Here is an 88,527-nt window from a genome sequence, read left to right on the forward strand (position 1 = left end):
AGTTTGGTATCTATACTCTTATCTTACTGAGGGGCTCTATTTTTTTCAAAGTCGAAATTAACGCACTACAGGAATGCTGCGCAGCGTTCAAGTAAAGCACCCGTTAGCCACAAATGAAAATTTATCGCGCTCTTTCATGGAAGTATTATAAGGTCAGTCTCTTATTCCCAAATTATCACCGCCTTTCTTGCATAAAAAAAAGCCTTTCAAAATAAGGCTTAAACTTTTTAATTATCCCTCAGATTTTTATAAAAAACTTCAATATTTTCCTTGTGACTAGCAAGCCCATCTCTATAAATTTCCATGATATCTCGATATAACTTATCCTTTTCAAGATACGCTTGTACTTTTGAATCCTTAATTTCGCCATTCGCTCTTTTCCACTCTGCTTTAAAATAAACTCTCAAAAAATCCTTAAAACTAATTATAGATTTTTCTTGTTCAAGTAAATCGTCACGTCATTATATTTACCCATTCCATCTGCTATATCTAAGATATGGTTAACCATATAATCTATAAACTCATTATTACCACTCTTATCAGGTCCAAAATATAAGATTAGCAGTGTACCCTTTTCTTTCAATTCACTGATTAGCCTCGATAACTCCTGGTCCTTTTCAATTCTCTCAATTCTATTTTATGGTCTGGATCCCTAAAATAATCATAATCAAACCCTTTAATATAATTTATTAATTTATAAAAAGAGGAAATAAATGCAACACTTTGTTTCCTTACTTCTTGTATCCATTCAATTCTTGATTTTGAAACAATATTACTTTTAAAATTAGATTTATTTGTTTTATAAACATTATATAGACTTACTAATGCAGCAATTAAAGCAACAAATGCAGCGATACTAGCCCAAACAAAGTTTCCATTATCATCAAAAAAGATATTATATAAATTCAATACTTTCACCCCTTTAACCCAATTATAGCAAATCCGAGTTTATATTAATATTTACAATATGTATCTCCACCAAGGATTTTGTTCATTATCTAGCCAAAAATCATTCGGCATTTCATCTTTAAGAGCTGCTGTTCTTAATTTTTTATCTTCCTCTATAGTTACAATTGCACCAATGGAATAAAATTGTACAAAGCTCTGTTTATTAATTGAACAACCCTAAGTGAACAATTCAAATACCTGATACTACTGCATTCTATTTTGTTCAGTTAAAGTATACCCTAATTGAACAATTAAACCAAAAAAAATGGAACAACAGAAAACATGTCTACACATTCCTTTCTGTCGCAGTTATGGTCAATTCTCGAACTAAGTAATTATTTATTTAGGTCTAATAATTACGTAATCTCTTTTATCTAATTCAACTTCATCAACATCATTCACATAATATATGTGACGTTTTTTACTCTGTTTTTAATCCCTTTTTCTTGTGTCCAAATCAGCATGAGTATTCATCGAACACAAATACATGAAAACACCAGAAATTGCCTAAACTAGCCAAGAATAATACTTGATTGTTTTCATATGGGGAGGTGATGGTTCCTTGCGGAATTTCATAAAACAAAAAAACAATTCAATACATGATTTGTTTAAAGATGTTTCTAAATCTGATGATTTTTACCAATTTTCCACTAAAAGCGTCAATGAGTCACCCATATATTTTTCCTATTATAAGAGCCTTATTGATGAAAAAAAAATTCATCATCATCTCCTTCCATATATTCAATCTGCAGAGGAGGTATTTACAGAACTTACGGATGTAATGAATGCCATACCTATAGAAGATCGAGAAATCACTTCCGATGCTAAAGTATTCATAAACAAACTTACAAAAGGCTACATATTCATTCATTTAACGAAAACTCCTGAGAAAGGTATTTTGGTTAATCTTTCGAATGGAACGAAAGGTTATAGAGCTTTTAATGATGCTGAAAATGAATATAGTGTCCTCGGACCAAAGGTGGGCTTTGTCGAAGATCTTGATACAAACCTCAGCCTATTGAGAAGGCAAATTACATCCGAAGATCTTGTTTTTAAAGAAATTACTAAAGGATCTCTTTCAAACACTCGGGTTATGATTGGATATATTGATGGAATTGCAAATCCACAGCACATTCAAACCATGAAACAACGTCTTGAGGATTTAGATATGGATGTTATATTCGATAGTTCAATTCTAGATCAGATTATTTCTGATAACGCAAATACACCTTTTCCGCTATTCATGTCTACAGAACGTTTGGATCGTACAATCTATATGCTTTTACTTGGACAAGTAATCGTTATTAGTGACGGTTCACCTTATGTTATCGCAGGACCTACTAGTATATTTAACTTTTTTATATCACCAGAGGATTATTACTCACCGTGGTCAGTAGGGTCTTTCTTTCGATTAATACGATTTATAGGTATCCTCTTTTCAATTTTGGCAACACCAATTTATGTCGCAGTATTAACACACCATTATGCAATCATTCCGGAAGATCTGTTAACTCCGTTAATCATGTCAAGGGCAAATGTCCCGTTTCCTCCTTTACTGGAAGCTTTATTTTTAGAAATTACAATAGAATTCTTGAGAGAGGCAGGAGCCAGACTTCCGACAAAAGTAGGCCAAACTCTGGGAATTGTTGGAGGTATTGTAATTGGGGAAGCTGCTGTTCAAGCTGCACTTACAAGTAACATTTTATTAATCATCGTAGCTCTTTCAGCACTTGCTTCTTTTACTACTCCTAGTTTCAAGATGTCTAATACCATTCGGATATTAAGATTCCCACTTATTCTCTTAGCTGCAATTTGGGGAGGTTTTGGGGTAACCCTGGGTCTTACTTTTATCCTGTGCCATCTAATAAGGTTAAAATCTCTTGGCACACCCTATTTGGCACCTCTATACCCATTCAGGTACAGAGATTTAAACGATAGTTTTATTCGGTCTTCTTTAAGCGTCCAGGATAAACGGTATACCTTCTTTAGACCTCTAAAGTTGCATAGGTACAATGTCAAAAAGCATAAAGACATCGAGGATGACTATAATAACGAATAACTTATTTCTTTTTCAAGAGGTTGTGGGCCATGATGAAATTTTTAAAAATCCTATGTGTCCTGTTGTTAATAGTAGGATGCTCTAGGAATAAAATAGTCGAGGATTTAAAAATAATTGAATCATTAGGCTATGATCTTGAAGATGATAAAATAAAAGGGAGCGCCTCTTTCCATGTTCATTATGATGTACCAGCAGGGGCACCAGTAAAGCTTCTTACAGCAGAATCTGAAACTGCAAATGGAATATTTACGATGTTTACGCAACAAGTACCAAACCCTATTGAAATTGGAAAAACAAGAACAATAGTAATGGGTGAACCTTATGCAAAAGAAGGTATTAAAGATTTAATGGATACTCTTGTCAGAGACCCAATGATGGGAAACAATGCAACAGTGGTAATATCAAAGCAGGAGGCTGCTGAAGTCCTTAATCTTACTATGAGAAAACCACCATTTTATCTCTCTGATGTAATTGAACAAAATATAACATACGGGAATACGCCACAAACGAACATTCATACAGTATTAAATCAATACTATGGTGCTGGGCAAGATGTTTACTTGCCGGTCTTAACCATTTATGAATCTGAGAAGATAATGGTTGATGGTTTAGGAATTTTTAAGGGTGACAAATTGATGATGCTCCTTCAGGATAGGGAAGCGTTCCTCTTTAAGATCATTAAAGACAAAAATATTAGTGGTACTTATGAATTCATCAGCGAACAGAAAGAGAAAATCTTTCTAAAAATTATGTATGGAAAACGAAAAGTCTCCATTAAAAATACTCATCAAAAGCCACAGGTGAAAATTAAACTTGATTTGTTTGCTCATATTAAAGATTACCCAAGGTCTCTTGATCTTTCTAAAAAGAAAGATGTAGATAAATTATCTAAAAAGATCGAAAAAGAATTAAGCACAAAAATTGAAAAATTATTGGAAGAGTTTAAAGAGGAACAGGTAGATCCTGTGGGATTTGGAGATTTAGTTAGTAGTGAAAAACGGGATTGGACGCAAGATAGCTTTAATGATCAATACCCAAATTTAGAATTTGAAATTGAAACGAAGATAAACTTTCTCCAGACGGGAGTGAATGGATAGTGGAGCAAAATAATAAAGAAAACTATTTAGTTTCTACTTTTTTTGTTTTCTTTTTGATTCACTCCTCTCAAACAGGAATTGGTCTTCTGAGCTTTCAGAATACGATTATTGAAAATGCTGGACATGATTCATGGATCTCAGTTATTATCACTGGTCTAAGCCTTCATATTATATTATGGATGATACTAAAAATGGTTAGTAACCCTACCAAAGACTTGTTAAAAATCCATCAAATTTCGTTTGGTGAAAAAATCGGTAATTTTTTATCGGTTATTGTAATTGGATACTTTTTACTTTTGGCTCTTACCGTTTTTCGTACTTATATAGAAGTTATACAGGTATGGGTATTCCCAATGATCAAAACTTGGGAGCTTAGCCTAGGGTTAGCATGTCTAATCATTTATATCATTACCGGAGGATTCCGAACATTGACGGGATTAAGCTTCCTAGGAGTGGTTCTACCTTCTATTCTTCTGTTAACGTTATATTTTCCTTTACAATATGCTAATTTTAGAAACCTAATGCCGGTTTTTAACCATTCAATTCTGGAAATAGCTCAATCCTCTAAAGCATCTTCCCTTATATTTATTGGGTTTGAGTCCTTGTTGATTTACTTCCCATTTATTAAGCACCCTTCTAAATCTGCAAAATGGGCACATGGAGCATTAGCATTTACAACTTTCATATATCTATTAGTTACATTAATAACATTCGTTTATTTTAGCCAAGGTCAACTTAAGCATACATTATGGCCGACATTGGTAATGACTAAGATTGTTGAAATGCCTTTTATCATGCGGTTTGAATTTATTTTTATCTTTACCTGGCTTTTGGTTATACTTCCAACCGTCTGTATTCCTATCTGGTGTTGTACGAGGATCCTAAAGAAAATAACGAAAATTAAACCAAGGAAATCATTATATACGATTATGCTATTCATATTACTTTGTAGCATCTTTATTGATGACCGTCTGAAAGTAGATGCACTAGGGAAATTCACCTCAGAGGTAGGTTTCTATTTTATATATAGCTACATTCCACTTTTATTTATCATTTATTCCCTACGTAAAAGCAAATTTAAAAGCTCTGAGTATTAAGTTCAATGAAAACCTAGAAAATAGCTACTTTGAAGAATCTGGTGTTTAAGTAATTCAAAAGTTTTTTCTATGTTTACTTTTCGACTGTCTGGTAAAAAAACTGAACACTGCCGGAACTATGGGTTGTACAGTGGGTTCAAACTTGGCTATTTCATGAATATTATATTAAAAGCTGTCTCTAAAAGATTGTTGCTATTGAATAAATGGCATACCCATTGATAGTGATATGCTCCCCTAAAGGTAGACAGATCAAATATAAAATCTGTTTACCTGGGGAGTTTTTTATATGGCCAAACAATACTATTCTGTAGAATTCAAACTTAAGGTTAGTTTCATATCTTCGCTTGTTATTCGAGATCACAATAGTGTCCTAACCAGCCTCAAACATGTTTCAACAAGTAGGGGGTGAACAGTTTATCGGAAGGGATCAAATGTCCCATGCCCCCGTACGTTCTACCCCGGCTCCAGATAACATATAACCTATAAAAAATAGACCAACCAGATATAACTTCTGATTGACCTTATAATACGAAGCCCCCGATTGCCGAATAATTAAATTGCCCTCTCATAAACATAGAATTCATATTTATATGGGTTCTTCTCGTCTGTTATTCCTCTTTTTACAGACACTTCATTCCATTCACTTAAGTTAACTTCTGGAAAAAACGTATCACCTTCAAATTCTTAGTGGATTTTTGTTATATACATCTTTTCTACCATAGGTAAGAATAACTTATATATTTCTTCTCCACCAAAAATAAAAATATCTTCTTCACCTTTACATAATTCAAAAACCTCTTTTACTGAATTAGTCATTTCACAACCTTCATATGAAAGGTATTTATCTCTTGTCAAAACAATATTTCTTCTTTTACATAGAGCCTTCCCAATTGATTCGAAGTTTCTTCTTCCTAATATAATTGGATGTCCCAAAGTTGTGTTCTTTACATATTCCCAATCTTTCGGCAACCTCCAGGGTATATCATTGTCTTTACCTATTACTCGATTTTTGTCTATTGCTACCATTAAAGAAACTTTCAAACAGCTCTCACACTTTCCTATCATTTAACAAATCTTTAAATCGCTTCCTCCAGAAAACTGCCCTTTAACTTAATACCAATTATTTCAAATTACACTAATTTGTACAATCCCTTATTCCATTAAATGGCCCTTTCTATGAAGAAAGACGCTTTCCTTATTTCAGATAAGCTCCCTTTAACGGAATAACAGATTAGTTGCTAAGTAAGCTTCATCGAATGGAAAATAAAGACCATTCCAAGTATTATCGAATTGTAAAAAACGAATAAATTTTGTTAGACTTTTTGGATGCTGTTTTCTTTGTTTGATTATAAAATCTATCTTGATTGTTTCAGACAGTTCTTTATATTGAATTGATTGTATTTCTTTTCGACTTTTTGAAGGAAGTTCGTTTTAGATATTCACTTCAATATTTTTGAATCATTATATTACCAACATCAGTTTGGTCGGATATATAAAATGTTGTTCCTTTTCGAAAGGTTCAATCCTATACACGGAAACTCTATGTGTGTTTAGGAAGAATTACTGATTCATGAATAATCAAGAATTTTATTGACATACTAAAAAAAGAAATTGAGTCTTTAGGGGGTATAAAATGAACGTAAATGAATTAGGATTCCTTTGGTACTTACAATCAAGTTCAAACATGATCAATTTATTATTAAAATATCTTAGTGAAACTTCTGAGGATACTGATTTAAGGAATATTTTAAATGAAATATATGAGTACTCTACATATCAAGAACAAGAGGCTACTCAATTATTGTCTGAGGAAGGTTATAAAGATACACCGTTCTTCATGGAAGATGATATATATAGTTCAACAACAAAGCTATTTTCAGACCAATTAATTATAGAAATCTTAAAGCATATAACGAGTAATGGATTGCGAGCGCTTGCTGTTCAATATGTTGAATTAACAGATTATAAAGTAAAAAATTTTTATAAAAAACTACTCAATGATGTAATTCAATTAGATTTTTCTTTATTAAAATTGCTTAATGATAAAGATTTATTACAAAATAATTCCTTCTCTTATAAAAAAGCAGATGAAAGGGATGGGAAACTATTCAAAGTTGCATCAACTCAGCAACGGCCACTTAATGCGGTAGAATTGGCAAATATGTTCAGTTCCCTTCAATGTAACAATGTTGGAGTTGCTCTTTGTATCGGTTTTTCTGAAGTCGTAGAGGATATGGACACAAAGAAATTTATACTAGAAGGGAAAAAGTTAGCATTTTATCAATCAGCCTCTTTATCCGATATCTATAGAGAAAATGGAATTCCAACTACTACTGGACTAGAGGCTCACGTTAATAAAGTAAAGGAATCACCTTTTTCAGATAAATTAATGGCAAACTTAATAATGTTCCTAATTCCAGTAAGTATAAGCAATCTACAAAATGCAGTGGTATCCAGTTATAAAAAGGATCATATAGATTCTTTAAAGGAATTAATCAAAATGGTTGAAGACTACTCAGAGAAAGGGCTGAAGTTATTAATAAGGAAAAATTGGTTTAATGAACCACCTGTGTCTAATTGGTCACATAAATAGAAACGGTGGCAGGTGCTAATCAAGAAATGGTAACTTTTCGGCACATACTTTAGGGATGGTAACAATCAGAAAAATGGTATTAAATATATGTATAAGAAATACAACAAATGATTAAAGGCAGCTACTTTTAGTGAACAAGAGAATTCTAAGATGGTAAGAAACATCTTGATATCTCAGAAAAAAATTATTTTTTCCGCGAAAGGATATTACTTGTTAAAACTTCTTTTCTGCGGCCTAAACAGAAATTCTCTTTACTGTGGATTTTCAATAAGATATGAACAGAGTACTGAGTTTGAGATTGTTTTTCTTGAACATAATTTTTTATGCTTAATTCCTTACTTTAGTATGATGATCGTAAGAAATTTACCATAGCAAAAAAACAAAAGAGATTAAATTTACCTTTTCTACACCAGAGGCATTCCGCCTATTCTATACAGGGATTTGTTATCAATAATCTTTTTTAATACACTTTCCATCCGGCCAGTTACACGAATTCCATAAGCGACACCCACCGCGTCATGCTCCCCAAGTGAGCAGACGTCCAGCCAAGATTTCACAGATGGATTTTTCGGAAAAAGTAGAAAATTATCAGCGACAGATATCATTTGTATTTCTTTCAACCTTAAAAAAAGCATTATGGCTAAAACCCTTTCTATCGCATTCAGTCAAGTCGCTCAAATAAAAGAAGAAAGAAAGTTCTTAACTGATTCCCAGAACTCGACTGATGGTCAAATAAAAATTTTTTCAAAAATAATGCAAACAGATAACTTACCAGTTCCGAAATCTTGGGAAACAGAAGTTACAACTTGAACGGACTCTCCTTTTTCCGATAAGTTAATGATGTATCATATCGGTTTTTTGTTTCAAGCTGCACAAAACTATCATGGGGCAGGACTAGCATCAGCCATGCGTACAGACCTTGTTACCGCTTATGAGGGTACTATTCTCAAAAATCTTATGGTAACAAAGAAATGGTTTAATATTATGGCACAAAATAAATGGTTAGAACAACCCCCACTTGCTCCTAACAGAAAAGAAATTGCAAATGAAGTCTAGTAAGCACAATTGCTGGGGGTTATTGAGTGAATAAGAGCATATTTGAAAAATTAATATGGAGCATTGCACTTCCTGGATTTGGACAGTATTTAAACGGAAAGTATTTTAAAGGCACAGTTTTATTAATACTTGAATTTCTGATTAATATACAATCCAATTTCAATCAGATTATACTTATGAGTTTTCACGGAGAAATTGCCAATGCAATAAAATATGCGAACTATCAGTGGTTTATGTTTTATCCTTGTTTGTACTTTTTTTCTATGTGGGATGCAGTTAAAGACGCAGGAGGAGACAAAGCCCCTTATTCTTTCCTTTCGTATGTGTTCACTGCGTTTTTTGTAACTGTTGGATTAATTTTCTCCTCAGACTTAACGATATTTGGAGTGTTATTGGGTCCTGTATGGCTCTCAATGTTGTTTGTTTTTCCTGGATTAATATTCGGATTTATTGTTGGAAAAATCTTAAATTCTTAAAAACCATCACTTTTAATATTTTAGAGGATGGTTTTTTATGTTGAATGTGCATGAAAGTTTATTTAACTAAACTGCTTATGTTAGTGGAACAAGAAAAGCCTTACTCCTTATTGAAGTAAAGCACCCGTTACTTTAAGTACATCTTTTCACAATCTTTTAGGTATTTAAAAAGAAGAACCCAGAAAGTAGGGTTCTTCTAATACATCTCTATTTTAAGTCTTTTATTTTTACCAATTCTTCTTCTATTCCACTCATTATATCAAACGCCCCATCCGACTTATTAGAACAAACAACTACATTAATGGATAAGTCAGGATAATGAGCAGAATGAAAGCTAACCCCTGGATCATAACCCATTATATGGTATTTAAGAATATTGTTTTCTGTGGTTTTCTTAATCCAAATACCATAACCATAATAGCCACTCTCATTGACTTGTGTATGAGTGGATAAAAGCTTATTTGTGTACGTTTCATTTAATAGTTTATAATTCATAAGTGCTGTCCACAGCTTAGCCATATCATTAGCGGAAGGGCTTGAAATAAAAAATGAAAGAAGAATTAGTAAGTTTTATGAATGTTGCATGGTGTTTCTATGGTGTAAATATTCCTCCATCCCCATTTAAAAAAACGGATAATGTAGGGAAATTTATGACGTTTGGAGAAGGGGAAATCCCGGATGAAATGCAAGAATTAATTCTAAAAGCAATCGAACAAGGGGTTACCCCGTTAGTAAAACATAATAGAAAACCAAATCCCAAAGATTATTCCTGGGTAACCGTATGGTATTCTACGGACAAAGAAGAGGACTTGAAGCGTTTAGCCGCATTTTTAGTTGACCACGGTTTAGTAAAGCAAACTGTGCGTGGCAAGTATCATAATATTTCATTCAAATATGATAGCCAAACCAACCGTGGCGAATAAGGTGATCAATTTAAAGCATCTATTTCCTTGAAAGATTTAATGGACTTAGAAACCGGGGAATTCCATTAAAGTTAAAGGGTTAGAAAATAATAAATAAATTCTTTCATAATATCGGGTGCGATTGTTCAATAAGAACAGTCGCTTCTTGTACTAATGGGCAGGTTGGTTGAAGAAGGAAATCCATAAATCTCAACAAGTGGATTATGCTATACGCGATAGGTATTTGAGAATTTGATAGTAGGCTTATTCACTTAAACTAATCAAAGATCTTCCAACAGAAAATATAAAGTTACCTAAGAAAAAAACAACGGTTTCTGACCTTGAAAAAGGTGATGTAATTAATAATAAATTTCTTGAAAAAGAGGAATTAGAAGAGTTCCTTATTACTGCTAGGGAAGAAGGGCTTGAATCTGATTTATTGGCTTTTACAATGTTAGCTTACACTGGTTTACGTATTGGGGAAATGATAGCTTTAAAGTGGGCTGACATCGATTTTGAAAACCAAACATTAAGAGTATATAAAACTTACTATAACCCAACCAACAACAAGCTTAAGTATCAGTTACTAACACCAAAGACAGAAGGATCTATACGCACGATATCTATAGATCCTATATTAATTCAACTATTACTTTTACATAACAGTGAACAAAACCTACTGAAGAATGAGAACAATCCATTTTACAAAGACAGTCGATTCATTTTTGCTAATAATGAAGGATATCCTAAAACGATTAAACACGTAGCTATTAGAATGAATAGATTGTTGAAGAAAACAAACATTCAAAAACATGTTACACCACACTCGTTTAGACACACGCACACATCATTATTGATCGAAGCTAATGTTCACATCAAAGAGATCCAAGAACGCCTAGGACACAGCGATATAAGTACAACTATGGACATATATGCCCATATGACAAAGAACATTAAAAAAGAGGCCTCCAATAAGTTTAGCAACTTAATGAAAGACCTCTCAAAACAAATTCATTCAAATTATAAGTAATTCTCCCAATTTCGAGGGAATCCCATCACCTTTAAAATTTCGGTGAATTTTACAGAATTAAATTTACTTTCATACTTATTAAAATGTCTATTTATTTGAATAATCAATGCTTTATGCTCTTTTTTAGGAATAACTAGCTTTAGAAAAGAAACTAATGTAAAAACATTCCCTTTATTCAACTTATTATTTGGTATATTCAACGCTGTAGATATATCAGAACTTGGTGATGGTTTATATATTCTATAACTATATAGCCGTTCTTCGTGAGCGCATACATTTCTATAGTAATTTGTGGTTTTTAAGATACTCTCCATCATATCAGATGTTAAATGTATTCTTTGACTATAATCTCTTTTATAATTATCAGCAAAATCTTTGGCTATAATATTTTTAAGCGTATCTCTTAAACATTTATAGAAAAAATTTACATTTCCCAAAGTTAAATAATTTACTAATACCCAAAGAGGAACGCCTTCGTGTTTATCAATATAGTGCCGTACAGGAGTATTTTTTTTACCTTTATCTGAGATAGTATATGATATTTTAGATATAACACCCAAAACATCTTTCAGCTTATGTGGGTCTCTTGTATAGTTTTTTATTATTAAATATGCATGAGGTTCTCTATACTTTTGGGAAAATCGGTAAGAAATGCTAGACTTCATACTACTTTCAAAGATTAAAAGAAAGCTCATTAGTGTATTTCTTAATTCTCGGTCAAAACAATAAAGATTATAAATCTCTTCAAATGTAGCACCATCTTACTCTTCTGGCACAATATTATTACCATTACTTTCAGTTTTTAAGAAAAGATCTTTATAACCATTTATAAGATTATAATAATTTTCTCTTTCAAGAATCCTCATTGATTTAGAACCATTACCAGTGTTTAGTCCTCTATCACGTAAAATTTTTAATTGTTGACGATGAGTACTAAATGGTTTCATAAACTGACTTTTCAAATAAAACACCCCATAAAAAATAGCCCAGTCCTCGTAAGGAACATGGGCCTGATCTGTTAAGATCATTATATCTTATGCTCAAATCTTTGTCAATATGCAAACATTCGATCATAATTATATTAAAAAGAAGAGTCCCCCACAAAGTTCTAAAACTTAATAGGGATAACTCCAATTAGTTTTCACTCCCTTTAAAACATGAGCAAAACCATGAGCATAAATGATATTAATCATCCAAAACCCTTATATACCAAGGGTTAAATGGACAGATTACATCATGCCGCCCATACCGCCCATTCCACCCATGCCGCCCATATCAGGCATTCCGCCGCCGGAACCGCCTTCTTCTGGGAAGTCAGCAATGACTGCTTCTGTAGTCAAGAACATTGCAGATACGGAAGCTGCGTTTTGAAGTGCTGAACGCGTTACTTTCGTAGGATCGATGATACCAGCTTCAACCATGTTTACATATTCGCCAGTAGCTGCATTGAAACCAATGCCTACTTTTTCTGCTTTTAGACGTTCTACGATGATAGAACCTTCTAATCCAGCGTTTTGAGCGATTTGACGAAGTGGCTCTTCTAGTGCACGAATAACGATGTTTACACCAGTTTGCTCGTCTCCTTCAGCTTGAACTGCTCTCACAGCGTCTAGTACGTTGATTAACGCTGTACCACCACCGGCAACAATTCCTTCTTCTACTGCTGCACGAGTAGAGTTTAACGCGTCTTCAATACGAAGTTTTTTCTCTTTCATTTCTGTTTCTGTAGCCGCTCCAACTTTCACAACTGCTACACCGCCAGCTAATTTAGCAAGGCGCTCTTGAAGTTTTTCTTTATCGAACTCAGAAGTAGTTTCTTCTAATTGTGCTTTTAATTGATTTACGCGGCTAGAAATTTCAGCAGCGTCACCAGCTCCATCAACGATCGTTGTGTTGTCTTTTGTTACAACAACTTTAGACGCACGACCTAGTTGAGTGATACTCGCAGACTTAAGGTCTAAACCTAAGTCTTCTGTAATCACTTCACCACCAGTTAATGTAGCAACATCTTCTAACATTGCTTTACGACGGTCACCGAATCCAGGTGCTTTAACAGCAACTGCATTGAATGTACCACGAAGTTTGTTTACTACTAGAGTAGCTAGCGCTTCGCCTTCTACGTCTTCAGCAATAATTAAGATTGGACGGCTTTGTTGAACAACTTGCTCAAGAACAGGAAGTACTTCTTGAATGTTGCCAATCTTCTTATCCGTAATTAAGATATACGGGTCATCAAGAACAGCTTCCATTTTATCGGAATCAGTCACCATATAAGGAGATGAATATCCACGATCGAATTGCATACCTTCTACAACTTCTAATTCTGTATCAGATCCTTTTGATTCTTCCACAGTGATAACGCCGTCGTTTCCAACGCGCTCCATTGCTTCTGCAATCAATTGACCTACTTCTTCATCCGCAGATGAAATAGCAGCAACCTGAGAAATAGATTCTTTGCTTTCAATAGGCTTAGAATTCTTTCTTAATTCTGCTACTGCTGCTTTCGTTGCTTTCTCGATCCCTTTACGAATAACCATAGGATTCGCACCAGATGTTACGTTTTTAAGACCTTCGTTGATCATCGCTTGAGCAAGAACTGTTGCAGTTGTTGTTCCGTCCCCAGCGATATCATTTGTCTTACTAGCTACTTCAGCAACAAGCTGTGCACCCATGTTTTCAAAGTTATCTTCTAATTCAATCTCTTTTGCGATTGTAACACCGTCATTAGTGATTAATGGAGAACCGAATTTCTTTTCAAGAACAACGTTACGTCCCTTTGGTCCAAGTGTTACTTTCACTGTGTCAGCTAAACGGTCCACACCGCGTTTCATGGAACGGCGTGCGTCTTCGCTAAATTTAATATCTTTTGCCATGCTATCATCTACCTCCTATTAAAATATGTAGTTCTCTATGTGAGGAAACTCAAAACTAGTATGTGGAAAACGATTCCTGTTGCTTTTCCTTTTCATCCTCTTTTGAACTACCTCTTTATTTGAAAAATGTCGTGCATTCATCATTACGCATCATTTGAAAATTTTAGTACCTCATCTTTAGCCAATAATCGCTAATACATCGCTCTCACGAAGGATTAGATATTCCGAGCCTTCGTACTTCACTTCTGTACCTGAATACTTAGAGAAAATAATCGAGTCGCCTGTTTTTACTTCTAGATCAATGCGCTCGCCATTATCTGTTACACGTCCAGTACCTACTGCAATAACTTTGCCTTCTTGTGGCTTTTCTTTTGCAGAATCGGGAAGTACAATTCCAGATGCTGTTTTTTCTTCTTGCTCACTCAATTCAATAACAATACGATCACCTAATGGTTTTAACAAGGAAAATACCCTCCTTTTAATGTCTGACACACTTATCAAAGTGTGTTCCTTCTTTTTTATTAGCACTCGACCTTGTTGAGTGCTAACACAATTATTATGATAATCAACTAGCAAAAATAATGCAACCTTTTCGTCCTAATTTCCCAAGATTTTCTTTCGACTATTTTCTCAGGTGCCATTTTTTCTATGCCCTTAACCGAAATATCTAAAACTCAAAGCTTTTTACCCTATTCATCATGCACCACTTTTATCACACATATACTCTAAGAAAAGCGCACGGCGTCTTTTCTTAGATACAGCGCGATCTATCGCCACCCCCGAGTAGCACCTACTTAATTCGTGTAGGTGCTACTCGAAAGGATGTGGGTTTCCCTTTATGTGCGTGGCGTAAAGATCGCTGTCTTCTGATAAGCACAGCGTCTTTTATTAATTAAAGCGTAACCTTACGCCATCATTAAAGCATCAAGTTGTGAGTTAGCACTAAAACGAAATTAGTAATGTTCTAATTAAAAAAGGCCTCTCCTTTCTATTTTCCTAAGAGGTTGTGATACAATATTTATGTGATTCAGAGTCATGAATAGCGTATCGTTCAAAAAGCTTGCTAATTTGGACACCTGCTAAAATGATTTACTTATATAAAGGAGAATGCCCGTTGACGAAAAAATACTGGCTCATATTACTAGCGTTTGTTTTAACACAGCTTTCGCCGATTGTAATCATTCCACTTATGATGGTATCCGGTTACTCTGGAACAGAAGAAGAGCTGTCCGGACTCTCACTATTTATTGGTTTTACAATTGGTTTCCTGCTCATTTCTTTTATTGCCTTTAAATCAAAACCTGATCGTGCCTTTATGGAGAATCGTGCTGATGCCGGCACAACTATAGGTTGGTCGCTCTTAGGTATTATTTTAGCTTTTGCTTCACAGTACATTGCTTCCATCATTAATACCCTTCTGTTGGGTATTGAACCTGGATCTGAAAACACAGAAATGATTGTGGACATGGCTACCAGCGTTCCATTGATGATGCTTGCAGTCGCTGTATTTGCTCCAGTCATGGAAGAGATTGTTTTTCGGATGGTTATCTTCGGAAGTTTATTTAAACGATTTGGGTTTTGGATTGCATCCATCTCCAGTGGTTTAATTTTTGCTGTTGTGCACTGGGATTTTGAAAACCTTCTTGTTTATCTTTCAATGGGAATTGTCTTTGCCTTCCTATATGTAAAAACAAAACGTATTATTGTTCCGATTATTGCACACGTTGGAATTAATTCATTTGTCATGATCGTTCAGGTCATTTACGGTGAAGAGCTGCAAGATTTGCTAGAACAGCTGGAAGAAACGGAACAGACTGTTCAAGCGATAATAGGAGGTCTTTTCTTATGACTAAATCTCCCCGATTTTTCGGTTATATTTATTTATTTCTAGGAACATTATTTCTTTTCTTTGCAATACAGTCCGCTGGAGAAACAGCTGGCTGGGATGTTTGGACGATTGTTCTTATGGCATTTGCTGCGATTGATTACATGATAGCTTTTCGCTATTTTGCAACTGCCGCTCGAAAACGTCAGAAAAAATAAAACTACAAAAGAAAAACGTGCAGCGTCTTTTATTAAATACAGCGTGATCTTTCGCCACCATCATTTAAGCATCAAGGGTGGGCTTCCCGTGATGCGTGTGGCGTAAAGATAGCTGGCAACTTATACTTTCTTACCTTATTAAAAGGGGAGAGAAAGGATCAACTATGATCCTTTCCCTCTCCTTTCTTATATTTATAACGGATAATGCTTCAAAAAGTAAATGAGCGATTGAAGCTCGACGGACAGATCAATATGATGAACCCGGATATGCTCCGGAACCGATAAACGTGCAGGGGTAAAATTAAGAATCCCTTTTATCCCCGAGTCCACAAGATGGTCAGCGATGTTTTGCGCTACATTCGATGGTACGGTAAGAATCGCCACGTCCACATTTCCACCTACTCGGTCCTTGAAGGTGTCCAAATGATAAATTGGAACCCCACTAATTGTTGTGCCCACGATACTCTCATCGACATCAAAAGCCATTTCAATTCGCGTATTATTCGTTTTACTGAAATTATAATTGAGTAACGCAGTACCAAGGTTACCTACCCCGACAAGCGTAACTTTCGTTAATTCATCCTGGTCCAGCGTTTCCCGGAAAAAGGACAATAAGTAATTTACATTATATCCATACCCTTTTTTCCCGAGTGCCCCAAAATAAGAAAAATCTCTTCGTATCGTAGCGGAATCAACTTTAACCGCTTCGCTTAACTCGGAAGAGGAAACACGGTGTTTTCCGGAAGCTTGCAAGCCTTCTAAGAAACGATAATATAATGGTAACCGCCTTGCTGTTGCCTGCGGGATTTTGGCCTGATCAATGTCCATAGTTATTTTCCTCCAGTTCTATGTAGCACTTCTAAATCTTCTGTTCTCTCATTATACATGAATACTATGTTTGGATTTATTAATCTCTTTTGAAGTCACCGTTTTTTCCACCTGTTTTTTGCAATAAATACGTTTCTCCTATCATCATACCCTTATCCACAGCCTTACACATATCATAGATAGTCAGTGCCGTTGCAGACGCTGATGTTAACGCTTCCATTTCAACACCTGTGCTGCCTTTCGTTTTCACACTTACTTCTATCACCAGGATGTACAAGTCATCCTTAACATTCCAATCAAAACGGATATCCACACCCGATAAAGATAGAGGGTGACACATAGGGATCCATTGCGATGTATTTTTTGCGGCCATAATTCCCGCTACTTGCGCGACAGCTAATACATCCCCTTTTTTCATCGATCCTTGTTGAATACCTTCGTATATTTCTTTATTTACTTGAATACTTGATTTGGCCACTGCCGTTCGTACCGTTTCGTTTTTATCTGAAATATCTACCATTTTCGCGCGGCCTTGTTCATTAAAATGTGTAAATGAATCCATCGTTCTTCCCCCTCTTTCTATTGCTTCTATTGTACACTATTCATTCACAATCTGCACATTGAAACGCTGGAGGGTTGCGGTAATTGATGCTTATCATATACACTTATCATGTGAAAAGGTACGGCATTTAAGGTGAGGATGAACTATCATGATTTTATTACAATGTGTGCAACTTTCGAAAGCATATGGAACTGATGAAATACTATCAAATGTAAAACTGGAAATTAAAAGTCGCGAGAGAGTCGCTTTAGTTGGTAGAAACGGTGCCGGTAAATCCACCCTCCTGAAAATTATCACAGGCGAACTTTCCTATGATTCGGGGGATCTGATCATCCCAAAGGAAGTGGAAGTAGGCTATCTAGCGCAAGACAGTGGCTTAAATTCGTCTCGTTCGATATGGGATGAGATGCTTCTTGTTTTTGAACCACTCAAGAAGATGGAACAGAAACTTCGTAAGCTAGAAGAAAAAATGAGCGATCCCGACAGGTCTGATTTCGAGAAAATTCTTGAGGAGTACGATCAATTACAACAAGACTTTAAAGACAGTGGAGGCTTTCAATACGAGGCAGATATTCGCAGCATTTTGTCAGGACTTCATTTCAGCAATTTTGATTATGAAACTCCGATTCATTCGTTAAGCGGTGGACAAAAAACAAGATTAGCATTAGGAAAACTATTGCTTTCCGCTCCTGACTTATTAGTATTGGACGAGCCAACCAACCATTTAGACATTCAAACGCTCACATGGTTAGAGCAGTATCTGTCAAGCTATGACGGTTCGATCTTAATCGTGTCGCACGACCGTTATTTCTTGGATCGTGTTGTCGACAATGTGTATGAACTGTCTTTTCAAAAGACTGTGAAATATCCCGGTAACTATTCAAAGTATTTGGAAGAAAAAGCACTTCGCCATGAACAGGAAATGAAAATATTTGAAAAACAGCAAGGCGAAGTTAAGAAACTCGAAGAATTCGTACAGAAAAACTTAGCACGTGCCTCCACAAGTAACCGTGCGAAAAGTCGCCGTAAGCAGTTAGAGAGAATGGATCTGGTTAACCGCCCTAAATCTGAAGACCAATCGGCTAATTTCCGTTTTAACATTGATAAACAAAGCGGTAACGACGTGCTTATGATTGACGATCTATCTGTTGGCTTTGATGATACTACTTTATTCGAAAACATTGATTTAAAGCTGAATCGTTCGGAAAGTGTTGCCTTGATCGGTCCAAATGGTATCGGTAAATCAACCTTAATCAAAGCCATTGCGGGTAATCTGAAGCCTAAAAATGGAACGATTCGATATGGAAGCAGTGTCACCATTGGATACTACGACCAGGAACAAGCAAACTTAACCTCGAATAAAACAGTACTGCAAGAGCTATGGGACGATTATCCACAGACAAATGAAAAAGATATTCGTACCGTACTCGGAAACTTTCTTTTTAGTGGCGAAGATGTGTTGAAAACGGTGTTTGATCTAAGTGGCGGAGAAAAAGCTCGTCTTGCATTAGCTAAATTAATGATGCAAAAAGCAAACCTACTTATCTTGGATGAGCCGACAAACCATTTGGATTTAGATAGTAAAGAAGTGCTGGAAAACGCCTTAATCGATTATCCCGGTACTCTGTTATTCGTGTCCCATGACCGTTATTTTGTGAACCGGATGGCAACAAGAGTCGTAGAGTTATCAGCGAATTCCATGAAAAGCTTTCTTGGCGATTATGATTATTACGTGGCTAAAAAAGAAGAAGTAGCTGAATTCAAGCGATTAGCCGATGAAAAAATTGCGGCTAGTACTAGTTCTGTGGATAAGTCGTTTGATAAACATTCCAAGACGGATTATCAACAGGATAAAGAAAACAAAAAGAAAGAGCGGCAACTTCAACGCAGAATCGAAGAAATTGAGAAGAAGGTCGAACAGGAAGAAGCTTCCGTTCTCAGGCTAGAAGAGGAACTTGGCGACCCCTTGATTAACCAGGATCATGAGAAAACGATGGAGTTAAACAAACAACTTGAGCACTCTAAAGAGGCAATCGAAAGCCTTCTCGAGGAATGGGAGCTCCTTCAAACAGAAGAATAGCAGAGAAACGATCGATATCCCCTATTTTCTAAAGGGAGTCGGATCGCAAAACAAAGCTATCATTATCTATTAACAGACGAAGTAGGCAGTTTTCATACTGTCATGCTTCGTTTTTCTTTTTATATGTGTATAACATTTTTCTTAAAATAACTTATACACATATTATTAAAACGCTTTTATAAGTCGTAAGTATATTCTGACATATCCACAGTATCCACAGGTATATCCACAAGCAAAAGACTGTTGTTAAAGTGTTCCTGTAATGTACTCACATTACCCACTACTTACCCACAATTTAATTATTAACATATAGTTTTGTTGGTATAGAACAAAACTATGAAGTTACCCACATTATCCACAACTTGTGGATATCCTGTTATTAACAAGATCATATATTCGCATTTCCCAATTAATGGGGGGTCAGACCCCTCTAGAGCGAATTCGAGTAGCTCTATTAAGCATCTTATATAAAGAGGGCACTGATAAAGTTCAAATCAACTTTTTCAGTGCCCGTCTATCATTATTAATTTAATTCCAAACCTGAATGACCGTTTAACCTGTCATCAGCAAAGCGTCCTTGCTTCCATTTCACCGTTCCTGCCGCAGCGATCATAGCTGCGTTGTCTGTGCATAACTTTAAAGGAGGAATTGTTAGTCTTAAACCTTCTGCTTCGCATGCTTTAGTCAAAGCTGCTCGAAGACCTTTGTTGGCTGCTACTCCACCAGCAAGTAAAACACGTTTTACTTGCTTTTCTTTTGCAGCTCCCATCGTTTTTCCGACCAGCACTTCTATCACACTCGCTTGAAAGCTAGCCGCTATTTGTTCATTCGTCCACGATTCGCCTCGTTGCTTTGCATTATGCAACGTGTTAATAACAGAGGATTTTAATCCACTGAAGCTAAAATCATACGAGCCTGGCTCTAACCATGAGCGTGGGAAGGTAATCACTGGTTCTCCCTCTGCCGCCAGTCTGTCGATATGAGGTCCACCTGGATAAGGTAACCCAATCGTTCGAGCCACCTTATCATACGCTTCCCCTACAGCATCATCCCGCGTCTCACCGATGACTTCATAGGAACCGTGCTCCTCCATGTATACTAATTCGGTATGGCCGCCGGACACAACCAGTGTCAGCAACGGAAAAGTCAGTTCTTCTACAATATGATTCGCATAAATATGACCAGCAATGTGGTGCACACCAATTAACGGTTTATCCACAGCAAACGCCAAAGCTTTCGCGGCATTTACACCTACTAACAAAGCCCCGACTAATCCTGGTCCTTCTGTAACGGCAATCGCATCCACTTCCGCAAACGTGACATCCGCTTCTGTCATCGCCGCTTCAATAATCACGGTTACTTGCTCCACGTGATGCCTTGAAGCAATCTCGGGAACTACTCCTCCAAACCGTTTATGACTCTCGATCTGAGAAGAAACGACGTTACTGAGAATCTCACGCCCATTTTTCACGACGGCTACGGCTGTCTCGTCGCAGCTGGTCTCAATTCCTACTATTAATGTATCCTTCTCACTCATTCGTTTAGCACCGCCCACATGACTAACGCATTCTCTTGGTTATCTGTATAATAGTTCTTGCGAATTCCACCATCTTGGAATCCAAACTTTCGATATAATTTTTGCGCAGGGTCATTGGAGACGCGAACTTCTAAACTGATTTTTTCTGCTCCAAGTGTCTTCGCCATTTCCATACTGCCCCGTAGTATATATTCCCCGACACCTTGCCTTCGTAAGGAAGGTGATACGGCAATATTCGTAATATGTGCTTCGTCTACTATGACCCATAACCCACAGTATCCAACGACTTTTTCCTCCGTCTCTGCCACGATATAATAGGCAAACTGATTTTTCGTTAATTCGTTAAAATAAGCATCATACGTCCACGGAGTAGAGAAGCATTCCTCTTCTAATTCCATGACCTGCTTTAAATCGCCAAGCTCCATAAGCCTGACTTGAACGACTTCTTCCATAATTGATTCTCCTTAATGTCAACGTTTCTTCTCGTCCTTTATTTTCTCAAGCCATTTCGCTTCCGCCTCTGCTAATCTTAAATAATTAGGGGAAAACTCATGTGCTGTTGTCACAACGTCTTTCCTCATTCCAATTCTAGCCAGTTCCAGTGGACTCGGCAAGGCATCAATCTCCGTACCAATTATCGCTAAGTCCCCTAACTCCTGTTGAATGAGTTCCTTATGCTTCTCCATATCCGGACTGACGCACAAAACCGGTTCGCCTTGCTCCTTAAGAGCCTTCAGCCAGCCGTCATGAAGCGTAATCCGATCTTCAGACTCTCTAATAATCCCGTTACTCATGCTTCTGTACAAGCCTGTAAACACTTGTCCACGCCTCGCATCATAAAAAGGCGATATGACCCCATTAAAATACCGGCCATTTTGCGCAAGCATTTCCATGCTCGAAACACCAATCACTGGTCTATTGAGTGCCCACGCCATTGTTTTAGCAGTAGTTACTCCTATTCTAACACCTGTATAAGATCCGGGACCTTCCGATACGACAATTCGATCCAACTCTGCTGGTTTCATGTCTACTTCCTCAAATAAAGCCCTGATCGCCGGCATTAGTCTAATGGAATGGTTCTTCTTCAAATGAGTCCTCATCTCACCAGCAGGGATACCATCTCTCAAAATGGCTACTCCCATGACATACGTGGATGTATCTATGGCTAATATATTCATAGTTGAAATAACTCCTCACACAATTTCTCATATCGTTGACCATGAGCATGAAACCGAAAAACTCTGGAGTCTAGTTCTTTCCCATACTCAATATGAATGTCCAGTCTTTCTCCAGGCAGTTGATCGCCTATCACCTTTGGCCATTCAACAACCGTCACTCCATCACCCTCAAAATACTCATCCAACCCAAGATCCTCCATATCATCCTCGATTCGATACGCATCCATATGATAAAGGGCTAACCTTCCTTTGTATTCTTTCATGATCGTAAACGTTGGGCTATTTACTGTTTTGGTAACGCCAATCGCTCTAGCTAATCCCTTCGTAAACGTCGTTTTCCCCGTGCCAAGATCTCCTTCCAGCGTCAGCACATCGTTAGCTTTCAATAGTGTTCCAAGACTCCTGGCAAAGCCGTCCGTTTCCTCCGGGTTATAAGTGGTCCTTGTCCATTTCTGATTCATTTCACGCAACTCCTGCTTCTAAAAATGATGGTAACCTGCTTTTTTAATTGGCGATCGATTACCTCTTCGTTCTAAAAATACACGACCTTCTCCTGTTTCCACATTTCCAATCGCGTATATTTGCAAATCATGCTCTTTGAAAACTAAGCTAATTTTTTCAAAGTCTGCTTCCGACATTGTTCCTACTAAATGGAAATCTTCTCCACTGTATAAAACCCATTCTTCTTGTTTTTCCAAAGAATGTTCTAAAAACTCTTCCCTGATCACTAACTTATCCCAATCTATGATAATATCTACATCACTCGCTCCGGCAATCTCTTTCGCTTCATGGGCAATACCGTCACTAATATCATTTAAACTAATGCGATACCCTGAGTCCACAAGAAGACTTCCTGCCTCAAGTTGTGGCTCCGGTTTTTGATGAGCTTTCATAAAAGGTCGTAAGGAGATATCTTCCATTACTTTTAATCCCGTTTCTAGAAGCATCTCCAAACCATAGGCAGACAAACCTAATTGCCCTGTAGTAAATACGATATCTGCAGGTTTCGCGTTCGACCGAAGCAGTCTTTTACCGGTAATCACGCTGCCAATTACGGTAACAGTAATAACCAGTGGCCCCTTCGTAGAAACCGTATCACCACCTATGAGATCGATTTGCCACCTCTCAGCAAGTTCATTCATCCCGGCATAGATTTCCGTCGTCTCTTCCAGCGACCATCCCTGTTTCGGAATAGCAATGGATACGAGAAAATACCGTGGTGAAGCTCCCATGGCGGCCATATCACTAAGATTTACAGCAAGCACCTTATACCCAATGGATTTAATTGGCATCGTATCTTTTCTAAAATGAACACCTTCGACCATCGTATCTACAGCAACAACCGATTCCTCATTAGGCCCATGGCTGTAAATCGCCGCATCATCTCCTATTCCAACCTTTACAGAAGAACGGTACGTCTTTGTTGGTGTCACACTTTTAATCCAATCAAATTCATTATTCATAAAATGTGTCCTCTCCACTAGTCAATGTTAGTCGCATCGTGCTTAAGAAAAACGGCTTAGCCGTCTTTTATTATATACAGCGTTATCTTTCGCCACCCCGAGTAGCACCTATGAATTGCGTGTAGATGCTACTCGAAAGGAAGGGTGGGTTTCCCTTGACACGCGTGGCGTAAAGATAGCTGTTAACTTATACCTACTTACCTTTCAAAAAAAGGAGGATCCCTCCCCCTTTTTCAACTATTTATGATAATGCCTTCTTAAAGACAGCAATGATATCTTCCGCATCTTCAATCCCAACCGAAATACGAATCATCGAATCTGTCACACCTAATTTCTCGCGCATCTCTTTCGGCATGGATCGGTGAGAAGTTCCCGCAGGATACGTAATCGATGTTTCCAATCCAGCTAATGTCGGAACTATTTTGATCCATTCAAGTCGCTTCGAAAACTCATGGACACTCAGCTCGTCCGTGAAATCAACTGTCACGATCGCTCCATTGCCGTGTTGAGAAACAGCCGTAGGATAATGCACGCTCTTGATCATGTCATTTTCTTTCAAAGCCTTCGCTAATTCCTGTGCATTATCACATTGTTTCTGCATGCGAAGGCTTAACGTCTTTAATCCTCGGCAGGCAAGCCATCCATCCATAGGTCCAAGATTACTACCTAAATTAGAAACTTTTCCTTGTGCTTTTGTCATTAAATCAAAATTTCCAGTAACAACTCCAGCCGTTACATCGCTATGTCCACCTATATACTTTGTAGCGCTATGTACAACAATATCTACGGACGCTTCATGAGGTCGAATTAAGTAAGGCGTAGCAAACGTATTATCAACCATTGTTTTCAAATTTTGGCTCGCTGCAATTTTCACCATTCCCGTCAGATCTTCCACTCGCAATAACGGATTCGTCACAGATTCAGAATAAAGTAAAACAGTGTTCTCAGTGATCGCTTCCTCAATCTCTTCCCTGCTTTCAAAATTAACAAAGCTGACCGAAATTCCTAAATCAGGCAGTTCTCGAGCTAATAATTGATACGTTCCTCCATAAAGATCCTGTGTAGCGACAACATGATCACCTGCTTTAGCAACAGATAAAATCCCAGCAAGTATAGCAGATAAGCCAGATGAAGTAGCAACCCCTGCTTCTGCTCCTTCAAGATCCGCAACCCCTTTACCTAAATCATCTGTATTCGGATTACCCATTCTTGAGTATAAATAATTCTTCTTTCCTTCAAAAAATCCTTCCATATCGTCGAAATTTTCAAATGAAAATGCCGAGGTTTGAAAAATAGGCTTTGTTTTACTTACCTCCGTTGAGTCCATTTTATGTTGAAAGTGTACATTCTTAGTTTGAAAACGCAAAAGACTTCAACCCCTTATCTCAATAATTACTTTCTTACTATCATACATGATTCACGATTTTTTTGACAATATCTTATCCAAAAATACAATTCCCCTGTTTTTACCACATAAAAAGCTAAGCAATAGGATGCCTAGCTCATTTCCATCAAATTAAGCTGGTTTCACCGAATTTTCTTCTTCGTGTGGGTTCTTCCCAACAGCCTTCATTTCTTTCAAAGAATCAACCATCATATTCGTTGAATCAAATTGGCTAATGACCACAGGAATAAGCTCATTAAATTGCTCACTGGACTTGTTTGCTACATTCGAGATTTCCGTCATACTGGCAGCAACTTGCTCTGAACCAGCAGCCATCTCCTGACTAATAGCAGTAATCTCTTCAATTTGTCCATGCACTAACTGAGACGAACTCATAATCCCCTCAAAGGAGCTATCTGACTCTTTTACAAGTTGCTTTCCTTTGTTCAATTCTTCGTGGGACGTATCCATTGCTTCCTGAGCGTTACCGGCTTTATTCTGAATCGTGGAAACCAAGATCGTAATCTGCTCAGCAAACTCATTAGACTGCTTCGACAATTTCCCTACTTCTTGCGCAACCACCGCAAATCCCTTACCTTCAGCACCAGCTCTTGCTGCCTCAATACTCGCATTTAAAGATAACAAGTTTGTTTGATCCGCAATCCCTCTAATATCATTAATAATCTTACCAATTTCCTTGGACTTCTCATTAAACTCTTCCACAGTAGTACCCAAACCGCCAAACGTCTGAATAATTCGTTCCATCTGTTCCCCTAGCTCACCCATCTGAACTTTTCCTTCATTTGCTGCTTTAGCTGCCTCCGTGGATGCCGATGCAGCTAAGCTAGTTTTCTCAGCTATACTATTAATCCCCGCAGCCATTTCATTCATGCCTTTAGAACTATCCTCAGCAGAAACAGATTGTGTTTGAATTCCCTCTGCTAATTGAAATACAATCGAATTAAAGGTCATATACTCATCTTCTTGGTTTACTAATTGCTCTTCTAATTTCCTAGTTAATTCTTCATATTTATCGAGCGAAGAATCCTCTTCGGCATTTGACTCTTCCTGGTGCTCGTATTTCTGTATATCAGTAACTACAGCGTTTTGGGCATCTGGATTAGATTTTCTTTTCAACTCAATCACGTCTTTTAATAAAAACGGAATAAAGATAACGCCTAATAATACAAGTGCTTCAAACGAATTAAACATACTACTTGTGACTAAATAGAACAAAACTGTACCAAGCAAACTCACCAAAAATGTAATCCCTACTTTTTTCATATGTATACCTCTCCTACTCATGTATCAATTCTTTATAACTAGTTTTATTGTATCATTAGACAGTTAATAATTCCTTTAAATACAAATAATTTTTATGTTATATCTTTATTTTCGAATTTATTTGTAATAAGTTATATGAAGTTGATAAAAATAGTGTGGTTTTAGTACTAAAAAGGGTGTTTCAAGTATGGTACGTCCATTTAGAGTCAGTTGTTTTCACGGAGTGTTATTAATCAGTTAGAGGCAATTGCACTTGGCGTAATCGGGCGATTTTATGAGAGTAGGCATTTAAGTATGTCATTATATAAAGTGCTAATTTCATGTCACTTATTCTCGTTTTTCTTCCTACCTCAAAAAGAGCTTTTCAATCTCGCTTATTCTCGTTCATACTCCCGGTTTCTACCTACCTCTAATATTATAGCCGCACAACCCATTAAAACCACAAAAAAGACACTCTCCAAAGAGAATGTCTTTCCATAATTGTCCAGCGGCGTCCTACTTTCACAGGGGGAAACCCCCAACTATCATCGGCGCTGGAGAGCTTAACTTCCGTGTTCGGCATGGGAACGGGTGTGACCTCTCCGCGATCGTCACTGGACATATTGAGTGGCCGTTGACCTCTCAAAACTGGATAACGTGGTGGACTGAAAAGAATCGTTGCTTAGAGTAAACATTTGGTTAAGTCCTCGATCGATTAGTATCTCTCAGCTCCGCATGTCGCCATGCTTCCACACGAGACCTATCTACCTCATCTTCTCTGAGGGATCTTACTCACTTACGTGATGGGAAATCTCATCTCGAGGGGGGCTTCATGCTTAGATGCTTTCAGCACTTATCCCTTCCACACGTAGCTACCCAGCGATGCTCCTGGCGGAACAACTGGTACACCAGCGGTGTGTCCATCCCGGTCCTCTCGTACTAAGGACAGCTCCTCTCAAATTTCCTGCGCCCGCGACGGATAGGGACCGAACTGTCTCACGACGTTCTGAACCCAGCTCGCGTGCCGCTTTAATGGGCGAACAGCCCAACCCTTGGGACCTACTTCAGCCCCAGGATGCGACGAGCCGACATCGAGGTGCCAAACCTCCCCGTCGATGTGGACTCTTGGGGGAGATTAGCCTGTTATCCCCAGGGTAGCTTTTATCCGTTGAGCGACGGCCCTTCCATACGGTGCCGCCGGATCACTAAGCCCGACTTTCGTCCCTGCTCGACCTGTATGTCTCGCAGTCAAGCTCCCTTATGCCTTTGCACTCTACGAATGATTTCCAACCATTCTGAGGGAACCTTTGGGCGCCTCCGTTACTCTTTAGGAGGCGACCGCCCCAGTCAAACTGCCCACCTGACACTGTTCCTGAACCGGATCACGGTCCGAGGTTAGAATGTCAAAACAGCCAGGGTAGTATCCCACCAATGCCTCCACCGAAGCTAGCGCTCCGGTTTCCAAGGCTCCTACCTATCCTGTACAAGCTGTTCCAACATCCAATATCAAGCTACAGTAAAGCTCCATGGGGTCTTTCCGTCCTGTCGCGGGTAACCAGCATCTTCACTGGTAATATAATTTCACCGGGTCTCTCGTTGAGACAGTGCCCAAATCGTTGCACCTTTCGTGCGGGTCGGAACTTACCCGACAAGGAATTTCGCTACCTTAGGACCGTTATAGTTACGGCCGCCGTTTACTGGGGCTTCAATTCAGAGCTTCTCCCTTACGGGATAACCCCTCCTCTTAACCTTCCAGCACCGGGCAGGTGTCAGCCCCTATACATCGCCTTGCGGCTTGGCAGAGACCTGTGTTTTTGATAAACAGTCGTTTGGGCCTATTCACTGCGGCTCTCTCGGGCTTGCACCCTAATAGAGCACTCCTTCTCCCGAAGTTACGGAGTCATTTTGCCGAGTTCCTTAACGAGAGTTCTCCCGCGCGTCTTAGAATTCTCATCCCGCCTACCTGTGTCGGTTTGCGGTACGGGCACCAGCTTCCTCGCTAGAGGCTTTTCTTGGCAGTGTAGGATTGGGAACTTCGGTACTAAATTTCCCTCGCGATCACAACTCAGCCTTCACGACAAGCGGATTTACCTACTTGTCAGCCTAATTGCTTCGACGCACACAACCAACGGTGCGCTTACCCTACCTTACTGCGTCCCCCCATTACTCAAACGGAAACGTGGTGGTACAGGAATTTCAACCTGTTTTCCATCGCCTACGCCTTTCGGCCTCGGCTTAGGTCCCGACTTACCCTGAGCGGACGAGCCTTCCTCAGGAAACCTTAGGCTTTCGACGGAGGGGATTCTCACCCCTCTTTTCGCTACTCATACCGGCATTCTCACTTCCAAGCGCTCCACATGTCCTTCCGGTCATGCTTCGACGCCCTTGGAACGCTCCCCTACCACAGGACACCCGAAGGTGTCTGTCCATAGCTTCGGTGATACGTTTAGCCCCGGTACATTTTCGGCGCAGAGTCACTCGACCAGTGAGCTATTACGCACTCTTTCAATGATGGCTGCTTCTAAGCCAACATCCTGGTTGTCTAAGCAACTCCACATCCTTTTCCACTTAACGTATACTTTGGGACCTTAGCTGATGGTCTGGGCTGTTTCCCTCTTGACTACGGATCTTAGCACTCGCAGTCTGACTCCCGAGGATAAGTTTTTGGCATTCGGAGTTTGACTGAATTCGGTAATCCTGTGGGGACCCCTCGTCCAATCAGTGCTCTACCTCCAAAACTCTTCCCTCGAGGCTAGCCCTAAAGCTATTTCGGGGAGAACCAGCTATTTCCGAGTTCGATTGGCATTTCACCCCTACCCACACCTCATCCCCGCACTTTTCAACGTGCGTGGGTTCGGGCCTCCATCCAGTGTTACCTGGACTTCACCCTGGACATGGGTAGATCACCCGGTTTCGGGTCTACAACCACATACTCATTCGCCCTATTCAGACTCGCTTTCGCTGCGGCTCCGCCTTTTCAGCTTAACCTTGCATGGGATCGTAACTCGCCGGTTCATTCTACAAAAGGCACGCTGTCACCCATTAACGGGCTCCAACTACTTGTAGGCACACGGTTTCAAGATCTATTTCACTCCCCTTCCGGGGTGCTTTTCACCTTTCCCTCACGGTACTGGTTCACTATCGGTCACTAGGTAGTATTTAGCCTTGGGAGATGGTCCTCCCAGTTTCCAACGGGGTTTCACGTGTCCCGCCGTACTCAGGATACACTCCGGAGGAGTCTGCATTTCGACTACAGGGCTTTTACCTTGTCTCGCGGACCTTTCCAGGTCGCTTCATCTACACAGACTCTTTGTAACTCCATATGGAATGTCCTACAACCCCAAGAGGCAAGCCTCTTGGTTTGGGCTGTTTCCGTTTCGCTCGCCGCTACTCAGGAAATCGCATTTGCTTTCTCTTCCTCTGGGTACTAAGATGTTTCAGTTCCCCAGGTCTGCCTTCTCACACCCTATGGATTCAAGTGTGGATCTTATCCCATTACGGATAAGGGGTTCCCCCATTCGGAAATCTCCGGATCAAAGCTTACTTACAGCTCCCCGAAGCATATCGGTGTTCGTCCCGTCCTTCTTCGGCTCCTAGTGCCAAGGCATTCACCGTGCGCCCTTTCTAACTTAACCATTTTTTGTGTTTGACTACACATGACCTTCGAATATCTTTGTCAGCTGCACTCTTCATCATCCTTACATACCTAAGTACGTTCCGATGACTCATCGCTTACTTCCGCGAACTTCTCGGTCCTGCTTGCCAATACCTCCGAAGAGGTTCACAATTGGTGGCGTCTTTCTTAGCCTACATCTAAGACACTCGGTTCACTTTCTTTGAACGTATTCAAAGGGTATAACCGGTGATTCTTTTCAGTCATTTCGTTATCCAGTTTTCAAAGGACAAAGGCTTCTTTCAAAGAAAAGAAGCTTTGAGAGACTAACCTCTCAAAACTAAACAAAAAGTCCAAGACAAAGTTCGATTCAATAAGTTGAGCTTAAATGCTCCTTAGAAAGGAGGTGATCCATCCCCACCTTCCGGTAGGGATACCTTGTTACGACTTCACCCCAATCATCTGTCCCACCTTCGGCGGCTGGCTCCAAAAAGGTTACCTCACCGACTTCGGGTGTTACAAACTCTCGTGGTGTGACGGGCGGTGTGTACAAGGCCCGGGAACGTATTCACCGCGGCATGCTGATCCGCGATTACTAGCAATTCCGGCTTCATGCAGGCGAGTTGCAGCCTGCAATCCGAACTGAGAATGGCTTTATGGGATTCGCTTGACCTCGCGGTCTTGCAGCCCTTTGTACCATCCATTGTAGCACGTGTGTAGCCCAGGTCATAAGGGGCATGATGATTTGACGTCATCCCCACCTTCCTCCGGTTTATCACCGGCAGTCACCTTAGAGTGCCCAACTGAATGCTGGCAACTAAGATCAAGGGTTGCGCTCGTTGCGGGACTTAACCCAACATCTCACGACACGAGCTGACGACAACCATGCACCACCTGTCACTCTGTCCCCCGAAGGGGAAATCCCAATCTCTTGGGTGGTCAGAGGATGTCAAGACCTGGTAAGGTTCTTCGCGTTGCTTCGAATTAAACCACATGCTCCACTGCTTGTGCGGGCCCCCGTCAATTCCTTTGAGTTTCAACCTTGCGGTCGTACTCCCCAGGCGGAGTGCTTAATGTGTTAACTTCGGCACTAAGGGCATCGAAACCCCTAACACCTAGCACTCATCGTTTACGGCGTGGACTACCAGGGTATCTAATCCTGTTTGCTCCCCACGCTTTCGCACCTCAGCGTCAGTTGTAGGCCAGAAAGTCGCCTTCGCCACTGGTGTTCCTCCACATATCTACGCATTTCACCGCTACACGTGGAATTCCACTTTCCTCTCCTACACTCAAGTCCCCCAGTTTCCAATGACCCTCCACGGTTGAGCCGTGGGCTTTCACATCAGACTTAAGAGACCGCCTGCGCGCGCTTTACGCCCAATAATTCCGGACAACGCTTGCCCCCTACGTATTACCGCGGCTGCTGGCACGTAGTTAGCCGGGGCTTTCTCGTGAGGTACCGTCAAGGTGCCGCCCTATTCGAACGGCACTTGTTCTTCCCTCATAACAGAACTTTACGATCCGAAAACCTTCATCGTTCACGCGGCGTTGCACCGTCAGGCTTTCGCCCATTGCGGATGATTCCCTACTGCTGCCTCCCGTAGGAGTCTGGACCGTGTCTCAGTTCCAGTGTGGCCGATCACCCTCTCAGGTCGGCTACGCATCGTTGCCTTGGTAAGCCATTACCTTACCAACTAGCTAATGCGCCGCGGGCCCATCTCGTAGTGTGAGGATAAATCCCCACTTTTACAACAGAATCATGCGATTCCGTTGGTCATCCGGTATTAGCTCCGGTTTCCCGGAGTTATCCCAGTCTACAAGGCAGGTTGCCCACGTGTTACTCACCCGTCCGCCGCTCATTCCACAAGCGTCACCCCGAAGGGATCAACTTGTTTCCTGCGCTCGACTTGCATGTATTAGGCACGCCGCCAGCGTTCGTCCTGAGCCAGGATCAAACTCTCCGATAAAGTATGATGACTTATCATCAAGCTTGATGTCCTAGACATCAAAACCAAACTTTCGTCTGGCGTTTGTCGAATGTTACCATTCAACGATTTGTTTCATTTGACGGGATATTTTAAAATATCCCACTTTGCTTGGCTTTTTGTTTAGTTTTCAAAGGTCATCCCCCGATTCATTTTTCTCAATCGGTTTGTGTTGCTGTCGTTTTTAGCGACTCAATTAATATACCATGAATGTGTCTGCAAAGTCAATAACCTTTTTCAAAAACTTAATATATTGTTTTCAAATAAAGTGTATAACGTTTTGGCGACATTTACTAATATAACACGATTCAAAACAACATTACAACACCTTTATACAAAAAACATGATGGAAAATATACCCACCCACTAATCGTTAAAGAATGTCCTATATAAATAGCATCAAGGTAACTAGAAATAAACGTCCTCAAAAAACCTTACAGAAAGAATTGTGACCCGGCCAATTATCGTATAAACGTTACTTAGTTACAAATCAAGCACCAATAGTTCCTTCATAATGGAAGGCGATGAGTTCCATATTAAACTTATAATATATAGAAGAGTTTATTTAATAGGAACAGAATTCCTCGATAACAACAAGTTCTCACACTGCGGACAACTGTCTGAAGTACCCCTCTAGTTCACAGAATACACCAAAAAACTCTTCCGGAGTCTTTTACTTCCCCACCTTAATAATTTCCACTACTCCCTATCCTTCAATAACATGAAACTAATATAGAAGGAATGCTCTAAGAATTACGTAGTCAACCATCGGAGAAATCTCTTAGCTATGCGGTCATATATTTAACATCACTCATTTTCTACCTTATCAATATTATAGAAGACAAATACATAATCCCACTTCAAGAAAACTTGTTAGGAAACATTAATCCTTACTATACCTAAGGCTTTATCTATTCCTGAGCAAGTTCTTGCTATTACAAAAGAAGAATTTCCGTTCGCTAACAAAGAAATAGAAAAAGGGTTTAATAATAAATCCTACGCATTACAGGTAGAAATGTCAACTCACTGCGGCCGTATGATCATGCCTGATGATAAAATAATCCCATTTGCCGATCCAGAAGAGGCGAACCGTATATTTTTTAATTGTGAATAGGAATGAATTAAGTGAATTGACGAAGGGTTTAAAGGCTTTTATTCTGAGTGAGTATTTCTCTCATCTGGATAGGTAGGTGCTACCACCGTAGCACCTACCATCAAGATTACAGACCCATAACCCTTTAAAACCACAAAAAAAGACACTCTCCTAAGAGAATGTCTTTTTCTATTTGCCCAGCGGCGTCCTACTTTCACAGGGGGAAACCCCCAACTATCATCGGCGCTGGAGAGCTTAACTTCCGTGTTCGGCATGGGAACGGGTGTGACCTCTCCGCGATCGTCACTGGACATATTGAGTGGCCGTTGACCTCTCAAAACTGGATAACGTGGTGGACTGAAAAGAATCGTTGCTTAGAGTAAACATTTGGTTAAGTCCTCGATCGATTAGTATCTCTCAGCTCCGCATGTCGCCATGCTTCCACACGAGACCTATCTACCTCATCTTCTCTGAGGGATCTTACTCACTTACGTGATGGGAAATCTCATCTCGAGGGGGGCTTCATGCTTAGATGCTTTCAGCACTTATCCCTTCCACACGTAGCTACCCAGCGATGCTCCTGGCGGAACAACTGGTACACCAGCGGTGTGTCCATCCCGGTCCTCTCGTACTAAGGACAGCTCCTCTCAAATTTCCTGCGCCCGCGACGGATAGGGACCGAACTGTCTCACGACGTTCTGAACCCAGCTCGCGTGCCGCTTTAATGGGCGAACAGCCCAACCCTTGGGACCTACTTCAGCCCCAGGATGCGACGAGCCGACATCGAGGTGCCAAACCTCCCCGTCGATGTGGACTCTTGGGGGAGATTAGCCTGTTATCCCCAGGGTAGCTTTTATCCGTTGAGCGACGGCCCTTCCATACGGTGCCGCCGGATCACTAAGCCCGACTTTCGTCCCTGCTCGACCTGTATGTCTCGCAGTCAAGCTCCCTTATGCCTTTGCACTCTACGAATGATTTCCAACCATTCTGAGGGAACCTTTGGGCGCCTCCGTTACTCTTTAGGAGGCGACCGCCCCAGTCAAACTGCCCACCTGACACTGTTCCTGAACCGGATCACGGTCCGAGGTTAGAATGTCAAAACAGCCAGGGTAGTATCCCACCAATGCCTCCACCGAAGCTAGCGCTCCGGTTTCCAAGGCTCCTACCTATCCTGTACAAGCTGTTCCAACATCCAATATCAAGCTACAGTAAAGCTCCATGGGGTCTTTCCGTCCTGTCGCGGGTAACCAGCATCTTCACTGGTAATATAATTTCACCGGGTCTCTCGTTGAGACAGTGCCCAAATCGTTGCACCTTTCGTGCGGGTCGGAACTTACCCGACAAGGAATTTCGCTACCTTAGGACCGTTATAGTTACGGCCGCCGTTTACTGGGGCTTCAATTCAGAGCTTCTCCCTTACGGGATAACCCCTCCTCTTAACCTTCCAGCACCGGGCAGGTGTCAGCCCCTATACATCGCCTTGCGGCTTGGCAGAGACCTGTGTTTTTGATAAACAGTCGTTTGGGCCTATTCACTGCGGCTCTCTCGGGCTTGCACCCTAATAGAGCACTCCTTCTCCCGAAGTTACGGAGTCATTTTGCCGAGTTCCTTAACGAGAGTTCTCCCGCGCGTCTTAGAATTCTCATCCCGCCTACCTGTGTCGGTTTGCGGTACGGGCACCAGCTTCCTCGCTAGAGGCTTTTCTTGGCAGTGTAGGATTGGGAACTTCGGTACTAAATTTCCCTCGCGATCACAACTCAGCCTTCACGACAAGCGGATTTACCTACTTGTCAGCCTAATTGCTTCGACGCACACAACCAACGGTGCGCTTACCCTACCTTACTGCGTCCCCCCATTACTCAAACGGAAACGTGGTGGTACAGGAATTTCAACCTGTTTTCCATCGCCTACGCCTTTCGGCCTCGGCTTAGGTCCCGACTTACCCTGAGCGGACGAGCCTTCCTCAGGAAACCTTAGGCTTTCGACGGAGGGGATTCTCACCCCTCTTTTCGCTACTCATACCGGCATTCTCACTTCCAAGCGCTCCACATGTCCTTCCGGTCATGCTTCGACGCCCTTGGAACGCTCCCCTACCACAGGACACCCGAAGGTGTCTGTCCATAGCTTCGGTGATACGTTTAGCCCCGGTACATTTTCGGCGCAGAGTCACTCGACCAGTGAGCTATTACGCACTCTTTCAATGATGGCTGCTTCTAAGCCAACATCCTGGTTGTCTAAGCAACTCCACATCCTTTTCCACTTAACGTATACTTTGGGACCTTAGCTGATGGTCTGGGCTGTTTCCCTCTTGACTACGGATCTTAGCACTCGCAGTCTGACTCCCGAGGATAAGTTTTTGGCATTCGGAGTTTGACTGAATTCGGTAATCCTGTGGGGACCCCTCGTCCAATCAGTGCTCTACCTCCAAAACTCTTCCCTCGAGGCTAGCCCTAAAGCTATTTCGGGGAGAACCAGCTATTTCCGAGTTCGATTGGCATTTCACCCCTACCCACACCTCATCCCCGCACTTTTCAACGTGCGTGGGTTCGGGCCTCCATCCAGTGTTACCTGGACTTCACCCTGGACATGGGTAGATCACCCGGTTTCGGGTCTACAACCACATACTCATTCGCCCTATTCAGACTCGCTTTCGCTGCGGCTCCGCCTTTTCAGCTTAACCTTGCATGGGATCGTAACTCGCCGGTTCATTCTACAAAAGGCACGCTGTCACCCATTAACGGGCTCCAACTACTTGTAGGCACACGGTTTCAAGATCTATTTCACTCCCCTTCCGGGGTGCTTTTCACCTTTCCCTCACGGTACTGGTTCACTATCGGTCACTAGGTAGTATTTAGCCTTGGGAGATGGTCCTCCCAGTTTCCAACGGGGTTTCACGTGTCCCGCCGTACTCAGGATACACTCCGGAGGAGTCTGCATTTCGACTACAGGGCTTTTACCTTGTCTCGCGGACCTTTCCAGGTCGCTTCATCTACACAGACTCTTTGTAACTCCATATGGAATGTCCTACAACCCCAAGAGGCAAGCCTCTTGGTTTGGGCTGTTTCCGTTTCGCTCGCCGCTACTCAGGAAATCGCATTTGCTTTCTCTTCCTCTGGGTACTAAGATGTTTCAGTTCCCCAGGTCTGCCTTCTCACACCCTATGGATTCAAGTGTGGATCATATCCCATTACGGATAAGGGGTTCCCCCATTCGGAAATCTCCGGATCAAAGCTTACTTACAGCTCCCCGAAGCATATCGGTGTTCGTCCCGTCCTTCTTCGGCTCCTAGTGCCAAGGCATTCACCGTGCGCCCTTTCTAACTTAACCATTTTTTGCGTTTGACGGCACATGACCTTTGAATGTCTTTGTCAGCTGCACTCTTCATCATCCTCACGTACCTAAGTACGTTCCGGTGACTCATCGCTTGCTTCCGCGAACTTCCAGGTCCTGCTTGCCAATACCTCCGAAGAGGTTCACAATTGGTGGCGTCTTTCTTAGCCTACATCTAAGACACTCGGTTCACTTTCTTTGAACGTATTCAAAGGGTATAACCGGTGATTCTTTTCAGTCATTTCGTTATCCAGTTTTCAAAGGACAAAGGCTTCTTTCAAAGAAAAGAAGCTTTGAGAGACTAACCTCTCAAAACTAAACAAAAAGTCCAAGACAAAGTTCGATTCAATAAGTTGAGCTTAAATGCTCCTTAGAAAGGAGGTGATCCATCCCCACCTTCCGGTAGGGATACCTTGTTACGACTTCACCCCAATCATCTGTCCCACCTTCGGCGGCTGGCTCCAAAAAGGTTACCTCACCGACTTCGGGTGTTACAAACTCTCGTGGTGTGACGGGCGGTGTGTACAAGGCCCGGGAACGTATTCACCGCGGCATGCTGATCCGCGATTACTAGCAATTCCGGCTTCATGCAGGCGAGTTGCAGCCTGCAATCCGAACTGAGAATGGCTTTATGGGATTCGCTTGACCTCGCGGTCTTGCAGCCCTTTGTACCATCCATTGTAGCACGTGTGTAGCCCAGGTCATAAGGGGCATGATGATTTGACGTCATCCCCACCTTCCTCCGGTTTATCACCGGCAGTCACCTTAGAGTGCCCAACTGAATGCTGGCAACTAAGATCAAGGGTTGCGCTCGTTGCGGGACTTAACCCAACATCTCACGACACGAGCTGACGACAACCATGCACCACCTGTCACTCTGTCCCCCGAAGGGGAAATCCCAATCTCTTGGGTGGTCAGAGGATGTCAAGACCTGGTAAGGTTCTTCGCGTTGCTTCGAATTAAACCACATGCTCCACTGCTTGTGCGGGCCCCCGTCAATTCCTTTGAGTTTCAACCTTGCGGTCGTACTCCCCAGGCGGAGTGCTTAATGTGTTAACTTCGGCACTAAGGGCATCGAAACCCCTAACACCTAGCACTCATCGTTTACGGCGTGGACTACCAGGGTATCTAATCCTGTTTGCTCCCCACGCTTTCGCACCTCAGCGTCAGTTATAGGCCAGAAAGTCGCCTTCGCCACTGGTGTTCCTCCACATATCTACGCATTTCACCGCTACACGTGGAATTCCACTTTCCTCTCCTACACTCAAGTCCCCCAGTTTCCAATGACCCTCCACGGTTGAGCCGTGGGCTTTCACATCAGACTTAAGAGACCGCCTGCGCGCGCTTTACGCCCAATAATTCCGGACAACGCTTGCCCCCTACGTATTACCGCGGCTGCTGGCACGTAGTTAGCCGGGGCTTTCTCGTGAGGTACCGTCAAGGTGCCGCCCTATTCGAACGGCACTTGTTCTTCCCTCATAACAGAACTTTACGATCCGAAAACCTTCATCGTTCACGCGGCGTTGCACCGTCAGGCTTTCGCCCATTGCGGATGATTCCCTACTGCTGCCTCCCGTAGGAGTCTGGACCGTGTCTCAGTTCCAGTGTGGCCGATCACCCTCTCAGGTCGGCTACGCATCGTTGCCTTGGTAAGCCATTACCTTACCAACTAGCTAATGCGCCGCGGGCCCATCTCGTAGTGTGAGGATAAATCCCCACTTTTACAACAGAATCATGCGATTCCGTTGGTCATCCGGTATTAGCTCCGGTTTCCCGGAGTTATCCCAGTCTACAAGGCAGGTTGCCCACGTGTTACTCACCCGTCCGCCGCTCATTCCACAAGCGTCACCCCGAAGGGATCAACTTGCTTCCTGCGCTCGACTTGCATGTATTAGGCACGCCGCCAGCGTTCGTCCTGAGCCAGGATCAAACTCTCCGATAAAGTATGATGACTTATCATCAAGCTTGATGTCCTAGACATCAAAACCAAACTTTCGTCTGGCGTTTGTCGAATGTTACCATTCAACGATTTGTTTCATTTGACGGGATATTTTAAAATATCCCACTTTGCTTGGCTTTTTGTTTAGTTTTCAAAGGTCATCCCCGATTCATTTTTCTCAATCGGTTTGTGTTGCTGTCGTTTTTAGCGACTCAATTAATATACCACGATATGATCAAACAATGCAACACTTTTTTAAAAGTTTTTCAAAAGAAATAACTTCCAATACAGAATAATTGTTCTCTTCTATAGAAGGAAAGTCACAAAAAAAGAACCATTTCATTAAAAGATGACATAGTTCTTGAAAAACATCTAAAGTATTGGTGGGCCTGAGTGGACTCGAACCACCGACCTCACGCTTATCAGGCGTGCGCTCTAACCAGCTGAGCTACAGGCCCTCAAAAAAGGTTGTCAAATCAAGTGATATGATTAAATTGGAGCGGGTGATGAGAATCGAACTCACATCATCAGCTTGGAAGGCTGAGGTTTTACCACTAAACTACACCCGCATATTAAGATAAAAAAATTTCAATAGAAATAAAAGTGGTCGGGAAGACAGGATTCGAACCTGCGACCCCTTGGTCCCAAACCAAGTGCTCTACCAAGCTGAGCTACTTCCCGATGGTGTTTCAAGTAAATTATATAAAAATTATGGTGCGCCCGAGAGGACTCGAACCTCTAACCTTCTGATTCGTAGTCAGATACTCTATCCAATTGAGCTACGGGCGCATTGTATATGGTGCGGTCGAGAAGAGTCGAACTTCCACGGGATTTCTCCCACTAGGCCCTCAACCTAGCGCGTCTGCCATTCCGCCACGACCGCATAAAAGCTTTTTAAAGAATATGGTGCGGGTGGAGGGAGTCGAACCCCCACGCCCGAAGGCACTAGATCCTAAGTCTAGCGCGTCTGCCAGTTCCGCCACACCCGCATATTCATGGCGGTCCCGACGGGATTCGAACCCGCGCTCTCCTGCGTGACAGGCAGGCATGTTAACCGCTACACCACGGGACCACAAATATTTTAAAATAATGGTGGAGGATGACGGGCTCGAACCGCCGACCCCCTGCTTGTAAGGCAGATGCTCTCCCAACTGAGCTAATCCTCCATGTTTTTCAATAAACAGTGAAACTCTTTCATACTAAGCGTAAATGGTGACCCGTACGGGATTCGAACCCGTGATACCGCCGTGAAAGGGCGGTGTCTTAACCGCTTGACCAACGGGCCATGAAAAATTACTGGCGGAGAAGGAGGGATTTGAACCCTCGCGCCGCTCACACGACCTACACCCTTAGCAGGGGCGCCCCTTCAGCCACTTGGGTACTTCTCCATATGGCTCCACAGGTAGGATTCGAACCTACGACCGATCGGTTAACAGCCGATAGCTCTACCACTGAGCTACTGTGGAATAATGTTTGATTGTTAATAAGCGAAAACTTCTTCACCTAAGTCTTTTCAGATCCTCAGATATTCTAATATACATTTCGATTTTCCTTCAAACTCAATTGCTTTACCTAAAAACCAATTATCGAGTTTTACAAATCTCATTGCAGTCTCTTTAACAATATTACTAGCAAGCTTCTTCGTTGCTTCGTCTTTGTTACGACGAATTACATTGTAACGAATCCGGCTCATCGTGTCAATAATATTTTGCGCTTGTCTTGTAAGCGACTTTTATAATGTACCATATCCTAAATATCTCGTCAACGGTTTTTCTCAGATAGAGTTTCTACTTTTATTAAACGACCTTTACACTTGCCACATACAAACCGTTTAGTATTAAAGCGTCGTTTGCGCGGAAACTCAATCTTGCAGCCTTTACATCGATATATATGCACGATTCGTGACTGATTACGACCATTAGGAATTGTTTGACAATGCCTACTCCCTCCAACCTTTACCAACAAATCTTTAAACTCTTTATCTTTATGCTGATATCCTCTTCCTTCTATATGAAGATGGTAATGACAGAGCTCATGTTTAATGATATTGACTAATTCTTCTTCCCCGTAGTATTCATAATGCTTGGGGTTAATGTCAATATTGTGTGAACCAAGTGCATAGCGACCGCCTGTTGTCCTTAATCTCGGATTAAAAAAGGCAGTATGTTTAAATGGCTTATGAAAATACATAAGCGATAGTTTTTCAGTTAGTAATTGTAATTGTTTGTCATCCATCATGTATCTTTCCCCCAGAAGCCTCTTCCTTATAATAATGGCTACGCAATTTCATTGTTATGCTGAAAAATCCGTGGAATTCTTGTGAAAAACGGATCCTTAGCCCGAGGTGACATTCCCGAATAATAATCAGTGATTCCATGATAACTGCATTCAAAGATAAAAAAGCCTAATAAATAGATAACAAAGACAATCATACCTACATATCATATTAATAGAACAGTCGTTAAATATAAAGAGATAATTATTGGAGAGGAGGAATCTAAATGCCGTCATGGTTAAAACGGCAATTACTTGAAGCCTACGCCAAGAAAGATTTTAGAAAAGTAAAGACTCTTAACCAATGTTGGTTTTATTATAAGAATTTACACTATCCCGGTGAACAAGATAAAAAATCTTCTTATTAACATACCAGATGGAGCCACCATCTCTTATTACTTACTGATATCCAATAGCTTCAGCAACAAAACTTATCAATATGATAATTCCCATCACTCTTATAGACAATAGAATCTCTTGCCTTAGAAAACCTTGTGACTCCTCTCCTAATCCTGGCTTTTTTTGAAAAGTTTTAAGTAGCGATGGCAGCGATTCGTCAGGCTAAAACGAACGCTGCAAATGCAGCTGGAATAAACTATCCAGTGAGACTTGAAGCATTACCCGAGAAAAGCAGGCACTTGGAGAGAATCCGAGCCTCGGACAACCACATCTAAAATCTAAGAATTTTATAAGTTATCATGAAAAATGACCACTCCTTTATTCTTAGGAGTGATCTTTTTCATATAAATTAACTACTCTTTTTCTTGAAGCATTGTTAAAGCAATTCTACCTTTCTTTTCATCCACTTCATCTACCCAGACCGTTACAACATCTCCTACGGAAACAACTTCCATCGGATGCTTAATGAAACGGTTAGCTAGCTTGGAAATATGAACTAAGCCATCTTGCTTCACTCCAATATCTACGAAGGCACCGAAATCAACAACATTCCTTACTGTTCCTTCTAATTCCAATCCTTTCGAGAGATCACCCATGGATAATATATCTTTTTTCAGCAATGGTTTTTGCACATCGTCACGAGGATCTCTTCCTGGACTGGAAAGTGCATCAAATATATCCTGCAACGTTGGTACCCCTATTTCATACCGCTCAGCAATTTCACTGACATGGAGATTCGAAAGCTTTTCTTTTGCTGTTTCCGTTCCTAAGTCTTCCTGCGCTATATTTAATTCTTTCATTATCTTTTTCGTGACCGGATAGCTTTCCGGGTGAATAGACGTTCGATCGAGTGGTTGTTCTCCATCAATAATTCTCATAAATCCGACACTTTGTTCATATGTTTTAGCCCCCAGTCTCGGAACCTTTTTCAGTTGTGTGCGAGTGGTGAATTTCCCTGCTTCTTCTCTTTGTTTCACGATATTGTTGGCAACACTTTTCGACAAGCCGGAGACATATTGAAGAAGTGATACTGATGCCGTGTTAACATTCACACCTACTTTGTTAACTACTGTCTCAACAACAAACGTTAAACTGTCGTTAAGTCTTGATTGAGTAACGTCATGCTGATACTGACCTACTCCAACTGACTTTGGATCAATTTTAACAAGTTCAGCTAAAGGATCTTGAATACGTCTGGCGATGGAAACCGCACTTCGTTCTTCCACTTGAAGCGATGGGAATTCTTCCTTTGCCAGTTTAGATGCAGAATAAACACTGGCGCCAGCTTCATTAACAATCAGGTAATACACATCTCCTTCTACCTCTCTTAAAACTTCCGCGATAAATTGTTCCGTTTCCCTGGAAGCCGTTCCGTTACCTACTGCAATCATTTCCACTTTATGCTTCGCTATTAATTTCTTAACCTTTACCTTTGCATCCTCGACTTTATTCCAAGGTTGTGTAGGATAGATTACATCCACTTCAAGCATTTTCCCTATTTCATCAACAACGGAGAGTTTGCAGCCCGTCCTGAACGCAGGGTCCACTCCTAAAACAACCCTTCCTTTCAACGGTGGTTGCAGTAAAAGATTGCGGAGGTTTTCCGAAAAAATATGAATGGCTTGTTCTTCTGCTTTTTCGTTCACTTCTTTTCTTATATCACGCTCGATTGAAGGCTCTATCAGTCGTTTATAACCATCCTCTAGCGCTTCAAACAAGATGTCTTTTGCTACCGTGTGCTTTCCATTCAATACATAACGCTCGAGCCAAGTGATGATTCTTTCTACCGGTGCATCAATGGATACTCTGAGTACATCTTCTTTTTCTCCTCTGTTTAATGCTAAAACTCGGTGCGGGACTATTTTTTTGACTGATTCTGAGTAGTCATAATAGTTTTCGAAAATAGCTTTCTCATCTTCTGCCTTCGTCTTTTTCTCAGCAGTAATTTTCCCGTCATTAAATGTCATCTGACGTATTTGTTGACGAACATTCGCATCATCGGACAAGTACTCACTTATTATATCTTTCGCCCCTTGAATTACATCTTCTTCCGTATGTACTTCCTTCTCCACATCAATATAAGAAGAAGCCTCTTGGTTAATATCGCCACTTGCAGGGAGCGAAAATAACCATTGAGCAAATGGCTCTAATCCTTTTTCCTTAGCTATCGTTGCTTTTGTACGGCGTTTCTGTTTATAAGGTCGATAAAGATCTTCTACTTCTTGTAATTTCGATGCTTTCATAATTCCCGTTTGAAGTTCAGGAGTCAACTTACCTTGTTCTTCAATTAGACGAACAACTTCCTCTTTTCTTTTTGCGAGAGAAGTGCCGTATTCCCAAGATTCCAGAATTCCTCTTATTTGCTCTTCGTCTAACCCACCGGTCATTTCTTTGCGGTATCTGGCTATAAACGGAACTGTATTTCCTTCCTCAGACATTTCTATAACACTTTTTACACTGTTTTCCTTTAGCTTCATCGTTTTAGTTACATGAACTAGAATCTCAGCTTGCTGATTGCTCCATTCCACGGTCTCATCGCCTCCATCATTTCCACACATTCCACTATTTTTCACATTAATAACTAATCACACATATAAATTATACTTATTCAAGCTGCCAGAAACCACCATTGGTTTAGCAAAGCAACAAAACATATAGCAACTCTCTTGTTTCAACTACAAAAAACCCAGTCAACGAATTAACTTCGAGGACTCGGTTTATTGTAGTATTTATTGGATTACTTTACCAACGAGCAACGTCGTATCGTCATTAGAACTTTTTATTACATTAGTGAATCGCTCAATTATTAAAGTGGGTGAATCTTTCGAAGAAAATATAGAATGGTATTTTGCATCAAAAATTAAACCATCTGAGTATAGAAAAAAGATCAAATCTTTCTCGTAAGGAATTCGCTCCGTCTTAAATGTCTTCTTTTTCCCACATAAGTAACCCCTAGAAGGAACGGGTCGAACTAATTCTCCCGAAGGTCGATAAAAAGTGCATGTGATATTTCCGACATTACTGTATTCGATTATTTCTGCCTGAATGTCCATCTTTAATATCGTTAACACCACACCACGAGTTCCAAATAAAACCTTGTTGCAACGATCCATAATCGTTTCAATATCCATATCATGATTATTCTTTATCTCGGTCATTGCCGCAGAAGCAGCTTCCATCGCTTGCTCCCCACTGCCTAAACCATCTGCAACGGCACATAATATATAATCATCTGTCTCTATTGTGTAAAATGCATCACCTGAGCACCAATTACCTTTTTTAGCTTCATGGTAAACGCTAATATCGACATGTTTTAATCGTTGATTTTCAATCATTAGAAAGCCTCCGTAGGTTCAATACGGATAGATTCTCTCAACTTTTGCAAGGCCCTTCGTTGAAGACGAGACACGTGCATCTGAGAAATCCCTAGCTTTTCTCCTGTTTCTTTTTGACTCAAGTTTTCAAAATATGTGAGTTCTAAGATTTCTTTTTCACGCTCTGTAAGTACTACAAAAGCCTTTTCAAGTAACAATTGCTGATCCGTTTGTTCGTATCCGTCCTCTGTGGATCCGACTAAATCCAACAATGTTACCGCGCTGCCTTCATCATCAGCTTCGATAGATCTGTCCACAGAAAGGGCTTGATAACTTTTCCCCATTTCCATCGTTTCCAAAATCTCTTCTTCAGAAACTCCTATGTATTCTGCAATTTCATCGACCTTTGGTGATCGTTGCAGAGTTCTAGTGAGTTCTTCTACAGCGCCTTTTATTTTTGGACCCAATTCTTTAATACGCCTAGGTACGTGAACACTCCAGGTTTTATCTCGAATAAACCTTTTAATTTCGCCGACAATTGTAGGCACAGCAAATGATTCAAAACTTCTTCCGAATTCAGGGTCAAACCTTCGAAGCGCTGCTAAAAGTCCGATCATACCTACTTGCGTCAAATCTTCATCATGACGTTGACCGCGTGAAAATTTTCTGGCTAAAGCATTAACGAGATTTTCGTATTCAAGCACAAGTTTCGTCTGTAACTCATCGTCACCTGTTTCTTGAAATTCTTTAATCCAAGCTAAAACTTTTTCTTTATTTTTTTCTTTATTGCTTTGAGACCTCTTCTGAGATTCCGTCGTCACGCTGTTCCACCTCATCTTTCTGCAGGAACTTTGTCATGATAATCATGACACCTGAATCTCCTTTGTATTCCACTTTATCCATTAATGTTTCAATTAAGAAAAGCCCGAGGCCTCCCTCCTGTAAATCTTGAATGGATTGAGAACTGTCGATTGGGCCACGCTCCCGAACGAGTTTATCGATATCAATTTTTCCACCTTGGTCCGCAATAATGAGCTCTAATCGATCGTCATGAATTCCAAAATCCAGATGCATAAAGTTATCGTCTTGACCCTTTTCATAGGCATGGTTCACAACATTTGTACACGCTTCAGCTACAGCAATCTTAATATCTTCAATATCATCATAAGAATATCCTAATCGATTTGCTACACCTGAAGCTGTCAATCGAGCAACTCCAACATACTCTGGCTTGGCCGGTAATTTCATTTCAACGAAATCAGAAATAGCCATCCTATGCTTCCTCCCTTGCATCATTTGCTTGAATATCTATCACTTCATTCAAACCAGTTATTTCAAATAATTTTTTCACACGCTCATTTAATCCAATTAGTTTTAATGTACTATTAGATTTTTCTGTTGCTTTTAATGCACCAATAAATATGCCAAGTCCTGTACTGTCAATGTAATTGATACCTGACAAATCCACGACTAATTCTTTGTTTTCCTGTTCTGCCAAAGGGTTTAACGTTTCTTTTAATTTAGAGGCTGTATAAACATCGACTTCACCCGATAAAAGAACGACATTTCTTTGTGGTCCCTCTTGTAGTTGTATATCTAAATTCATTCCGTTCCCTCCTAGAAATACTTGCATGTCTTCATCTTTATTTAGATACCACTTATTAACTAGCTTTAAACCTTTCTACGCAAAATTAAAAGTGTAAAATCATCCCTTAGTTGGAATTCCTGTGCTCTCTCTAAATCATAAAAGATTCTATCTACTATTTTTTGTGCAGGCATATGTTTATAATCACGTATCATCTGAATAATTTGGTCTCGCTCAATAAATTCTCCATCAACTCGACATTCTGTGACACCATCTGATAACAGCACGACAAAATCACCAACATTCATCGCAACTTCGTAATCTCGATAAGTGACGTTTTTGGAAACACCTAGAACAAGTCCTCTGCCATCGAGGTTTTCAAATTTATCACTCTCTTCATGATAAATAAACCCAGGTTCATGGCCTGCGCTTGCATAATTAAACCTGTAATTTCTAGGGTCATAAAATCCGTACATCATTGTAATAAACATATCATCATCAATATTTCTTTCCACAACACGGTTCAAGTTTTCTAACAGCGCACCAGGTTGAAGGCGTTGTTCTGGAAGTGTGTCCATTGCGTACTTAATCATCGACATGGACATTGCTGCCGGAATACCTTTTCCAATAACATCAGCTACTGCCACACCTACATTTTTATGCTCGTCATGAGCATAATGATAATAGTCTCCACTCATCTTTCCCGCTGGAACACTTATTACTCCAAAGTCCACAGAGTCAAGTGCGATTTTCTCTGAAGGTAACAGCGATTTCTGCATTCTTGCCGCTACCGTCAGTTCTGAATCCAGTTGTCTTTGCTTATCACGGAGGCTCTGATGTTCGCGGTAAGCTAACCCATAACCAATCATTACCTCAAGCAAAATATCAAAAGAATCAACTACTTCTTCAGATAGATCCTCAGCAATTTCCTGGAAAACGGACATATGCAAACTCACTGTTTCTTCAGGAGACATATCTTTTTCCATCATTTGTTTACTGAATTGCTGGGCATGATAAAGCGCATGTTCACTTTTGTTATCCAGGTATTTCGTAAGCATTTCTTTATATAATTGATACATTGATAACTGCGTATCCTCCAAACAAAGCCCTCCCCTAACGAAGCCACTTAATAGCTGTAATGGTTGTTCCAACTTTCAATTCAGAATCGATGTCGAAATCGTCCATCAAGCGCTTCACACCAGGAAGTCCCGCTCCTAATCCTCCAGACGTCGTAAAACCATCTTCCATTACACGTCGAATCTCTTTAATTCCAGGACCTTGATCAGTAGCAATAATCTTAATACCGCGTTTCCCTGCTGAAGTGGCTTCTTCTATTTGTATTTGTCCTTTATTAGCATATAAATAAATATTTCTGGCAAGTTCGGAAATCGCAGTTGTGATTCGTGCTTGATCCACGGAACCAAACCCGATTTCACGAGCAAGTTTACGCCCTGCCTGTCTTGCAGCGACTATTCCCCACTCACTATGGATGTCTACATGGGTTTGGACTTGCATATGATCAATCCTCCAATTCGAGTTGGAGTCTATCCAACCCTTGCTCAAGGTCTAGTGCAGTTGGAACATCGTCTAATACTATTCCCATATCGATAAGTGTAATCGCAACAGCTGGTTGAATCCCAGTCAATACTACTCTAGCACCCATTAAATTCGACATATCTACTACATCGCCTAATACTTTTGCAATAAAGGAATCTATCATATCTACTGAGGTTAAGTCAATAACTACTCCTCTTGAGCCTTCTTCGTGTATCTTTTCCAGTACGTCTTCCTGGAACTGGAGTGCAGTTTGATCATCCAGCTCCACTTGCACTGAGATAAGTAAATAATCATGCAATTTCAATATTGGAATTCGCAAAACCAGTTCCTCCTTATTTCTTCAGTTCAACTATCTCTCTCTGTGTAAGCTCAAGTGCCGACTCAATACCTTTTTTCAATGTACTCTTAGTAGGGAATTTCCCTAAATCAATACCCAGATTAACAATTGTTTGTGCAATCTCAGGTCTGATTCCCACCAGTATACACTTAGCACCAACTAGCCGAACAGCTTCTGATGCTTGAATGATGTGATGTGCTACCATCGTATCAACGACCGGCACCCCTGTTATATCAATTAAAACTACTTGAGAACGGTGCTCAATAACACCTTCCAATAGGTTTTCCATAATTAACTTTGCTCGTTCTGTATCGATTGTTCCTATCAATGGCATGACACTGATGTTTTCAAAAACAGGAATTAAGGGGGCGGAAAGTTCCTTCAGAGCCATTTTTTGTAAAAATACTGTGTTTTCCCAAGATCCCGAATACTGAGTCACAAGCAAGTTCACAATATCATCGATCCAGTCCTCTATTTTCTTGAAAAACTCAAGATTATTATGAGAGTTTTCTTCTCTATTGGATATTATTTCAACGCACGCTTTTCTAAATTCTTGTAAGCCTCTAGTTATATAGTTCAGCGGCCAGCCAATCTGAATTAACTTTTCAACAAATTGTATAAGTTCGTCATGCTCTAATTCTTCGTTCGTCTTTTGGACTGTTAAGATGAGAATATTGACGAATTCGAGGTTCGTATTTTCATACATTTTATCTGAAATATTTTGTAGCATATCGTCGGATCTAAATTTACTAATTTCTTTGAGCCAACTGTCAGTAATATCTTCTTTGTGTTCTAAAACCATATCTTTGATCACTGAATTCATCCAGTCTTCCCCCACTCTTCAAGTCATAGTTGTCCTCTTTATTATTTCATTTATTGACATAGATTGCAATCTATGTGCTAGCATTTAAGCCACTTTATCTCATAGTATAATACCATAAAAGAACCGTAAATGTACGCAAAAAAGCTACTTTTCCAAAAAGTAGCTCCCGCTATGATATCTAAAAGTCAATCAGGCCTATACTAATGTTCAAGGCGTCATTCACTTTTAACATCATATCATCATCTAGATGTGTTATTTTGTCTGTAAGACGTTGTTTATCGATGGTACGAACCTGCTCTAGTAAGATAACTGAATCTCGATCAAAACCGTATCGTTTCGCATCAATTTCAACATGAGTAGGAAGTTTGGCCTTTTGTATCTGTGCTGTAATAGCAGCAATAATGACTGTTGGGCTAAATCGATTACCAATATCATTCTGAATAATTAACACAGGCCTCACCCCACCCTGCTCGGATCCGACCACGGGTGAAAGATCTGCAAAATAAACGTCACCGCGTTTTACAATCAATCCCTTACACCCCACTAACTAATCGATCCAACGTGCTTTCAGCCTCCTCTTCAGCTAAAAAGGATTCGGTAGCGATGTTCAAGTTAATCTTAGCCATCTCTGCGTATCCCTGTTGCATCGTTTCACGAATTTGTTGTTTCTTCTGCTCCTGAACATAGATCTTCGTTGCTCTTTGAATTACTTCGCTGCGATTGATATTATCACCCTCAGTTAAAGCATCTAATTCACTAACTAAATGTTGCGGCAAACTGACCATTATCTTTTTTGTGTTATCCATAGACACAAAGACACCTCCACGAAGCTCTCGATCACTTTTTAATCCATTATTATCATATCACTTGCCTAGTTGCAATGCAAAGTGATATTTCATAATCCTCTTAACAAATTCGGCAATTTTCGTTAAAAACCTTCTTTTCCTAAAATTAAATCCGAATATTCGTCATTTATATTAAGATTAGCACAGCATTCCCGCTTCGGTCTAGTCATTTTCCGGATTAATCACGTGAAAAAATTGGATACTAGCTTATTGAATTAAGCTGTTTTCCCGTTACCTTTTAAACAACTCGGTTATTAACATTCAGGATAACATTATTTTTCTTGATAACTCTCGGAACTCGGTAACTTATCATACATGGAATCTCATAGCTGATCGTATCAAGTCTCTTAGCAACTTCCGTTACGGAGATAAAATCATTATGATCTTTCCCAATTATCGTCACCTTTGTTCCCGGTGGTAAGGGTTCTTCCAATACGACCATCATTTGATCCATACATATTCTGCCCACAATCTTTGCTCTTCTTCCATTAACAAGAACATTCCCCGATTGATTCGCTCTTATCCATCCATCCGCATAGCCTATTGGAATCGTTGCAATCCATTCTTCACCAATTGTTTCATAAGTAACCCCGTAACTTACGCCTTCCCCTTTTTCCAGCTTCTTCACATGAGTAAGTTTACTATGTAATGAAAAAGCTTCTTTTAAAGGCACCTTTATCAACTCTTTCATTTCTTCCGACGGGGCTAATCCGTACATTGCAATCCCCAACCTTACAATGTTATAGCATTGATCCGTAAATCTTAATGCTGTAGCACTGTTTGCACAATGTTTAAGCGGAATCTCCTGACCATAACTTTCTTCAAAATAGGTGATCATTTCTGCGAATCGCCTTTGTTGTTTCTCAAAATACTCCGTTTCAACTTCGTCTGCAGTAGCTAAATGAGTAAATACACCTTCCACTACAAATCTGTCAGAACTCTGCAGGGATTGGATAATACTATCCGCTTCTTCCCTCGTTCTTAAACCAATTCTCCCCATTCCCGAATCCATTTTGATATGACATTTCACTTTCGAATCATCATTTTCAGAAGGAAGAAATGTAATAGCTTTATCAATCCAGTCTGCTTGGAAAACAGTCAAGGTAATATTATATTTCAGTGCAACGCTGACATCTTCCGGACGCACATATCCGAGTACCATCACTCTAGCATCTATCCCAGCTTGCCTCAGTGCAATTGCTTCATCTAGTATGGCAACCCCTAAATAGGTCGCTCCAGCTGATAGTGCCTCTTTTGCCACGTCAACAGCACCATGACCGTAGCCATTTGCTTTTACGACCGCCATCACTTCTACATCTTCCGGCAACTCTGCTTTTATATGTCTTACATTCTCGGAAATAGCATTTAAGTCTACTTCTACCCAAGTATCTCTGTAATACGAATCTAAATTAGCCATCATAATTCCTCCACTTTCCATCATTCCGAATAGCTTTCTTACAGTCAGGATGTTTGCTAAAATGTTGTTGTTTTAACTAGAACAAGGAGATCCTACTTTAATTTGCTCGAGGTGGACGCTTCTGCAAGCACCTTTTCAAAAAACAACAACGTTTACGAAAACAGCTTTCAACTATTATTATCGTACACAGTATTTCTATTTATGTCATCTACGATTTGCCACAGAAAGCAAAAAAGCACATGAGAGGTAACTGCCTCCCATGTGCTTTTTAACTTATCTTATTTCTCTTCTGTTCCATAGACACTTCTGGCAACAGAGACGATATCTTCTTTTTCCAGTGTTTCTGAGACTAGGAAAAAGTCGGTTCCTTCATAGGACCACGAAACAGTTTTTGTCTCTTCGTCCTCCGTTAACGTACCAACTGTGAAACCTAAATCAATAGGCTCACCATTTGATACACTAATGGCAGTACTGGCTTCAACGACATCACTCTGCTGTTGAATAAGTCTAAATGGCTGGTCACCTTCAAAATTCAAGACTACCCGTTTCCCATCATCTGACTGTACTTCTTCTGAATCGGCAAAACTAGTACCCTGAGGTTCATACATTGGATAGAAAACAGTGAAATCATCGGCACCCTCTTCTTCCTCTGTTTCTTCCCCATCTGACATTGTTGGTACATCAGATTTTAACTGGGCGCCAGTCATATTACGGTCCATGTCAAAGTCGCTTTCTGAAAATGTGGCATTTTTCTGAAAATCTTCGAAAGTGACATCTACTAGAACGGATAATTCTGCATCCATTACTTTTACTGAACTCGGCGTTAACTCTTTTTTGTCCAACGTGATTTCCTGCTTATTTAAATTTTTATTTGAATAGGTCGTATTTGTCTGGAACGTGTAGTTATCTTCTGTAGCAGTAAACGTTCGTTCCGGATCCATTAATATATCATTAATCAAAGACTCATATAGATATGCTTGACTGTTGTTTTCAGGCCAATCACTTTGGAATCGAAAGCTTTTATTAAGAGCAGGCGTTAATACAAAAACACCTTCTTCATTCCTTAAGATAATTTGACTTTGATCTTTTTCAGCATGATTTAATGCCACTCGATAGGATGACGGGCTTTGATACCAGACTTCCACTTCATATACTTGAGGTTCCTCACCAGTTTGCAAAGTCATTGTAGCCTTTGTTTTATACCCGGTTAAATCCTCTAACGTACTCTCTAAAGAAGCAATCACGTCCTCTTGACTCTTTTCTCCGCAAGCAGTAAGAATACTGACGAGGGCGATAGCAATAATGAATAAGGAAATGATTTTTTTCATATACTCAACCCCTTTGTGTCATTTCGACGACAAAGGAGGGTTATATCATGCGTTAGTAACGGGCTGATCGGAGCACGATCGGTAAAGTATCTATCAAATCTGTTGCGACTACACTAAATGTATCTAAGTTCTCCATTAACCTATCCGCAGTTATTCCATGCACATATACAGCATTGCAAAGAGCATCTTGAATTGACTTGTGCTGAAGGAGAAACCCTAAAATGATTCCCGTCAACACATCTCCACTCCCACCTTTGGCTAACGATGCATTACCAGTTGTGTTCACATATTGATGACCCTCTGGTGTAGTAATAATCGTATAGGGTCCTTTTAAAACGACATACATCTGATATGTTTTTGCAAACGATTTGGAAACTTCAAATCTGTTTTGCTCAACTTCTGCTACTGACAAAGCAGTCAGCATCGCCATTTCACCTGGATGTGGAGTAATGATAGTTGCTCCTTGTCTTTGCTCGCTTCTCCATAATGGAAGTTCCTGTGAAAGATGATAAAGACCATCAGCATCAATCACAACTAACCCTGAATAAGGCTGTAGAGTTTTAAACAGTGGATAACTGTTCGCTCTCCCCAATCCTGGACCAATAGCTACTCCATGAAAATTGTTAAAGGAGATCGCGTCAGAGAAAGCATTTGGAGAAATACTTCCCTTTGTATTTTCCAGTACGATGAACGTAGACTCTGTTGATTGAGAGGCAACGATAGTTTGTATTGACTGCGGTATCGCTAAAGACAATAACCCTGCTCCTGCACGTAAACAAGCATTAGCTGTAAGAACGGCAGCCCCAGGCATGGATTCGCTGCCTGCAATAACAAGCGCCTTCCCTGCCTTTCCTTTATGGCTATTCATTTCTCTTACAGGCAGAGTATCTTTCACTGTATGCGCAGTAATCAGTTCTCGTTTAATACCGGCCTTTTGAAAGGATCGGGATGGGATTCCGATATCTAATACATGAAGCTGACCATAATTCTCGGCAGACGGAAAAGTGAAAGCACTTAGTTTGGGTGCTTGAAGAGTATATGTTTCACTAGCTAAAATGCCTCTACTCTCTTCATCGCCACCATTTGGAATCCCACTAGGAATGTCCACCGAAATAACCCGCTTCTTGGCTGAATTGATCAAGGAAATTACTTCCCCATAAGGTTCCTTTAAAGGACCTTCGATTCCCGTGCCCAGTAAAGCATCAACCACCAGCGTAGCTTTTGAAAGATCTTTTTCTGCAAGACCCTCTTTCCCTTGCCAGTGCTGAAAGGAATATCCACATTTTTTATAAATATCCTTATGTTTGCAGGCTGTACCCCGAATACGATTCTCAGAAGGAATCACCCACACTTTGACATCGCAGCCTCTTTCCAACAAAAGCCTTGAAATAACAAAACCATCTCCGCCATTATTTCCTGCACCAATAAAAACAATGATTTTTTCATTTGCTTGAATCAGTGAAAGAAGTTTTTCTTTAAATACCTGACCAGCGTTCTCCATCAACATTTCTTCACTTAAACCAATCTGCTCCATGGTATAGCGATCAATTTGGTGCATTTCACCACCCGTTACCACGTACATGTCTGTCCCTCCCTATCCGCATTATCACTATATGAGGTCGTCCTTCACAATATGCAAACTTGTCCTCAGACTAATGTATACTTTCAATAATTACTTGAGCTGCAGCATATTCTCTCGTATGTGTTATTGACACGTGCACCTCTTGCTCTTTTGCTTTTTCTCTTGCGTAGATGCACGGTTTCCCTCTTTCCTCGGAACGGATCTCAATATCTTGAAAGGATAGGTCTTTTCCAATGCCACAGCCAAGAGCTTTGCTGTATGCTTCTTTAACTGCAAACCTTCCTGCTAAAAATTCAATCTTTCTTTTTTCTGATAAAGAAGCAAAGGTTTCAAATTCATGATTCGTTAAGATTCTTTTTGCAAAAGCTGGTTTTCTTCTGTATGTATCTTTAATTCTTTGAATTTCAACGATGTCTATTCCGGTTCCAATTATCATGGGAATCACCTTCCTATTTCACTTCAATTAAGCATACTCTCCTTTTACCATTCATTCCACTCTTCTTAAACCTGATGCTAGTTATAATATACAAATAATAGTCTTTGAAAACAGTCATATGATAGAATGAGAAAACATGCGAAGCTATTTTTATGAACTTATCCTTACGTGAAGGAGTACGAGACAATGTTTATACGTAATGAAACATTCGGAGGTTTTATTAGATCTTATAAAGTAATCACTGTATTGGTAGCAATTAATATATTTTTTTATATTTGGACGGATTTATTTCCATTCTTAGGTGGCGAAGAAATCCGTATGCTTGGAGTAGGTCAAAACATTGCGATAGCAATGGGCGAATACTGGAGACTTGTTACACCTATTTTTCTTCATGGGGGTCTCATGCACATGGCGTTTAATTCGTTTGCCTTAATTTTATTTGGACCGGCTCTGGAAATAATGTTCGGCAGAAGCCGCTTCCTGACTTTCTATCTAGCTACCGGCATACTTGCAAATATAGCCTATCTCTATTTAGGAAATCCATATGGCGTTCATTTAGGGGCTTCAGGAGCTATATACGGACTATTCGGTGTTTATCTGTACATGGTATTTTACCGGAAAGATCTCATTGATAAAGCAAATTCTCAGCTCATTTTAACTGTACTCGTAATTGGTGTCGTCATGACCTTTATTAACCCGGGAATCAATATACTTGCTCATATTTTCGGCCTTATCTCCGGTGCTGCTTTAGGTCCGATATTTTTAATGAACCTGCCTTCAAGGAATCGTTCCTTTCAGAATGTTCATGATAACAGTAACGTTGGATTCGATCCGAACCGTTGGGCAAACCGAGAAAATAGAAAGAAAAAAATTATCATCATGGCAGTACTAGGTATTGCGGGAATGATTCTCTTTTTCTATCTCGTCTCGACATTCCTACTTTAAGTACTATTTTAGAACGGCGAAAGTCTATGAACAAAAAGCGTTAGGCCCCTCTATGGGCTGACGCTTTTTTGTGTTTTGTCAGGCAATAAAACCCTTAGTGGAAAAAATAGTTAACACTACGCCTACAGTATAAATGTAATTATTTTACAATTGTCATAGTATATTCACAATCTGCTGTCTTTCCTCCCTATTTCATCCTATATTATAAAACTGAAGAGCCGTTTCTCTTCCTAATTTAGAAGCCTTAAGGGGGGATTATCATGCAGCATTCAGATGTAGAAACAAAAGAAGCAACACCACTTAAAGAAACGAAAGAGCACTCATTAAAAGGAACGTTATATTTTGTTATGTTTATTGGATCCTTCATTTTCATTTCGTGGTTTGTTATTTACTTTCTCTTTTTATCTAGAATTTAACACAGTTGGGAGGGGACATAAGATGCATTTGCACAAATACGAAAAAATATGGATGACTTTTGGAATCGGATCCCTTGTTTTATTTTTAGCAGTACTTGGAGTTTCAGCTTTTGCATTCGGTGCACAACCACCAAGTCATATGCACTCGGTAGATTCACAAAATCTTGAAGAAAGTGTTTTCTCCGCACCAGGAGTAGAACAGATCGACGAGACTACCTATCGCGCTAGATTAGTGGCGATGGCTTTTGGCTACGACCCTGGAACAATCGAAGTTCCAGTTGGTTCAACCGTTATTTTTGAAATTACCAGTTCTGATGTCGTTCACAGCTTTGCCATACCTGGCACAAATGTAAATCTAATGGTAACTCCAGGTCATGTGAATATGACCGAACATACATTTACTGAGCCGGGAGAATATTTAGTTCTATGCAATGAGTACTGTGGCACCGGACACCAACACATGCAAATGAAAATTGAGGTGACTCCATGATGAATCAATCAAATCTTGCTTTTAAAAATAATCACTATGAACCTGAAATAGGCGTTGATCCTAGAGACGGAAAGCTGGCCTTTTATTATGTAGTTATTGCATTTTCCGCTTTTTTACTTGGGATATTAGGAGGGTTACTGCAAGGGCTTTCCCGTGGCGGAATGATTGAATTACCGAGTTGGCTTGGCTACTATCAAATACTGACTGCTCACGGTGTACTTCTCGCGTTAGTATTTACTACCTACATTATATATGGTTTTTTATATGCTGGGATGAGTAGAACACACGGTGCATTCTCCCCTAGATTAAGAAAAACAGGTTGGATTGGCTTCATTCTTACTTCTTTAGGTACCGGAATGGCTACCGTGATGATTCTCGCTAACGAAGCTTCCGTACTGTATACATTTTATGCCCCTTTGCAGGCTCACTATATTTTTTACTTTGGATTAGTTTTCTTTATAGTCGGAACTTGGGTCACTGGTATTCCTATGCTTGTTCATTATTTCAAATGGAAAAAGACACATCCCGGCGAACCAGCACCGTTATTTGGATTCATGACTACAGCAACTATTCTTCTCTGGATCATAGCGGGCTTAGGTGTTGCAGCGACAGTTATAGGACAAATGATTCCGTGGGCACTCGGAATGACTGATGAAATCAATGTCGTCTTAAGCAGATCCCTTTTTTGGTATTTCGGACACCCGCTCGTCTATTTTTGGATTATGCCGGCTTACATGGTCTGGTATTTAGTAGTTCCTAAGGTCATTGGCGGTAAACTATTCAGTGCCTCTTTAGCAAAATTAGCATTTGTTTTGTTTCTTTTATTCTCTATCCCCGTCGGTTTTCACCATCAGCTGATGGAATCAGGAATATCTGTTTTCTGGAAATATGTCCAGACAATCTTAACTTTTGTAGTTGTCGTCCCATCCCTATTGACCGCATTTTCTATCTTTGCTACATTCGAGCAAACAGGACGTGAATAAGGTGGAAGAGGCTTGTTCGGATGGATGAGAAGATTGCCTTGGGACGATGTACGTTTCTTTGCCCCTTTTATGGGGATGTTATTTTTTATTCCTGCTGGTACAGGTGGAATTATTAATGCAAGCTTCCAATTGAATTCCGTGATTCATAATACCTTATGGGTAGTGGGGCATTTCCACATAACGGTAGGAACAACTGTTGTCTTGACCTTTCTCGGAATGAGCTTTTGGCTGATCCCTGTTACAACCGGAAGAAGGCTGACGAAGCACATGAATCGTTCAGGAATGGTTACAACATGGCTATGGGCGATCGGAATGTTTCTCATGTCTGGCGCTATGCATATTCTTGGTTTATTCGGCGCACCTCGCCGCACAGCTTATACAACCTATCAGGATAGCCCTCAGGCTTTAAGTTGGTTCGATGGAATTTTCGCTAGTCATATAACAGTAGGGATTGGAGGAGTAGTGTTAACGGCTGCCGGACTGCTGATGTTCTATAACTTTATTTATATGTCTTGGTTCGCTCCGAAAGGACATACAGAGTTCCCACTAACACCTGATCCGGATGATATGGTCACGACGCCTAAATATTTGGATAACTGGAAACTCTGGGGTGCCATAGCAATCGCGCTCATCCTTTTCGCATACACTATACCGATGATTGAAATCATTTTTGATGCTCCCCCCGGCTTACCCGGATACTAAGAAAAACGGCATAGCCGTCTTTTATTAAATACAGCGTGATCTTTTTAGCCACCCCCGAGTAGCACCTACGAAGTGTGTGTAGGTGCTACTCGAAAGGAGGTGGGTTTCCCTTGATACGTGTGGCGTAAAGATAGCTGTCATTTTATACTTTCTTATCTGTTAAAAAAGACTCACTGGCAAAATAACTTAGCCGGTTGAGTCTTTTTTTGAAATTCCCTTCATATTAACCCCCGAAATAGGGTATAGTTTTTTAGACAGCACTAATTGCCGTCAAAAAGGAGGACCCTTCTATGGAGACAGACAAACTAACGGTACTCACAATCAAATATTTAAAAGATAATAGTAAAGAAACGTTCAAGGAAATGGTAGAAGAACTCCACCCATATGACTTCGCTGAATTATACCGGGCATTGCCTGAAAAACATCATTTTAAATTCCTTACATACTTAAGCACAAAACACATCGCTGCTTTAATGATGGAATTAGAGCCGGATATGCAAAAAGAAGTCTTATTGAAGTTAGGTATTGAGAAGTCTTCAAAAATCATGGATATCATGGATAATGATGACTTGGCTGACCTTTTAAGTGAGATTTCAGAAGAAGAGTTAGAGGAATACCTAGCAGCAATGCAACAGGACGAATCTCAAGCAGTTCAACAATTAATGAGTTACGAACCGGAAACGGCCGGGGGGATCATGACGAGCGAGTTTGTATGGCTCCGTGATTATTACACGGTTCGAGATGCGGTCGAAAAATTTAAGAGTTTTGCTGAAATCACTCGTAATATTTATTACCTTTATGTCATTGACGAGGAGAAAAAATTAGTTGGAGTAGTGTCATATCGGGACTTACTGCTAGCCGATATGGATGAGAAAATCCATGATATTATGTTTAATCGAGTACTCTCCGTCTCTCTTGACACAGACCAAGAAGACGTCGCTCAATTAATACAAAGGTATGACTTCCTCGCTGTTCCGGTAGTCGACGAAAAGGAAGCACTTAAAGGAATTGTCACTGTCGATGATGTTATTGATGTCATTCATGATGAGGCTCAGGAAGATATTGAAAAGCTATCCGCTTCAGGTAAAGACATTGATTTCCAAACAACTGCAAGTGTTGCTGCTTACCGGCGCTTGCCTTGGCTCATCCTATTATTATTTATCGGTTTGGTTTCCGGAGGGATCCTGGATTCGTTTGAAAATACATTGGATCAAGTCGTTGCACTTATATTTTTTATGCCGATGATTGCTGGTATGACAGGAAACACAGGAACTCAATCTTTAGCAGTTGTTGTGCGTGGCCTTGTAACAAATGATATTGATCGCAAGACAGTTACGAAACTCGTTTGGCGTGAATTCAAAGTAGGAATAATTATCGGATTAGTATGTGGACTTTTAGTATTTCTCGTGGCTATGGCTTGGCAATCATTTATGTTCGGCATCGTGGTTGGCGTCTCTTTAATTGCCACAATATTAATTGGTACAATGGCCGGAACTATTATTCCATTAATTCTCTATCGTGTAGGGCTTGATCCTGCCGTTGCTTCTGGGCCATTAATTACCACCTTAAATGACATCTTCTCGTTATTAATATATTTCGGGATAGCAACAAGTCTCATGCATTTTCTTATATAATAAGAAAAATTGCATTGCAGCAAAAAAACTTAGTGTCTTTTTTTCTATTTTGTTGCTTTTGTTATAACGGAAGGTTGTTTTGGAAGAATTACCGCTCGCTTTCCGTGGATGATCCGCGAGCCTCCTCGAGCACACGAACGCTCTGTGGGGTCTCGCTTGGATCATTCTTCCACAGGAGTCTCGCGGATTCTTCCAAACAACAAACTTTTAGAAAGGCATTTTACGTAACTGTTACTGGTTTTGAAAAACTCGAAGTAGCGAAGGCGGCGACTCCTGCGGGATTAGCAATAGCTGAAGACCCCGGAGGATGGTCTTTGTCCGAGGTGGCTAAAGCATTGCCCGCGGAAAGCGTCCACCTAGAGCGGATTCGAGTTCCTCTGTTCAAAGTAAAACAACAAGTCTCTTATGAATTGTTGTTTTACCGGCATTCAGAAGCTACTATTTGCATTTTCATAAAATATCAAAGTTTCCAAAACAACTTTTTTATAACTCTTTTAACCCGCTTTAAGATTTGAATTATTTTGATAGCATTCCACGAATTGCAAAACTTACATTTTGCGGTCTTTCCGCTAAGCGACGCATAAAGTAGGCGTACCAGTCTTCCCCGAACGGAACATAAACTCGCATCTTGTAACCTTCACTTGCAATATCTGTTTGAAGTTGCGTACGAAACCCATAAAGCATTTGAAATTCAAATTCGTCTTTACCAATGTTATTTTCTTTGGTAAATGCCTTTACTTTATCAATGATTCGGTGATCATGTGTTGCAACTGCAGCGTAACTGCCATTTAACATATGAGATTTAATGATATTTAAATAATTTTGGTCTACTTCTTCTTTTTGTTGATATGCAACGTCAGGAGCCTCCTTGTACGCCCCTTTAATGAGTCTCAAATTTATTCCTTCCAACAATCGGATATCGTTTTCTGAACGATACAAGTATCCTTGAATCGCGGTTCCTACATTGCTAAATTGTTGACGCAATTCCTGCAAAAGGTCTAGTGTCGCATCGAGGTGAGAATAATCTTCCATGTCTATTCTGATAAAGTTTCCATGCCCTTGCGCTATTTCTAAAATTCTGAGCATATTGTCTCTACACAAATTTCGATCTATATCAAGACCAAGAGAAGTGAGTTTAAGAGATAAATTACAATCTACACCAGACTCAGCTATTGCATCCAATGTTTTTACACAGTATTCCATAGATTCGATGGCTTCTTCACGATTATTAACAAATTCGCCTAAATGGTCGACTGTTGCAGCTAATCCCTTTTCATTTAACTCCCGAACCGTTTTCATTGCTTCATTAATTGTTTCACCAGCAATGACTGTTTTAGCTCCAAACTTCGGTCCCCATTTTGTTGCACGATTCTTCACAAATTTATTCTGGGATAGGAACAGGAAAAAACTTCTAGTAATCATCTCGACTAAACCCCTCTCTTTATCATGAAAATTCATGTTTAATCAATATAGAAACTGTTATCACTTTCTTTCTAGGTTTGTTATTCTACCGGATTTTAGACCCTAAACCGATAGCACGTCTTTAATTTGTTCAATCGCCCAATCTAAGTCTTCTTGGGATATGACTAGCGGCGGAGCAAATCGAATGACGTTTTCATGCGTTTCTTTACAAAGTAAGCCTTTTTCTTTCAATTTCTCACAGTATGAACGCGCTGGTTCCGATAATTCTACGCCGATAAATAACCCTTTTCCTCTTACTTCTTTGATCTTCGGATTACGAATCGCTTTTAATTGCTCTATGAAATAGGTTCCCATTTTCAAAGATCTTTCGGCTAAGTTTTCTTCCTCGATTACAGCGAGTGCTGCAATGGAAACGGCGCTTGCTAAAGGGTTTCCACCAAAGGTTGATCCATGAGAGCCAGGTTCAAAAACACCTAATATATTTTCATTGGCACACACCACCGAGATCGGCATAACGCCACCCCCAAGTGCTTTGCCTAAAATATACATATCAGGCTCGACATTTTCCCAATCGCACGCAAACATTTTACCAGTCCTGGCAAGCCCGCATTGAATTTCATCCGCCACGTACAGAACATTATTTTCTTTACACACATCATAGGCTTCCTTTAGAAATCCTTCAGGCGGAATATTAATCCCTGCTTCACCTTGTATCGGCTCAAATAAAAATGCAGCTGTGTTTGAAGTAATCGCAGATTTTAACGCTTCAATATCGCCATAAGGAATAATTTTAATCCCAGGTAACATTGGTCCAAAATCTTTTCGATTATCTTCGCTGGAAGATAAGGAGACAGCTGTCATCGTTCGTCCGTGAAAATTATCCTCACAAACGATCACTTCCGCTTTATCCTTTTCTACTCCTTTTACGCGATACGCCCAGCGGCGAACAGCTTTAACAGCTGTTTCCACCGCTTCGGCGCCCGTATTCATTGGAAGAATCATATCTTTATTCGTTAATGAAGATACCTTTTTAAAAAACGGACCTAACTGATCATTATGAAACGCCCGTGATGTTAGCGTGATTCGATCTGCCTGATCCTTTAAAGCTTGAATAATTTTTGGATGCCGGTGTCCCTGGTTAACTGCGGAATACGCGCTAAGCATATCGATATAGCGGTTCCCTTCAGGATCTTCCACCCATACTCCCTCAGCTTTAGAAATAACGATGGGAAGAGGATGATAATTTCTTGCCCCATACTTTTCTGTCACGTCCATGATGTCTGTAGATCTTGTCATGTTATTGCCTCCTTCTGACTTTTGTCTAATAGAGGTAAACTCACTTCTTAAAACATGTCAGAAACAGTTTTAGGCTGAAGGAAGTTTAATAGATAATCTGGTCCGCCTGCTTTGGAATCTGTACCAGACATATTAAATCCACCAAACGGGTGATAACCTACAATTGCCGCTGTGCAACCACGATTGAAATAAAGGTTTCCGACATGGAAGTCCTGGCGAGCCTGTTCTAAATGTTCCCGATTATCAGAAATGACTGCTCCTGTTAAGCCATATTCTGTATTGTTGGCAATATCGATTAACTCATCAAAGTCTTTTGCCTTTGAAAATCCAACGACCGGGCCAAAAATTTCTTCTTGCATGATTCGTGATTTAGGATCCAAATCTGCAAAGACAGTCGGTTGAATAAAATATCCTTCTGAATTATCGCCATTGCCGCCTGTCATGAGTTTTCCTTCTTTTTTACCAATCTCAATGTAATCCAAGACCTTATCAAACGCGGCTTGGTCATTGACTGGACCCATAAACTTCGAGTTATCGTTAAACGTTGCACCTACCGTTAATTCTTTCGTTCTATTAACTACTTTATCTAGTACTTCATCATATACATCCTCATGGATAATAGCTCTTGAACACGCGGAACACTTTTGTCCTGAGAATCCAAATGCAGAGTATGTGATCGCCTCTGCAGCTAATTCAAGATCTGCTGTATTATCGACGATGATCGTATCTTTTCCACCCATCTCCGCAATGACACGCTTCATCCAAATTTGTCCTTCTTGTACTTTAGCAGCTCGTTCAGCAATATGAAGCCCTACTTTTTTAGAACCGGTAAAGTTAATGAATCGAGTTCGAGGATGGTCGACTACATAATCACCCATCTCTGCACTGCTACCAGGTATATAATTTACAACACCGTCTGGTAAGCCGGCTTCTAGTAAAACTTCCATAAATTTATAGGCAATAACCGGTGTTGTTTTTGCTGGCTTTAATAACATCGTATTTCCTGCAACCATTGGTCCTACTGTCGTTCCCGCCATGATCGCAAAAGCAAAGTTCCAAGGCGAGATCGCAATACCGACACCTAGTGGGATATAGTTAAATGTGTTGTTTTCTACTTCTCTGGAATTTATTTCTACGCCATCTTTTAAACGCAACATTTGCCGTGCATAATACTCTAAAAAGTCAATGGCTTCCGCTGTATCTGCATCTGCCTCTTTCCAAGGTTTTCCCGCTTCATATGTTAACCAAGCTGAGAATTCATGCTTTCTTCGACGGATCATTCCAGAAGCGCGGAAAAGAATATTCGCTCTCGCTGCCGGATCCCATTTTTTCCAAGTTTGAAAAGCAGCATCTGCTGCTTGCATTGCTTTCTCTGCAAGCTCTTGGCTACACTTTGAGACATAGCCTATCACTTCTTTTTTATTCCCTGGGTTCTCCGATACCGTTTTATCATCAGTAAATATTTTTTCTCCATTAATAATGAGAGGATATTCCTTACCTAGTTCCCCTTTAACATAATTCAATGCCTCTTCGTATTCTTTACGGTTCTCTTCCATCGTAAAATCCGTAAACGGCTCGTGCTTATAAGGTACTACCATGAACAATCCACTCCTTCATTAAAATTATTAAAATTTTCTACACTTTTATAATATGCAATTATCATGCCAACTTTTAAACAACCGGCAATTCAAGTAATTAATTACTTCAGTCCGCAAAATAAATTTGCACTGAAAAATATTTTTGCACCTAATCGCCATAAATATTTGCACTATTGGGACTATTACTTGTAAAATAAAAGAGAAAGTGGGGGTGATTTTATTTTGAATGATACAAATTTCCCGTTCCTGCAACCTGTATACCGACAGTTATTAGATGCCATCGACATGGGAATTCATGTGATCAACAAAGATGGTGTCTCTGTCATCTACAATCAAAAAATGTCTGAAATAGAAGACATGGACAAAGATGACGTACTCAAGAAGAACATAATGGATATATTTCTGTTTAACAGTGAAGATGAAAGTCGCCTTCTGCAAGCTTTGAATAAAGGCGCAGACTTAAAAAATGCCAAACAATCTTATTTTAATTTTAAAGGTCAGGAAATAACGACTATAAATGATACATTCCCTTTATATGATGGAGAAAACATTATCGGTGCAGTGGAAGTAGCAAAGGACATAACAAAGCTTGAGCAATTAACGAGAGAAAACTCCCGTGAGAAAAAGGATGCACGATTTACCTTTGATCAAATTATTGGTAATAGTCAGTCATTGAAGTCAGTCATTGATAATGCTAAACATGCGACGAAAACAAGCTCCTCTGTTCTTGTCTACGGAGAAACGGGTACCGGAAAAGAACTATTTACACAAAGTATCCATAATGGCAGTGAACGTGTTTCTCGCCCTTTCATTAGCCAAAACTGTGCTGCACTCCCAGATTCTCTAATTGAAGGGATATTATTTGGTTCTGTAAAAGGCGCATTTACCGGCGCTACCGGTCATATCGGGTTATTTGAACAAGCAGATGGCGGGACACTCATGCTCGATGAGATAAATTCATTAAGCGCTTCCCTGCAAGCCAAGTTATTACGGGCCATCCAGGAAAAAACGATTCGACGTATCGGAGACACAAAAGACAGGTCGATAGATGTAAGGATAATCGCTACCATAAATGAGGATCCTCTCGTTTCCATCGAAAAAAATCATCTTCGACAAGATTTATATTATCGGTTAAGTGTCGTCAGTATTCTTGTTCCACCTCTCCGTCAAAGAAAAGAAGATATTCCTGTTCTCATCGAACATTTTATCGATAAATATAATCAGCGATTCCAACTAAGAGTGCCTGGCATGTCCGAAGAGGTTCTCCACTTATTTCTGGAGCATGACTGGCCTGGAAATGTAAGAGAGCTTGAACATATGGTCGAAGGTGCAATGAATTTAATTCATTTTGATGAAGAAATAGATTATAGCCACTTGCCAATGCACATGAGAACCAAATTTCATTCTTTGGAAAAGCCCTCACCGGAACCCGAAAAGGAAAACACGTCCAAAAGTCACACGGCTATCACGGGAACCTTACAAGAAAACATGGATAGGGTAGAAAAAGACCTGTTAGAACGGACATTAAGGCACCACCGTGGAAATGTTACGAAAGCAGCCAAAGATTTGGGCCTCAGTCGGCAAAGCCTTCAATATCGTCTGAAGAAGTTTTTACTGGTTGCGCGTGAAGTTTAAGTTTATGCGCTACTAGCAAGTCCATAGAACGTACTTACAACATTCTACATTTATTTCCCGGGAAAGGCTGGTTACCGGATGTTATGACATCTTAAAAAAACTTAGTGTGTCTTCTTTTCTATTTCGTTGCTTTTGTTATCACGAAAGTTTGTTTGGAAGAATTACCGCTCGCTTTCCGTGGATGATCCGCGAGCCTCCTCGAGATTACGAACGCTCTGCGGGGTCTCACTTGAATCATTCTTCCACAGGAGTCTCGCGGATTCTTCCACACAACAATCTCTTATTTTGCAAAAAAGGATGTATCAAAATGTCATAAAAGACCTTTTGATACATCCTTAATTTTTTTATAAGATGGTAAAGAAGGGTGAATATCAGGTCACCCCTTACCATCTATTTCATATAAACTTAATTTAAATCAACTTCTTTTGTTTCTCCCGTGGTTTCGTTAGTAATTTGCAATGTGTCTAGAGAAAATGGTTCCGCAGTTAAAATCAACGAATCGTAAAAAGTACTCATTTCATCCAATTGACTTTCTTCCGTCTCGGGCCCCTCTGTCTCATATATAACTTCTACAAACTTATCATCAAACCTAAAGTTAACCACTTCGACAAAATCAGGAACAGGGGAAGTATAGAAGTGTTCATCTGGCATTGCAGCCATTCTTTCAACCGTCTCTCGATAAGTAAGTGCATTTCCAGAATCGGAACGCATTTGCTCACCTACTATCCGTGCACTCACTAAATATACTTCTCCATCCTTTTCATAGGAATAATAACCTCTGTTAAATAAATCGATTGGCAGGCTTTCTACTTCTCCCTGTTGACCAAACATAATCCCGGGTTCACCCTCTACACTTAATTCAACTTCATCAATCCCATAAATAGTAAATAGTTCTTGAAATATTAAACCAAGTCCTTGATGTTCCGAAGATGTTAAGCTTTCTAAGTTATGATCCTCTTGAAAGTTTAAATGAACAGAGTCCTGCAACTGTTCGTCAAGACTGACCTCGGTTATATTTTCCATCTCGCTTCTAATCGTTGGGTCACTCGCCTTCAAAGAGGTAGCGAGAAGCTCCTCCGTAGAGGTGTGATCTATTTCAGTTGGATGCAGCACTGCAATTCCATCTGGAAAATCACTTTCTTCCACCGGGATAATCTGCGCTATAAACTCGGAAGGTGTAAGATCTTCTATTTGGACCGGTTCTTCTTCCTGAATTGATTCGCTGGAATTTGATTCGCTCCGAACATCCACCGATGAATTGTTCTCTTGAGTAGCTTCATTATTATTGCTAGATGCATTTTCATCATTTCTAGGAGAGCTTTGACTTTCTGTACCAATACTGCTCTCTTGCGTTTCATTCCCACTATCATCAGAATACAAGCTCACTTTGTTTTCTGCATTGTCAGCAGAAGAAGATTCCATATTCTCAGCAGAATCGTTTGCTTCATCCATCGACATTTGCGAGTTATTATTTATAAAGGAAGGAATGACTAATAAGATAATAAAAATAGCGGCTACACTGCCCAGTGCAGGAAACAACCATGATTTTTTTCGTTTATTAGCAGCTCTGGAAAGAGAGACTTCTTCCGATCGTTTTTCAATTGCTTGGAATAACTCATCTTTGGATTGTTTATCCTTAACAGAAGGCAAGTTCGACAACGTCTTTTCAATATCTTTTTCATTCCATTTATTTTTGCTCACTTCTTTGCCTCCTTTACTTCCAATGTCTCCTCGACCTCTTCTAGATTTTTTTGAAGGGTTTTAATCGCTCTGTGTTGGGTTGTTTTCACTTTACTTTCGGTCCAACCCAATATATCGGCAGTCTCTGATATCGATAAAGACTGAACATATCGCAGTAATACAACTTGTTGTTGATCTTCTGTACAAGTTTTCAATACACGATAAACTTGTTGTACTTCATCTTTCTGGAGCAGAACTTCTTCCGGGAGTGGACTCTGATCCTTTATTTCAAATTCCCGCTCGCTCCATTCATACTCTTTGCCTTCCCATTTCCGTTTCTTGCGCGACTGCTTACGGATCCAATCTATTCCAACATGTTTAGCTACGGAATAGAGCCATGTTTTTTCCGAACTTTTGCCTTCAAAGGTTTCAAAAGAGTGAAGTACTTTAATATATACTTCTTGGACTAAATCCTCTGCCACTTCTCTATTCCTGACCATATAGAAAAGATACTGGAAAAGCTGATGGTGATAAGCAGTATATAAACGATCAAACTCCGACCTCACTTGATTCCCTCCCCTTGCAACTATAATTGACGTTATCTATTCGTTTTTGTTACATAAAAGTCGACGAATAATTCTAAGAAAATAGATTATCTGATGAATAGTTATCCAGTTAGAAGTGCCCATGCCCAGAATATACTCGCTCCAATAAATCCAATAATTAATAAAATCACAGCCACTTGCCAATTTTTCATGTTATTTCATTCCTTTACGTTAAATTTCAACAAAAACTCTCCTATTTATTTGAACTTCCTCATTATAACAAAAAATAGCTTGATGCCTCTCATCAAATTTGACGAGCATCAAGCTATAACGATCGTTTAATTATAGAAAAATTTTATTTCTGAATATTGGCGACGTTAATGAACAACCTAAGTCATGAACGTTTCGGTATAATCTTAAATATTTCATCTGTTTCAAATAACGATATCACATCAGTCAGCCATTCATAATAAGCTTCAGCTCCATTTAGTTTTTCAAGATCTAGTTCCGCGGAGTTGATTATGTCATCGTTCTCTGATTTATCTAAAAGTTCTTCCATACTTTCCTTTGTTTCTTTTATTGCACGCATATTCAATTCTGTTGAGTTTCTCCATCGTGTAATAAATACGTTTGAAAAAGATTTGTACCAATCGTCTTCTGTTTTATAAAGATCTTTGCGAATGCCCTTCTCCCAAACCCTTTCAACCATATTCGCATCTGTCAAAGCCCTTATTCCTGTACTCATACTTGTCTTACTCATACCTAGGGAGGAACTCATGTCATCTAATGTCATTGGTTTTTCCGCAAAGAATACCGTTCCGTATAATCTGCCAACCGATGAATTTATATTGTATAAATGAATATTTTTAGCTATTTCTGTAATGAAGCGCTCTCTTGCGTCATACAATTTCTGTTGTTCTTCCTTATATATAGCATTATTCGGCATTTGTAAACCTCCTGTCTTATTCCATCTATAAAAATACTAGCAAATACTCCTTTCAAAAAGAAAGTAGCATATCCATGTGTTATAGATAGGATTGTTGTGTAATTTGGCGTTACAGTCGTGTAACCTTTGTACAGTTTTAACTGTACGTACTTTTCGAAGTTTATATATAGTATATACGGTTTGATCTTATTTACCTAAACCTTTATAGTTAGAAAGGTCGAAACATACCGTGTGCTATGTATTGCTTGGCGAGAAGTCAGGTACTTTTTCGTGTTAATAAATAAAAGTAATTATGAATTTGGGGTGACTACATTTGGCAAATATTAAAGTAGAAGGCTTAACCAAGGTCTTCGGTAAACGTTCGAAACAGGGGCTAGAGCTTTTAAAGCAAGGAAAAAGCAAGGATGATATTCTTGCAGAAACGGGTTTAACCATTGGTGTAAATCAAGCTTCTTTTGAAGTAAATGATGCCGAGATTTTTGTTATTATGGGGCTTTCTGGAAGTGGTAAATCCACACTTGTCCGCTTGTTAAATCGTTTAATCGAGCCTACTGACGGCAAGGTTTGGATAGATGGGGAAAACTTAGCACAAATGAATGATAAAGATTTGCGCGAAGTTAGACGTAAAAAGATGAGTATGGTTTTCCAAAAGTTTGGGCTATTCCCATTCAGAACCATTATCGAAAATGTTGAATATGGCTTGGAAATACAAGGTATTGATCCAACCACTCGAAGGAAACAAGCATTTGAATCTTTAGAGCTTGTTGGTTTAAAAGGATATGAAAACCAATATCCCGATCAACTATCAGGTGGAATGCAACAACGCGTTGGACTTGCTCGAGCGTTGGCAAATGATCCAAGTGTTCTCTTGATGGATGAGGCTTTCTCAGCACTTGACCCACTTATCAGAAAAGATATGCAGGATGAGCTGCTTGATTTACAAGAAAAAATGCAAAAAACGATTATCTTCATTACTCATGATTTAGACGAGGCTCTTCGTATAGGAGATCGAATTACAATCATGAAGGACGGAGCCATTGTCCAAATAGGTACACCAGAAGAAATCTTAGTAAATCCGGCCAATGATTATGTGGAACGATTTGTAGAGGATGTTGATCGATCTAAGGTCTTAACAGCCAGTCATATTATGAAACGGCCTGAAACAGTTAATATTGATAAACACGGTCCACGAGTAGCATTAGAACGTATGAAAGAAGAAGGTATTTCAAGCATTCTTGTTATCGACAGCAAACGGAAATTCAAGGGGTATGTAACAGCAGATGATGCTTCCATCGCTCGAAAACAAGAGATTAAAACGTTGGAAGGCATTTTAAAAACAGATATACCAAAAATCGAAAAAGATACACCAATGCATGATATTTTCAATATTATTCACAATATCCCAACACCCGTAGCAGTTGTCGAGAACGAACGGTTAGTGGGAATTATTGTCCGAGGTGCGGTCATTGCCGCTCTTGCTAATGATAGCGAGGTGGAATCAGAAAATGCTTAATAATCTTACAGAATTTATACCAAGAATACCAATTGCCGAAGGAACAGCATGGTTTGTCGGGTGGTTAACAAGTACATTTGCTTTTTTATTCAACCCTATTAAAACTTATTTTGGGGATTTCATGGAATGGACAGCAAATCTCTTATATAGCATTCCGCCGATCATTGTCATTCTTATCGTCGCACTGGCAGCCTTTTTTCTAACGGGTAAAAAATATGGCCTTGCAGCGTTTTCAGTCTTTGGACTATGGCTTGTACACAATCAAGGATTATGGGAAGATTTAACCTTCACAATTACTTTGGTTATACTCGCAAGTGTCTTGTCTGTTATCATTGGAGTTCCGTTTGGAATTTTAATGTCCAAAAGCAAAACAGCAGATGCAATTATTCGACCAGTCCTAGATTTCATGCAAACAATGCCTGCCTTTGTTTACTTAATTCCTGCTGTTGCTTTCTTTGGAATAGGAATGGTTCCCGGTGTTTTTGCATCCTTGATATTTGCGACACCACCAACCGTTCGTTTCACCAATTTAGGTATTCGCCAAGTTCCAACAGAACTAGTGGAAGCATCAGATGCGTTTGGTAGTACTGGTGCACAGAAGTTATTTAAAGTAGAGCTTCCGATGGCCAAAGCAACGATTATGGCTGGGATAAATCAAACAGTTATGCTTGCCTTATCTATGGTCGTTATTGCATCGATGATCGGTGCACCCGGGTTAGGAAGAGAAGTTCTTTCCGCATTACAACGTGCGCAAGTAGGACCTGGTTTTGTAGCTGGTTTAGGAATAGTTATCCTGGCTATCATTATCGATCGATTCACACAAAATGTGAACACTAAAAATTAATACAGATTTAACACCAATTAAGTTGGCTCCTTTTCATGAATTGAAAAGTTCCATAGATAAAATAAAACTAGGGGGATTTAATTATTATGTTTAAACTCAACAAAAAACGTCTTGGATTAGCAGCAGGACTGTCATTATCATTACTCGCAGCTGGCTGTGGAGAAAATGAAAATGACACGAATACTACGAATGTTGATAATAATACAGCAGAAGAAAATGCAGGCAATGCAACTGAAGAGAATGCAGATGCTGGAGCAGTTGGCGAAGGACAGGAAATTGAATTAGTATACGTGGAGTGGGACTCAGAAATTGCATCTACACACGTTGTAGCAAAAGTTTTGGAAGACCAAGGTTATGATGTTACTGTGACTCCGATTGATAATGCAATTATGTGGGATTCAGTAGCAAGTGGAGAAGCTGATGGTATGGTTGCAGCATGGTTACCTGCTACACACGGCGATCTATTTGAAGAATATGGAGATCAGGTTGTTGATCTAGGTGAAAACCTTGAAGGAGCTAAAATTGGTTTAGTTGTGCCTGAATACATGGATGCTACAACTATTGATGACTTAGCTAACTTTTCTGATGATTTAGGAAATACAATCACTGGAATTGAGCCTGGCGCTGGTGTTGTTCAAGCAGCTGAAAGTGCTGTAGAAACATACGAAGGCCTAGCAGACTTTTCCGTTCAAACATCTTCTAGTGGTGCAATGGCTACCGCATTAGGCGAAGCAATTGACAACGAAGAGCCAATTGTTGTAACTGGTTGGACTCCGCACTGGAAATTCGCTTCTTATGACTTAAAGTATCTTGAAGACCCTGAAGGATCATTTGGTGATGCTGAAGTTATTAAAACAATGGTTCGTGAAGGTTTAGAGGAAGATCTTCCAAACGCCTACACACTATTGGATCAGTTCAGCTGGACTCCAGAAGATATGCAGGCTGTAATGCTTGACATGCAAGAAGGCACATCTCCAGAAGATGCTGCAGCTGCATGGGTTGAAGCAAATGAAGAAATCGTATCAGAATGGACTGCTGGTTTAGAATAATTTAATCATAAAGATAAAAAAGCCAGACCTACGTATTTCGTAGGTCTGGCTTTTTTTGTATATCTATTCTAGAAAAACAGTGATAGTACCATTCGTTGTTGTAGCATTTATCTCGTGTGTGCCATCCCCTTGAATTGCGGATCCTTGTGTTTTTACTCTTACTAACTCTCCTTCTTTTTCTCTTTCCATTTGTAAATCTCCATCAACTTTTCCATTTGTCGTTTTTCCTTCGAAATAAAAATCACTTTCTTCAGCAGCTCCAATTCTGATATTACCGTTGGTTGTCTTTAAATCCCAGTTTCCGAGGACCTGATCGCTTTCTACTTCAATTGTTCCATTTGTCGTATGAAGATTTGCTGCTCCACCAATACCTTCTAAAATAATGCGGCCATTTGTAGATTGAACTTTAGCATCCTTAGCTATGTTAACCACTGTGACTGCTCCATTCGTGGTTTGGACATTGATATTTTCTGCTATATTAGTAACTTCAACTCCACCATTTGTAACATCAATATGGACCCGTTTATCTTTAGGCACTTCAATCACTAAATTCGCTTTCATGTTTTCACTGAATGAAAACCAAGATAACTCTTTTTGATCAATACTGTATTCAAACATATTATCCGTTCTAGTAATTTCACGCACTTCTTCATAAACTTCCTTTACATCGTCTTCATCATCTTCATCTGCCTGTATGGTACCTGACACCGAAATCTCATCTTCATCCGTTCCCATCACTTTAACCGAAGCATTCGGGGCGTTTATTTTAATTATTTCAACACTTCCCCCTAAATCATATTCTTCTTCGATTGAAGCCGTTGTCCCTGTTACACCTGACCATTCAAGAAACGAAAACCCGCTCGAAGCCTCTAAGCTCTTCTCTACACCGCTGCTGGCAAGCAATACTACCAGTAATAAAATGATCGAAAATTTATCGAAACGCACCTTTTGATCAGGCTCTTTATTCCGATAATAAATTAGACCTTCAATAAGTAACCCTACTACTAAGATAGGCCATACGTAAGCAAACAAAAAATTAAATGAGATCGCTAGGATTTGACTCGCTAACAAAATCACTCCTAACATTAAGATACATAAGCCTAACGTTCGTCGCCCTATTTTTGTGATATCGTCCCTCTCCCTTTTCTCATCTTTTCTCTATTGTAATGGGTGAATTCTTTTTCCGTAAGCGACTTAAGAAATATATCTTCTACGCCCCTGGACTTAGATTGGTAAAAATTCTTAACATACCCCAAAAGCATCATTTCGATAAAAAGTTTGTAACTATCTTTTTAACTATATAACATTCAGTTGTCTGTACTGTTCATTTTCTGTTATATTGAAATTGGCAAAATAACGCAGATTTTGTTGTAACCTTTTATTCTAAGTGTCGTCTAATGAATTGAACGAACTATAACTATTAAATTTGAAGGTAGGGGTACAAATGAAAAATGTTAGTAAAATACTTTTAGTCTTTAGTCTTGTTCTATTATTAGCTGCTTGTGGAACAAGTGAGAATGCTGCTGGAGACACAAATAATGTCTCAGGAGAAAACAATACAATGAATACTGAAAATAGTGTGGAAGAAAATGAAGCGGTGAACGATGCAACAACTGAAGAGGAAGACTTAGACGAAGACGAAGGAAATATAAATGCGAGCGAATCAAATAACAATGTTGAAGAAAATGAACCTGAAGTGGAAGAAAACGAACCTGAAGTAGAAGAGAACACCATGAACGATAGTACAAATGACGAAGCAGACATTAACACTGCAGAGGATGAAAACAGTAATACGGAAGAAACAACTACACTTGATTCTGTTACACTATTTTTCTCTGATGATCAATTGTTAGAAACGTTCCGCGTTAACTCTGGGACATCCGTTTCTATGGATGAATCCGGCGCAGAGGAAGCTATGAATCTTTGGCTTGCAGGCCCCTCACAAGATGGTTTAGTTAAATTATTGCCTGAAGGCGTGACTGTGCAATCTGTAGAATTCAAGGACGATGTTGCCTATGTTTCTTTTTCACAAGATATCGAAACGACCAATCTTGGCTCAAGCGGTGAATTAATGTTTACTCAGCACGTAGCTCTAATGATGAATCAATTCGGCTACGACAGCACCATGATACTTATTGACGGTGAAGAGGTCGGAGAATTATTAGGCCACATGGATCTATCTAATCCAATCTCAGCCGAGAACCCTGAAGACTATGAGTTAATGAATGAATAGGACTCTTAAGTAATAAAGAAACTCCAAGGAACGAAGGCGTAAGCTTCACTCATTGCATCAAAAGAGGATGTCCATTGGTCTTTACTGACCTTCAGACATCCTCTTTTTATTACTTTTTATTACTCTTATCTTTTATTTTGATAAGCCTCAAACTATTAAATGTAACAAGTAATGTTGCTCCCATGTCGGCAATAATAGCAATCCACAGCGTCAGCCAACCGAAAGGGACGAGAATTAGTGCTAATACTTTTAATCCAAGTGCAAATGCAATGTTTTGTTTGACGATCCTCAATGTCCTGCGACTCGTTTCTATCAGTATAGGCAGTTTATTTAATTCATCCCCCATTAAAGCAATATCCGCTGTTTCAATTGCAGTGTCCGTTCCTGCTCCACCCATTGCAATGCCGACATTTGCCTGTGCTAATGCCGGAGCATCATTCATGCCATCACCGACCATCGCAACGTTCTTGCCTGAAATTCTCGTTTGTTTGATGAAGGCAAGTTTCTCTTCAGGAAGCAATTCCGATTCTACGCGTGTAACCCCTGCTTCTCGACCAATTGCTTCTGCTGTATAACGTTGATCACCGGTCAACATCACGATTTCCTTTATCCCTAATTTCTTCAACTGTTGGATCGCATGCTTCGCTTCAGGTCTGACCTCATCACGTAAAGCCATTATTGCTAGTATCTTAGATTCATTACCTAAAATGACCACCGTTTTCCCTTGTTTTTGAAGATCTTCTACCTTCTCATCAATTTTCTCGGATAAGCTACTAGTGAAGTAACTTCTTGCATAAGAGGGACTAGCGACGTAATAATAGACGCCATCAATCTTTGCAGACATCCCTTTGCCTGTAAGAGCTTTCGATTCAGTTACGTTCCTCTGAGAAACCATATCGCCGCCATTTTTTTTCGCATAAGCAACTAAAGTTTTCGCCAAAGGATGGGTGGAATACTCTTCAATCGAATATATATACGGAATTAATTCCTTTTCAGAGACATCGTCGATCGAAAGAAAATCAGTTACCTCTGGAGTGCCTTTCGTTAGCGTACCTGTTTTATCGAAAGCAATCACTTCTATATGACCTGCTTGTTCTAAATGAATGCCACCCTTGATAAGGATACCTTGTTTCGCATTGCTGCCAATGGCTGTAACGATAGCTACCGGAGTAGATATGACAAGGGCACAAGGACAACCAACTACCAGTGTTGCAAGTCCTAAATAGATCCATTCACTCCATACGCCCCCCGCCATTAATGGCGGCCCTATCATGACAATGACTGCTAGAATCATAATGGCAGGTGTATAATATGCAGCGAATCGATCGATAAATTGCTGTGCTGGAGCTCTCTCACCTTGAGCTTCTTCTACGAGCTGAATGATCTTTGCAAGTGTCGTGTCTTTGACCAGCTTCGTCACTTTTACGGAAAGAAGCCCTTCCTCGTTCAATGTTCCGGCAAATACCGAGTCACCTTCACCTTTTCCAACAGGAATACTTTCCCCTGTAATCGCAGCTTGGTTCACCGAAGTAAGGCCTTTTGTAACAGTCCCATCCAAGGGAATTTTCTCACCTGGACGAATAATGTTCTCCTCTCCTATATCTATCTCGTCTACAGGAACAATCATTTCTTTACCAAGTCTATTTACCGTCGCATTTCGTGGACTAGTTTCTACAAGGGAGCGAATCGATTTTCGTGCCCGATCCATTGAATAGCTTTCGAGCGCTTCACTTATTGCAAACAAAACGACAACTAGTGCTCCTTCTCCCCACTCCCCAATGAGAGCGGCACCTATAATGGCAATTGTCATCAAGGTTCTCATATCGAACACAAACTTCGTTAGATTATTGATCCCTTGCCAGAACATCGAATATCCACCGATAACCATACCACTTAAAAAGAGTCCAATCGTAATGAGTGACTGTTCCCCAATATAAAAATGAGAAATCCAACCTGCTAGCACAAACAAGCTTGCAAGAATTACTTGAATCCATGTATGCTTCTGAAAAAAAGGCTGATCCTCCTCCGTAGGAAGCTCATCATTTTCATGATAAACTTTCACATTCTCAAAGGCTCCTGCCTTTTCTAATTCCTGTATGCTCGCATGGCCTTCGATGATAAGTTTCTCAGAAGTGAAATTTACATTCGCTTCTTTCACTCCAGGTATCTGTTTGACATTTTTTTCAAACCTAGCTGCACAACCTGTGCAAGTCATGCCTTTCACTTTATACATCTCTTGGTCCGTTTTAGTTGTTGTTTCCATCAGCTTTACCTTCCTTCTGATGTTCAAAGGCTAATTGTATAAGCGCTTTAACGTGATGATCATCCAATCGGTAAAATGCCAGCTTTCCTACCTTACGATACTGAGCCAATCCTTGTTTCTTTAGTGTACGCAAATGGTGAGATGCTGTAGCGGTAGATGCCCCGATAACATTAGCAATATCACATACACATAATTCTTCTTCTTTCGTTAATGCATAAGCAATCTTTAAGCGAGTTTCATCCGCTAGAATTTTAAAAATCTGACTCGTGCCTATGATAAATTCATCATTTAACTGTTTATGAAGTGAGGCAACCTTAGCTTTATCAAACGAATACACACTGCAAGTATCTTCTGCCATTCGTAATCCCTCCAATTTCCCGACTCCCTTTATTCAAACAATCATTTGATTATAGTGTATGCTATTTCCTTGAAACGGTCAAACGAAGGTTTGATTGTTTCACCTAAGAAAAACGGCATAGCCGTCTTTTATTAATTACAGCGTCAGCTTCCACCGCCATCGAGTAGCACCTACGCAGTGCGTGTAGGTGCTACTCGAAAGGAGGTGGGTTTCCCTTGATACGTGCGGTGCGAAGTTAGCTGCCAATTTTATAAATTCTCTTTAAAAATGGGGGGGCTGTCCCCCCCATTCCCTTTAATATCTATGGTAATATAATTTTCAATAGTTCTTTTAAGTCTTCTTTATCAGTCACTACCGCTTCGTTTTTCACAAGCAATTCATAATAAGCATTATTTATTTGAGCGTTTATAACCCACTCATTTTGTTGATTCATAACCAAAACTTCATGTTTATTTACTTCCAATGTATCTACACCTTCCAGATCTGACAGGTTTTTAAGAAAACTATCTGAACTGATATGCAATGTGGCATAGTGTTCATGATAGGTATGATAATAGTGCTGTCGAATCGTTTTCTGTTCCTTTGTACTTTTTTCATTAAATGCATCTATTTCCTCTGTGGATACTTCATTTGTATTGGCTTCTCTTCCGAATACGAAACGATAACGAAAAGGTTCCTCAGAAAATGCTTGATTACCTTCATTCTCATCATCAGCATCTGACATTTCTACATAAGATGATACAGCCACCACATCCCAATCATCCGGATAGTTAAAACCTTCATATTGAAAGCTGTCTGATACAAATTGAAAAGGAAAATTATCACTGCTGCTGTCCGGATTAGTATCATTTTCTGACTCACAACCGGCAACACTAACTACCAATACTACAAATAAAAATGGATATAAAAATTTCAATTGACCACCCCTTAGACTTTCTCCTTCTATTTTATCAAATAATAACTGAGACTTTCTTCTCTATCTTTTAATCTGTGATATCTTTGTTAATAATGCTTCCCTATGCTATTTTTCTGCTAATTCATGATAAAATAGTACCCAAGCTGTTTAAGAAGGAGAATTTACAATGAACAAGGATCAATCCTCTAGCTATTTAACGACTGAATCCCCCACTGTTTATGAGATTGTAAAGAATAATCATGAATACTATGATAAAAAATGGAAAAAACATAAAAAACCCGATAACTATGCAGGATGGAATTGGCCCGCTTTTATCATTCCGCCCTTTTGGCTAGCGTACCGCTATATGCATGGATCGACTCTACTCTATTTTATTTTTATTCTCGCCGAATTAACCCTTTTATCGGCTATTAGTTTTTATAGTGAAATGACTTTTTCGCTTCCTATATTGACACATTTCTTTTTTGGTCTAAAAGGCAATGCTTTTTTTACGAGAAGGGTTTTGAAGCTGATTCAAAATATCGATTCTGATACGGAAAAAACAAAACCTGCTGTTCCTCTATTTACGAAGAAAGGAACATCATGGATTAGTGCAATAGTGACGCCGGTAATTGTAATATTTCTCTTGATTTTACCTGTTCAAGCATTATCTGAATGGTCTTTTGAAAGTGAACTAGATCCAGGGATTTACATCTATTCCGATAACAATAATAATGAACAAACGCCTGAGTACAAAGGAGACATCATTACTTCTCCGGTTTTCAAGAAGTATGACGCACGAATTAACCTTTTTTACATTGGAGAAGAGCCTGTTAACAATCAGACATTTCGAGTCTCCCTTTTATTCCAAGATCCGGAAGATCCGGACGAATGGGAAAGCCTTCGCGATCGCGAGTCTAAGAAATTTTCTTCTAATCGTATCTCGTTGGATGTCATTGATGCACAAAATCCTGCCACTAAAGTTGGCAACTATCGGGTTGAAATTTTTGTTGGTGGGGAGTTTGTCGGAGAAGAAAGATTCACAATAACGATGGAATAACGGTATCATCATAAGAAAAACGGCATAGCCGTCTTTTATTAAATACAGCGTCAGCTTCCACCTCCTTTCGAGTAGCCACTACGTAATGCGTGTAGGTGCTACTCGAAAGGAGAGGTGGGTTTCCCTTAATACTTGCGTGTGGAGGTAGCTGCCCATTTTATAAATTAAAAGGTTGTGTTTAAGAAGGTATTGTATACCTTCTTAAACACAACCTCATTTGTTTTTTAGCTAATCGTCGTTCCATTCGGAACTTCTTCATCAACATTTAATAATACTACATCGCCTTTTTCAGGCGTTCCACCTATGACTAGCACTTCTGAAGCATAACCTGCAATTCTCCGTGGCGGAAAGTTCACGACAGCCACCACTTGTCGGCCTACCAAGTCTTCCGGCTCATAACGCTTTGTAATTTGAGCACTCGACTGTTTAATCCCTAAATCTTCACCGAAATCAATTTTCAGTTTAATTGCTGGTACTCTAGCCTCTTTAAAAGAACTTGATTCGATGATCGTTCCCACTCTCATATCTAATTTCATAAAATCCTCAATGGAAGCTGTTTCATTTATCTCAGACATTTTCTCACTCCTAATCATTACATTATTTAAATTGCAATCTTTTACAATAATACATTGTAGCTATATTGTTTAGCAAACTTCGTGACTTTAGTTTCAAATACTAGACAAAAGGGGAAAAAGTAACTATCATGGCACCAATGTCCTTCCTTTGCATTTATTTGGATTTTTAAGATTAGATTTACACTAAGAAAGGGGGTCTTCCGCTATCATGGATGACACTAATACATGAAAAATTATGAGTATGAAACAAAAAAACCCAATATTGTTTTCTATATTTCTGCACCACTAGTTTTCCTTTTTGTACTATGGGGATTTTTTGGACCTGAATCTCTAGAAAACCTTTCAGGGATAGCATTAGGTCTTACTCTCGATAATTTTGGGTGGTTCTACATGCTATCGACCGCCTTTTTTATCGCTTTCGTTTTATTCTTGGCAGTCAGCCCTTTCGGAAAACTTAAATTAGGGAAACCACATGAAAAACCTGAGTATAAGTTTTTAACATGGCTTGGCATGCTCTTTTCTGCTGGAATTGGTGTTGGTTTCGTTTTCTGGGGCGTGGCAGAACCTGTTCTCTATTTCTTCGATCCACATCCAGACTACGTTGGTGCGTCTGAAGGGGTTAGAGCCGCCGCAGGTCTGCGATACGGAGTTTTCCACTGGGCATTACATCCGTGGGCTATCTTCTCGCTCGTAGCTTTGACGTTAGCTTATGTACAATATAGAAAGGATCAACCGGCATTAATAAGTTCTGCTTTCCAGCCTATTTTAGGTGATAAAGCACACGGTCCTTTCGGAAAAGCAATCGATACATTGGCTGTTCTGGCAACTGCTACCGGTGTTGCTACGACATTTGGGTTAAGCGCGATGCAAATTACCGGGGGTCTTTCCTATCTTGTTGACTGGATACCAAACAACTCTACAACTCAATTTACGGTTATTGCAATCGTTACCGTTTTATTTATCTTTTCAGCTGCGACCGGAGTTAACAAAGGAATTAAGATTTTGAGCACCCTCAACTTAACCGTGGCAGCAATTTTGCTAGTTTTTGTGCTTGTATTTGGTCCAACTCTTTTTATAGCACAAAATTTTGTGACTACCATCGGTAGTTATATTACTAACGTCACCCAAATGAGTTTAGACTTAAACCCGTTTGGAGATGGTGAATGGTTGGGAAGCAACACTATTTTCTTTTGGGCCTGGCACATTTCATGGGCTCCATTTATGGGTATTTTTATCGCTAGAATCTCACGTGGCCGAACCATCCGTGAATTCATTGCAGGCGTATTAATTGTTCCTTCTTTATTAGCAGCACTATGGTTCACAGTTTTTGGCGGAACAGCTTTAGATATGATATTAAATGGAAATGAACAAATTGGTGATTTAGTCACGAACGAAGTTGAAGTGGCATTGTTCGCAACGCTTAGCGGACTGCCTTTCAGTGGAATTATGAGTACTTTAGCTGTATTACTAATTCTCGTTTTCTTTATTACGTCTGCCGATTCTGCCTCTTATGTTTTAGGTGCAATGACAAGCGGTGGCAGTCTAAGTCCTAAGCTATCCGTTAAAGTTATTTGGGGCTTTTTAATCGCTGGTGCTGCAAGTGTTCTTTTAATCAGCGGTGGATTGGAGGGCTTACAGACCGCCTCCATTGTCGCAGCTCTGCCATTCGCTCTCATCATGATTGTGATGATTTTCTCACTCCTGATTATGATGGGACAAGATTTAAAAGCGGACAAAATTCTAAAGAACAAACGTCATACTCGCCAAGTAAAAGATGAAGTATATGGCGGAATGCAAGAAAATATCTATGATAACTTCAAGGAAGAAGCGTACGGCGATATGAAAGACGACATTTATGAACAGGTAAAAGATGAAGTGTACGATGATTTCAAAGAAGATGCATATAAAGATATTAAAACCGAAGTATACGACCAGGTTAAAGATGAAGTATATGATGATATTAAAAACGAGGTGTACGAGGAATTTAAAGAAAAAATTTATCAAGATCTTCGAAAGGATCTTGGCGATCAATTATCTGACGACTTTTCTCCTTCGGAAGAAAAGAAAACTGCAAAAGATTCACACAAAGATAATCCTGATAATAAGAAATAAGCATACTAATGAAATGGAGTATGATATCAAATTAAGAGTAAAAAGGGCACTCAAATGAATTTCACTTGAGTGCCCTTTTTCATTTAAATGAACTTCATCACCTGACTGCCCAGAAACATTCCAATAAGAAAAGCAATCATTGCTCCTCCTATGGATAAACCTACATATGTAATAAACTTTCGCTTTTTTTGTTTCTGTAATAAGGTCACGGCTTCTACACTAAACGTTGAAAATGTCGTGAATGCTCCGCAGAATCCAACTGCGAAAACTAAGAAAGGAAGATCATCATAAACCATCTGAGGAACTTCCTGATATACCCATCCGAAAAATAGACCTAGAAATAAGGAGCCGAGTATATTCACCATAAGCATCGCTGTTGGTATACTTCTCTGTTTTAGGCGTGACTTCACCCACGCTCCAAGCAAATACCTGCATGAGGCGCCTATTCCACCTCCTAATGCAACAAGCAGGATGTTCATGACCATTCCCTCGATTCCTTCTTAACACTTCTATTAGCAAGGTACTGCCCTATCATCAATCCAATAGCGGCAACAAACATCCCGCCGAATAGTGATATGAGAAGATAAGTCGCCAATGATCCCATTGAATCGGTACCGCCTAAGACCACAGCATCTGCCGCTAAGGTCGACATCGTCGTAAACCCCCCACAAAAACCAACACCAATCCCTTCTTTCAAAACAGGTACGATTACTTTCACAAGTGTCCATCCTGTTAATGTCCCTAACAATAAACTGCCTATGATATTTTCAATAATCGTTCCTACAGGAAACAGGAGGGCCGTCGTTTGCATATTTATCAAATATCTTAACAATGTCCCTAAAGATCCACCAAGAAAAACAGAAAGAACCACCCATCCATGTTTTTGCATCATCTCGAACGCAACCTTTCATCTTCTCTTTCATTATCATCGCATAAAGCATTTCTCAATATCAAATTAATTGTTGATAATTAAACGGGGGGTGGTTCGTAGTATTAATGATTTTATGTTTTCAAAAAAATGCTGTCCCGTAAAGGTTTTAAAAAACCTTACGGGACAGCATTTTGATTTTAATATCGATTTATCCGAAACCCATAATTACTGCAAATGAATTAGCAGTATTGTAAATCATTACTCTTCCTCATTTTTAACCTCAACTGTCCGAATTGTTTGATGACGGAATTCTTGAAGCTCTCCAGCCTCAGTCTCAACCATGAATTCCGATACCATATGAACGTCAAAACTTCCTGGCTCAGTGTCGACTTCAACAGTGAAACCTGTTCTTTCACCGTCTTCTTCTAAGGTTGTTTGTTGATCTACATCTACGTCCTCTCCTTCGTATTCATAAAGGACCTCATCATCTAAGGTTATTTTTTCAATCCAAGCAATACTACTACCAAACTGGAACGTAGTTGGGTCCTCTCCCTCATAAATAATATATGGCGTTGCCGAGAGGCTCCCCCCTGAATAAACCGGATTGATATTCAAATCTATATCTTCATGTTCAGAAGCTCCACCACATTGCTTAAACGTAATTAGAGAAAGAAATATAAACGTTAATGACACGAATTTCACTCTATCACCTGCTTATACTAAAATAGTAATCTAATTCTATATTACTATAGATCGACAAAATATGGGTGGAATTTGGAAAATTACCTCGAAATATTTCACAGCAAACTTCTTGCCTCTTGATCAGCTATTATTATCAAACTAGGATGTTTTTGTAAAATGGTCACCGGGAACTTATCATTTACAGCTCCATGCATTAACTGATATATTGCTTCCGCCTTTTCTGCTCCTGAAGCGAGCAACAAAATACTTTTACTTTCCATAATGGTTTGAATCCCCATCGTAATTGCCTTATTCGGAACATCCTTTTCATCAGTAAAATACCTTGCATTTGCTTCGATTGTTGAAGGAGCTAAATCTACCACTTGCGTTCTACCATGAAAGGAACTTCCCGGCTCATTAAAACCAATATGACCATTACTTCCGACACCAAGTAATTGTAAATTAATGCCTCCCAAATCTTGTATTAACTGTTCATATCGTTTGCATTCTCCAGTAATATTTTCAGCATTTCCATTTGGAAGATGAGTTTGGTCTTTTTTAAGATTCAAAAACTGAAATAAATGTTTCTCCATATAGTGATGATAGCTATTAGGGTTATTTTCTGATAATCCAATATATTCGTCTAAATTCACCGTATGCAAATCTTTTAAAGAGAGTTGTTCCTGCTTTAAGTTTTGCACGAAGTATTTATAAAAACCTTCTGGTGTGCCTCCAGTTGCGAAACCAAGAACATTTATTTGTTTATTTTTTAATGAGTCAATAACGATTTGCGCCGCTTTCATACTCATTTCATGATAATTTTGTACTTTGATCATATCCAAGGTGAATATCCTCCTTTACTCATCCAAAAACTTTCGTTCCTTTTACATACGTTTGAAGGATATCAAGATTATCATTTACGACACAAAAATCAGCATCTTTCCCTGGTCGTAAACTACCCTTTTGTCCATCAACTTTTAACTGTTTAGCAGGATTAATGGTAGCCATATTAACAGCTTCCTCAAATGAACACCCCGTGTATGTCTGCATATTCCGTACAGCCTCGTTCATTTTTATAATACTTCCCGCAAGAGTGCCATCTGCCAACTTCGCTTGCGTTGCATCCACCTGAACCTGTTGCCCCCCGAGAGAATAGTTGCCAGGTTGCATTCCCTTTGCTCTCATCGCATCTGTGATTAATACAATTTTATCTGCGCCTTTATTTTTATAAGCTAATTTAACCATTGGGGGTGAGATATGAATACCATCTACAATCATCTCTACTATAAGCTCGTCATGTAAGAGAGATGCACCGGCAACACCAATATCTCTGTGATGTACTCCCCTCATTCCATTGAAAAGATGGGTAACATGCGTGAACCCATCTTCTATAGCAGTTTTCATTTGTTTATATGTGGCATCGGAATGGCCAATAGAAGGAAGAACGCCTTCTATAAGTAATTCTTCGACCAACCTCTCATCATCTTCTTCAGGAGCCATGGTTATTAATTTTATTGCATTTCCTGATGCTTCTTGGAAAAGATTAAATAGTTCACGAGAAGGCTTCTGAATAAACTTCAAAGGCTGGGCTCCAGCGCGTTGATCAGAAATAAAAGGACCTTCTAAGTGGACACCTAGTATTTCAGCCCCACTGGAATCTTTTGAACTCATCATGCTTCGAACATTTTTTAAGGCCTTTATTTTATCATCCACAGATTGTGTCATCGTAGTTGCCAAAAAAGACGTTGTCCCTTCTTTTGGCAAAGCCTGCTTCATTGTTTCTAATGCTTGCAAAGTACCGTCCATCACATCTGCACCTGCCGCACCATGAATATGCACGTCTATAAAACCAGGTATGATTTTTACAGGTTCATGAAACGTAATTACTTCATCTATACGTTTGTTATTATCAGCAGATTTTTCAGCTATGTTTTCCAATTTCCCATTGGTTAAGCAAACCAACGGATTTTCTATTTTACCCATTTCACTGTAAAGAGTTGCTCCTTGAAAAAAAATTGTACGCATCTTTACCTCCTAAAGGCTATAAGACTTTTCTAAACCACAGTATAACAAACCATATATTTAGTTGTCTATACCAGTTAGTGCTGTATAACAAAAAAACTCATTCCATTATCCATGAATACTTAGTAATTAACAAAATTGACACATTTGTAAAAAAGAGAGTATGTACACTATATACAGTGTAAACGAGAGAAAATGTAACATGAATCACGCTTACATTACATTTTATTATTCGACGTAATTCTGTTAAGATACCTTTGTTCTTGCCGGTCTAGTTTCTTACGGAGAAACTTATAACTTTAAAATAAATTAGAAAGAGGTGCAATTTTGAATTACGCAGAAAAAATTAAAAATGAATGGTTAGGAAATGTCCGAGGCGATGTTCTGGCAGGTATCGTTGTGGCATTAGCACTAATTCCAGAAGCGATTGCTTTCTCAATTATTGCCGGTGTCGATCCAATGGTAGGACTTTATGCGGCTTTCTGTATCGCAGTTGTGATTGCCTTCATCGGTGGTCGTCCAGGAATGATTTCTGGTGCAACTGGCGCAATGGCGTTATTAATGATTACCCTTGTTGCCGATCACGGTTTAGAATATTTGCTTGCTGCCACAATTCTTACAGGTATTATTCAATTATTATTTGGGGTGTTTAAGCTATCCGGGTTTATGAAATTTATACCTAGATCGGTGATGATTGGATTCGTCAATGCCCTGGCAATTTTAATCTTCACTTCTCAGTTGCAACACTTTGTTGGAGAAACATGGGTGATGTATAGCTTAGTTGCTTTAACCTTAGCAATTATTTATATCCTCCCTCGTTTTACGAAGGCCGTCCCTTCGACACTCGTAGCAATTATTGTTGTAACTGCAATCGTAATATTTATGAATATCGGTGTGCGTACCGTTGGCGATATGGGAGCATTAACACAATCCCTTCCTTTATTTGCTTTACCGAATATTCCTTTGACATTCGAAACGTTGATGATTATTCTTCCTTACTCTGTTGCTTTAGCGATCGTCGGTTTACTTGAGTCTTTATTAACCGCATCGATTGTAGATGATATGACAGATACTGATAGTAATAAAAACAAAGAAAGCCGCGGTCAAGGGATTGCCAATATGATTGCAGGTTGTTTTGGGGGAATGGCTGGTTGTGCCATGATCGGACAGTCTGTGATCAATGTAAAATCAGGCGGAAATGGTCGTTTGTCCTCTCTTACTGCTGGTATATTTCTAATGTTCTTAATTATTGTACTAGGGAATGTCGTTGTACAAATTCCAATGGCCGCACTGGCTGGGGTTATGATCATGGTTGCGATCGGAACGTTTGACTGGTCTTCCCTTATGAATATTCATAAATTGCCTCGAACAGACGCCATTGTAATGGTCGTCACAGTTGCCGTTGTGGTTTATACACATGATTTATCCCAAGGGGTTTTAGCCGGAGTTGTCTTGAGTGCTATTTTCTTCGCATGGAAAGTCTCTAAAGTACGCGTTGAAAAGAGCTTGAGCAAAGATAGTGTGCGAACGTATGAAGTTCACGGACAATTATTCTTTGCATCTGTCACTGACTTTTTAGCTAAAATCGATTATAATGAAGATGTAAAACTAGTTGTTCTTGATATTGCCAATGCACATTTGTGGGATGATTCCGCAGTGGGGGCCATTGATAAAATTGAGCACAAATTCGAGCAAAGAAACATTAAAGTAGAACTGACAGGCATGAACAAAGAAAGTTCAGTTCTCATGGATAAAATCGGCGGCTTAAGCAAAGCCTCTGGTCACTAATGACAGATGGAGGTTCAATATGTTTAATAACTTACTAGTAGCCATTGATGGTTCAGATCATTCTAAAAGAGCGCTGGAAAAAGCGATTGAATTAGCTAAATTAGAAGGAAATTCTAATATTGAGTTGCTTTACGTTGTGGCAGGAAATAAATCCAAGTCAGATGTATTGCAATATGGAGATTCAGATACTGCTTCTATGAAAAGAAAAAGAATGCTACTTCCTATCGAAGAACTTGTTGAGAGTGCTGGAGTAACTTCTAAAACAACTGTTCTTCACGGTAAAAAAGGTGCTGCTGAATCAATCATTGAACATGCAAATGAAGGCAGTTATGATGCCCTCGTTATCGGCAGTCGCGGTCTAGGTGCTGTTCAAACGATGATCATCGGTAGTGTTAGTCATAAAGTGATGAAGTATGTAGAGATGCCAGTGTTAATGGTTAAATAAGAAAAATGGCATAGCCGTCTTTTAATTAAAAAGATCTAGCTTTAGAATTCTAAAGCTAGATCTTTTTTTATGATTATCATCATACTTTTCTAATCAATCAATGACAATAAGCTAGCCCGTAGTCATCATACGTACCTGTAACGTCTATTAACATACTTATTTCCGACTCGTCTTCACTTAATATTGCAGCAATAGCATACTCTTCTGAGTTTGATTTATTAGTAAGTAATACAGCATAGCTCAAAGCATCCTCTGAATAAGTCATTTCTTCTAACAATAAATCACTTTTATCTATGTTTTGTTGCTCTGATATTAACGCAATAGCATCTTCTTCGACTTTCTTTTCCATTTCACTGGCTCCCCCGAAGAAATAAAATCCAGAATAACTAGCAAGTAAAACTAAGATAAAGCTAACTCCTCCCGAAAACAGTTTCATCCCATCACCCCTCCAGTATCTAATTATTAGTATAATAGTTTTCCTTTAAAAAAGTAACTATTTCTAAGTAAATTTATCGGAATTAAAATTAATACTTCCTTATTTATAATCATTATTACTTGATTGTTATTATAAAAAGTTATACAATATGAATATGAGTTCGATAAAACTAATATATTCTAGGAGTGCTAAAACATGAGTAACCAACAATTAATTAATAAAATGAACCATCAACTTTCTAACTGGAACGTATTAAACACGAAACTTCACCATTACCACTGGTATGTTTCGGGTCCTAGTTTCTTCACACTACACGAAAAGTTCGAAGGATTTTACAATGAAGCAGCCACAAACATTGATGACATTGCTGAACGTATTCTTACAATAGGAGGAAAGCCAGTTGCTACTCTTAAAGAGTACCTCGATGATTCTTCCATTAAAGAGGCCTCTGGGAATGAAGATGCCAACGAGATGGTAGCTGAGCTATCTAAGGATTTTGCTTTAATTAGTGAAGAATCTTACGTACTCGTTCAAGCAGCTGGAGAAGTAGACGATGAAGCTACTGCTGATATGTTTATCGCCTTGAAGTCGTCTATCGAACAACACGTGTGGATGCTAAATGCATTCTTAGGTAAATAAAATAAATAACAGACATTTAAAAGACTGGCTTGATCCTTCAAGGGTGGCTACCCCCAAAAGTTAGAGTTTTTTTATGCAGCTGATTGGCTGGATTGAGTTCGGTATTCTACTGGACTCAATCCGGC

Annotated in this window: 72 protein-coding genes, 11 tRNA genes, 6 rRNA genes and 4 pseudogenes; 27 read left to right on the forward strand and 66 right to left on the reverse strand. The window is 39.8% G+C overall.

Annotation, left to right across the window (positions count from 1 at the left end; translation table 11 throughout):
• Positions 1 to 591 precede the first annotated feature (591 nt).
• Positions 592 to 909, reverse strand: coding sequence for a hypothetical protein (locus CEF18_RS25110; protein WP_110939254.1), 318 nt, complete (start codon positions 907 to 909; stop codon positions 592 to 594).
• 601 nt (positions 910 to 1,510) lie between these two features.
• Here CEF18_RS25110 and CEF18_RS25115 point away from each other — a divergent pair.
• The 3 genes from CEF18_RS25115 to CEF18_RS25125 are packed head-to-tail and all read left to right on the forward strand — an operon-like array spanning position 1,511 to position 5,201.
• A complete protein-coding gene (locus tag CEF18_RS25115) occupies positions 1,511 to 3,007 on the forward strand; it encodes a spore germination protein (protein WP_223292478.1) in 1,497 nt (498 codons plus the stop codon).
• Between the two features lie 29 nt (positions 3,008 to 3,036).
• Entirely contained in the window at positions 3,037 to 4,104 is a 1,068-nt protein-coding gene (locus tag CEF18_RS25120; protein ID WP_110939255.1) for a Ger(x)C family spore germination protein, read from the forward strand.
• Entirely contained in the window at positions 4,104 to 5,201 is a 1,098-nt protein-coding gene (locus CEF18_RS25125; RefSeq protein ID WP_183041241.1) for a GerAB/ArcD/ProY family transporter, read from the forward strand. The genes CEF18_RS25120 and CEF18_RS25125 overlap by 1 nt, the downstream gene beginning before the upstream one ends.
• Before the next feature lie 552 nt (positions 5,202 to 5,753).
• Here CEF18_RS25125 and CEF18_RS25130 read toward each other — a convergent pair.
• A pseudogene (locus CEF18_RS25130) lies at positions 5,754 to 6,242 on the reverse strand (dihydrofolate reductase).
• Between the two features lie 592 nt (positions 6,243 to 6,834).
• Here CEF18_RS25130 and CEF18_RS25135 point away from each other — a divergent pair.
• The 3 genes and pseudogenes from CEF18_RS25135 to CEF18_RS25150 all read left to right on the forward strand — a co-directional run bounded on the left by CEF18_RS25135 (position 6,835) and on the right by CEF18_RS25150 (position 9,326).
• Complete coding sequence (locus CEF18_RS25135; protein ID WP_110939257.1) at positions 6,835 to 7,794, forward strand: DUF3231 family protein; 960 nt, start codon at positions 6,835 to 6,837, stop codon at positions 7,792 to 7,794.
• A 531-nt stretch (positions 7,795 to 8,325) separates the two neighbouring features.
• Positions 8,326 to 8,850: pseudogene (locus CEF18_RS25145) on the forward strand (DUF3231 family protein); the annotation flags it as partial.
• 26 nt (positions 8,851 to 8,876) lie between these two features.
• Positions 8,877 to 9,326, forward strand: coding sequence for a hypothetical protein (locus CEF18_RS25150; protein WP_110939259.1), 450 nt, complete (start codon positions 8,877 to 8,879; stop codon positions 9,324 to 9,326).
• A gap of 207 nt (positions 9,327 to 9,533) precedes the next feature.
• On the opposite strand, the gene CEF18_RS25155 is transcribed toward CEF18_RS25150, so the two are convergent.
• On the reverse strand, positions 9,534 to 9,821 hold the full coding sequence (locus tag CEF18_RS25155; RefSeq protein ID WP_110939260.1) for a serine hydrolase domain-containing protein: 288 nt from the start codon (positions 9,819 to 9,821) through the stop codon (positions 9,534 to 9,536).
• 53 nt (positions 9,822 to 9,874) lie between these two features.
• Between CEF18_RS25155 and CEF18_RS25160 the strand changes: the two genes are divergently transcribed.
• Entirely contained in the window at positions 9,875 to 10,249 is a 375-nt protein-coding gene (locus tag CEF18_RS25160) for a hypothetical protein (RefSeq protein ID WP_223292479.1), read from the forward strand.
• Positions 10,250 to 10,586: 337 nt separating this feature from the next.
• Positions 10,587 to 11,258 (forward strand): site-specific integrase, encoded by a 672-nt coding sequence (locus CEF18_RS25165; RefSeq protein ID WP_223292484.1) that lies wholly within the window; start codon positions 10,587 to 10,589, stop codon positions 11,256 to 11,258.
• Here the strand turns inward: CEF18_RS25165 and CEF18_RS25170 are convergent.
• The 4 genes and pseudogenes from CEF18_RS25170 to groES form a co-directional block, all read right to left on the reverse strand.
• Positions 11,249 to 12,004: pseudogene (locus CEF18_RS25170) on the reverse strand (Abi family protein); the annotation flags it as partial. The gene CEF18_RS25165 and the pseudogene CEF18_RS25170 overlap by 10 nt on opposite strands.
• Positions 12,005 to 12,019: 15 nt before the next feature.
• On the reverse strand, positions 12,020 to 12,286 hold the full coding sequence (locus CEF18_RS26735; protein ID WP_220693842.1) for an Abi family protein: 267 nt from the start codon (positions 12,284 to 12,286) through the stop codon (positions 12,020 to 12,022).
• 201 nt (positions 12,287 to 12,487) lie between these two features.
• Positions 12,488 to 14,131 carry a chaperonin GroEL gene (gene groL / locus CEF18_RS25175; protein ID WP_110939262.1) on the reverse strand — a complete coding sequence of 548 codons (1,644 nt, stop codon included), beginning with the start codon at positions 14,129 to 14,131 and terminating at the stop codon, positions 12,488 to 12,490.
• Between the two features lie 177 nt (positions 14,132 to 14,308).
• The gene (groES, locus tag CEF18_RS25180) at positions 14,309 to 14,593 is read right to left on the reverse strand and encodes a co-chaperone GroES (protein ID WP_110939263.1); all 285 of its coding nucleotides are present in this window, start codon (positions 14,591 to 14,593) and stop codon (positions 14,309 to 14,311) included.
• Positions 14,594 to 15,245: 652 nt separating this feature from the next.
• Between groES and CEF18_RS25185 the strand changes: the two genes are divergently transcribed.
• Positions 15,246 to 15,980, forward strand: coding sequence for a CPBP family intramembrane glutamic endopeptidase (locus CEF18_RS25185; RefSeq protein ID WP_110939264.1), 735 nt, complete (start codon positions 15,246 to 15,248; stop codon positions 15,978 to 15,980).
• Complete coding sequence (locus tag CEF18_RS25190) at positions 15,977 to 16,174, forward strand: YdiK family protein (protein WP_110939265.1); 198 nt, start codon at positions 15,977 to 15,979, stop codon at positions 16,172 to 16,174. The genes CEF18_RS25185 and CEF18_RS25190 overlap by 4 nt, the downstream gene beginning before the upstream one ends.
• A 192-nt stretch (positions 16,175 to 16,366) precedes the next feature.
• Here CEF18_RS25190 and CEF18_RS25195 read toward each other — a convergent pair whose 3' ends face one another.
• Both CEF18_RS25195 and moaC read right to left on the reverse strand, forming a co-directional pair.
• Positions 16,367 to 17,002, reverse strand: a complete 636-nt coding sequence (locus CEF18_RS25195; RefSeq protein WP_110939266.1) for a redox-sensing transcriptional repressor Rex — start codon at positions 17,000 to 17,002, stop codon at positions 16,367 to 16,369.
• 79 nt (positions 17,003 to 17,081) lie between these two features.
• Positions 17,082 to 17,564, reverse strand: a complete 483-nt coding sequence (moaC, locus tag CEF18_RS25200) for a cyclic pyranopterin monophosphate synthase MoaC (protein WP_110939267.1) — start codon at positions 17,562 to 17,564, stop codon at positions 17,082 to 17,084.
• Positions 17,565 to 17,712: 148 nt separating this feature from the next.
• Here moaC and CEF18_RS25205 point away from each other — a divergent pair, with 148 nt between their 5' ends.
• A complete protein-coding gene (locus tag CEF18_RS25205; RefSeq protein WP_110939268.1) occupies positions 17,713 to 19,644 on the forward strand; it encodes an ABC-F family ATP-binding cassette domain-containing protein in 1,932 nt (643 codons plus the stop codon).
• Between the two features lie 523 nt (positions 19,645 to 20,167).
• Here the strand turns inward: CEF18_RS25205 and tsaD are convergent.
• The 25 genes from tsaD to CEF18_RS25330 all read right to left on the reverse strand — a co-directional run bounded on the left by tsaD (position 20,168) and on the right by CEF18_RS25330 (position 40,664).
• Entirely contained in the window at positions 20,168 to 21,181 is a 1,014-nt protein-coding gene (tsaD, locus tag CEF18_RS25210) for a tRNA (adenosine(37)-N6)-threonylcarbamoyltransferase complex transferase subunit TsaD (protein WP_110939269.1), read from the reverse strand.
• Entirely contained in the window at positions 21,178 to 21,633 is a 456-nt protein-coding gene (gene rimI, locus CEF18_RS25215; RefSeq protein ID WP_110939270.1) for a ribosomal protein S18-alanine N-acetyltransferase, read from the reverse strand. Before rimI ends, tsaD begins: the two co-directional genes overlap by 4 nt.
• Before the next feature lie 18 nt (positions 21,634 to 21,651).
• A complete protein-coding gene (tsaB, locus tag CEF18_RS25220; protein WP_110939271.1) occupies positions 21,652 to 22,359 on the reverse strand; it encodes a tRNA (adenosine(37)-N6)-threonylcarbamoyltransferase complex dimerization subunit type 1 TsaB in 708 nt (235 codons plus the stop codon).
• A complete protein-coding gene (gene tsaE, locus CEF18_RS25225) occupies positions 22,356 to 22,820 on the reverse strand; it encodes a tRNA (adenosine(37)-N6)-threonylcarbamoyltransferase complex ATPase subunit type 1 TsaE (RefSeq protein WP_110939272.1) in 465 nt (154 codons plus the stop codon). The genes tsaB and tsaE overlap by 4 nt, the downstream gene beginning before the upstream one ends.
• An 18-nt stretch (positions 22,821 to 22,838) precedes the next feature.
• Complete coding sequence (gene thiL / locus CEF18_RS25230) at positions 22,839 to 23,822, reverse strand: thiamine-phosphate kinase (RefSeq protein ID WP_110939273.1); 984 nt, start codon at positions 23,820 to 23,822, stop codon at positions 22,839 to 22,841.
• A gap of 241 nt (positions 23,823 to 24,063) precedes the next feature.
• Positions 24,064 to 25,188, reverse strand: coding sequence for a trans-sulfuration enzyme family protein (locus CEF18_RS25235; RefSeq protein WP_110939274.1), 1,125 nt, complete (start codon positions 25,186 to 25,188; stop codon positions 24,064 to 24,066).
• Between the two features lie 150 nt (positions 25,189 to 25,338).
• The gene (locus CEF18_RS25240) at positions 25,339 to 26,490 is read right to left on the reverse strand and encodes a methyl-accepting chemotaxis protein (RefSeq protein ID WP_183041240.1); all 1,152 of its coding nucleotides are present in this window, start codon (positions 26,488 to 26,490) and stop codon (positions 25,339 to 25,341) included.
• 482 nt (positions 26,491 to 26,972) lie between these two features.
• A 5S ribosomal RNA gene (gene rrf / locus CEF18_RS25245) occupies positions 26,973 to 27,088 on the reverse strand.
• 76 nt (positions 27,089 to 27,164) lie between these two features.
• A 23S ribosomal RNA gene (locus CEF18_RS25250) occupies positions 27,165 to 30,104 on the reverse strand.
• A gap of 377 nt (positions 30,105 to 30,481) precedes the next feature.
• Positions 30,482 to 32,049 (reverse strand): 16S ribosomal RNA (locus CEF18_RS25255).
• A 1,306-nt stretch (positions 32,050 to 33,355) separates the two neighbouring features.
• A 5S ribosomal RNA gene (gene rrf / locus CEF18_RS25260) occupies positions 33,356 to 33,471 on the reverse strand.
• A 76-nt stretch (positions 33,472 to 33,547) separates the two neighbouring features.
• A 23S ribosomal RNA gene (locus CEF18_RS25265) occupies positions 33,548 to 36,487 on the reverse strand.
• 377 nt (positions 36,488 to 36,864) lie between these two features.
• A 16S ribosomal RNA gene (locus tag CEF18_RS25270) occupies positions 36,865 to 38,432 on the reverse strand.
• Together the 16S, 23S and 5S rRNA genes with 11 tRNA genes alongside form the textbook arrangement of a ribosomal RNA operon.
• A 378-nt stretch (positions 38,433 to 38,810) precedes the next feature.
• Positions 38,811 to 38,887 (reverse strand) — tRNA-Ile (locus CEF18_RS25275).
• Between the two features lie 37 nt (positions 38,888 to 38,924).
• Positions 38,925 to 38,998: transfer RNA gene (locus CEF18_RS25280), tRNA-Gly, on the reverse strand.
• A 35-nt stretch (positions 38,999 to 39,033) separates the two neighbouring features.
• A tRNA-Pro gene (locus CEF18_RS25285) sits at positions 39,034 to 39,110 on the reverse strand.
• A 31-nt stretch (positions 39,111 to 39,141) separates the two neighbouring features.
• Positions 39,142 to 39,218: transfer RNA gene (locus CEF18_RS25290), tRNA-Arg, on the reverse strand.
• Between the two features lie 8 nt (positions 39,219 to 39,226).
• Positions 39,227 to 39,312 (reverse strand) — tRNA-Leu (locus tag CEF18_RS25295).
• A 21-nt stretch (positions 39,313 to 39,333) separates the two neighbouring features.
• A tRNA-Leu gene (locus CEF18_RS25300) sits at positions 39,334 to 39,418 on the reverse strand.
• 7 nt (positions 39,419 to 39,425) lie between these two features.
• Positions 39,426 to 39,501: transfer RNA gene (locus CEF18_RS25305), tRNA-Asp, on the reverse strand.
• A gap of 18 nt (positions 39,502 to 39,519) precedes the next feature.
• Positions 39,520 to 39,595: transfer RNA gene (locus tag CEF18_RS25310), tRNA-Val, on the reverse strand.
• A gap of 44 nt (positions 39,596 to 39,639) precedes the next feature.
• Positions 39,640 to 39,714 (reverse strand) — tRNA-Glu (locus tag CEF18_RS25315).
• A gap of 12 nt (positions 39,715 to 39,726) precedes the next feature.
• Positions 39,727 to 39,817, reverse strand: a tRNA-Ser gene (locus CEF18_RS25320).
• 3 nt (positions 39,818 to 39,820) lie between these two features.
• Positions 39,821 to 39,895 (reverse strand) — tRNA-Asn (locus tag CEF18_RS25325).
• A gap of 295 nt (positions 39,896 to 40,190) precedes the next feature.
• The gene (locus tag CEF18_RS25330) at positions 40,191 to 40,664 is read right to left on the reverse strand and encodes a SprT family protein (RefSeq protein ID WP_110939322.1); all 474 of its coding nucleotides are present in this window, start codon (positions 40,662 to 40,664) and stop codon (positions 40,191 to 40,193) included.
• Positions 40,665 to 40,930: 266 nt separating this feature from the next.
• Here CEF18_RS25330 and cmpA point away from each other — a divergent pair, with 266 nt between their 5' ends.
• Positions 40,931 to 41,071, forward strand: coding sequence for a cortex morphogenetic protein CmpA (gene cmpA, locus CEF18_RS25335; RefSeq protein ID WP_110939276.1), 141 nt, complete (start codon positions 40,931 to 40,933; stop codon positions 41,069 to 41,071).
• Positions 41,072 to 41,455: 384 nt separating this feature from the next.
• Here the strand turns inward: cmpA and CEF18_RS25340 are convergent, their stop codons facing one another.
• The 15 genes from CEF18_RS25340 to acpS form a co-directional block, all read right to left on the reverse strand.
• Complete coding sequence (locus tag CEF18_RS25340; protein ID WP_110939277.1) at positions 41,456 to 43,660, reverse strand: Tex family protein; 2,205 nt, start codon at positions 43,658 to 43,660, stop codon at positions 41,456 to 41,458.
• Between the two features lie 171 nt (positions 43,661 to 43,831).
• On the reverse strand, positions 43,832 to 44,437 hold the full coding sequence (locus CEF18_RS25345) for a PP2C family serine/threonine-protein phosphatase (RefSeq protein WP_110939278.1): 606 nt from the start codon (positions 44,435 to 44,437) through the stop codon (positions 43,832 to 43,834).
• Positions 44,437 to 45,237 carry an RNA polymerase sigma factor SigB gene (gene sigB, locus CEF18_RS25350; RefSeq protein ID WP_223292480.1) on the reverse strand — a complete coding sequence of 267 codons (801 nt, stop codon included), beginning with the start codon at positions 45,235 to 45,237 and terminating at the stop codon, positions 44,437 to 44,439. Before sigB ends, CEF18_RS25345 begins: the two co-directional genes overlap by 1 nt.
• Positions 45,200 to 45,688, reverse strand: a complete 489-nt coding sequence (gene rsbW, locus CEF18_RS25355; RefSeq protein WP_110939280.1) for an anti-sigma B factor RsbW — start codon at positions 45,686 to 45,688, stop codon at positions 45,200 to 45,202. Before rsbW ends, sigB begins: the two co-directional genes overlap by 38 nt.
• Before the next feature lies 1 nt (position 45,689).
• A complete protein-coding gene (locus CEF18_RS25360; protein ID WP_110939281.1) occupies positions 45,690 to 46,022 on the reverse strand; it encodes an STAS domain-containing protein in 333 nt (110 codons plus the stop codon).
• 65 nt (positions 46,023 to 46,087) lie between these two features.
• Positions 46,088 to 47,101 carry a PP2C family protein-serine/threonine phosphatase gene (locus CEF18_RS25365; protein ID WP_110939282.1) on the reverse strand — a complete coding sequence of 338 codons (1,014 nt, stop codon included), beginning with the start codon at positions 47,099 to 47,101 and terminating at the stop codon, positions 46,088 to 46,090.
• 13 nt (positions 47,102 to 47,114) lie between these two features.
• Positions 47,115 to 47,516: an anti-sigma regulatory factor gene (locus CEF18_RS25370; RefSeq protein WP_110939283.1), complete on the reverse strand. Its 402-nt coding sequence runs from the start codon at positions 47,514 to 47,516 to the stop codon at positions 47,115 to 47,117.
• A 4-nt stretch (positions 47,517 to 47,520) separates the two neighbouring features.
• A complete protein-coding gene (locus CEF18_RS25375) occupies positions 47,521 to 47,877 on the reverse strand; it encodes an STAS domain-containing protein (RefSeq protein WP_110939284.1) in 357 nt (118 codons plus the stop codon).
• A 13-nt stretch (positions 47,878 to 47,890) separates the two neighbouring features.
• On the reverse strand, positions 47,891 to 48,718 hold the full coding sequence (locus tag CEF18_RS25380; protein WP_110939285.1) for an RsbT co-antagonist protein RsbRA: 828 nt from the start codon (positions 48,716 to 48,718) through the stop codon (positions 47,891 to 47,893).
• Positions 48,719 to 48,896: 178 nt separating this feature from the next.
• The gene (locus CEF18_RS25385) at positions 48,897 to 49,247 is read right to left on the reverse strand and encodes a type II toxin-antitoxin system PemK/MazF family toxin (RefSeq protein ID WP_110939323.1); all 351 of its coding nucleotides are present in this window, start codon (positions 49,245 to 49,247) and stop codon (positions 48,897 to 48,899) included.
• 4 nt (positions 49,248 to 49,251) lie between these two features.
• Positions 49,252 to 49,524, reverse strand: coding sequence for a CopG family ribbon-helix-helix protein (locus CEF18_RS25390; protein ID WP_183041223.1), 273 nt, complete (start codon positions 49,522 to 49,524; stop codon positions 49,252 to 49,254).
• Positions 49,525 to 49,801: 277 nt separating this feature from the next.
• The gene (alr, locus tag CEF18_RS25395) at positions 49,802 to 50,980 is read right to left on the reverse strand and encodes an alanine racemase (RefSeq protein ID WP_110939287.1); all 1,179 of its coding nucleotides are present in this window, start codon (positions 50,978 to 50,980) and stop codon (positions 49,802 to 49,804) included.
• 278 nt (positions 50,981 to 51,258) lie between these two features.
• Positions 51,259 to 52,308: a LolA family protein gene (locus CEF18_RS25400; RefSeq protein ID WP_110939288.1), complete on the reverse strand. Its 1,050-nt coding sequence runs from the start codon at positions 52,306 to 52,308 to the stop codon at positions 51,259 to 51,261.
• A 52-nt stretch (positions 52,309 to 52,360) separates the two neighbouring features.
• Entirely contained in the window at positions 52,361 to 53,890 is a 1,530-nt protein-coding gene (locus tag CEF18_RS25405; protein WP_110939289.1) for an NAD(P)H-hydrate dehydratase, read from the reverse strand.
• Positions 53,891 to 53,960: 70 nt separating this feature from the next.
• Positions 53,961 to 54,326 carry a holo-ACP synthase gene (acpS, locus tag CEF18_RS25410; protein ID WP_110939290.1) on the reverse strand — a complete coding sequence of 122 codons (366 nt, stop codon included), beginning with the start codon at positions 54,324 to 54,326 and terminating at the stop codon, positions 53,961 to 53,963.
• A gap of 186 nt (positions 54,327 to 54,512) precedes the next feature.
• Between acpS and CEF18_RS25415 the strand changes: the two genes are divergently transcribed.
• The 5 genes and pseudogenes from CEF18_RS25415 (at position 54,513) to mgtE (ending at position 59,496) form a co-directional block, all read left to right on the forward strand.
• Positions 54,513 to 55,271: a rhomboid family intramembrane serine protease gene (locus CEF18_RS25415; protein WP_110939291.1), complete on the forward strand. Its 759-nt coding sequence runs from the start codon at positions 54,513 to 54,515 to the stop codon at positions 55,269 to 55,271.
• A gap of 260 nt (positions 55,272 to 55,531) precedes the next feature.
• Entirely contained in the window at positions 55,532 to 55,687 is a 156-nt protein-coding gene (locus tag CEF18_RS25420) for a cytochrome c oxidase subunit 2A (protein WP_110939292.1), read from the forward strand.
• A gap of 22 nt (positions 55,688 to 55,709) precedes the next feature.
• A complete protein-coding gene (locus CEF18_RS25425) occupies positions 55,710 to 56,177 on the forward strand; it encodes a cytochrome c oxidase subunit II (protein WP_110939293.1) in 468 nt (155 codons plus the stop codon).
• Positions 56,177 to 57,862 (forward strand): annotated as a pseudogene (locus CEF18_RS25430) (cbb3-type cytochrome c oxidase subunit I). The gene CEF18_RS25425 and the pseudogene CEF18_RS25430 overlap by 1 nt, the downstream one beginning before the upstream one ends.
• A gap of 290 nt (positions 57,863 to 58,152) precedes the next feature.
• Complete coding sequence (gene mgtE / locus CEF18_RS25435; RefSeq protein ID WP_110939294.1) at positions 58,153 to 59,496, forward strand: magnesium transporter; 1,344 nt, start codon at positions 58,153 to 58,155, stop codon at positions 59,494 to 59,496.
• A 516-nt stretch (positions 59,497 to 60,012) separates the two neighbouring features.
• Here the strand turns inward: mgtE and CEF18_RS25445 are convergent.
• From CEF18_RS25445 to pruA, 3 genes are all read right to left on the reverse strand, one after another.
• The gene (locus CEF18_RS25445) at positions 60,013 to 60,918 is read right to left on the reverse strand and encodes a proline dehydrogenase family protein (protein WP_110939296.1); all 906 of its coding nucleotides are present in this window, start codon (positions 60,916 to 60,918) and stop codon (positions 60,013 to 60,015) included.
• A gap of 102 nt (positions 60,919 to 61,020) precedes the next feature.
• Positions 61,021 to 62,214, reverse strand: coding sequence for an ornithine--oxo-acid transaminase (locus tag CEF18_RS25450; protein ID WP_110939297.1), 1,194 nt, complete (start codon positions 62,212 to 62,214; stop codon positions 61,021 to 61,023).
• A 47-nt stretch (positions 62,215 to 62,261) separates the two neighbouring features.
• Complete coding sequence (pruA, locus tag CEF18_RS25455; protein WP_110939298.1) at positions 62,262 to 63,812, reverse strand: L-glutamate gamma-semialdehyde dehydrogenase; 1,551 nt, start codon at positions 63,810 to 63,812, stop codon at positions 62,262 to 62,264.
• A gap of 219 nt (positions 63,813 to 64,031) precedes the next feature.
• Here pruA and CEF18_RS25460 point away from each other — a divergent pair, with 219 nt between their 5' ends.
• Positions 64,032 to 65,447, forward strand: coding sequence for a sigma-54 interaction domain-containing protein (locus CEF18_RS25460; RefSeq protein ID WP_110939299.1), 1,416 nt, complete (start codon positions 64,032 to 64,034; stop codon positions 65,445 to 65,447).
• A gap of 405 nt (positions 65,448 to 65,852) precedes the next feature.
• Here the strand turns inward: CEF18_RS25460 and CEF18_RS25465 are convergent, their stop codons facing one another.
• The 3 genes from CEF18_RS25465 to CEF18_RS25475 all read right to left on the reverse strand — a co-directional run bounded on the left by CEF18_RS25465 (position 65,853) and on the right by CEF18_RS25475 (position 68,618).
• Positions 65,853 to 67,148 carry a hypothetical protein gene (locus CEF18_RS25465; RefSeq protein ID WP_110939300.1) on the reverse strand — a complete coding sequence of 432 codons (1,296 nt, stop codon included), beginning with the start codon at positions 67,146 to 67,148 and terminating at the stop codon, positions 65,853 to 65,855.
• Positions 67,145 to 67,693, reverse strand: a complete 549-nt coding sequence (sigX, locus tag CEF18_RS25470; RefSeq protein WP_110939301.1) for an RNA polymerase sigma factor SigX — start codon at positions 67,691 to 67,693, stop codon at positions 67,145 to 67,147. The genes CEF18_RS25465 and sigX overlap by 4 nt, the downstream gene beginning before the upstream one ends.
• Before the next feature lie 373 nt (positions 67,694 to 68,066).
• Positions 68,067 to 68,618: a GbsR/MarR family transcriptional regulator gene (locus tag CEF18_RS25475; RefSeq protein WP_110939302.1), complete on the reverse strand. Its 552-nt coding sequence runs from the start codon at positions 68,616 to 68,618 to the stop codon at positions 68,067 to 68,069.
• Positions 68,619 to 68,931: 313 nt separating this feature from the next.
• On the opposite strand from CEF18_RS25475, the gene CEF18_RS25480 reads away from it, so the two are divergent.
• The 3 genes from CEF18_RS25480 (at position 68,932) to CEF18_RS25490 (ending at position 72,024) form a co-directional block, all read left to right on the forward strand.
• Positions 68,932 to 70,131 carry a quaternary amine ABC transporter ATP-binding protein gene (locus tag CEF18_RS25480; protein ID WP_110939303.1) on the forward strand — a complete coding sequence of 400 codons (1,200 nt, stop codon included), beginning with the start codon at positions 68,932 to 68,934 and terminating at the stop codon, positions 70,129 to 70,131.
• Positions 70,124 to 70,975, forward strand: a complete 852-nt coding sequence (locus CEF18_RS25485) for an ABC transporter permease (RefSeq protein WP_110939304.1) — start codon at positions 70,124 to 70,126, stop codon at positions 70,973 to 70,975. The genes CEF18_RS25480 and CEF18_RS25485 overlap by 8 nt, the downstream gene beginning before the upstream one ends.
• Positions 70,976 to 71,061: 86 nt before the next feature.
• A complete protein-coding gene (locus tag CEF18_RS25490; protein WP_110939305.1) occupies positions 71,062 to 72,024 on the forward strand; it encodes a glycine betaine ABC transporter substrate-binding protein in 963 nt (320 codons plus the stop codon).
• 63 nt (positions 72,025 to 72,087) lie between these two features.
• Here the strand turns inward: CEF18_RS25490 and CEF18_RS25495 are convergent, their stop codons facing one another.
• Positions 72,088 to 73,095: a DUF4097 family beta strand repeat-containing protein gene (locus CEF18_RS25495; RefSeq protein ID WP_190238725.1), complete on the reverse strand. Its 1,008-nt coding sequence runs from the start codon at positions 73,093 to 73,095 to the stop codon at positions 72,088 to 72,090.
• Between the two features lie 373 nt (positions 73,096 to 73,468).
• On the opposite strand from CEF18_RS25495, the gene CEF18_RS25500 reads away from it, so the two are divergent.
• Positions 73,469 to 74,257 carry a GerMN domain-containing protein gene (locus CEF18_RS25500; protein ID WP_110939307.1) on the forward strand — a complete coding sequence of 263 codons (789 nt, stop codon included), beginning with the start codon at positions 73,469 to 73,471 and terminating at the stop codon, positions 74,255 to 74,257.
• A gap of 109 nt (positions 74,258 to 74,366) precedes the next feature.
• Here CEF18_RS25500 and CEF18_RS25505 read toward each other — a convergent pair whose 3' ends face one another.
• From CEF18_RS25505 to CEF18_RS25515, 3 genes are all read right to left on the reverse strand, one after another.
• Positions 74,367 to 76,520 (reverse strand): heavy metal translocating P-type ATPase, encoded by a 2,154-nt coding sequence (locus CEF18_RS25505; protein ID WP_110939308.1) that lies wholly within the window; start codon positions 76,518 to 76,520, stop codon positions 74,367 to 74,369.
• Positions 76,504 to 76,878 carry an ArsR/SmtB family transcription factor gene (locus tag CEF18_RS25510; RefSeq protein WP_110939309.1) on the reverse strand — a complete coding sequence of 125 codons (375 nt, stop codon included), beginning with the start codon at positions 76,876 to 76,878 and terminating at the stop codon, positions 76,504 to 76,506. The genes CEF18_RS25505 and CEF18_RS25510 overlap by 17 nt, the downstream gene beginning before the upstream one ends.
• A 301-nt stretch (positions 76,879 to 77,179) precedes the next feature.
• A complete protein-coding gene (locus CEF18_RS25515; protein WP_110939310.1) occupies positions 77,180 to 77,794 on the reverse strand; it encodes a hypothetical protein in 615 nt (204 codons plus the stop codon).
• A gap of 166 nt (positions 77,795 to 77,960) precedes the next feature.
• Between CEF18_RS25515 and CEF18_RS25520 the strand changes: the two genes are divergently transcribed.
• Positions 77,961 to 78,833: a DUF2628 domain-containing protein gene (locus CEF18_RS25520; protein WP_110939311.1), complete on the forward strand. Its 873-nt coding sequence runs from the start codon at positions 77,961 to 77,963 to the stop codon at positions 78,831 to 78,833.
• A gap of 224 nt (positions 78,834 to 79,057) precedes the next feature.
• Here CEF18_RS25520 and csaA read toward each other — a convergent pair whose 3' ends face one another.
• Positions 79,058 to 79,408 carry a chaperone CsaA gene (csaA, locus tag CEF18_RS25525; protein ID WP_223292481.1) on the reverse strand — a complete coding sequence of 117 codons (351 nt, stop codon included), beginning with the start codon at positions 79,406 to 79,408 and terminating at the stop codon, positions 79,058 to 79,060.
• Positions 79,409 to 79,633: 225 nt separating this feature from the next.
• Between csaA and CEF18_RS25530 the strand changes: the two genes are divergently transcribed.
• Complete coding sequence (locus CEF18_RS25530; protein WP_110939313.1) at positions 79,634 to 81,520, forward strand: BCCT family transporter; 1,887 nt, start codon at positions 79,634 to 79,636, stop codon at positions 81,518 to 81,520.
• Between the two features lie 83 nt (positions 81,521 to 81,603).
• Here the strand turns inward: CEF18_RS25530 and crcB are convergent, their stop codons facing one another.
• The 5 genes from crcB to nagA all read right to left on the reverse strand — a co-directional run bounded on the left by crcB (position 81,604) and on the right by nagA (position 85,097).
• A complete protein-coding gene (crcB, locus tag CEF18_RS25535; RefSeq protein WP_223292482.1) occupies positions 81,604 to 82,005 on the reverse strand; it encodes a fluoride efflux transporter CrcB in 402 nt (133 codons plus the stop codon).
• Positions 81,996 to 82,412, reverse strand: coding sequence for a fluoride efflux transporter FluC (locus CEF18_RS25540; protein ID WP_223292483.1), 417 nt, complete (start codon positions 82,410 to 82,412; stop codon positions 81,996 to 81,998). Before CEF18_RS25540 ends, crcB begins: the two co-directional genes overlap by 10 nt.
• A gap of 237 nt (positions 82,413 to 82,649) precedes the next feature.
• Positions 82,650 to 83,093, reverse strand: coding sequence for a hypothetical protein (locus CEF18_RS25545; RefSeq protein ID WP_110939314.1), 444 nt, complete (start codon positions 83,091 to 83,093; stop codon positions 82,650 to 82,652).
• 95 nt (positions 83,094 to 83,188) lie between these two features.
• The gene (nagB, locus tag CEF18_RS25550) at positions 83,189 to 83,908 is read right to left on the reverse strand and encodes a glucosamine-6-phosphate deaminase (RefSeq protein WP_310793596.1); all 720 of its coding nucleotides are present in this window, start codon (positions 83,906 to 83,908) and stop codon (positions 83,189 to 83,191) included.
• Positions 83,909 to 83,933: 25 nt separating this feature from the next.
• The gene (gene nagA, locus CEF18_RS25555; RefSeq protein ID WP_110939316.1) at positions 83,934 to 85,097 is read right to left on the reverse strand and encodes an N-acetylglucosamine-6-phosphate deacetylase; all 1,164 of its coding nucleotides are present in this window, start codon (positions 85,095 to 85,097) and stop codon (positions 83,934 to 83,936) included.
• 324 nt (positions 85,098 to 85,421) lie between these two features.
• On the opposite strand from nagA, the gene CEF18_RS25560 reads away from it, so the two are divergent.
• The gene (locus tag CEF18_RS25560) at positions 85,422 to 86,882 is read left to right on the forward strand and encodes a SulP family inorganic anion transporter (protein WP_110939317.1); all 1,461 of its coding nucleotides are present in this window, start codon (positions 85,422 to 85,424) and stop codon (positions 86,880 to 86,882) included.
• Positions 86,883 to 86,901: 19 nt separating this feature from the next.
• A complete protein-coding gene (locus CEF18_RS25565; protein WP_110939318.1) occupies positions 86,902 to 87,327 on the forward strand; it encodes a universal stress protein in 426 nt (141 codons plus the stop codon).
• A gap of 97 nt (positions 87,328 to 87,424) precedes the next feature.
• Here the strand turns inward: CEF18_RS25565 and CEF18_RS25570 are convergent, their stop codons facing one another.
• Positions 87,425 to 87,763, reverse strand: coding sequence for a hypothetical protein (locus CEF18_RS25570; protein ID WP_110939319.1), 339 nt, complete (start codon positions 87,761 to 87,763; stop codon positions 87,425 to 87,427).
• A 195-nt stretch (positions 87,764 to 87,958) separates the two neighbouring features.
• Between CEF18_RS25570 and CEF18_RS25575 the strand changes: the two genes are divergently transcribed.
• Complete coding sequence (locus CEF18_RS25575) at positions 87,959 to 88,402, forward strand: Dps family protein (protein ID WP_110939320.1); 444 nt, start codon at positions 87,959 to 87,961, stop codon at positions 88,400 to 88,402.
• The last annotated feature ends 125 nt before the right edge of the window (positions 88,403 to 88,527 follow it).

The sequence above is a fragment of the Salipaludibacillus neizhouensis genome, assembly GCF_002886185.1.
In the GTDB taxonomy this organism is placed as follows: Bacteria; Bacillota; Bacilli; order Bacillales; family Salisediminibacteriaceae; genus Salipaludibacillus; species Salipaludibacillus neizhouensis.

Bases quoted from the DNA above. Each gene is read 5' to 3' on its own strand.
- CEF18_RS25390 (WP_183041223.1), bottom strand. From the start codon at position 49,524: ATGGATAACACAAAAAAGATAATGGTCAGTTTGCCGCAACATTTAGTT.
- CEF18_RS25400 (WP_110939288.1), bottom strand. From the start codon at position 52,308: ATGAAAAAAATCATTTCCTTATTCATTATTGCTATCGCCCTCGTCAGT.
- CEF18_RS25490 (WP_110939305.1), top strand. From the start codon at position 71,062: ATGTTTAAACTCAACAAAAAACGTCTTGGATTAGCAGCAGGACTGTCA.
- tsaD (WP_110939269.1), bottom strand. From the start codon at position 21,181: ATGAGTGAGAAGGATACATTAATAGTAGGAATTGAGACCAGCTGCGAC.
- CEF18_RS25565 (WP_110939318.1), top strand. From the start codon at position 86,902: ATGTTTAATAACTTACTAGTAGCCATTGATGGTTCAGATCATTCTAAA.
- crcB (WP_223292482.1), bottom strand. From the start codon at position 82,005: ATGGTCATGAACATCCTGCTTGTTGCATTAGGAGGTGGAATAGGCGCC.
- tsaB (WP_110939271.1), bottom strand. From the start codon at position 22,359: ATGAATATATTAGCCATAGATACATCCACGTATGTCATGGGAGTAGCC.
- CEF18_RS25420 (WP_110939292.1), top strand. From the start codon at position 55,532: ATGCAGCATTCAGATGTAGAAACAAAAGAAGCAACACCACTTAAAGAA.
- CEF18_RS25530 (WP_110939313.1), top strand. From the start codon at position 79,634: ATGAAAAATTATGAGTATGAAACAAAAAAACCCAATATTGTTTTCTAT.
- CEF18_RS25240 (WP_183041240.1), bottom strand. From the start codon at position 26,490: ATGAAAAAAGTAGGGATTACATTTTTGGTGAGTTTGCTTGGTACAGTT.
- CEF18_RS26735 (WP_220693842.1), bottom strand. From the start codon at position 12,286: ATGATCTTAACAGATCAGGCCCATGTTCCTTACGAGGACTGGGCTATT.
- CEF18_RS25360 (WP_110939281.1), bottom strand. From the start codon at position 46,022: ATGAATTTAGATATACAACTACAAGAGGGACCACAAAGAAATGTCGTT.
- CEF18_RS25500 (WP_110939307.1), top strand. From the start codon at position 73,469: ATGAAAAATGTTAGTAAAATACTTTTAGTCTTTAGTCTTGTTCTATTA.
- CEF18_RS25120 (WP_110939255.1), top strand. From the start codon at position 3,037: ATGATGAAATTTTTAAAAATCCTATGTGTCCTGTTGTTAATAGTAGGA.
- CEF18_RS25510 (WP_110939309.1), bottom strand. From the start codon at position 76,878: ATGGCAGAAGATACTTGCAGTGTGTATTCGTTTGATAAAGCTAAGGTT.
- CEF18_RS25370 (WP_110939283.1), bottom strand. From the start codon at position 47,516: ATGCAAGTCCAAACCCATGTAGACATCCATAGTGAGTGGGGAATAGTC.
- CEF18_RS25345 (WP_110939278.1), bottom strand. From the start codon at position 44,437: ATGATTGAAAATCAACGATTAAAACATGTCGATATTAGCGTTTACCAT.
- CEF18_RS25475 (WP_110939302.1), bottom strand. From the start codon at position 68,618: ATGCCGAATAATGCTATATATAAGGAAGAACAACAGAAATTGTATGAC.
- groL (WP_110939262.1), bottom strand. From the start codon at position 14,131: ATGGCAAAAGATATTAAATTTAGCGAAGACGCACGCCGTTCCATGAAA.
- csaA (WP_223292481.1), bottom strand. From the start codon at position 79,408: ATGTCTGAGATAAATGAAACAGCTTCCATTGAGGATTTTATGAAATTA.
- CEF18_RS25450 (WP_110939297.1), bottom strand. From the start codon at position 62,214: ATGACAAGATCTACAGACATCATGGACGTGACAGAAAAGTATGGGGCA.
- CEF18_RS25425 (WP_110939293.1), top strand. From the start codon at position 55,710: ATGCATTTGCACAAATACGAAAAAATATGGATGACTTTTGGAATCGGA.
- tsaE (WP_110939272.1), bottom strand. From the start codon at position 22,820: ATGAATCAGAAATGGACAAGGACCACTTATAACCCGGAGGAAACGGAC.
- CEF18_RS25160 (WP_223292479.1), top strand. From the start codon at position 9,875: ATGAAAGAAGAATTAGTAAGTTTTATGAATGTTGCATGGTGTTTCTAT.
- moaC (WP_110939267.1), bottom strand. From the start codon at position 17,564: ATGGATTCATTTACACATTTTAATGAACAAGGCCGCGCGAAAATGGTA.
- alr (WP_110939287.1), bottom strand. From the start codon at position 50,980: ATGGCTAATTTAGATTCGTATTACAGAGATACTTGGGTAGAAGTAGAC.
- cmpA (WP_110939276.1), top strand. From the start codon at position 40,931: ATGCCGTCATGGTTAAAACGGCAATTACTTGAAGCCTACGCCAAGAAA.
- nagB (WP_310793596.1), bottom strand. From the start codon at position 83,908: ATGATCAAAGTACAAAATTATCATGAAATGAGTATGAAAGCGGCGCAA.
- CEF18_RS25445 (WP_110939296.1), bottom strand. From the start codon at position 60,918: ATGATTACTAGAAGTTTTTTCCTGTTCCTATCCCAGAATAAATTTGTG.
- rsbW (WP_110939280.1), bottom strand. From the start codon at position 45,688: ATGGCTATTTCTGATTTCGTTGAAATGAAATTACCGGCCAAGCCAGAG.
- CEF18_RS25330 (WP_110939322.1), bottom strand. From the start codon at position 40,664: ATGGATGACAAACAATTACAATTACTAACTGAAAAACTATCGCTTATG.
- CEF18_RS25405 (WP_110939289.1), bottom strand. From the start codon at position 53,890: ATGTACGTGGTAACGGGTGGTGAAATGCACCAAATTGATCGCTATACC.
- CEF18_RS25195 (WP_110939266.1), bottom strand. From the start codon at position 17,002: ATGGACATTGATCAGGCCAAAATCCCGCAGGCAACAGCAAGGCGGTTA.
- CEF18_RS25205 (WP_110939268.1), top strand. From the start codon at position 17,713: ATGATTTTATTACAATGTGTGCAACTTTCGAAAGCATATGGAACTGAT.
- CEF18_RS25505 (WP_110939308.1), bottom strand. From the start codon at position 76,520: ATGGAAACAACAACTAAAACGGACCAAGAGATGTATAAAGTGAAAGGC.
- mgtE (WP_110939294.1), top strand. From the start codon at position 58,153: ATGGAGACAGACAAACTAACGGTACTCACAATCAAATATTTAAAAGAT.
- CEF18_RS25380 (WP_110939285.1), bottom strand. From the start codon at position 48,718: ATGAATTCAGTGATCAAAGATATGGTTTTAGAACACAAAGAAGATATT.
- thiL (WP_110939273.1), bottom strand. From the start codon at position 23,822: ATGAATAATGAATTTGATTGGATTAAAAGTGTGACACCAACAAAGACG.
- CEF18_RS25520 (WP_110939311.1), top strand. From the start codon at position 77,961: ATGAACAAGGATCAATCCTCTAGCTATTTAACGACTGAATCCCCCACT.
- CEF18_RS25540 (WP_223292483.1), bottom strand. From the start codon at position 82,412: ATGATGCAAAAACATGGATGGGTGGTTCTTTCTGTTTTTCTTGGTGGA.
- CEF18_RS25575 (WP_110939320.1), top strand. From the start codon at position 87,959: ATGAGTAACCAACAATTAATTAATAAAATGAACCATCAACTTTCTAAC.
- CEF18_RS25340 (WP_110939277.1), bottom strand. From the start codon at position 43,660: ATGTGTGGAAATGATGGAGGCGATGAGACCGTGGAATGGAGCAATCAG.
- rimI (WP_110939270.1), bottom strand. From the start codon at position 21,633: ATGGAAGAAGTCGTTCAAGTCAGGCTTATGGAGCTTGGCGATTTAAAG.
- CEF18_RS25155 (WP_110939260.1), bottom strand. From the start codon at position 9,821: ATGAATTATAAACTATTAAATGAAACGTACACAAATAAGCTTTTATCC.
- CEF18_RS25570 (WP_110939319.1), bottom strand. From the start codon at position 87,763: ATGAAACTGTTTTCGGGAGGAGTTAGCTTTATCTTAGTTTTACTTGCT.
- CEF18_RS25415 (WP_110939291.1), top strand. From the start codon at position 54,513: ATGTTTATACGTAATGAAACATTCGGAGGTTTTATTAGATCTTATAAA.
- pruA (WP_110939298.1), bottom strand. From the start codon at position 63,812: ATGGTAGTACCTTATAAGCACGAGCCGTTTACGGATTTTACGATGGAA.
- nagA (WP_110939316.1), bottom strand. From the start codon at position 85,097: ATGCGTACAATTTTTTTTCAAGGAGCAACTCTTTACAGTGAAATGGGT.
- CEF18_RS25190 (WP_110939265.1), top strand. From the start codon at position 15,977: ATGACTAAATCTCCCCGATTTTTCGGTTATATTTATTTATTTCTAGGA.
- acpS (WP_110939290.1), bottom strand. From the start codon at position 54,326: ATGATAATTGGAACCGGAATAGACATCGTTGAAATTCAAAGAATTAAA.
- CEF18_RS25485 (WP_110939304.1), top strand. From the start codon at position 70,124: ATGCTTAATAATCTTACAGAATTTATACCAAGAATACCAATTGCCGAA.
- CEF18_RS25135 (WP_110939257.1), top strand. From the start codon at position 6,835: ATGAACGTAAATGAATTAGGATTCCTTTGGTACTTACAATCAAGTTCA.